General features: G+C 36.1%; 96 protein-coding genes and 1 tRNA gene (1 of these 97 running past the window's edge). 50 read left to right on the top strand and 47 right to left on the bottom strand.

What is annotated here, in order from left to right; genetic code table 11:
* A protein-coding gene (gene ligD / locus JML65_RS14440) for a DNA ligase D (protein ID WP_202271238.1) crosses the window boundary here: on the top strand, positions 1-162 show its 3' portion. It extends 1,719 nt beyond the left edge of the window; 162 of the gene's 1,881 nt are visible here — the last part of the coding sequence; its start codon lies beyond the left edge, outside the window; the stop codon is at positions 160-162.
* A gap of 29 nt (positions 163-191) precedes the next feature.
* Positions 192-725 (top strand): hypothetical protein, encoded by a 534-nt coding sequence (locus tag JML65_RS14435; protein WP_202271237.1) that lies wholly within the window; start codon positions 192-194, stop codon positions 723-725.
* A 50-nt stretch (positions 726-775) separates the two neighbouring features.
* On the opposite strand, the gene JML65_RS14430 is transcribed toward JML65_RS14435, so the two are convergent.
* The 5 genes from JML65_RS14430 to JML65_RS14410 form a co-directional block, all read right to left on the bottom strand.
* On the bottom strand, positions 776-1,621 hold the full coding sequence (locus JML65_RS14430; RefSeq protein ID WP_047488865.1) for a mechanosensitive ion channel family protein: 846 nt from the start codon (positions 1,619-1,621) through the stop codon (positions 776-778).
* Positions 1,622-1,985: 364 nt separating this feature from the next.
* The gene (locus JML65_RS14425; RefSeq protein ID WP_202271236.1) at positions 1,986-2,720 is read right to left on the bottom strand and encodes an SDR family NAD(P)-dependent oxidoreductase; all 735 of its coding nucleotides are present in this window, start codon (positions 2,718-2,720) and stop codon (positions 1,986-1,988) included.
* Between the two features lie 147 nt (positions 2,721-2,867).
* Entirely contained in the window at positions 2,868-3,233 is a 366-nt protein-coding gene (gene yajC, locus JML65_RS14420) for a preprotein translocase subunit YajC (protein WP_047488858.1), read from the bottom strand.
* A 10-nt stretch (positions 3,234-3,243) separates the two neighbouring features.
* Complete coding sequence (locus JML65_RS14415) at positions 3,244-3,750, bottom strand: DUF1573 domain-containing protein (RefSeq protein ID WP_047488854.1); 507 nt, start codon at positions 3,748-3,750, stop codon at positions 3,244-3,246.
* Position 3,751: 1 nt separating this feature from the next.
* Positions 3,752-4,657: a transcription antitermination protein NusB gene (locus JML65_RS14410; protein ID WP_202271235.1), complete on the bottom strand. Its 906-nt coding sequence runs from the start codon at positions 4,655-4,657 to the stop codon at positions 3,752-3,754.
* A 91-nt stretch (positions 4,658-4,748) separates the two neighbouring features.
* Here JML65_RS14410 and JML65_RS14405 point away from each other — a divergent pair, with 91 nt between their 5' ends.
* Together JML65_RS14405 and JML65_RS14400 are read left to right on the top strand one after the other, a co-directional pair.
* The gene (locus JML65_RS14405; RefSeq protein WP_047488847.1) at positions 4,749-6,410 is read left to right on the top strand and encodes an ABC transporter ATP-binding protein; all 1,662 of its coding nucleotides are present in this window, start codon (positions 4,749-4,751) and stop codon (positions 6,408-6,410) included.
* A 99-nt stretch (positions 6,411-6,509) separates the two neighbouring features.
* The gene (locus JML65_RS14400) at positions 6,510-6,845 is read left to right on the top strand and encodes a DUF3276 family protein (protein WP_034701927.1); all 336 of its coding nucleotides are present in this window, start codon (positions 6,510-6,512) and stop codon (positions 6,843-6,845) included.
* 160 nt (positions 6,846-7,005) lie between these two features.
* On the opposite strand, the gene JML65_RS14395 is transcribed toward JML65_RS14400, so the two are convergent.
* From JML65_RS14395 to JML65_RS14335, 13 genes are all read right to left on the bottom strand, one after another.
* Positions 7,006-12,048 (bottom strand): DUF4132 domain-containing protein, encoded by a 5,043-nt coding sequence (locus tag JML65_RS14395; protein WP_202271234.1) that lies wholly within the window; start codon positions 12,046-12,048, stop codon positions 7,006-7,008.
* A gap of 26 nt (positions 12,049-12,074) precedes the next feature.
* Positions 12,075-12,509 carry a hypothetical protein gene (locus JML65_RS14390; RefSeq protein ID WP_052188606.1) on the bottom strand — a complete coding sequence of 145 codons (435 nt, stop codon included), beginning with the start codon at positions 12,507-12,509 and terminating at the stop codon, positions 12,075-12,077.
* A 371-nt stretch (positions 12,510-12,880) separates the two neighbouring features.
* Positions 12,881-12,956: transfer RNA gene (locus tag JML65_RS14385), tRNA-His, on the bottom strand.
* A gap of 35 nt (positions 12,957-12,991) precedes the next feature.
* A complete protein-coding gene (gene bshB1 / locus JML65_RS14380) occupies positions 12,992-13,711 on the bottom strand; it encodes a bacillithiol biosynthesis deacetylase BshB1 (protein ID WP_202271233.1) in 720 nt (239 codons plus the stop codon).
* Between the two features lie 82 nt (positions 13,712-13,793).
* The gene (locus tag JML65_RS14375) at positions 13,794-15,446 is read right to left on the bottom strand and encodes a tetratricopeptide repeat protein (RefSeq protein ID WP_202271232.1); all 1,653 of its coding nucleotides are present in this window, start codon (positions 15,444-15,446) and stop codon (positions 13,794-13,796) included.
* Positions 15,447-15,536: 90 nt separating this feature from the next.
* On the bottom strand, positions 15,537-16,409 hold the full coding sequence (locus tag JML65_RS14370; RefSeq protein WP_047488833.1) for a PstS family phosphate ABC transporter substrate-binding protein: 873 nt from the start codon (positions 16,407-16,409) through the stop codon (positions 15,537-15,539).
* A complete protein-coding gene (locus JML65_RS14365) occupies positions 16,399-16,596 on the bottom strand; it encodes a DUF308 domain-containing protein (RefSeq protein WP_174772373.1) in 198 nt (65 codons plus the stop codon). The genes JML65_RS14370 and JML65_RS14365 overlap by 11 nt, the downstream gene beginning before the upstream one ends.
* 77 nt (positions 16,597-16,673) lie before the next feature.
* Positions 16,674-17,516, bottom strand: a complete 843-nt coding sequence (locus JML65_RS14360) for an energy transducer TonB (protein WP_047488826.1) — start codon at positions 17,514-17,516, stop codon at positions 16,674-16,676.
* A gap of 25 nt (positions 17,517-17,541) precedes the next feature.
* Positions 17,542-18,114: an ExbD/TolR family protein gene (locus JML65_RS14355; RefSeq protein WP_047488822.1), complete on the bottom strand. Its 573-nt coding sequence runs from the start codon at positions 18,112-18,114 to the stop codon at positions 17,542-17,544.
* A 13-nt stretch (positions 18,115-18,127) separates the two neighbouring features.
* On the bottom strand, positions 18,128-18,730 hold the full coding sequence (locus JML65_RS14350; RefSeq protein WP_047488820.1) for an ExbD/TolR family protein: 603 nt from the start codon (positions 18,728-18,730) through the stop codon (positions 18,128-18,130).
* A gap of 61 nt (positions 18,731-18,791) precedes the next feature.
* The gene (locus JML65_RS14345) at positions 18,792-19,655 is read right to left on the bottom strand and encodes a MotA/TolQ/ExbB proton channel family protein (RefSeq protein WP_047488818.1); all 864 of its coding nucleotides are present in this window, start codon (positions 19,653-19,655) and stop codon (positions 18,792-18,794) included.
* A 240-nt stretch (positions 19,656-19,895) separates the two neighbouring features.
* Positions 19,896-22,709 (bottom strand): leucine--tRNA ligase, encoded by a 2,814-nt coding sequence (gene leuS, locus JML65_RS14340; RefSeq protein ID WP_202271231.1) that lies wholly within the window; start codon positions 22,707-22,709, stop codon positions 19,896-19,898.
* Between the two features lie 180 nt (positions 22,710-22,889).
* Positions 22,890-23,366, bottom strand: a complete 477-nt coding sequence (locus JML65_RS14335; protein WP_047488812.1) for a lipocalin family protein — start codon at positions 23,364-23,366, stop codon at positions 22,890-22,892.
* Positions 23,367-23,567: 201 nt separating this feature from the next.
* Here JML65_RS14335 and JML65_RS14330 point away from each other — a divergent pair, with 201 nt between their 5' ends.
* From JML65_RS14330 to JML65_RS14320, 3 genes are read left to right on the top strand one after another with little or no spacing between them, the layout of a single operon-like run.
* The gene (locus tag JML65_RS14330) at positions 23,568-24,545 is read left to right on the top strand and encodes an acyltransferase family protein (protein WP_202271230.1); all 978 of its coding nucleotides are present in this window, start codon (positions 23,568-23,570) and stop codon (positions 24,543-24,545) included.
* Positions 24,546-24,569: 24 nt separating this feature from the next.
* Positions 24,570-25,325, top strand: a complete 756-nt coding sequence (locus JML65_RS14325) for a glycosyltransferase family 2 protein (protein ID WP_047488809.1) — start codon at positions 24,570-24,572, stop codon at positions 25,323-25,325.
* Positions 25,325-25,951, top strand: coding sequence for a deoxyuridine 5'-triphosphate nucleotidohydrolase (locus JML65_RS14320; protein ID WP_202271229.1), 627 nt, complete (start codon positions 25,325-25,327; stop codon positions 25,949-25,951). Before JML65_RS14325 ends, JML65_RS14320 begins: the two co-directional genes overlap by 1 nt.
* On the opposite strand, the gene JML65_RS14315 is transcribed toward JML65_RS14320, so the two are convergent.
* The 5 genes from JML65_RS14315 to JML65_RS24125 form a co-directional block, all read right to left on the bottom strand.
* Positions 25,943-27,136, bottom strand: coding sequence for a 3-deoxy-D-manno-octulosonic acid transferase (locus JML65_RS14315; protein WP_410669507.1), 1,194 nt, complete (start codon positions 27,134-27,136; stop codon positions 25,943-25,945). The genes JML65_RS14320 and JML65_RS14315 overlap by 9 nt on opposite strands.
* Positions 27,137-27,193: 57 nt before the next feature.
* Positions 27,194-27,664: a DUF1648 domain-containing protein gene (locus tag JML65_RS14310; protein ID WP_202271227.1), complete on the bottom strand. Its 471-nt coding sequence runs from the start codon at positions 27,662-27,664 to the stop codon at positions 27,194-27,196.
* 3 nt (positions 27,665-27,667) lie between these two features.
* Positions 27,668-28,384, bottom strand: a complete 717-nt coding sequence (locus tag JML65_RS14305) for a C40 family peptidase (protein ID WP_047488801.1) — start codon at positions 28,382-28,384, stop codon at positions 27,668-27,670.
* Positions 28,385-28,482: 98 nt separating this feature from the next.
* Positions 28,483-29,130, bottom strand: coding sequence for an O-methyltransferase (locus JML65_RS14300; protein WP_202271226.1), 648 nt, complete (start codon positions 29,128-29,130; stop codon positions 28,483-28,485).
* Between the two features lie 135 nt (positions 29,131-29,265).
* Complete coding sequence (locus tag JML65_RS24125; RefSeq protein WP_410493782.1) at positions 29,266-29,418, bottom strand: CCPGW family putative bacteriocin; 153 nt, start codon at positions 29,416-29,418, stop codon at positions 29,266-29,268.
* Between the two features lie 349 nt (positions 29,419-29,767).
* On the opposite strand from JML65_RS24125, the gene JML65_RS14295 reads away from it, so the two are divergent.
* Positions 29,768-29,923: a hypothetical protein gene (locus tag JML65_RS14295; protein ID WP_156126049.1), complete on the top strand. Its 156-nt coding sequence runs from the start codon at positions 29,768-29,770 to the stop codon at positions 29,921-29,923.
* A gap of 127 nt (positions 29,924-30,050) precedes the next feature.
* On the opposite strand, the gene JML65_RS14290 is transcribed toward JML65_RS14295, so the two are convergent.
* Both JML65_RS14290 and JML65_RS14285 read right to left on the bottom strand, forming a co-directional pair.
* Positions 30,051-32,546 carry a M1 family metallopeptidase gene (locus tag JML65_RS14290; protein ID WP_202271225.1) on the bottom strand — a complete coding sequence of 832 codons (2,496 nt, stop codon included), beginning with the start codon at positions 32,544-32,546 and terminating at the stop codon, positions 30,051-30,053.
* A gap of 341 nt (positions 32,547-32,887) precedes the next feature.
* Positions 32,888-33,721, bottom strand: coding sequence for an OmpA family protein (locus JML65_RS14285; RefSeq protein WP_047488785.1), 834 nt, complete (start codon positions 33,719-33,721; stop codon positions 32,888-32,890).
* 87 nt (positions 33,722-33,808) lie between these two features.
* Between JML65_RS14285 and tilS the strand changes: the two genes are divergently transcribed.
* The 7 genes from tilS to JML65_RS14250 all read left to right on the top strand — a co-directional run bounded on the left by tilS (position 33,809) and on the right by JML65_RS14250 (position 42,195).
* A complete protein-coding gene (gene tilS / locus JML65_RS14280; protein WP_202271224.1) occupies positions 33,809-35,158 on the top strand; it encodes a tRNA lysidine(34) synthetase TilS in 1,350 nt (449 codons plus the stop codon).
* Positions 35,148-37,214: a protein-disulfide reductase DsbD family protein gene (locus JML65_RS14275; RefSeq protein ID WP_202271223.1), complete on the top strand. Its 2,067-nt coding sequence runs from the start codon at positions 35,148-35,150 to the stop codon at positions 37,212-37,214. The genes tilS and JML65_RS14275 overlap by 11 nt, the downstream gene beginning before the upstream one ends.
* 149 nt (positions 37,215-37,363) lie before the next feature.
* Complete coding sequence (locus tag JML65_RS14270) at positions 37,364-38,902, top strand: T9SS type A sorting domain-containing protein (RefSeq protein ID WP_202271222.1); 1,539 nt, start codon at positions 37,364-37,366, stop codon at positions 38,900-38,902.
* Between the two features lie 197 nt (positions 38,903-39,099).
* On the top strand, positions 39,100-39,618 hold the full coding sequence (locus JML65_RS14265) for a biopolymer transporter ExbD (RefSeq protein WP_047488777.1): 519 nt from the start codon (positions 39,100-39,102) through the stop codon (positions 39,616-39,618).
* A 105-nt stretch (positions 39,619-39,723) separates the two neighbouring features.
* Positions 39,724-40,506: an alpha/beta fold hydrolase gene (locus JML65_RS14260; protein WP_202271221.1), complete on the top strand. Its 783-nt coding sequence runs from the start codon at positions 39,724-39,726 to the stop codon at positions 40,504-40,506.
* A 6-nt stretch (positions 40,507-40,512) separates the two neighbouring features.
* Entirely contained in the window at positions 40,513-41,334 is an 822-nt protein-coding gene (locus JML65_RS14255; protein ID WP_202271220.1) for a hypothetical protein, read from the top strand.
* Positions 41,335-41,382: 48 nt separating this feature from the next.
* Positions 41,383-42,195, top strand: a complete 813-nt coding sequence (locus JML65_RS14250; protein WP_047488770.1) for a patatin-like phospholipase family protein — start codon at positions 41,383-41,385, stop codon at positions 42,193-42,195.
* A gap of 17 nt (positions 42,196-42,212) precedes the next feature.
* On the opposite strand, the gene JML65_RS14245 is transcribed toward JML65_RS14250, so the two are convergent.
* Both JML65_RS14245 and JML65_RS14240 read right to left on the bottom strand, forming a co-directional pair.
* Complete coding sequence (locus JML65_RS14245) at positions 42,213-43,805, bottom strand: T9SS-dependent choice-of-anchor J family protein (protein WP_202271219.1); 1,593 nt, start codon at positions 43,803-43,805, stop codon at positions 42,213-42,215.
* Between the two features lie 72 nt (positions 43,806-43,877).
* Positions 43,878-44,894, bottom strand: a complete 1,017-nt coding sequence (locus tag JML65_RS14240) for a DHH family phosphoesterase (protein WP_047488763.1) — start codon at positions 44,892-44,894, stop codon at positions 43,878-43,880.
* Between the two features lie 236 nt (positions 44,895-45,130).
* Between JML65_RS14240 and rpmH the strand changes: the two genes are divergently transcribed.
* Positions 45,131-45,289: a 50S ribosomal protein L34 gene (gene rpmH, locus JML65_RS14235; protein WP_039365072.1), complete on the top strand. Its 159-nt coding sequence runs from the start codon at positions 45,131-45,133 to the stop codon at positions 45,287-45,289.
* Positions 45,290-45,442: 153 nt separating this feature from the next.
* Positions 45,443-46,153: a cell division ATP-binding protein FtsE gene (locus tag JML65_RS14230; RefSeq protein ID WP_047488760.1), complete on the top strand. Its 711-nt coding sequence runs from the start codon at positions 45,443-45,445 to the stop codon at positions 46,151-46,153.
* Between the two features lie 59 nt (positions 46,154-46,212).
* Here JML65_RS14230 and JML65_RS14225 read toward each other — a convergent pair whose 3' ends face one another.
* The 3 genes from JML65_RS14225 to JML65_RS14215 are packed head-to-tail and all read right to left on the bottom strand — an operon-like array spanning position 46,213 to position 48,951.
* Positions 46,213-46,911, bottom strand: a complete 699-nt coding sequence (locus JML65_RS14225; protein ID WP_202271218.1) for a tRNA1(Val) (adenine(37)-N6)-methyltransferase — start codon at positions 46,909-46,911, stop codon at positions 46,213-46,215.
* A complete protein-coding gene (locus JML65_RS14220) occupies positions 46,911-48,365 on the bottom strand; it encodes a sensor histidine kinase (RefSeq protein WP_084085761.1) in 1,455 nt (484 codons plus the stop codon). The genes JML65_RS14225 and JML65_RS14220 overlap by 1 nt, the downstream gene beginning before the upstream one ends.
* A 1-nt stretch (position 48,366) precedes the next feature.
* Positions 48,367-48,951, bottom strand: a complete 585-nt coding sequence (locus JML65_RS14215; protein ID WP_047488750.1) for a riboflavin synthase — start codon at positions 48,949-48,951, stop codon at positions 48,367-48,369.
* 48 nt (positions 48,952-48,999) lie between these two features.
* On the opposite strand from JML65_RS14215, the gene pdxA reads away from it, so the two are divergent.
* From pdxA to JML65_RS14165, 10 genes are all read left to right on the top strand, one after another.
* Positions 49,000-50,091 (top strand): 4-hydroxythreonine-4-phosphate dehydrogenase PdxA, encoded by a 1,092-nt coding sequence (gene pdxA / locus JML65_RS14210; RefSeq protein WP_047488747.1) that lies wholly within the window; start codon positions 49,000-49,002, stop codon positions 50,089-50,091.
* Positions 50,092-50,175: 84 nt separating this feature from the next.
* Positions 50,176-50,706, top strand: coding sequence for a YceD family protein (locus JML65_RS14205; protein WP_202271217.1), 531 nt, complete (start codon positions 50,176-50,178; stop codon positions 50,704-50,706).
* A 67-nt stretch (positions 50,707-50,773) separates the two neighbouring features.
* Positions 50,774-50,977, top strand: a complete 204-nt coding sequence (gene rpmF, locus JML65_RS14200) for a 50S ribosomal protein L32 (RefSeq protein WP_007843326.1) — start codon at positions 50,774-50,776, stop codon at positions 50,975-50,977.
* A gap of 125 nt (positions 50,978-51,102) precedes the next feature.
* Positions 51,103-51,585, top strand: a complete 483-nt coding sequence (gene accB, locus JML65_RS14195) for an acetyl-CoA carboxylase biotin carboxyl carrier protein (RefSeq protein WP_084085763.1) — start codon at positions 51,103-51,105, stop codon at positions 51,583-51,585.
* 98 nt (positions 51,586-51,683) lie between these two features.
* On the top strand, positions 51,684-53,039 hold the full coding sequence (gene accC / locus JML65_RS14190; protein ID WP_047385963.1) for an acetyl-CoA carboxylase biotin carboxylase subunit: 1,356 nt from the start codon (positions 51,684-51,686) through the stop codon (positions 53,037-53,039).
* Between the two features lie 352 nt (positions 53,040-53,391).
* Entirely contained in the window at positions 53,392-54,642 is a 1,251-nt protein-coding gene (gene rocD, locus JML65_RS14185; RefSeq protein WP_202271216.1) for an ornithine--oxo-acid transaminase, read from the top strand.
* Positions 54,643-54,644: 2 nt separating this feature from the next.
* Positions 54,645-55,442, top strand: a complete 798-nt coding sequence (locus JML65_RS14180) for a DUF5672 family protein (protein ID WP_202271215.1) — start codon at positions 54,645-54,647, stop codon at positions 55,440-55,442.
* A gap of 2 nt (positions 55,443-55,444) precedes the next feature.
* Positions 55,445-56,434: a hypothetical protein gene (locus tag JML65_RS14175; protein WP_202271214.1), complete on the top strand. Its 990-nt coding sequence runs from the start codon at positions 55,445-55,447 to the stop codon at positions 56,432-56,434.
* Positions 56,431-57,399, top strand: a complete 969-nt coding sequence (locus tag JML65_RS14170) for a lipopolysaccharide core biosynthesis protein rfaS (RefSeq protein ID WP_202271213.1) — start codon at positions 56,431-56,433, stop codon at positions 57,397-57,399. The genes JML65_RS14175 and JML65_RS14170 overlap by 4 nt, the downstream gene beginning before the upstream one ends.
* A complete protein-coding gene (locus JML65_RS14165) occupies positions 57,396-58,448 on the top strand; it encodes a glycosyltransferase (RefSeq protein WP_202271212.1) in 1,053 nt (350 codons plus the stop codon). The genes JML65_RS14170 and JML65_RS14165 overlap by 4 nt, the downstream gene beginning before the upstream one ends.
* A 74-nt stretch (positions 58,449-58,522) precedes the next feature.
* Here JML65_RS14165 and JML65_RS14160 read toward each other — a convergent pair whose 3' ends face one another.
* On the bottom strand, positions 58,523-59,929 hold the full coding sequence (locus JML65_RS14160; RefSeq protein ID WP_202271211.1) for an MAC/perforin domain-containing protein: 1,407 nt from the start codon (positions 59,927-59,929) through the stop codon (positions 58,523-58,525).
* 407 nt (positions 59,930-60,336) lie between these two features.
* On the opposite strand from JML65_RS14160, the gene gltX reads away from it, so the two are divergent.
* Both gltX and JML65_RS14150 read left to right on the top strand, forming a co-directional pair.
* Positions 60,337-61,845 (top strand): glutamate--tRNA ligase, encoded by a 1,509-nt coding sequence (gltX, locus tag JML65_RS14155; RefSeq protein ID WP_202271210.1) that lies wholly within the window; start codon positions 60,337-60,339, stop codon positions 61,843-61,845.
* 49 nt (positions 61,846-61,894) lie between these two features.
* The gene (locus JML65_RS14150; RefSeq protein WP_047488710.1) at positions 61,895-62,851 is read left to right on the top strand and encodes an acetyl-CoA carboxylase carboxyltransferase subunit alpha; all 957 of its coding nucleotides are present in this window, start codon (positions 61,895-61,897) and stop codon (positions 62,849-62,851) included.
* A 56-nt stretch (positions 62,852-62,907) separates the two neighbouring features.
* Here the strand turns inward: JML65_RS14150 and JML65_RS14145 are convergent, their stop codons facing one another.
* Positions 62,908-63,675, bottom strand: coding sequence for a DUF6759 domain-containing protein (locus tag JML65_RS14145; RefSeq protein ID WP_202271209.1), 768 nt, complete (start codon positions 63,673-63,675; stop codon positions 62,908-62,910).
* 143 nt (positions 63,676-63,818) lie between these two features.
* Between JML65_RS14145 and tsf the strand changes: the two genes are divergently transcribed.
* From tsf to JML65_RS14095, 10 genes are all read left to right on the top strand, one after another.
* Positions 63,819-64,646 (top strand): translation elongation factor Ts, encoded by an 828-nt coding sequence (gene tsf / locus JML65_RS14140; protein WP_047488703.1) that lies wholly within the window; start codon positions 63,819-63,821, stop codon positions 64,644-64,646.
* Between the two features lie 193 nt (positions 64,647-64,839).
* The gene (locus JML65_RS14135; RefSeq protein ID WP_202271208.1) at positions 64,840-68,187 is read left to right on the top strand and encodes a T9SS type B sorting domain-containing protein; all 3,348 of its coding nucleotides are present in this window, start codon (positions 64,840-64,842) and stop codon (positions 68,185-68,187) included.
* Between the two features lie 78 nt (positions 68,188-68,265).
* Entirely contained in the window at positions 68,266-71,103 is a 2,838-nt protein-coding gene (locus JML65_RS14130) for a gliding motility-associated C-terminal domain-containing protein (RefSeq protein WP_202271207.1), read from the top strand.
* A 282-nt stretch (positions 71,104-71,385) separates the two neighbouring features.
* The gene (locus tag JML65_RS14125; RefSeq protein WP_047488694.1) at positions 71,386-74,238 is read left to right on the top strand and encodes a T9SS type B sorting domain-containing protein; all 2,853 of its coding nucleotides are present in this window, start codon (positions 71,386-71,388) and stop codon (positions 74,236-74,238) included.
* 113 nt (positions 74,239-74,351) lie between these two features.
* The gene (locus JML65_RS14120) at positions 74,352-77,750 is read left to right on the top strand and encodes a T9SS type B sorting domain-containing protein (RefSeq protein WP_202271206.1); all 3,399 of its coding nucleotides are present in this window, start codon (positions 74,352-74,354) and stop codon (positions 77,748-77,750) included.
* A 170-nt stretch (positions 77,751-77,920) separates the two neighbouring features.
* Positions 77,921-78,712, top strand: a complete 792-nt coding sequence (locus tag JML65_RS14115; RefSeq protein ID WP_047488689.1) for a hypothetical protein — start codon at positions 77,921-77,923, stop codon at positions 78,710-78,712.
* A 297-nt stretch (positions 78,713-79,009) separates the two neighbouring features.
* Positions 79,010-79,771: a DUF6759 domain-containing protein gene (locus tag JML65_RS14110; protein WP_047488686.1), complete on the top strand. Its 762-nt coding sequence runs from the start codon at positions 79,010-79,012 to the stop codon at positions 79,769-79,771.
* A 252-nt stretch (positions 79,772-80,023) separates the two neighbouring features.
* Entirely contained in the window at positions 80,024-80,701 is a 678-nt protein-coding gene (gene trmB, locus JML65_RS14105) for a tRNA (guanosine(46)-N7)-methyltransferase TrmB (RefSeq protein ID WP_047488683.1), read from the top strand.
* Positions 80,702-80,718: 17 nt separating this feature from the next.
* On the top strand, positions 80,719-81,420 hold the full coding sequence (locus JML65_RS14100; protein ID WP_202271205.1) for a DUF6759 domain-containing protein: 702 nt from the start codon (positions 80,719-80,721) through the stop codon (positions 81,418-81,420).
* 6 nt (positions 81,421-81,426) lie between these two features.
* Complete coding sequence (locus tag JML65_RS14095; protein ID WP_202271204.1) at positions 81,427-81,861, top strand: DUF6759 domain-containing protein; 435 nt, start codon at positions 81,427-81,429, stop codon at positions 81,859-81,861.
* A gap of 405 nt (positions 81,862-82,266) precedes the next feature.
* Here JML65_RS14095 and rpsB read toward each other — a convergent pair whose 3' ends face one another.
* The 3 genes from rpsB to rplM all read right to left on the bottom strand — a co-directional run bounded on the left by rpsB (position 82,267) and on the right by rplM (position 84,085).
* Positions 82,267-83,028 (bottom strand): 30S ribosomal protein S2, encoded by a 762-nt coding sequence (rpsB, locus tag JML65_RS14090; protein ID WP_047488674.1) that lies wholly within the window; start codon positions 83,026-83,028, stop codon positions 82,267-82,269.
* A gap of 208 nt (positions 83,029-83,236) precedes the next feature.
* The gene (gene rpsI / locus JML65_RS14085) at positions 83,237-83,623 is read right to left on the bottom strand and encodes a 30S ribosomal protein S9 (RefSeq protein ID WP_034746528.1); all 387 of its coding nucleotides are present in this window, start codon (positions 83,621-83,623) and stop codon (positions 83,237-83,239) included.
* A gap of 6 nt (positions 83,624-83,629) precedes the next feature.
* On the bottom strand, positions 83,630-84,085 hold the full coding sequence (gene rplM, locus JML65_RS14080) for a 50S ribosomal protein L13 (protein WP_047488670.1): 456 nt from the start codon (positions 84,083-84,085) through the stop codon (positions 83,630-83,632).
* A gap of 344 nt (positions 84,086-84,429) precedes the next feature.
* On the opposite strand from rplM, the gene JML65_RS14075 reads away from it, so the two are divergent.
* The gene (locus JML65_RS14075) at positions 84,430-85,536 is read left to right on the top strand and encodes a DUF3667 domain-containing protein (protein WP_047488666.1); all 1,107 of its coding nucleotides are present in this window, start codon (positions 84,430-84,432) and stop codon (positions 85,534-85,536) included.
* A gap of 22 nt (positions 85,537-85,558) precedes the next feature.
* Here JML65_RS14075 and JML65_RS14070 read toward each other — a convergent pair whose 3' ends face one another.
* A complete protein-coding gene (locus JML65_RS14070) occupies positions 85,559-85,891 on the bottom strand; it encodes a hypothetical protein (RefSeq protein ID WP_084085794.1) in 333 nt (110 codons plus the stop codon).
* Between the two features lie 249 nt (positions 85,892-86,140).
* Here JML65_RS14070 and JML65_RS14065 point away from each other — a divergent pair, with 249 nt between their 5' ends.
* The 3 genes from JML65_RS14065 (at position 86,141) to JML65_RS14055 (ending at position 91,383) form a co-directional block, all read left to right on the top strand.
* Positions 86,141-89,488, top strand: coding sequence for a methylmalonyl-CoA mutase family protein (locus JML65_RS14065; protein ID WP_047488660.1), 3,348 nt, complete (start codon positions 86,141-86,143; stop codon positions 89,486-89,488).
* Between the two features lie 84 nt (positions 89,489-89,572).
* A complete protein-coding gene (locus JML65_RS14060; protein WP_143330491.1) occupies positions 89,573-90,631 on the top strand; it encodes a hypothetical protein in 1,059 nt (352 codons plus the stop codon).
* A 41-nt stretch (positions 90,632-90,672) separates the two neighbouring features.
* Positions 90,673-91,383 carry a diphthine--ammonia ligase gene (locus tag JML65_RS14055; protein ID WP_202271203.1) on the top strand — a complete coding sequence of 237 codons (711 nt, stop codon included), beginning with the start codon at positions 90,673-90,675 and terminating at the stop codon, positions 91,381-91,383.
* A 35-nt stretch (positions 91,384-91,418) separates the two neighbouring features.
* Here JML65_RS14055 and JML65_RS14050 read toward each other — a convergent pair whose 3' ends face one another.
* Complete coding sequence (locus JML65_RS14050) at positions 91,419-92,828, bottom strand: pyridoxal phosphate-dependent decarboxylase family protein (protein WP_202271202.1); 1,410 nt, start codon at positions 92,826-92,828, stop codon at positions 91,419-91,421.
* Positions 92,829-93,092: 264 nt separating this feature from the next.
* Between JML65_RS14050 and JML65_RS14045 the strand changes: the two genes are divergently transcribed.
* Both JML65_RS14045 and JML65_RS14040 read left to right on the top strand, forming a co-directional pair.
* The gene (locus JML65_RS14045; protein ID WP_202271201.1) at positions 93,093-94,208 is read left to right on the top strand and encodes a serine hydrolase domain-containing protein; all 1,116 of its coding nucleotides are present in this window, start codon (positions 93,093-93,095) and stop codon (positions 94,206-94,208) included.
* Between the two features lie 20 nt (positions 94,209-94,228).
* The gene (locus JML65_RS14040; RefSeq protein WP_202271200.1) at positions 94,229-94,756 is read left to right on the top strand and encodes a 2'-5' RNA ligase family protein; all 528 of its coding nucleotides are present in this window, start codon (positions 94,229-94,231) and stop codon (positions 94,754-94,756) included.
* A gap of 39 nt (positions 94,757-94,795) precedes the next feature.
* Here the strand turns inward: JML65_RS14040 and JML65_RS14035 are convergent, their stop codons facing one another.
* Both JML65_RS14035 and JML65_RS14030 read right to left on the bottom strand, forming a co-directional pair.
* A complete protein-coding gene (locus tag JML65_RS14035) occupies positions 94,796-96,157 on the bottom strand; it encodes a M64 family metallopeptidase (protein ID WP_202271199.1) in 1,362 nt (453 codons plus the stop codon).
* 2 nt (positions 96,158-96,159) lie between these two features.
* The gene (locus tag JML65_RS14030) at positions 96,160-96,651 is read right to left on the bottom strand and encodes a hypothetical protein (protein ID WP_202271198.1); all 492 of its coding nucleotides are present in this window, start codon (positions 96,649-96,651) and stop codon (positions 96,160-96,162) included.
* Between the two features lie 102 nt (positions 96,652-96,753).
* Between JML65_RS14030 and ruvC the strand changes: the two genes are divergently transcribed.
* Positions 96,754-97,308, top strand: a complete 555-nt coding sequence (gene ruvC, locus JML65_RS14025; RefSeq protein ID WP_115916273.1) for a crossover junction endodeoxyribonuclease RuvC — start codon at positions 96,754-96,756, stop codon at positions 97,306-97,308.
* 670 nt (positions 97,309-97,978) lie between these two features.
* Positions 97,979-98,407, top strand: coding sequence for a hypothetical protein (locus JML65_RS14020; protein WP_202271197.1), 429 nt, complete (start codon positions 97,979-97,981; stop codon positions 98,405-98,407).
* Positions 98,408-98,469: 62 nt separating this feature from the next.
* On the opposite strand, the gene JML65_RS14015 is transcribed toward JML65_RS14020, so the two are convergent.
* Genes JML65_RS14015 through JML65_RS14000 form a run of 4 tightly spaced genes read right to left on the bottom strand, consistent with a single transcriptional unit; the run spans position 98,470 to position 107,462 of the window.
* Positions 98,470-98,925, bottom strand: coding sequence for a hypothetical protein (locus JML65_RS14015; RefSeq protein WP_202271196.1), 456 nt, complete (start codon positions 98,923-98,925; stop codon positions 98,470-98,472).
* A 2-nt stretch (positions 98,926-98,927) separates the two neighbouring features.
* On the bottom strand, positions 98,928-102,458 hold the full coding sequence (locus JML65_RS14010; RefSeq protein WP_202271195.1) for a DUF6443 domain-containing protein: 3,531 nt from the start codon (positions 102,456-102,458) through the stop codon (positions 98,928-98,930).
* 6 nt (positions 102,459-102,464) lie between these two features.
* Positions 102,465-105,815, bottom strand: a complete 3,351-nt coding sequence (locus JML65_RS14005) for an RHS repeat domain-containing protein (RefSeq protein ID WP_202271194.1) — start codon at positions 105,813-105,815, stop codon at positions 102,465-102,467.
* Between the two features lie 6 nt (positions 105,816-105,821).
* Complete coding sequence (locus JML65_RS14000; RefSeq protein ID WP_202271193.1) at positions 105,822-107,462, bottom strand: T9SS type A sorting domain-containing protein; 1,641 nt, start codon at positions 107,460-107,462, stop codon at positions 105,822-105,824.
* A 369-nt stretch (positions 107,463-107,831) separates the two neighbouring features.
* On the opposite strand from JML65_RS14000, the gene JML65_RS13995 reads away from it, so the two are divergent.
* From JML65_RS13995 to JML65_RS13985, 3 genes are all read left to right on the top strand, one after another.
* Positions 107,832-108,902, top strand: coding sequence for a DUF4407 domain-containing protein (locus JML65_RS13995; RefSeq protein WP_202271192.1), 1,071 nt, complete (start codon positions 107,832-107,834; stop codon positions 108,900-108,902).
* Entirely contained in the window at positions 108,902-110,779 is a 1,878-nt protein-coding gene (locus JML65_RS13990) for an AAA family ATPase (protein WP_237390889.1), read from the top strand. Before JML65_RS13995 ends, JML65_RS13990 begins: the two co-directional genes overlap by 1 nt.
* An 87-nt stretch (positions 110,780-110,866) precedes the next feature.
* Positions 110,867-111,064: a KTSC domain-containing protein gene (locus JML65_RS13985; RefSeq protein ID WP_047488617.1), complete on the top strand. Its 198-nt coding sequence runs from the start codon at positions 110,867-110,869 to the stop codon at positions 111,062-111,064.
* A 66-nt stretch (positions 111,065-111,130) separates the two neighbouring features.
* Here JML65_RS13985 and guaB read toward each other — a convergent pair whose 3' ends face one another.
* The 4 genes from guaB to JML65_RS13965 form a co-directional block, all read right to left on the bottom strand.
* Positions 111,131-112,591 (bottom strand): IMP dehydrogenase, encoded by a 1,461-nt coding sequence (guaB, locus tag JML65_RS13980; protein ID WP_047488614.1) that lies wholly within the window; start codon positions 112,589-112,591, stop codon positions 111,131-111,133.
* A 193-nt stretch (positions 112,592-112,784) separates the two neighbouring features.
* Positions 112,785-113,510 carry a hypothetical protein gene (locus tag JML65_RS13975; protein ID WP_228450435.1) on the bottom strand — a complete coding sequence of 242 codons (726 nt, stop codon included), beginning with the start codon at positions 113,508-113,510 and terminating at the stop codon, positions 112,785-112,787.
* An 11-nt stretch (positions 113,511-113,521) separates the two neighbouring features.
* Positions 113,522-114,022: a DUF4252 domain-containing protein gene (locus JML65_RS13970; protein WP_047488610.1), complete on the bottom strand. Its 501-nt coding sequence runs from the start codon at positions 114,020-114,022 to the stop codon at positions 113,522-113,524.
* Between the two features lie 12 nt (positions 114,023-114,034).
* Positions 114,035-115,315 (bottom strand): DUF4252 domain-containing protein, encoded by a 1,281-nt coding sequence (locus JML65_RS13965; RefSeq protein ID WP_047488607.1) that lies wholly within the window; start codon positions 115,313-115,315, stop codon positions 114,035-114,037.
* Between the last annotated feature and the right edge of the window lie 28 nt (positions 115,316-115,343).

Raw genomic sequence — 115,343 nt, 5'->3', positions numbered from 1 at the left:
CCATTGGAATGGAATGAGCTCAAACCGGGATTGCAACCTACTGATTTTAATATTGATAATGCCCTGAATAGGATAAAGGAAAAAGGAGATTTGTTTAAACCGGTTATGGCTAAGGGTATTGATATGATAAAGGCTTTGAATACTATGCAGAATATTGAATAATTTTGATATTTTTGCCGAAAACTATAATCATGGAAAACACTCTTAGAATTCAAGTAAATTTTAATGAGAAGATTATTCGTAAACAACTTTGGACGTATTTCTACTATTCATGGAAAAAGAAAATGCCTACTATTTTACGAAACTTCTTTTATGTATTATTTATCATTTTTATTTTTGATAGCCTTCTGGGCAATAAAACCAGATACAACTTCTTACAATTTGTTATTGTATTTTTAGGCCTTACCTGCATTTTTTATCTTATTAACTTTTATTATCAAAAGATAACCTACTCCACTAAGATAAATAAGCATATTGATGAATTAAAAGGATATCATCCTGTCACAGAATTATATTTTGATGAAGAAAACTTTTATATCAAAGGTGAACAGTATGATGTAAGAAGTATTTGGAAAAAAATCACTTATGAAGTTTCCGGTAACATTATTTTGATTCAAGTTGAAATAGGAACTCCCTTTATCTACGTTATCAGCGAAGAAGAAACTGATCAATATTCCGAGATTCTTAGCTTTTTGAAACATAAAGCAAAGTCAAAGAAAAAATAAAAAAACCTGCATTGTTAGCAATGCAGGTTTTTTTTAAGGTTTTATGCCTTTTATTTATTGTAAACATGAATATCTCTCTGTGGAAAAGGGATTCCTATTCCTGCCTTATCAAGAGCTTCTTTACAGTTGATAATCAGTTCCTCATTCATTTTCCAGAAATTCTCATTAGAGGTGGTCACTCTTACAGATAAGTTTACAGCACTGTCACCAAGTTCTGTTACCATTACCTGTGGGGCAGGTTCTGTAAAGGCATATTGGTTGTTATTGATCACCCTCATTAATATTTCTTTGGTCTGTTTAAGATCTGCATCATACGCTACTCCTATATCCAAAGAAGTTCTTCGGGATCCTAATTGGGTAAAATTAGTAATGCTGTTATTGGAAACTACCCCATTCGGGATGACAATTAATTGGTTTTGTGGGGTAATCAGCTTGGTATGAAAAATATCGATAGCCTCAACGGTTCCTGAAACACCGGAATTGGTAGAAATAAAGTCTCCTATTTTAAATGGTTTTAACAGTAAAATAAGAATTCCACCTGCAAAATTGGTTAGTGATCCCTGTAATGCCAGACCTACTGCCAAACCGGCTGCACCAATCATCGCCACAAAAGCTGAGGTCTGTACTCCCAATTGGGTAACAACCACTATAAAAAGAAGAATATTAAGCCCCCAATTAATAATATTTAAAAGGAAAAGCTGTAAAGAAGCTTCCATATTACGTTTTTTAAACGCTTTTGCAACCAGCTTTTTAATCATTCTTATCATCCATGAACCAATCAGGTAGATCAGTATTGCAGAAATTACTGCTGTGATAATTCTTGGTGTCCATGAAATGGCTGAAGATAGTAAAGAATCCCAGTGTTGTTGAATGTTGTTTAATTCTAAATCGTTCATTTGTCTGCTTCTTATTTTAGTATTTGTATATCTGTTATGGGCTTCTTGTACAAGATTTAAAATGAAAATGAGTATAACATCATCCGGTTTCCAAAAAGAAACAGGCCCTAGCCCTTTCGAGCTAAAGAAGAAGTATTATCCATGAATATAAATTGATTGCGAAACAGAATGGTTTGGCTTACTCAATGATCATTTCAAAAATTGAATCTTGGTACGAAGAAATAATTTTGGGTTTTATAATAGCAAAGAGGATACCGAACTCCCCTTTTAAAGAAATAAGGTTCTTATTATTATACATAACAGACAGGAAAAATAATAAAAACATTCATTACACGGACCGTTTTGAATGCTAATATTCAAAACATTACGGCAATTTAGCGACTAAACCTTCCGGCAGAAGTCTGAGAATATGATAAATCATTTTCCATTTAAAATTTGGAACAATAGTAAAGGAATTGCCGGCATTGACAATATATCCTGCCACATAATCAGGCTCCATAATCAAGGACTCATTAAGTTGTAATCCGTCATTAATTTTTGTTCTGATATATCCAATGACCAATGCATTGATAATGATTTTTCTGGAAGCCAATTCCTGTCTTAAACCCGCCAGATACTGAGTAAAGGCAGCTTTTGTACTTCCATATACAAAATTGCTTTTTCTTCCTCTTACACCGGATAATGAGGAGAGTCCTACCATTCTTTCCAGGTGTTTATTGCTTTGATCCATTGCAATAATGCTGAGAATGGAAACGGCTCCCATATAATTGACCTCCATCATTTGTTTAGCCCCGCTAAAGTCAGCTAATGCTCTTTCATTATCTACCAGGAAACCGGCAGCATAAACTACTATATGAGGTTTTACAGGAAGTTGATCGTAAAATTTCTGATGGGAATTAAAATCTGCGGCATCAAAAGGTAAAACGGCAATTTTAGTTTGATCCAAATTATTCTCAGAGATAAAATCTTCCAGAGATCGGGTATTTCTGGAAGCCGCAATTACAGAAAGTCCTTTTTCAATATATTGCTTGATGCATTGTTTCGCGACATCTGAATTGGCTCCTAAAATAAGAACAGTTTTATTTGCGTTTTGATCCATTTGGCAAAGATAATTTCTTTTTTCAAAATGAAAATGAATGGTTGCCAAATAACTATTACGTGTTATAAACGGCTTAGTATATTCTATAAAAGAGAAGGGGGGGGTGAACTTCGTTCACCCGCCGATTCTGCATATTTTCAAACCGAATTATTTCTTTTCTTCAGTTTCTATTTCTTTTTTGTCTGCTGTTTTATCAGCAGCTTTTGCTTTATCTCCGAAACGGGTTTCTGTCATTTCTCTTGAGATAGCCGCTTTTTCGAATTTCAGTTTTCCTGATAATGTTTCGATAACAAAACCGTCATCCTGAACCTGAGCAATTCTTCCGTGAAGTCCTGAAGTAAGCACAACTCTTGTTCCTACTTTTAGATTTTCCTGGAAATTCTTCTCCTGTTTTTGTTTTCTCATCTGAGGTCTTATCATTAAGAAATAAAACCCTACAAACATCACCCCCATCATGATCAGCATCATAGATGAAGATCCTTGTGGTTGTGCCTGTAAAAATAATGTCAACATATTTTTTTAATTATGGTTGGATGTTCGCAGTGAACGTTAATTTGATTGGAGCTTTCTCTACATTTGCAAAAACATCTGCATACTTCTGAACGTTTCCATCGAAGTTTGAAGAGTCGAAATGTAATGTAATCTTCCCTTTTTTACCTGGCATGATAGGTTCTTTTGTAAAGTCAGGAGCTGTACATCCGCATCCAGGCTTAACTTCAGAAATAACCAATGGATTTTTCCCAGTGTTAGTTACTTCGTAAACGTGTTCTACTTTATCTCCTTTTTTGATTTTTCCAAAATCGAAGTTGCTTTCAGACAAAGCGATAGAAGTAGAAGGTTCATTAGAAGCAGGAGCAGCAGCTTCACCTGTTGCAGGAGTTGCTGTAGAATCTGCCGTTGCCGGAGTTGTTATAGCTGTAGAATCAACAGCTACTGTTTCAGCACTTTGAACTTCCTTGTTTTCTTTTTTACAAGAAACTAATCCCAGGCCTATGATAGATAAGGCGATAATTGATAACGTCTTTTTCATTTTATATTCTATTTTGATCTTTACAATATTTATCTAAAATACCATTAACAAAAATATTGGAACGGTCTGTCGCAAATACTTTTGCAATTTCAATATATTCGTTAATAATCACTCTTGAAGGCGTAAACGCAAAATTATCCAGCTCCGAAATTGCGGTTGACAAAATAACTTTATCCATTAAAGAAACTCTCTCCAAATCCCAGTTTTCAAGTCTCTCTTCCAGCTTTTTCTCGTTATTTTCCCAGTTATTCAGAGTATCTCTCAATAATTTAGAAGCGAAACTTTTATCTTCTTCATCTTTAATCATCTTAATTAAAGTTCTGCTTTCTTCATCTTCTCTCAGGAAACCGATGGTTTTCTGAACCATTGAATTGGCAATATGAATATCATCATACCAAGAAAGTTCTTTATCTCCTAAATAATCATGAAAATCATCGTTTTCTGCGATATATCTAAGGAATAATTTACCGATAAACTTCTGATCATCCTCAAAAGAATATCCATCTTCTTTCATAAAATCCTGATAACGTTTTCCGGCTGTAATTCTTTGGAAAGTCTTTACCAACAAATCATCGTGCATATCCCATTTCAACTGCTTGTGCTGGCCTGTGAAAAATAATCTCTCAGGATTTTCTTCCAGCTTCTTTAATACTTGATTGTTGATGAATTTTTGGTTAGGGTTAATATCAGCATCTGTCTTCAGATACTTATTTTTCCCGATTTCGATCTGATGCTCTGCCAAATCTTTTAGTGCCACCAAAAAATTCAGCTGATAGATGTAAAGATGATAGATTTTCTCTATTCCAGCGAACATGTTTTTCTCTAAAACATCAAACTTTACAGGATTTTGATAGTACGAATACACTGTTTGTACTAATTTTTCACGGATTTGTCGTCTTCCTAACATTCAAAGAGCTTTTTTATGCCTGCAAAGATACAAAATTTAAAATTGATGAAATTCGTAGTGTGATGACATTTTCGTAATTTTGTAAAACTATATGAAAGCTCTAAAAACCTTAAACCCTTATTTTTGGAAACACAAAATACTATTGTTTTGGGGAGTACTATTTATCATTGCCAGTAACTTTTTTAATATTTATAAAGTTCAGTTTGTAGGTAAATCCGTGGATGAACTCACTAAAAACGGGAATCTTGGCTTCAATAACCAGGTTCTTATTTATGTTGCTATCATTGTGGGGTGTTCCCTATTGACTGGATTTTTCACCTTCATGATGAGGCAGACAATTATTGTTGCTTCCAGAAGAATTGAATATGAACTTAAAAATAAAATCTACCGACATTATCAGGATTTATCTTTGACGGATTATAAACAAACCACCATCGGAGATTTAATGAACCGGTTAAGTGAAGATGTTGTAGCCGTAAGGATGTATCTAGGACCTGGTGTCATGTATGTAGCGAACCTCATTGTCCTGGTTGTCATCACTTCTATTTATATGGTGAAAACAGATGCTTCCATGACTTTATGGACATTGTTGCCGCTTCCGATACTATCTTATGCTATCTATAAGGTAAGTTCCATTATCAATAAAAAGTCTAAAGTGATGCAGAAAAGCCAGTCTGCCATTTCAACTTTTGTTCAGGATAGCTTTTCAGGAATCCGTGTGGTAAAGTTTTTTGCAAGAGAAAAATACATCAAAAACAATTACGGAATCAAGGTAACAGATTACCAGAACAAAGCTTTGGATCTTGCCAAAACTGAAGCCTATTTCTTTACTATTATTTTATTTGTAATCGGATTACTGAATGTTGCCGTTATCTGGATTGGTGGTGAAAAATACATTGCAGGAGAATTAAGTATAGGGAAAATTGCCGATTTCTTCATGTACATCAATACCTTAATTTTTCCATTCTCCATGGTTGGCTGGGTTACTTCGGTGAACCAGAGAGCTGAAGCTTCTATGCAGAGGATTAATGAATTTATGGATAAGAAATCTGAAATTGTAAATTCAAATTTTGAAAATTATCCCATCCAGGGAAGTATTGAGTTTAGAAATGTTTCTTATGTATATCCAAATACGGGAATCAAAGCACTAGACAACCTGAGTTTCACCATTAATGCTGGAGAATCCTTAGCTATTATGGGGAAAACAGGAAGTGGAAAATCTACCATAGCCCTTCTTCTATGCAGGCTGATAGATCCTACAGAAGGTGAGATTCTTATTGACGGTAAAAACCTTAAAGAACACAATCTCAGCAACTACAGAGATTTTATAGGATACATTCCTCAGGAAAGCTATTTATTCTCTGATTCTATCGAAAATAACATTGGTTTTGCTATAGATCATCCCTCTCACGAAAAAGTGGTAGAATATGCTCAGATTGCCGATGTTCACAAAAATATTGTCGAGTTTAAAGACCAATATAAAACACTGGTGGGTGAACGTGGAGTCATGCTTTCGGGAGGTCAAAAGCAAAGAATTTGTATTGCCAGAGCTTTAATTAAGGACCCAAATATCATTATTTTTGACGATTCTTTATCGGCTTTGGATACAGAGACCGAGCAGAATATTCTTGAAAATATTGATAAAAAAATAGGCAATGCTACTTCCATAATTATCACACACAGAGAGTCTAGCGCTCAAAAAGCAGACAAAATCATCAACCTCACGGAAATTGCCAATTCTGTAACCGCTTAGCCGTTTCGTTCTCAATTGTTAAATAAATCATAAAAAAAATTTTGTGATTAAAAGAATTCTTTTATATTTGTTCTTAACAAGATTAAAAAATATCTAACAATGAGTGAATACAAGGAACGCCATGAAAATGAAATTTTCACTAAGGTGTTAAAAGCAGGGAGAAGAACTTATTTCTTTGATGTGCGCGAGACGAAAGCAGGAGATTATTATCTTACAATCACTGAGAGTAAGAAAAATTTCGGAGAGAATGGGGAAGCTACATTCGAGAAGCATAAAATTTACCTTTATAAGGAAGATTTTAAAAGTTTTCAGGAGATGTTTAATGAGTCCACAGATTTCATCATTAATGAAAAGGGGGAGGATGTAATTTCTGAAAAACATGACAAAGACTTCAAAAGCAAATCTTTTACGATTGATTCTGACGACGAAGTTTAAAAAAGAATATCTAAAAACACAAGCATCTGAAAAAGGATGCTTTTTTTGTGTAAAAAATTGGGCTTATGGCTTATGGCTTATGGCTTATGGCTTATGGCTTAGCAAATGTAAAGTTTGAAAAACAAAAAAGTACACCTTTGAAAAGTGTACTTTCTGTATTTTATACGTACTCCCGTTTTATCTGTGAAAGTATCGTTGGATCCAGTATTTCATTGTCTTTAGATAGTAACAGTACTTTAGATAATACTTCAGCAGATTTCGGATCGTCATCTGCAAAAGGTAAAAACAGTCTGCCTCTATGCTGAGAATGAACAGGAAGTATGGAGAGATAATGTCCGGGAACCTGATGCACTACAGCACTTCCCAAATGCACACTATATTCGGCCAAGCTCCCTTTTATCAATACATGTGAACCTTCAATCTTTATATTCTCAAGTTTAAATAAACGAGCCGTTTCTTTCATCAGTACAGTCCGCATTTCAATAGAAGACTGACTGGCTTCCGGATCTACACCTCCCACATGAGCTACCGAGACTACCAGATCCACATCACGCATTACTTCTGAGAAGAGTCTTGGACTGATCTCTTCAAAAGGAATATTCTTAGCATCTTTTAAAGAATGAAATTCTATCGTTTCCAATGTCGGGCTTTCTATATCGGCAGGTGAAAACCAATCGGCCATTGCATAAAGCTTGACCTGGAACCCTTCCTTATGATATACTTTCTGTAAGCCTTCTTCATAATCTACTTTCCACCCACGTGTTTTAAGCAAAGCTAAAGTCTGCTTGGGCTGGATCTGATGCCCTGCGTAACGACGGGATACAGATTTTTCTTTCAATTCGTCAGGGGTAGGAACATACAGCTCTCTGAAAATCTGTTTGAATGGCTGAATAAGCTTTTCTTTAAAACAGTAATGCTGGTAATCATTCCAGACTGAATGCTGATGAAAATCTACACAATGAGCGATACGCAAAGTATGATGCTCATTTAATTCCTGTATTTCACCATCCGTATTGATCAGGTTTCCATCATGGAAAAATCCGATTTTATGATCATTGGAAATAAATACCAGTTTCTCTAAATGCTTTACAATAACAGGATGTTCAAAAAGTTTCTTGATTTCAGCAAAAAAGAACTCATCTCCCCTGATCATTGCTTCCTCTAATCCTTTTCGGGAACGCATCCATTGTTCACGCATGATTTTACGGTAGTTCCCAAGTTCTATGATAGCTTTATCTTTTTTAATCTTTGGCGGAATAGACTTCAGCTGCTTATCATCTCTGAATACCACAAGCTCTGCTTTACCATTGTCTTCTATAATTAAGCCTACTGTAACTCCGTCAATGGTAACCTGTGTTTCTTTTGATAAAAGATTCTGAATTTGTTTGGTTTCCATAGCCCAGGTCAGCCTTATCGGATCAGGATACCCTGCATTTCGGGCTAAGTTTTCTAATGCTACCCGAATAGCCAGTGCCTCACTCGACTGTTTCATAGAGCCAAATTCCTTACTTTCTTTTTTGAACTGCTGGATGTATTCATAACGGCTCAGGACATCTTTCTCAGGATTGGTTTTACTCAACGGTACCAGTCCATATACACGGAGATAATCCTGATCACGCTTGTCTTTTACTTTTGTCGTCACTTCTTTTATTTTTAAGCTGCCAGCCAGTGTGTCGGAATAAAGCCTCGCCCGTCGGTGTCCGTTTCCATCAGATATATATTTAGCAGATTCATAAAGCATCTCCCATCTTGCTTTACCTAGCTCTTTGTAAGCTTTTGTAAACCAATCTTTATCTACAGCTCCATCCTTAAACTCCTGAATATCTACTGAGGAATATTTTGCAACTTCGCTTTCCAGTTTTGCATTCTGCGCTTCATAAGCTCCTGTTTTTGTATGGGCATGCATCCACCAGATCGCCGAATCCAAACCTTTCCAACCCAAATAATTACTTATCAGCTTTTGCCATTGCGGTGCATATACTGCAGCCTGTATCAGACGAAGTTCTGTAATCTTTTCTTTTTTCACCATCTCGTTAAATGCTTCCTGTGTATCATTCTCCAGAGGATAGCAATTCGAAATAAGCCAGGAAAAGAGTTTCTGCTTCGTCATACTTTCCCCAGTATAACTGTATATATAATTGGCATATAACCCGGACTTTCCTAATCCTTTCAGAAGCTGAATAAAACGATGTGTTCCATATATCGTCTGAAACTGCTGTACAAAATGAGAAACAGCTGTGTTGACATCCCCACGAATAAGCTCTATATCCAGGAATTTATCCTGTATTTCTTCAATCATCGGTTTTAAGAACGGAAATACCTCAAGATATTTCTCATTATGATGATAGAATTTGGTGATGGTAAGGTCCCTGATTGCAGAATCAGCAGTGAGGATTCCCTCATAAAGCTCTTCTCGGGTAATGGCTTTCAACTCATAGGCTTTACAAAAGATATGGAAGGGAGGAACACTATTTGTTATATTTTCCTGCAATCCATTATACTGCATCCATCGGTATAAATTCCATTGTTTGAGATGTTGTTCTTCAGTAAGATTTTTCAACGGAACCGCCCTTAAAAATACATCAAAGAAAGATAGTTGCTGCCAGCCATTTCCTTGATATGAGTAATAATAGTCTTTGTTATCTTTTCCTTTATAGTTAATAATATTTTCAGGAAGATGAGCAAACAGGGTACTGCAGGCGTCAAGTAAGAAATCTACTTTTTCCTCAAATACAAATAGATGCTGCAGTGAGTAAAGAATTTTATTAATCGCATTATCCCAGTGATAGTTTCCTTTCGTAGGATTAGGAATAACACCCTGATTGTAAAATACATAATCTTCCAAAAAGTCCCTGAATACTTTCCGATCACAAGTATCTGCAAATGTCAGCAAAAACAGGTCTCTGGGCTCTAATCCAGAATCTTTATACCATTGTTCCCAGACTTCAGACAAAGGATAATTGTCAGCGAGCTGTTGTGGAGTAAATCCATCGGTATTAGTTTTTATCTGACGGAAAGTATTTCCCATCAATTCAACTGTTACTGAACCACTCCAGTCTTCAGATTCATACTCATAGTCTTTATGCTGCAGAAATATATCATTAAGTTTTTTTAACTCTTCTTTTACTTGGGTCAGAGGCTTTGAAAATCCATATTTATCTGTTTTAACGGCCTGTGCATATACCGAATTCGCTTCCACTGCTGGTAACGCATATTTTGAGATCACAGAAGGGTCATAAAACCCGAATCCGTTTTCAGCAGAAAGTATTTTTTTATCATCGGAAGGATGAAGCTGATCCAGCAAACTCTGTTCTCTTTCGGATACCTTTGTCCTTTCGGTATATTGCTGTGTCCATCGAGAAATCTGAGCAGACAATCTCTTCTCTTTCTGAAGTTGAAGCATCATATCCAAAGAAGCCGCCCGCTGCTCGATATCCCCTTTAGCTGTGAGTTCATCAATCAAAGGAGTGATTTCGGCATCCTCCTGTGTAATCACCAGTTCTATAAGTTTTTTACGGAGAGTTCCGCCCTTTCTTTTAAACATATCGAAAAAGATCATTACTTCCTCTTTATGTAAAGGATTCTGATGCAGAACATTGATTCCCGAAGCGATCAGAGATTCACCCCTATCTTTTATAATCTTAAAGGCAAATTCTTTTTGAAAAGGGGTTATCGTATTTTTCTTCTGTTTACCGATATTATAAGATAAAGAATAACAGTAAAAATCCCCTAGAATATTTCGGGTAAGCAGCTCCCGTAAGGAAAGATCAAACTGATCAAAATAAGAAAGTATCACCTCCAGTTTATGGCTGTCTTCTCCTACCAGATAAAACATGGAAGCATATAAATCGCTCTTTTTAAACGTAGTCTTCAGCCAGGAGAATACTTTTCCTTCAAATTTCTTTTCTTTTATCTCGATTTTTTGAGTCAGCTCATGCAGTTTTTCAAAAAAGTCCGGATAATCTTTGTTATTGATAAAAAATTTAGATTTTGTATTGGCACTTAATAATTCTGAAAGCGGCTGTCCGGTGAACGCCAGTACCTGCATATCCCCTTCCAGCACAGCTTTATAATACAGAGGCATCTGAATGTAAGGATTCTGCGTTTCTATCGCAAATTTAATTGCCAAACATTTTTTTTCCTCATTACCTTTCTCAAACAACTGATGCAGATAAGGTACGGTTTTTTCCACATCCCATACCGCCTGTACCCAAAGTGCCATATAAACCTCATTATTATTCTTGCTTTTTATAGCATCAGGAATCAGTTCAGGATTTTTGAAATAGGTATGAGCCAATGATACAATATTTTTTACCACAGATTCTTTCTCTGCTTCCCATCCTAAGCCCGTCCAGGTATCTACCGCCCGAACAACCGATGAAAAACGAGTGAGTTTATGCTCTACAATGACATGGGTCATATATTCCAAAGCACCTATACTTGTTTCATCCAGGGCTTCTAATATCGTCTGGCGTAATCCTTCCTGACGCTGGGCAGCAAGCAAAAGTTTCTCCACCAGTTCCCAACACTGCTTCTGTTCACTGTTGAGCAAAGCTTTGATAATATTCAAAGATACTTTTCCCTGAGTATGTTTATTGAATATAATATCTTCAATCAACCGATAAATGGCCGTATTCCCCGTATCAATAGCTGCCGACCATATATAGAACTGGCTGCTATTATTAGATACTTCACTGTCATATATAATCTGCTCCTCTAATGAAAGGTTATAAAATTCCTGATTATAAGCATTCCGCTGCGGAAGACGTAAGAGACTTCTTATTAAATTAATCTGATTCAGTAGTATATATTCTTCCTGATGAGGAGCCCGAAACGAACGTCGATAATACCCTGTCTGATACATTTTATATGGCATTTTATTCCATACATATTTTACCAGATCTGCGTCACCCCCAAAGAAATAAACCAATAAATTATAGTAGTCCTGATCTTCCCAGAGATCAGATTTTATATAGTCTTTAAGTTTTTCAGAAGTTTTGGAACCCAAAGTTACAATCTCATAAGAATTAGGTTTTCCACTCAGCAATAAGCCTAATTCTGCAACTTCTTTCTTAAGCAAAGGTCTATCAGGAAATATCTGAGTAGACATTCCATTTTCTGATTGCTCTATCAGGTCTTTTCTTACTTTTTCATAATAATTTGTTATAACCTTTTTTGATTCTAACTTTTCGTTGATTTCCATGTTTTTTGATGTTTAGTATAAATAGATTACCAGTAACTTCCTGCCAGAAATGTAAGCCTGATGAAAGCAAAGGTAAATTGTAAACTTAAGTCTATGGTTTGAGAAAGGTCTTCCAGCTGTTCGTCATTATAAAACACAGCAAACATTCCGTCTTCAAAAGCCTGAATAACATTTTCCTGCGCTTTGTCTACATCCGCCTTTTTTAAGTTATAAATACTTCCAAAACCTGCTTTTCCGGTATCTGTAAGAATATTGAGATAATGATCCTGAGGAGTTTTAGTATAGTCTTCATCTTCCAGCTCAAATGACTGTGCATTGAATGCCTCCACTTGCTGCTGAACAACCAGTTGTAATAAATGCTGTAATGTAATGTGTGAATCCTCGTAATTGATCTCAATTTTTTGCTCCGAAAGAACAGGGTGTTTTTTCCCCAACTGCTTTACAGTGACCTTTATTTCCATATTTGAACTTAGTGTGATTAAATATAGGAAAATTTTGCAGTGCTATTGGATCAATTTGAGATTTTATGATGAATATCAAGAAAAGCAGAGCGAAAATTTTTAAATACAGATTGTTTTAATCCTATGTTTTGGCTAAAGCCCGTTCCTATTGATTTGATTATCTATATCGATTATTTGATCACTTAATTATATTATTAGCCCGCTAAAAACAACAACTCCGTTACAGGTAATACCCTTTTTGAGCGTTGACATGAAGAATATGAATAGATTATGGGTAAAATATTCTCAGAAAAAAGAAAAAACCACTTTTATTGAACCTTAGAAACAGGTATAAAATAAAAAAGTACACTTTTAAAAAGTGTACTTTTCTTGGGTGAATGAGGGGTCTCGAACCCCCGACCTTCGGAACCACAATCCGACGCTCTAACCAACTGAGCTACAATCACCGTTTTGTGAGTGCAAATATAGGAAAGATTTTTTAATTACCAAATAATTCCTTCAAAATTTTTCATTGCAATTAACTTCTCAGACGTAAATCCCTCAGCATAAGCAACTCCCGATAAACGTCCTAAATCCTGTGCACGGTAAGTTAAGCTCTCATAAAAGTCTTTTGTTGTAATTGGAGTTTCAGGTTCTTTAGAAGTGGGGTCATAAAACTGAGTTTTATAAGCCATACAGGCCGCAAGTTTTTTGTCAAGATGTTCTGAGATATCAATTACAAATTCCGGTTTGATATCTTTCCATTGAATGTAATGAAAAACATGCTTGGGTCTCCAGACTTCCTGGCTCTTGCCCTCCTCTACTGTTTCAATTTTTCTCAGTCCGGACAAGAAGCACGCATCCGACACTAATTTCGCTCCTTTTGCATGATCCGGATGTCTATCATCAATCGCATTAGCTAAGACGATTTCCGGGCGGTATTTGCGGATCATTTTTACGATCCTCATCTGATACTCTTCAGAATTGACAAGAAATCCATCTTTCATTCCTAGATTCTCTCTTGCAGAAAGACCTAAAATTCTGGCAGCGTCTGCTGCTTCCGCTTTTCTTGTTTCATCTGTACCTCTTGTTCCGAGTTCTCCTCTTGTAAGATCTACAACAACACATTTTTTTCCTTCAGAAACCATTTTAGCAATAGTTCCGCCACAGCCTAATTCTACGTCATCAGGATGTGCTCCAAAAGCAAGTATATCAGTTTTCATGTATCCAAAGATAAGGTTTAAAATAAAAACCTCCCAAACATTACGAATGGGAAGTTTTAATATCTATAATTTAAATTTTAAATTACTTATTGATTTCTGCATTTAATTTTACAGCATCCTGATATGTAGGATCAAGCTGTAATGATTTTGCTACATAATCTTTAGCTTTTGCAGCATCAGAATCTTTATTCATGTACGCTACAGCAAAGTAAGCATAAGCTAGAGTCTGCTTGTTAGCTTCCTGATCAGCAGGTTTCACAGTAGAAATAAACTTCTCGTAAGCAATTTTTGCTGCCTCGTTATTTCCAGCCTGTTGGTAAGAATATCCCTGGCTGTAATAAGCAGGTGCCCAATCTGGAAGAAGTGCACTCATTTTCTGCCAAGTAAGAATTGCTCCATTCCAGTTTTTAACATCCTGGTAAGCGGTTGCTAATTTAAATAAAGCATCAGAATCCTGAGCATTAGCTGCAACTTGCTTTTTCAAACCTTCAATAGTCGGGTTAGTTGGTCCTTTATCCGCTTCTGTCTGAGAAGCACCACCACCTCCTGCAATATTAGCTAATTCAAGATCCCACTTCATGGTCTCATCTTTAGCAGCTTTTGCAATAGCAATTTTTTGTTGAGATTCAGTAGTTAAAGCAGATTTTTTAGCAGCATCAGTTTCTGTTTTTGCTAATCCAGCAGCAATAAGTCCCTGTAAACCTTGATCTGCAGGTAATACTCTTGTTTTTTCTGCCTGAGAAACAAAAGTATCCATATTTTGTTTTGCTTCAGCATAGTTTCCATCAGCATAAGACTGGTAAGCTCTTAATTTGAATTTGATAGGATCTTCAATTTTATCAAAGATTTTATCCAATACTGTTTTAGAGTTTGTATAATCTTCGTTAGTGAAATATAATTTAGCAATTTCTAACTGAGTATATGGATCTTCATCAGCATATTTTGTATAGTTGATAAGGTCTTGTGTAGCCTTAGCATTTTGCTGATATCTGATATCGTAAGATGCAAGCGCTTTATATGCAGGCGCATAAGTAGCATCTACACCGATAGCTTTATCAATGTTCTGCTTAGCTTGTTGCCATTGTTGAGCAGCCATCCATAAGGTAGCCATTCTCGTATAAACAGACGCTTTGTTCTTAGCCAATGGTAATGCTTTATCATACGCTGACATAGCATCTCCAGGCATTCTTTTCAATCTGTAAGCATCTCCTAATGTATAATAGTAATGTGCAGGAACTCCTTTTTTCTCTGCTTTTTCAATCGCTTTAGTCAGGAACTGAATAGCAAGATCAGGAGAACTGTTTTTTTCAAATAATGTTAATGCTTCAGCAGCTCTGAACAGTACTTCAGCATCTTTTTCTCTTGAATCGGTTACTACTTTCTGAATTTCAGCAATAGCACTTTTATCACCTTTACCTAGTTTTACAGCAGCTAAACCAATCTTGTTAAGATAACTCTTTCCGTCAGCAGCTACCCCTTTGTTAAAGCTTTCAATAGCTTTAGCATAGTCTGGTTCACCCTGTCTTAAGAAAGTATTTCCTAAATAGAAGTAGTTCTCAGCAGTAGGCTCTTTAGTGATCATGTCAGTGAAGTTAGTTTTTGCCTGAGCAAATTTATCACTGTCTATACTGTTGATACCATCCTGCAGTGTTTGTGCAGAGGTAAAACCGGCAAAAAATACCACAGCTGCTCCAAAAGCAATTTTCTTTACATTCATATTCATTATATCTTTCATTTTATATTTCTAATATTTGAGTTATATTCTACACAATTTTCAGACCAAAATAATACTTTTTGATAGGGTATATTGTGAATTTAATAATTTTTAACGCATTTGTACCTCTCTACGGTATACGTTATAAGGCTGTAAACCTTCTTTCTGAACAATTTTCTGCCCCAAATGAGTACATGAAAATCTCATAAATCCGTTAGCGATGTTAAAATTACCTTCATTTGCCAGAAAATAAAGAACTCTTGTAAATGGATATTCCATTGAACGAAGCCCCTCAAAATCAGGAGTGTACTGCTTCCCTTTCTGTACTACAGGAAGCACCTTAACCATTTCTCTTAATTTTTCAGAAGCTTTATCGTAAGGGCGGCTAAAGGTATTTAATCCCACCACTCCAATTTTATCAGGATACTGGCCTAATTCTTCTATGATTTTCTTATTCCCGGGAATAATTGAAAACTTAAGATCTTTCGGCTGTTTTTTCAGCTTTTCAGCAACAAAATTCAAATTACTGGAATTCGTACCATCGAAAATAAAATTTTTGTTCTCTGATAACATTCCCTCATTAATCTCTTCCATTGAAATGCTTTCCTTGGGAGAATTTTTAGGAACTACAAAAACCACTGCATCCGCTGCAAACTTTGAGGGTAAGAACTTTAAATCAGTTCTCTCTTCGTAAGTTTTCACTTCCTCTGTAGTCAGGTTTCTCGACATTACAATAACCTTTGCCTTCCCATTCAGGAGGTCAAGAAGGCCTAAATCCTCTTTTTTTGTAGCAACTTTAATACGTGTTTCCGGATAATTGATCATGTAGCCGTCGGCCAATGCTTCTGTAACACTTTGAAAAGATTCGTCGGTAAAAATTGTAAGGTCACCTTTATTGTAAGACGGAGATTTCTCTTCCTTTTTGCAGTTGATGAGCATTATACTCAGAATAAAAACAACTACAATCTTAAAACTATTCTTCATTCTTCGATTTTTTAATTTTTGAAATCGCCCTGTAAATCCTGAAAATTCCATAAATAATCAGAACAGTTCCCATTGCATAGGCAATAGCAGGTTCCAAAATTGTAAAAAAGAATTTATAGATAATGACTACAATTCCTAAAACGATATAAAACAATCCCGTAACCAGGGATAACCAATTGAACATCATGTAACAAAAATACAAAAAAAATAAAAAGAGAAGCATATGCCTCTCTTTTTATTTATATTATGAATAAATAAGTCTAATTATTCAAAGTTCATAGTAAATGGAACGCTATAGTAAGATCTAACGCTTTCTCCATTTCTTTTCGCTGGAGTCCACTTTTTAAGTTTCTTAACTACACGAATCGCTTCACTGTTAAAGTCGCCATTTGGAGATTTCTCTTCAATAGTAACACCAGAAACAGTTCCGTCTCTTTCTACAACGAACTTAAGCTTAGCTTTAAGCGTACCTTCACCTCCTTCCATTAGAGAAGTATCGAAGTTATCCCCTAAGAACTTTCTTAGTGCACCCATACCTCCAGGATATTCTGCAGACTGGTCTACATCTTTGTAGATCTCGTTAGGATTATTCGCTTTTACTTCCACAGTACTAGCTTTAGTACCTGTAGATGGTGGTGGCGGTGGTGGCGTATAAGCCGGAGCTTTAACCCCCTCCTGATTGTTCAAACCAGTTGTTGTTTCCAACTGCTTAGAAATCGGTGGTGGTGGAGTTTCAATTTTCGGAGCTTTTACAGGCTCAGGAACCACGTTCTGAATTACCTCAATTTTCTCCTCTTCTTTTGGAGGTGGAGGTGGTGGAGGTGGTTCTTCTTCTTTTGGCTGCTCAATAATTTTATCTTCCTGAAGAATTTCTACCAAGTCTGCCTTCACTTCTTGCTTAGGTGGCTCAGTAAGTCTCTTAATGGTAAGATAAATAAAAGGAGACAATGCCGCAACCAGGAATAATGCCGTTCCAACAATAAATGATTTTGTCAGAAGTCTCGGATACTGATGTCTAAGATCGTAGGCACCATATTCCTTGTTTCTATTTTCAAATACAATCTCGTCTAAAGTAAGATTCTGATTGTATACATTTTCATCTGCCATAGATTTTTACAATTTTATGGTTAAATTACTTTGTTGCTGGTGCTGCAGGAGCTCCAGAGTTACCAACCTTCTTATTATAAACGGCTAGCTCCCAAGGCTTCACATCGGTTACCCCGTATTGCTCACTTTTGGTAATTGCCATTTCGTCAAGAATATCTACAAAGTTCTTATATACAGCATCGTCAGTCGGTTTGATAATAACAGTAAATTTCGTTTTATCTGCCGCGTTTGCTCTTGCCTGCTCAATTACTTTTCTAATCCCTTCTCTATCGAAAGAAGTTTCATTAAGATTCTGATCAGTTAAAGAAGTATTATCCTGCTGATGCCAAAAAATCCTATTGTCTTTACCCAATAATAAGGAAATTGAGTTAGAAAGTTTAATTTCTGTTGGAGGTGGTTTCGGTTGATCCTTTTTAGGTTTAGCCGGAAGACCCAAATCCATTACATTCGGTTTACTAAATGTGGTTGTGAACATAAAGAAGGTAATCAATAGAAAACCCAAGTCCACCATAGGAGTCATATCGACTCTGGTATTCTGCTTCTTGGAACGTACTTTGCCGCCTTTGCCGCCTTTTTCCTGTACTTGTACTTCTGCCATTTCTAATGATATATTATGGTTTACCTTCTTGTGATGTAATCAACCAGAATTTAAGAAAATCAATATCTCTTAAACCTTCAAATAGGCTTTTAACTTTAGGATACTGAGTCGTAACATCACCCTTGATTGCTAATTTGTAATCAGGATTTACGCTCAAACTCTGCTGTACCCAGTCAACTAACTGCTTATTTGTACTATCCATAGGAATCCCTTTAGGACTCTTGAAATTTTTCTGCTCCTCATCTGACAAATCGAGATAGCTTTTCAGTTGGTTCATAGGAACCCCAATAGCTTGTACTTTCTGAAATGATGCTTTTTGTTTGTTGTCAAAAGTAATATTATACTTTTGGCCCATTTTGTCTAAAAGCTGTAATCTCTCTGATGCATTTTCTACTGGCTGGAAATAAAATTTTCCGTCTGGAGTAGCGTTGATAGTCATCAAACTTGCGTCAGGAAGTAACTTCTCTGATATTGAAGATGGCGGTTTAATCTGCTCCACGTCAGGTTTTTTAAACTGAGTGGTCAAGATAAAGAATGTAAGTAGTAGGAACGCAACGTCACACATCGCGGTCATATCCGTCACTACTCCATGTCTTTTTGGTTTGACTCTCGCCATTATTATAAAATATTTTTAATTAAACTTCTTTTAATTGCCAATGCAAATACCTTGCTAATTCTTAGTTGAATTCAGCAAAAGACTGTTGGATACTCATAGAGATCTCGTCGATCTTGTAAGTTAATCCATCAATTTTAGAAGTAAAGAAGTTATAAAGGATAATAGCGATTGCTGAAGTACCAATACCTAAAGCCGTGTTAATCAATGCTTCAGAGATACCTGTAGAAAGTGCAGCAGCATCTGGAGTACCTCCTCCTGAACCTAATGCGAAGAATGCCTTGATCATCCCGATTACCGTTCCTAAAAGTGCGATTAGCGTAGCAACCGTACCTAAAGTAGAAAGGATCATCATGTTTTTCTCAAGCATTGGCATCTCAAGAGTAGTAGCTTCTTCGATAGCTTTGTTAAGAGCTACCATTTTCTGCTCTTTATTTAAAGTTGTATCGTGAGAAAGAGCTTTGTAAGTAGTAAGACCTTCTTTTACTACGTTACCTACTGAACCTTGTTGTCTGTCGCACTCTTCAAGAGCTTCATCAATTTTGTTTTGGTTTAGTAAGCTTCTTACTTGTACAACGAAGTTGTCTAAGTTTCCTTTTCCGGCAGCTTTACCAAGTACGAAATATCTTTCAAAAGAGAAAACAATTACCGTAATCATGAAAGTAATCAAGATTGGTACAATAACCCCTCCTTTGTAGATAATACCTAAAAACGACTCTGGGTGAATGTCTTTTCCTTCAACACTTGAGAAAGCTACAGAACCACTACCTAGTTTGTCTGCATCTTTAAAGTTTCCTGGGTTACCAAGAACGAATAAATAAATACAAATTCCTATAGCAAATAGAATAGGAATAATAACAGCTGGATTTAAACCTCCCGCTTTTCTAGCAACTACTTGCTCATCATTTTTTGAAACATTCATTTCCATATTTAACTAAATTATATTGTTTTAAATTTTTACAGGGTGTAAATTAAAGGCAAAATTAATTAAAATGCAAGAGTCTTAATTAAACATTTTGCTTTTTTTTGATAAAGAAAAATTAATACGATTTTAAAATAATAATTATTCTTAGATATTTTATATATTTTTTCCAAATTTAACATTTGAGTTAAAAAATCAAAAAAATTAGCACCCCATTTTTTTTAATTTCCCAATGTTAATTTTTTTTTAAATTACGATATTCACAATACGGTGAGGGACAACAATGATTTTTTTAGGGGTTTTACCTTCCAAAATCTGTTGCATTTTTTCATTTGAAATCACCAAATCTTCCACCTCCTTAGCAGATAATTGAGCAGAAAGGGAAATTTTGAACTTCATTTTACCATTTACACTTACCGGATATTCAATTTCATCTTCAACAAGATATTCTTCATTTAATGCCGGAAATCTTTCAAATTCGATAGATGTAGCGTGTCCCAGTAAGCTCCAAAGCTCTTCACAGATGTGAGGTGCATACGGAGAAATGATAACGGCTAATGGTTCCAATATATTGCGTTTGTTGCATTTTATTTTCTGTAGCTCGTTTACAGCGATCATAAATGATGACACCGAAGTATTGAAAGAGAAATTCTCAATATCAAAAACTACCTTCTTTATTAAGGTATGCAAAACTTTATATTCTGCCTTGGTAGGTTCTTCCTCAGAAACTTCAAATACATCTCCGTTAAAATACAGATTCCAGAATTTCTTAAGGAAACCATAGACTCCACTTAGCCCCTGTGTATTCCAAGGCTTAGATTGTTCTAAAGGTCCCAGGAACATTTCATACAGTCTTAAACCGTCTGCTCCATATTCTTCACAGATATCGTCCGGGTTAACTACATTGTATTTTGATTTGGACATTTTTTCTACTTCACGGTCTGTGATGTATTTTCCATCTTCTAAAATAAACTCTGCATTGGCATAGTCTGGTCTCCATGCTTTGAACGCTTCTGTATCCAATTCATCAGAAGTTCCTTTTAATAAGGATACATCAACATGGATTTGCTGAGTCTTATAATCGGCTGCCAGATTTTTAGAAACATATTGATTGGTTCCGTCTATTCTGTATACAAAAGCACTCATTCCTAAAATCATCCCCTGGTTGATCAGTTTTTGGAAAGGTTCATTATGGTTGATCCAACCTCTGTCTTTTAAGAACATATTCCAGAAACGGGAATATAACAAGTGTCCTGTTGCATGCTCACTACCTCCTATATATAAGTCTACCTGTCCCCAATAATCTGAAAGGTCCTTTGCACAGAACTCTCCGTCATTCTGAGAATCCATATATCTAAGGAAATACCATGAGCTTCCAGCCCAACCCGGCATGGTAGACAATTCTATTGGGAAAATAGTTTGATCATCAATTAAATCTGTAGAGACCACTTTTTGGTTTGCCTCATCCCACGCAAATACTTTTGCATTTCCTAATGGAGGATCTCCATCTTCAGTAGGTAAATATTTTTCAACTTCTGGCAGTTCCAATGGTAAAGCAGAAACCGGTAACGTATATGGCATCCCTTCCTTATAATATATAGGAACAGGTTCTCCCCAATAACGCTGTCTTGAGAAAATGGCATCACGCTGTCTGTAGTTTGTTGTTCCATGACCAATTCCTCTGTTTTCGATTTCTGAAATCATTTTCGACTTGGCATCATTATAATGCAGTCCGTTTAGGAAATCAGAATTGACACAGACAGAATCTTTAGAATCAAAAGATTTCTCCTGAACGTCTTCTTCAGTCTCCACCACTTTTTTAATTTCCAGGTTAAATTTCTTAGCAAATCTGTGGTCACGTTCATCATGGGCAGGTACAGCCATTACAGCTCCTGTTCCATATCCCATCAATACATAATCTGAAATATAGATCGGCATCTTCTCATTACTGAAAGGATTTACTGCATAACTTCCGGTAAAAGCTCCGCTCACGTTTTTCACGTCAGCCATTCTGTCTCTTTCTGTTTTTTTGGAAGTTTCTTCTATATAAGTATCTACTTCCACTTTTTGGGCAGCTGTAGTAATGGTTTCCACTAATGGATTCTCCGGAGCCAACACCATAAAAGTGGCACCAAAAATAGTATCAGGTCTTGTGGTGAAAACTTCAACGATCTCATCATGACCTTCTACCTGAAATTTCACCTGAGCACCCTGAGATTTTCCAATCCAGTATTCCTGGGCATCTTTCAGAGGCTGTGGCCAATCCAATTGGGTAAGTCCTTGTAACAATCTTTCAGAGTAGGCAGAGATTCTCATACTCCACTGCATCATTTTTTTCTGGAATACAGGGAAACCACCTCTTTCAGACTTTCCGTCTTTTACCTCATCATTTGCCAACACGGTTCCCAAAGCAGGACACCAGTTCACCGTTGTTTCTGCTCTGTAAGAAAGACGGTAATTTAATAAGATATCTTCTTTATCCACATCAGAAGCATTCACCCATTCTTCTGCGGTAAAGCTAAGTTCATCATTTTGATTGGCATTCAGCCCTTCTGTACCTTTTTCTTCAAAATGTTTGATTAAGGTATCTATAGCTTCTGCCTTATCTGTATTTTTATTATACCAAGAGTGGTACAGTTGGATAAAAATCCACTGTGTCCATTTATAATAAGAAGCATCAGACGTTCTTACTTCTCTGCTCCAATCGAATGAAAATCCAATTTTTCTTAATTGCTCTTCGTATCTGTTGATATTTTGTTCTGTAGTGATTGCCGGATGCTGTCCTGTCTGGATTGCATACTGCTCAGCAGGAAGCCCAAAGCTATCATATCCTACCGGGTGGAGAACGTTAAACCCCTGGTGTCTCTTATATCTCGCATAGATATCCGAAGCAATATATCCAAGCGGGTGACCTACGTGAAGCCCTGCCCCGGATGGATACGGAAACATATCGAGTACATAAAATTTAGGTTTATCTGTGTTATTGGAAGTTTTATAGGTTTGATTTTCCTCCCAGTATTTCTGCCACTTTTTTTCTATCTGCTGATGATCGTAAAACACTTTATATATATGTTATATGTTAGACTTTAACTATTGAATGTCATTTTCTTTTAACAAGATTCACAAAATTAATGATTTTAAAAGAAATAAAAATTTAATTTATTATTAATTACCAATCGGTACCCAACAAAAAAATCTCATCCTGGGATGAGATCTGTTTTATATCTTGAAGTATACTTATTAAGGCTGAGGAATTCTCTTGAAAGTATAGGTTCTTGTTTTAAATACAGTCGGATCCTGTGTTTCTTCTCTTACTGCTAGATTGAGCGTTGTAGCATCGAGGGTAACCACTTTTGCAGTAACCGGCTCTACAATCCCCTGATACTTTATCTGTACAGATTTACTGCTTTTATCATAAGTATAGGTGAAATTTTTATCAGAAATAATAGCACACTGCCCTGGTGTAGCTGTATCTCCCCAGTCAGTTCTTTTGCCCAGAACGTCAGTATTGAATCTCCATCTGGATTCTTTCTGACATGTGGAATAAGTAATAACATCCGAAACCGGCTGCTCATTTACTTCCACGGTGGTAACCACTTCCTTTAAAGGCTGCCAGACCCCCACAATAGGTGCCTCCATGACAGGATCTTTATCATCATTACATCCGGTAGCTACAAATAATGATAACCCGGCAAATAGTAGTGCTAATTTCTTCATAGATCAATTTTTTCAAGGGCTAAAATTATAATTTTTTTGATTTATATTACTATTTTTTGTGAAAAATTATTGAGTCAACCTTTATTTATACATTTTTTTAAACACTTAAGGACGATATTGCCTTTATTTAACAAATATTGAACCTTCGAAAAGCTCTCTATTTTATTAAAAAAGTTATTTTTGTAGGTAAGAAAGAAAAAAATGCAAGATATAACGAAAAATAATTTTGACTTTATCCGTGTTCTCCTGGCGTTCATTGTATTTGTGGGACATTTAGGCGCCTTAAGCGTCTCTCCTCAACTTAAATTTTTAGAACACAGCCCAGTAGAAGTCGCGGTTTTTTCGTTTTTTATCGTCAGTGGTTTTTTAATTGCAAGAAGTTATGAAAGATCTTCCAGCTTAAAAAGCTATGCAAAAAAAAGGTTCAACAGAATCGTGCCTGCCTATTTATTGGTGGTATTTCTCTGCACAGTTTTACTAAGCCTTGTAAGTAAGCTGCCATTTTCTGAATATTTCGGCAATGCACAGGTCTACAAATATTGGTTCTGGAATTCGATTTTCATGAATTTTAAATCACCATGGCTTCCCGGGGTATTTGGCAACCAGGCTGTAAATGGTGCATTGTGGACCCTTAAAATAGAAATGTGCTTCTATATTGCCGTTCCCTTCATGTTTTTATTCTTCGGAAAAAACAATAAATACAGAAATGTAAGTCTGATTGTCCTGTATTTTCTGTCACTGGTATTTCTTAATTATTTTGAAATGACAGGAAAACCAGCCATATCAAGACAATTACCCGGATCATTATGTTATTTCATTGGCGGGATGCTTTTGTATTTTAATTTCAACAAATTCATTCAGCACAAGCATACACTTTTTATAATCGCTATAATCACTGTATGGATAGATCTTATTTTTAAAATAAAACTGTTCTCTCCTATCATGATCAGCATTATTGTACTGTATATTGCCTACTCTTTTAAATTCCTGAATAACTTCGGAAAATACGGAGACTTTACGTACGGCATTTATATATTCCACTTCCCTGTTATCCGGGTATTCCAGACCTTAGGACTCTTTGAAGATTATAATCCTTATGTAATGGGTATTATCTGTATGCTGACCGTAATTGGAATAGGAGTTTCTTCCTGGCACTTTTATGAAAAAAGATTTTTATAATTTTGAACATATTTAAAACCACAAATGAAAGACCTTGTCTCCATCATCACTCCCTGTTATAATTCTGCAGAATTCATTGAAGAAACTATACAATCTGTTCTTAATCAAACCTATGACAACTGGGAATGGCTGATCACGGATGACCTTTCTAAAGATAATACGGTAGAAATCCTCAGAAAGTACAATGATCCCAGAATAAAATTACTGGTATTGGAAAAAAACGGTGGCGCAGGAAATGCCAGAAATAAAAGTCTTGAAAGAGCTCAGGGAAGATATATTGCTTTTCTTGATTCTGATGATTACTGGTATCCGGAATATATAGAAACCATGACTGATTATATGCAGGAACATAATGCAGAGCTTGTGTACTGCAATTACTCCCGATGTGATGAGCATCTAAAGCCTATATTAAAAGATTTTATGGCAGACACAGTAGTCACTTTTTCAAATCTTCTGAAAACATGCAGACTGGCCCCGGTTTCAACCATGTATGATACCAAAAGAGTAGGGAAATTTTTATTCCCGGTAAAAAGTAAACGTGAGGATCATGTGATGTGGCTGAACCTTTTGAAAGTAATTCCTGAAGGAATGCCCATCAACAAAACAATGGCGAAATACAGAATGCGTGAAAACAGTGTTTCCAGAAAGAAAAAGGACATTATCAAAGACCAATATTTAGTCTATAAGGATTTCATGGGCTTTTCTACTGTAAAATCATTGTATTATACTGTCAACTGGGCAGTAAACGGATTTTTAAAGTATTCAAAGATTTTTAATTAATGGAGTATTCAAAAGAATTTAAAATAGCGCTGAGTGCTTTTTCCAGCACGGATAAGGATAAACTTATTTTCAGACTTTTAAAAAAGGACAAACTGTTGTCTAAAAAATTATATTTCGAACTTATTGATCCTGAAACCACGGATGATAAAAGAAATGCAATGGAAAAAGAAGTGGCGGAAAAGGTTCTTTTAGCCTCAAAATATATTGGCAATGCCAAGTATTTCCTGACCATTATCCGTAAAATAAGTGCAGAAGTTACAGAACATGTAAAGATCACCACGGATAAATTTGGAGATATTTCTCTTAATCTACTGATGATCAATGCCATTTTAGAATATAATGAAGACCTCAGCAGGCAGAGATTTGATAATGTCTACAAGCTGTATCTTTACATTATTAATAAAATATTTAAGTATCTGATTTTAGCTAAAAAGCTGGATGAAGACTATTGGATGGAAATTGATGAACTCCTGAGAGACACTCAACATAAAATTTCTGAAAATCACTACCTGCAAAAGCTCTGCATCAATAATGGTCTTGATATCAACTGGCTTGAATGTGAAAAAATTCCCGAGGATCTTGAAACAATTATGAAAGAGATCAAAAGCCAGGGATTTTTAAGATAGGATTTTCTGAAGGATTATTTCTGTAGAATTAGGCTTTCCGTCGACGAATTTCTGGGCATTCTGAGACATGGTTTCCAATTCTTCTTTGTTATCCTCATTGGCAAGAAATAAGACAAATTCTGCAGCAGTAGCTTCATCAGCAAAAGATCTTCCTCCTTCTACAGAAATAAGATCATCTGCTTCAGGATTCTTCTTATACCGATTCCCAAAAATAACAGGAATACCAAATGTTGCTGCCTCCAGAATATTATGCAGTCCTGCATCATGAAAACCGCCTCCCACTACGGCAACATCTGCATAGGAATACAACTTGGACAATAAACCTATGCTGTCTATAATTAAGAGTTGAGTATTCAGATTTGTGGCTGGAGAAGTCTGTATTTCACTATACAACAATGCTTCAGGGAAAATATTTTTTAAATGCTCCACTCTTTTCAAGTCATGAGGCGCTAAAATCAGTTTTAATCCGTAATTTTTTCGGAATACCGTTGCTGCAATTTTTTCCTCGGCCTGCCATGAGCTTCCAAAAACAATTGCTTTATTATTCCCTATGAAATCGGCAATATAATCTACATGATTGTCGCGTAGCCTAAGCTGTCTGACCCGATCGAATCTGGTATCTCCCGTTACTGAAGATTTTACTAAACCTACACTTTTAGCAAGAGCAAGGGAAAACTTAGTCTGGTGAAAAAACCAATCTACATTTCTCTGAAGTTGTTTTACAAACCATTTTCCATAAGAAGTAAAGAAAGATTGCCTTTCGTAGAATAATGCAGAAATCACATAAACTTTTGCATTTTTATTCTTAAGCTCTGCCAGCAGATTATACCAATAATCATACTTCACCGTAAAAAACAGTTGAGTATTAAACTGTGATACAAAGTCTTTTACAGTATTTTTTTTATCAAAAGGGAGATAGCAGATTACATCTGCGATATGTTTCTTTTTAACAACATTTTCATAACCCGACGGAGAAAAGAACGTCACCAGAATTTTATGATCCGGCAGTCTTTCTTTTAGTTGTTCCAAAACCGGTAATCCCTGCTCATATTCTCCCAAACTAGCGGCATGCATCCAGATTACTCTGTCTTCTTTTGAAAACGCAGCTTTTACTTTATTCAAAGACTGCTTTCTACCCTCAACGCCTTTTTTAGCTTTATCATTAATCAAAGAAAAAACCTTCATTCCGAAAATGAGAAGGCTAATAAATATGTTGTAAATCAGTTTCAATTTTGATTTGATTTAATCGTTAGATTTCTTTGTGAATCTCTCCTGAATTGATTTCACTAATCCTACTCCAATCACTGTAAACAGCAATCCTAGAATAAAAAAAATGACATTACTGAGCTCAGTCTGCTTACCCTCCGCTACCCGAACACTCTCAATAATAATATCTAAAAGTAAAAGCATTACAGGAAACTGCAGGGAAAACATGTACAGCTCTAAAGTCTCTTTATTACGAAAACTTTTAGGAACGTTCAGTAAAGTAGAATTGGGATCTCTGGATAATCCAACAAAAAGAACAGCAATAAAAGTAGCAATACACGGAAGGGCCCAGATCGCGATTTTTCCGGATTCTCCATCTACATTTCCCTGAAAGTCAAAATGAGTAGGAACCATCTCTGGTAATGCAGCATATTTAATTCCGGTAAAGACCCAAATTGCAATAAGCAATAGTGTATTTACAATTAATAATATGCTGGAAATTTTCATATTTTAAATAACACTTTTAAGTACTCTTAACTTATGGGTATGTTTATTCATTTCTTTATTAAAGATCCCTGTGGAGTCCAATGTATCAATTCTCACCTTTCCTGAGGCATGGATAATTTTTTGATTTTCCAGCATAATCCCTACGTGGATAATCTTTCCTTCAGCATTTTCAAAAAAGGCAAGATCTCCAGGCTGTGTTTCTTCCACAAAAGTAAGAGCTTCTCCTACTTCAGCCTGCTGAGAAGCATCTCTTGGTAATTTTATATCATGAATTTTATAAATCAACTGCGTAAAACCAGAGCAATCTACGGCAAAGAAACTTTTACCACCCCATAAATAAGGTACATTAAGGAATTCACGTGCTGCTAAGGCAATACTTTCCCTTAGGTCATGGCTTCTTTTTGAAGCTACGGCAGGAAATTCCACTTCAGAACCCATAGACAGCAAAGTTTTACCGTCGTTCATGAGTACCGAAGAAAAGTCTTCAGTAACGATAGTAACTTTTCTGTTGGCAAGCTCTTCATCTGTTACAGGCTTTAACTGTTTTGTGTCCATCCATCCCTCATAACCATCATAGTGCATTTTTATTTTTGTCCAGTTTTTATTAACCTCCAAAATATCAGCACTTTCCCCAAACAATATTTCCGTAACAATTTCCGCTTTGTCAGAATTTTCAGCACGGACCGGTGCTACTGTAACAATACAAATTCCTTTATTCATTCATTAAGATTAAAAGATTAAAAGATTGAATGATTTAAAGATTAAAGAATCAGATTCCGTAAAATCTTTTATTTTTTTTAATTTTTAAATCTTTTAATTTATTTTCTTCTCAGAAAATTTACTCCATCACGCAAAGGTAAAATAAGATTTTCGAAATCTTCATCTTTTGCCGCTAAATCATTTAATTCTTTAATAGACTGCGTAGATTTCTGCTTTGGGTTTTCTTCCAGTACTTTTCCATACCACAAGACATTATCAAACATGATTACCGATCCGGATTTCGTTCTGGGTTTAATGAGTCTAAAATAGTCTGCATAATTTTCTTTATCAGCATCCACAAAAATAAGATCAAAAACCTCATCTGTTTCTTTCAAAAACTCTTTAGCATCCTGAAGCCTGAATTCAATCTGACTGGCATATTCACTTGTCTCAAAATATTTCTTTGGCAGATAGGCAAGATCTTCATTCACATCCAATGTTGTAATTTTTCCATCTTTAGCAAGTCCTGTTGCCAGACACAATGTAGCATATCCTGTAAATGTTCCTATTTCCAAAACATTTTGTGGTTTGAGCATTTGGGAAATAATGGTTAAAAGTCTTCCTTGCTGATATCCTGAAATCATATGGGGCTGTGTCGTTTTCTGATAGGTTTCGCGTCTCAGCTTTTTCAGTATTTCTGATTCTGAAGAAGCATGTGCCTCCAAATACCTGTCCATTTCAGGATTCTTTTCTTCAAAAAAACTCATAAAAATTTAATTTAAACAAATTTAAGGATTTTAAAATTTCTTTTTGAGCAACCCTTGTTTCTATTCCATGTACAAAACAAAAAAAGAGAGAAATCAATCTCTCTTTATATACTTGCTTCCAGGTAGAAGAAATCATTAGTAAGCTATACAGTACTGACCAGGTGTACCACATACCCATCCTTCGCAGCAGTCTTCTGTAACGCGACAAATAATCTGAGGGTTGCACCAACGGATAGCACCTTGTACTTCTTTCATCTGTTCTCTTGAAAGTTTTTTTGAATTTTTCATATTTATTTTGTTTAGTATTATTTTCCTACTCTTTAAGATTTTCGGATACCTCTGTATTATATTTCCTTTTATGGAGATTTAAATATACACAATATTCATTAACTAATAACATGATTCAATGTAATTTAAAACATAATTACTTGTGTTTTTGTTAATTTTTTACACAAAGTATCTTGAGCAAATACGTTTCATGGGAATTTTGTTTTCTAGATTCTATTCAGAAATCGCTATAGACATGATCGAGTTATCAGGAAAATCCCCATATAAAATACCGTGAAAATACGGATGTTTTTGCTGCTACAATATGTATAATTTTGCGAGTAGAACAAAGGGTAAAAACACTACGAAAATGATTGCAGAAGAAAAACAAACTAACCGTGAGAATCAAAAAAATGTTTTACTGAAAAGTAAGACACCCTCTTCTGCAAAAAAAACGAAGACTGAAATATCCAATTCATTTTTGCAAAAAATTATTTCTCTCCTAAAAAAGGAAGAATTAATTTGATTAAAAAACATATCCCGAATTACTTCGGGATTTTTTTATATAGATCTTGAAGGTAAATAGTAATTACCTTTGATTTTTATTTCTCTGGTTGATTTCTCCCTTATCTTAAAATATCTTTTCACAACTATCATTTATACTCTTCTATTATTTTATTCAGAGCCGTGATCTGTTTATTGACACTTTCAGCTTTTTGCGGATTCAGTTTCAGAAATTCCATTTTTTTTGCCAGCCCTTCTTTCAACATCTGAGAAACCATCGCTTTGGCTTGTGCATTTTTTAACATCTCAGTTTTTGCCTGACTTAAAATTCTAACAATACCCTCCGTAGCTTCTGCATTATCAGAAGTCATAATCCAATTAAAGCCTTCCTCAGAAGATTTTCCCAGTTCCGGATTCTGAGGCTTAATAAACGGATAAAATGCCACAATAGAAGTAATATTCTTCATTTGGGAGGTCACTTTATTTTTAACAACAATGGGAATCATTTTAATAAGCATATCTTTGGACGCATCGGAAAGATCAATTTTATCCGCCAAATCATCTGCTTTTGAAGGCTCTACTGTTATCATGGCTAGCCACGCACTTCCTTTTACGGCATTGGACGTAGCATTCAATCCCTTTTCAAATAAAGGAAAATACTTTTTATTCTTTGTTTTTGCTAACGCTGAAATAGCGGCTGCCTGCACCAATGTTTTAGGATCATTGGCTGCTAATTTTTCAATATCAGGAATTAATATTTTCCCCTGCTCAGGCTTGGAAACATCTAGTATTTCCAATGCTTTGATACGGATTCTGAAGAAAGGATCTTTAAGGGCGGCAGATAATAATTTGATAGATGCAGGATCATCCAGATTCTCTTTTATGCCTGTCAATGCTTTATAACGACTTGAAAATTCTTTAGAGTTAACGAATTGCATTAGATATTGCGCAGCAGTTTTCTTATCCGTAATCTCGGAAACCAATATTCCGTCTGCATTTATATTGACTACATCCGGATTTTTAGAAACATTAAAGCTAAAAGTATTTTTCGCTTTGGCAGCAACCCATACATTTTGCCGTACCGGCTTCCCATTGTCATAAATATCAATGGCTAAAGGAAACTCAAACTCTTTTTCCTGAGACTGATTGACTGTAACTTCCACTTGCTTTTTTACGGGCTCAAAAGTATAGGAGTAGTTTAATTGAGGATTTCCACTGCCATAATACCATTGATTGAAAAACCAATTCAGGTCTTTTCCTGATATTCTCTCAAATGACAGCCTCAATTGCTCGGCCTCTGCATTTTGATATTCATAGGTTTTTAAATAATCGGTCATTCCGGCGAAAAAAGCTTCATCACCCAGATAATTTCTAAGCATGTGAAGAATCCCCCCTCCCTTTTGATACGATACTAAATCAAAAACATCCTCGGAGGAATCATAATCAAACCTTACAAGATCTTTCTGAAAATCTGAAGGGCTATGGATATACTTATTGATTTCTGACATTAAATGATAATCTGCCTGATCCTTTCCATGCTTATATTCATACCATAAATATTCAGAATAATTCGCAAATGATTCATTTACGGTAAGATTACTCCAGCTTTCCGCTGTTACCAGATCACCAAACCAATGATGAAATAATTCATGTGCTATAATATTTTCCCACCGGTTTTCATCTGCCAGCTGTCCAGGTTTCTGCAATACCTGTGTATTGTGTAAAGTGGCGGTAGTATTTTCCATGGCTGCACTTGGATAATCTCTTCCCGAGATTTGTGCATATTTCATCCAGGGATAATCATAGCCTAGTTTTTTAGAGAAAAACGCCATCATTTCAGGAGTATGACCATAGATTTGCTTTGCATAAGGCTCATATTCCTTTTCTATATAATAATCTATAGGAATATTTTTCCACTGATCCTTCACAATTGCATAATCACCTACCCCCATAAAAGCAAGATATACAGAATGCCTTTTATCCATTACCCAATGATCCGTTCTCATAGCATTAGGTTCTTTTCGGGAATCTTTTAAAACTCCGTTAGAAAGACTAACATATTTATCCGGAACTGTCATATAGATTTCCTGGGTGGTTTTTTGGTTGGGCTTATCTATAGTGGGAAACCAGGCTGAAGAATATTCTGTTTCCCCATCCGTCCAGATTTGAGGCAGATTATTCTGATCCGTACTCTGAGCATTGATAAAATATAAGCCTTTTGCCGGACTTCCCTGTTTCTCTACTTCCTTCGGGCGGGAAGTATATTTTATATAAACCGTATACTCCTGATTTTTGAGATAGGTCTTATCTAATCGAATGCTCAGGATATTATTTTTGTACTCATATTGTAATGGAGATTTACGTCCTTCTTTATCCATAGCCACCTCGTGGATCAGCATTCCTTTAGCATCCAGTGTCAGTGAATCAGACGGATAAAAATAAGGTGAAGCGGTAAGCCATTCTTCTCCGTTCATCTCTTCTTTCTGATAATCAAAATTTACTTTCAGCTTTGTATGCTTAAGCTCCGTTCTTTTTGTATGTGTAGCTCTATAGATTTTTTTCCTTCCGGAGGTTTCTGTTTGGGCAAAAACTTTTCCGGAAAAAAAAATGGTTACCATGCTTAGCGATAAAATAATTTTTTTCATGTGTTATTGTTTTCTATGGTCTGGCATATTAAGTAATTTCTGATCAGTAAATGCACTCTCCATTTCTCAGTTTTCCTGTTTATTTCAACTATTTTCAGAACTCTTTCTATTTTTAAAAGAAAGCCAACAGGCTCAATGTATCCAATTGATTTTCGACATCAATTTCTTTATATCAAATAGGTAGTGTGATCACTTTAAAAGTTACACAAAAAGCAAAACTCCCTATTTCCATCTTTGAAAGCATTCTTACACCATCTACTTTTGATAGAAGATAATCTTGGTGTATAAAAAATAAATCCCGAATTTCTTCGGGATTTACTGTTATATTATAATTGATTTAATTATTTCTTTGGAGCGATATCCATCAGCTTCATAAATTCATCAAGCTTAGGCATAATGATGATTTCTGTTCTTCTGTTTTCACCTCTACCGGAAACACTCATGTTTGTAGCTTTAGGATTATATTCAGAACGTCCTCCCGCGGTCATTCTCGCAGGGTCTACTCCAAACTGAGTCTGAAGGACTTTAGCTACAGAAGTTCCTCTCAATGCAGAAAGATCCCAGTTATCTCTAGGTAAATTTGGAGAGTTTAATGGAGCATTATCTGTATTACCTTCTATCAGTACAGAATATTTATCATAATCATTGATTACTTTTGCTACTTTACCAAGTACTTCCTGAGCTGCAGGTAAGATATTGTAATCTCCTGTTTTGTATAACATTTTATCTGAAAGTGAGATCATCACTACACCTTTCAGTACTTTCACCTGTACATCTTCATCAGATACATTATCTAAAGATCTCTTCAGCTTGTTAGACAACGCCAGATTCAAGCTGTCATTTTTAGCATTGTTTGAAATCAATTGTTTGATGTATGAATTTGAAGAGTTGATTTCACTTACCAATTTATCGATGTTCGCAGAGCTTTTTCCTGTATTTGAAAGACATGCATCCAGCGATGATTTCAACGCATCATGCTGGCTTTTCAGTAGGCTATTCTCACCTGTCAATGCAGAATTCTGAGATTTCAAATCCTGAATTTCTCTTTGTCTTTCTCCGATATTTTCAATACACTGCTTATAGTTTGTGCTCAGGGCATCGTATTGTTTCTTGCTTACACAAGATGTCATACCCAGCGCCATTGCAGAAACTGCTAAAATTTTTAAAATCTTCATAAATAATCATTTTTAGACCAATCAAAGTTAGGAAAATTCAATTGAATTATATCGGTTATCTTTGCATAAAAGAAATTCTCAACGTATATGTTGAAAAAACCAAGCTTTAAAAATCAATTAGAAAACCTTGTTGATCAACCTGAAAAACACTCCTACCTTCTGGCGGTAAGCGGAGGTGCAGATTCTATGGTTCTGGCCTCATTATTTCAGGATTTGCGGGATAATGGACAAGATAAAAAGTGTGACATACAGGTCGCTCACATCAATTATAAACTTCGTGGTAAAGATTCTGATCTGGATCAGAAAGTAGTTCAGGATTTTTGTGAGAAAAATCATATAAAGTTTCATCTGTATGAAGTTTCTGAAAAAGATAAAAAACCGGACCACTCTATTCAGCTTTGGGCAAGAGAACTCCGCTATCATTTTTTTAAAGAAATTCAGAATCAGGAAAAGCTTGAATTTCTGGTTACCGCGCATCACCTCAACGATCAGCTGGAAACTTTTATTATTAATCTTTCCAAAGCAGCTGGTATTAATGGACTGAGCGGTATTCCTTCTCATGACAATCATATTCTCCGTCCACTCTTAACTTTTTCCAAAAAAGAAATTTATCAGTTTGCCGAGGAAAACCATATTGAATTCCGTGAGGATCTATCCAATAAAAAAAGTGATTATTTAAGAAATAAGATCAGAAATGAAATTGTTCCCCAACTCATGGAGACCAATGATCACTTTTTGGAAAACTTTAAAAAAAGTTCTTTCTACCTGAATCAAACTAAAGATTTTGTTCGAAAACAGGTTGAAGAAATAGAAAATAAGCTTTCCCTATTTAACCAAGACTATAAAATCTTATCAAAGGAAAAGCTGGATCAGGAAAGCGATTTCATAAAGTTTGAAATTTTAAAGAAATATGGATTTACTCAGGAAGAAGAAATCCCTAAAATTTTCACAGCTGAAAACAACAGTTCTTTTTTTTCAAAAGAATACCAACTGGTCATCAACCGTGACGAATTGATATTTATTGACCGAAATAAAGAGCAAAAGTCTACCGATGAAATTATCCTGATTGATCATTTTAATTTTTCTGAAGATCAAATCAATCTTGACCTCAAAAACACTATTGAAGAGATTGATGGAATCAATAAGGATTTTGAATGGGATTTTGATGCTGAAAAACTTCAGTTTCCACTACGCCTGAGAAAGCAGCAGGATGGTGATGAGTTTTATCCTATCGGGTTTTCAGGAAAAAAGAAAGTTTCTAAATTTTTTAGGGACGAAAAATTATCTATTTTAGCGAGGCAAAAAATTTGGATACTGGCCGACAGCAATAATTCCGTACTTGGAATACTTCCTCTCAGACAGGACAGAAAATATACAAAGGATGAGAAAACAAAATGGAGTCTCAAAATTTTTAATGAAACGAAAAATGAAATTTAGAAATTGGTTTTTATTAATTCTACTATTTTTAGCGACAGGAATTAATGCACAGATAAAAAATCCTGTAAAGTTTAAATTCACCATCAACGATCTGGGAAATAACCAGTATGAAGCGGTTTTGAATGCCACCATGGAAAAAGGCTGGCATATTTACTCAAAAGATTTACCGGAAGACACCGGAATTCCAACTGAGTATAAAGTTTCAGGAAAAAATATCGAACTGATCGGTAAATTTACCGAGGTCGGTAAAAAGCACGAAGAATTTTCTGAGGCTTTTGGAGGAACTATTGTTTTCTATTCCAATTCGGCCGGCTTCAAACAGAAGTTCAAATTAAAAGATCCTACAAAACCTGCAGATGTTACTTCGGAGATTACGTATCAGACTTGTGACGACAGGGTTTGTTTAGCTCCCAATACTTTAGAATTTAACCAAAAAGTAACTCCAAATGGGGCTACTGAAGAGGCTGTTGAAGAAACACCTCTGGCAGTAAAAGACTCAGTAAAAACCGTTGAAACAGTTACTGAGAATACTCCAAAACAGGAAGTTACCGTTTCAGAAGTTTCAAAATTAGACCCTAAACAGCTGAAAATTGAAACATTAGATTTCAAAAACCCATTAACTGACTGTGGTACAGCGTCTACAAAAATAGAAGAAAATTACTGGACCTACCTGTTCTTAGGATTCATCGGAGGTTTAATTGCCTTGTTAACACCTTGTGTTTTCCCTATGATTCCACTAACGGTTTCCTTCTTTACCAAGGGAAGTAAAGATAAAGCAAAAGGAAAAAGAGATGCCATTATCTACGGATTTTTCATTCTTCTTATTTTTGTCTTATTAAGTATTCCTTTCCATATTATTGACGGGATTGCCGGAAATATCTTCAATGAGATTTCTACAAGTGTATGGCTGAATATTGCCTTCTTTATCATCTTTATTTTCTTTGCCGGAAGTTTCTTCGGGTATTATGATATAACATTACCAAGTTCTATTGCCAATAAATCTTCTAAAGCAGAAGAAGCCGGAGGGATCATCGGAATCTTCTTTATGGCACTTACACTGGTGATCGTTTCTTTCTCTTGTACAGGACCTATTTTAGGAAGTTTACTGGGAAGTGCGGTAACAGGATCTTCCAATGTTCCTATGCTGCTGACTTTTGCATTAGCAGGATTTGGGTTGGCTTGGGCCATTGTATTTGGGTTATTGGCTTTATTCCCACAGGCCTTACAAAGTCTTCCAAAATCAGGAGGATGGATGAATACCGTGAAAGTTGTTTTAGGATTCGTAGAATTGGCATTAGCTTTAAAATTCTTATCCAAGGCGGATTTGGTTTCCAAAACTTTCTTCTTAAAAAGAGAGCTTTTCATTGCTATCTGGATCATTATTGCTCTAGGGCTTGCTTTATATTTATTCGGGCTGATCAAATTCCCGCATGATGATAAAAAACCAAAGATCTCTATCACCAGAAAGATCCTTGGGGTATTAGGTTTTGGATTTGTCATTTATCTGATCCAGGGATTAATTCCTTCTGAGCGTCCTAAACTTCAGCTGCTAAGTGGTATTTTACCTCCATTGAATGTTAGCTATTTCCACGATGAAAAAGATGGGATTTTAGGAATGCATCCGGAGCATGATTTTTTCAAAGCTATTGAAATTGCTAAAAAGGAAAACAAACCAATCTTAATTGACTTCACAGGATACGGTTGTGAAAACTGTAGAAAAATGGAAGAATTTGTCTGGAGTGAACCGGATATTCTACCAATATTACAAAATGACGTAGTATTAGCTTCTTTATATGTAGATGATAAAGAAGAGCTTCCTGAAGATCAAAAAACTAAAATAGACCTTGGAGAAGGACAGATTAAAAAAGTAAAAACAATTGGTGACAGATGGAGCTTATTCCAACAAGTTAACTTTAATAATAACTCTCAGCCTCACTATGTTTTAATAACTCCTGACGGAAAAGTGATCAATACCCCTGTTTCCGGATATATGCCAAAAGAGGATTTCAAAAAATTCTTAGAATGCGGAGTAGATTTTTTCAAGAAGACTAAATAGATACTACTTTATAATAGACTAAGCCTTATCAATTTTATTGGTAAGGCTTTTTTTTACACTTATTAGAAATAGATCAACACTTACTAACTTGTTTCATCAAGTAAAGTCTTTTTCAATATATTTAGAAAACAATTCTAAATTAAACGCAAATGAAAAAGTTATTTTACATTCTGGCAACCTTAGGCTGCTCTATTTCAATGTATGCCCAAGCACCCAATATCCAGTGGCAAAAATCACTGGGAGGAAGCAATCTAGAATGGGCAAAATCAATCAAGCACACTACCGATGGAGGCTATATTGTTGCAGGACATTCAAGTTCCACCGATGGAGATGTCACAGGAAATCACTCCGGTGGTCAGCCCTATATGACTGATTATTGGATTGTAAAACTGAACAGCTCGGGAGGGATACAATGGCAAAAATCATTGGGAGGCAACAGTATTGAGGAAGCAAACTCCATCCAACAGACAAATGATGGCGGCTATATTATCGCAGGCACAGCTGCTTCATCAGATGGAGATGTTACAGGAAGTCACGGGAGTTTTGATTATTGGATTGTAAAGCTTGATTCATCAGGGAATATTCAGTGGGAAAAAACTTTTGGAGGAGATATTGTTGAACAGGCTTATTCCATTCAACAGACTACTGATAACGGCTATATAATCGCAGGCTATACCAATTCTTCAAACGGAGATGTTACCGTTGCATATGGAGAGGAAGATTTCTGGATCATCAAACTGGATCAAACCGGAAATCTGCAGTGGCAAAAATCTTATGGTAGCAATAGTGAAGACTACGCCTACTCCATCCAGCAAACTACAGAAGGAGGTTATATCGTAGCCGGCAGTACAAACAGCATAATCGGAGGCATTTCTTATAGCGACTGTCTGATCATAAAATTAAATTCGTCCGGAGATCTACAATGGCAAAAAAAGATAGGGGGCAGTCATGATGATTACGCTACCGCAATAAAGCAAACCATAGACGGTGGATATATTGTAGCAGGGAACAGTAATTCTACAGACGGGGATGCTACAGGAAATAGTAATTCACCCAACATTTGGATTTTTAAACTTAACAATACCGGAGATATTCAATGGAAACAGTTTCTTGGCGGAACCGGTTATGATGGAGCTTCATCTGTTGAATTAACATCAGATAACGGCTATCTTATTGGGGGAACTACAACGAGCTCAACAGACCTCACAGACAACTTCTATGTTGCCAAACTTAATGCAACAGGCATTATTATATGGGAGAAAAGCTTAGGTGGAAGTGCTACAGATCAACTGAATTCAGCAATAGAAACAGCAGATGGAGGATTTATTCTTGCAGGTAATACAGACTCTAATGACGGAGACGTTTCAGGAAATCATTCAGATGGTTTTTCAGACTTCTGGATTGTAAAACTTATGCCTACCACAACATTGGCTACCGCGGAAGTTAAAGCCAACCAATCTATATCTTTCTTTCCTAATCCTGCCAAAGAGTTCATTAATATCAGGAATCTCCCAGACGGATCAGTTGTAACCATTACAGATACATCCGGAAGAAAGCTATTGTCTAAAAATTATCATGAAGACAAAGTAATAATAAATACCTCTCAGCTAATTCCGGGAATTTATATGATTCAAATTGAAAATAAGGGAAAAATCATTTTAAATGAAAAACTAATTCTAAAGAAATAAATATCATATAGTTAAAAAATCTTAAAGCCTTATGAAATTGAAACATCATAAGGCTTTTTCGTGTCAAATAATAATTAATTTTTACAAATTCATAACATTTAAGAAATTTAGGTATAAACTTTGTATGAATTCAACCAAACTACGATCGGGTTTTAAAAGTTTTCATCAAATACCGTTTAACATTTAAAGTATTAATTATGGCTGAAGTAATCGCACAAGAAAAACAAGGCGGCAAGCAAAAAAAGAAATTAATAAGAGTTGATATGACTCCCATGGTAGATTTGGGATTTCTATTGATTACTTTCTTTATGTTCACTACCAATTTTACAAAACCCAATGTCATGGATCTGGGACTTCCGGCAAAAGGAGATCCCCCTTCAGGGCCTATCGTAATGGACCAGGAAAATCAGGTGACATTTATTCTTGGAAAAGACAACCGGGTATTTTATCATCAGAGCAATGCAACAGATTTAAATACAAATAACCTGAAAGAGACCGATTTCAGTGGGATAAAAATTTCAAAAATCATTGCTGAGGCATACAAAAATGCTCCTAAACCTGAAAACTTCACCGTCATTATCAAACCGACTGATGAAGCCAACTATAAAAATTTTGTAGATATGCTTGACAACCTTGCTATTGCAAAAAAAGAGCGTTATGGCGTTGCAGATATCAAACCTTGGGAAACAAAGGTTTATAAAGACTTAGTTCAATAAAAGAGAAAGAGCATTTTAAAAATGCTCTTTTTTGTTTACATTTGAATCAGCAGGAGTTTCCTGGAGATCCTCTGCCTTATTTTAACCTTTTATAATTTTGATATCATGCTGAACTTTGAAAAAAAAGGAAACGGAAAAGAAACTTTAGTACTCCTTCATGGTTTTATGGAAAACCTCTCTATATGGAGTGATATGGAACCTCATCTTTCCAAAGATTTTTCACTTTTAAAAATTGATCTTCCCGGTCACGGACAATCTGAAATTCTGGATGAAGTTCACACCATGGAACTGATGGCAGAGGAGGTAAAAAAAGTTTTGGATCATCAGAATTTAGAAAAAGTACACCTATTAGGACATTCTATGGGAGGTTATACTTCATTGGCTTTTGCCGAGAAATATCCCGATTCTTTAAAAAGTTTGACGTTGTTCTTCTCTACCTATTTCCCGGATGATGAAGAGAAAAAACAACAGCGTATAAAAAGCTACAGAATCATTAAGGACGCATTTGCCCATTATGCAAGAGCGGGAATTCCCAATTTATTCAACCCAAATGAAAAAGATATCCTTGAAGGCAAAATCGAAGTTGCCCTTGCAACAGCTCTTTCCACGAACAATTTAGGAGCATTGGCCTGCGTAAAAGGTATGGTAGAAAGAACAGACAAAAAACACATCATGGAAAACCTGGAGGCCAAAATACTGGTACTGGCAGGTAAACATGACAATGCTGTAAAAACAGATATCACCATTAAAAACCTTCCGGACAGAACCAATATAAAATCTTATGTATTAGACTGTGGTCACAATGGCCACTGGGAAAAACCAGGTATCTGTGCAGAAATTATCAACACTGAGCTTTTACATAACCTCCCTAAAAAGCTTGTATTTTAAAAATCTATGAAATCCGCTATATACACGATTTTCTTTCTTACGTTATTAAGCTGTAAAAAAGAAAAACAAATTTCTACCGACAAGGTTCCTACCGACTCTCTTACTGTTCAAACAAAGAAAAAAAGCGATACGGTACCCACAAAACCCAATCAGCAGGTTTTCAATTTCGTAACCGATCTATGCACCAGCAAAGGATATTTTGATGCTAACAAATATACTGAAGAAGAAATTAAAGGAGCCTATACACTGTGGTTTGACCTGAGAGGAATCATGCTTGATACTCCATCTGTATTTAGTCTTCAGGACCTTACGGAAATAAGACGTGATAATGCCAAAATCCTGGCAAAATTAGATAAGGATTTTGCTGAGAAAAAAGCTTTTCTCAAGCATCTTAAAGTCGTCAATGTACCCTATTGGCAAAATATAAAAAAGCTGCAATATGAATCACTTCTACAAAAGTACGAAATGGAAAAATTGCGGATAGCAGCTTATTCTGATCCATCAATACTTCTAAAAAGCAATACCGGTAACAAATGCCGGAATTTTACCACTGCCTTAAACTCAACGGATGAACAGATGTTTTCGGAATGGAAAAAACTGAGAGAACAGATGAGTAAAATGAATGCAGATCCGGAAAGAATTATCAACCTGTTTAACGAACACCTCAATTCACCGGACAAAAAGGATTATGCTGCCATAGACCTGATTACCTTTGGATGGGGAAACTGTATGAACGGTGAAATCCAGAGCCCCTCACATGATGGCAGGATGAATCAAGAATTCGAATCCCTTTTCATCAAGATAGATGCTGACTGTGATGAGCCATAATCAGCATTTATAAAAAATCCTGTATATTAGTAAAGCATAATTGACGCAATGGGTTTATTCTCGTTCAAAAAAAAGAAACCACCAGTTATCGGCCTTACTCTTTCAGGCGGAGGAATGCGTGGGATTGCACATATTGCCGTTCTGAAGGCCCTGGAAGAATATAATCTGAAACCACAAATTATTTCCGGAACCAGTGCCGGCTCTATTATAGGCGCTTTCTATTCTTTTGGAAAAACACCCGATGAGATGATGGAAATCGTCAAACATACTTCTTTTTTTTCAAGGTCATCTCTGAAGCTGTCAAAAAATGGAATTTTCAGTTCCAATTTTATTTTAAAACTTTTTAAGGATTATTTTCCCGAAGATAATTTCAATATTTTAAAAATACCGGTTTATGTCACTGCCACGGAAATGACCCATGGTATTGTTGATTTTTTCTCTGAAGGAGAACTTTTTGGGCCCTTGCTGGCTTCATCTAGCGTACCTTTCATCCTTCCTCCTGTAAGAATAGGAGACAAAATCTATGTAGACGGAGGTGTTTTAGACAATCTACCTATTGAACCTATTGTGAATAAATGTGATTTCCTGATCGCCTCCCATGTGAATTCAATAAGCTATGATGAATTAAAAAAGATGAGTCTGATGAAAGAATTTGACCGCATACTTCACTTAGCCATTGCAAAATCCGTTTATTCTAAAGTGAAATACTGCAATATATTTTTAGACCCTCCCAAGATGACAAAGTTCAGCCTTTTTAATAAGAAATACATGGACGAAATGTTTCAGCAGGTCTATGAATATACATGTATTGAATTAGAAGAAAAAGGGTATAAAAAAAGCTCTCAGATTGAGAGCTTATAATATTAATCAGTTATTTATTATTCTTTAATCACTTTGAACGTCTGTTCAGAATCTGATGTTTTTACTTTTACCACATACACTCCTGATTTCAAATCATCCGTATTAACAGCGGAAATATTTTCTTTGACAGATTTCACTAATCTACCTTCAGCAGAATAGAACGTTACCTCTGTTATTTTCCTATCAGCTGTAGCAATATTCAAAATATCTTTCATAGGATTCGGATAGACGGCAAGGACTGATTTAGCCTTAGTTTCATTAACGCCAAGCGTTCCTGTAGGAACTACCATCACACTGTAATCTTCAGCCTGGCCATAGCCACTGGTTCCTGAAACAGCGGCAAGAGTTCCCCCTGAAGAATAACACGGACTTAAATAAAATGTTGTTCCGGTTGCATAATTCTTTTTCACTCTCATTCTTGTTTTTCCTAATGTAGCAGTGGCAGGAACAGCGATGTTTCCAGTTGCTGTTATAGCATCTATACCTGTAGAATTCGTTATCGTTACCGCAGTACCGGCAGTACCGAAATACACTTCTCCTGCATCTAAGAAATCTCCATCCTGATTCCAGTCAATATATACTACAATCTTAGTAGCATTATTACCATCTGTATTTCCTTTAAATGTAATCGGATAAGTTCCTCCCTGTTCTACAGAGGCTACTTTATTGGCGAAATTTTCATGAGAAGGGCTTGTTAATGCCTCCGAGGAAGTATTGGTCATATTACTGAACTGAACTGAAGTAATAGGCTCCACTCCGCTGGTGAATAGTAGGTTTCCAAAGCAATAAGGAGCAAATGAATCTCCTGTTACAAAACTATTCGTCTGGCATGCAACCGCTACACCTGCAGCATTTTTCGCTACCACTTTCCAATAATAAGTGGTATTCCCTAGCAGATTATTAAAGTCAGCAAATAAATAGCTGCTTGGAACTAAAGTTGTAGGGTTTGGATTGGTATCAAGATATACCTCATAGCTATCTACTGTAGCCCCGGAAGTTGGTGCTGACCATGTCAATGTTGCAGCATTTGGATTTACGCCTGTCTGTCCATTGCTTGGAGATACCAATGCAGCACAGTTAGGAACTGCAGTAGGAGCAGTATCACTGTTTATATTATCAAACAACAGCCTGAACATATCTGCAGAAGTAGCCTGGAAACCCACATATACTGTTTGTCCTACATAGGCTGATAAATCTACAGAGAAGAAAGTCCATTTATTAGGTGCCAGAGCAACCGGAGTAAGGACAGTGGTAAACGCTGCTGCCGTAGCCGTTGTAGTGGATAATTTAACAGCATAGCTTTCCACATAGTTAGGATCCTGATTTTTTACAAAATAAGTTAATCTGTCATTAACACCTGCTGTTACAGTAATTGCAGGTGTTACTAAATAGTCGTCATGTGCGGAAGCCGAATAATTAATTTGTGCAGCATTGGGTAATGAATACACACTTCTCGGAGCTCCGGGACCAAAGATAAATCCATTGAGATCTCCGCCGTTAATGACAGACCAACCTGCAGGTGTTGTAGTCCCTGCATCAAAGTTTTGAGAAAATTGTGCATTGGCAAAAAGCGGCAATGCAAGCAAGAATGCTAGTAATTTTGTTTTCATAATGGTTTGTTTTTTAGTGATTTACTTTCCTAAAGTACAATAAATCCAAATTAAAAACAAACTATTATTTAATTATTTCATATTTAAAAATTCTTCCTTTCCAATGTATTGCTTGAAATTTTCAATAGTTCCTGCCAATGAATCGTAAGATTTTCCACCTGCGGCATTAATATGCCCGCCACCGCTAAAGTATTTTCTTGAAAACTGATTTACATCTACATCATCCTTACTTCTGAAAGAAATTTTAATGAAATTCTCATAAAGGTCTTCCATAAAAAATGCGGCCATTTTCACTCCGGCAATACTGAGTCCGTAATTTACAAATCCTTCTGTATCCCCTTTTTGGAAACCATATTCTTTAAGTTCGTTTCTCGTAAGGCTTAAAACAGCTACTGTACCCTCATTCACTACTTCTATTCTCCCCAGGATTAAAGCCAGTAGATGAAGACGGGAAACCGTATTGGTATCCCAAGTATTGGAAGTTATCATAGCAGGGTCTGCTCCTTTTTCTATAAGATTAGCTATTATTCTATGCGTAGCAGCGCTTGTAGAACGAAAACGGAAACCACCTGTATCAGTCATAATACCTGTATAAAGACATTCTGCAACATCTTGGTCCACCAGTTTTTCATCATCCATCACTTCGATAAAATGATAGATCATCTGTGAGGTAGCCGGAATGACCGTATCAGAATATACATAATCAAATTGTTCAGGCTGCTGGTGATGGTCAATAAGAATTTTTTTACCCTGTGCTCTAACCAACCAGTCTCCCAATAGGCCAATTCTTGACGGAGCATTAAAATCAAGACAGAAAATCACGTCAGCTCCAGCAATCATATCGGAAGCCAGCTTTTTCTTGTATTCAGCGATGATTACTTTTTTAGATTCCGGCATCCACTTTAAAAATTTCGGAAAATCGTTAGGAACAATCACTTCAGCAAGAATTCCTTTGGCTTTCAGATAATGTTTCAATCCCAGACTGGAACCAATAGCATCTCCATCCGGGTTATAGTGGGTAAGAATAACTATTTTGTTTTCAGGTTTAAGTAATGTATTGATTTCTAAAAGTTCTGCTGGTGTAAACATCGTTGTGTTTATTTTCGTTAAAATTAAAGTTTTCAAAGATAAAGCTTTTATATAAATCATTTAAATATTATTTTTGCACACAGAATTTCGTTTCTGATTAGGGATTTGTAAGTTTCTGATTAAAAAACATTTCAAATAATTTTAAAAAAAGATAGTGAAAATTTGTAGCTTATAAAAATTTCTATATCTTTGCAACCTGAAAATAAATAGATTAATTACGATTTAAATATATAGTAATGAGTAAAAGAACATTCCAGCCATCAGAAAGAAAAAGAAGAAACAAACACGGTTTCAGAGAAAGAATGTCTACGCCAAATGGAAGAAGAGTTTTGGCTGCGAGAAGAGCTAAAGGCAGAAAGAGTTTAACTGTAAGTGCTGCACGCGCTAAGAGATAATTTCTACCTTATCATATACAAATCATGCTTGAAAAGATCTTTTTCAGGCATTTTTTGTTGTTAAAATTTACTAAAATTTAGGTTGTATAAACTTCTTTTTCTATTTTTAAAAGTTGAAAAATTTTGTTAGAAAACAGCCTTTAAAATTAAATTATGCCACATACAAATATCTCCGGAGACAATATCATAAGTTTACAGCATGCAAAGATTGCACAAAAAAACTTCACTGTTCTTACTGATGTAAATCTTAACATTAAGAAAGGTAGATTCTGCTATCTTATCGGAAAAACAGGTTCCGGAAAAAGCTCACTTTTAAAAACCCTTTACGGTCATATTCCATTAGCATCAGGGCATGGATCTGTTGTTGGATTTGAGCTGGCAAAGCTAAAACCTTCTGACATTCCAAACCTTAGAAGAAAATTAGGAATTGTATTCCAGGATTTCCAGTTACTTTCAGACAGAACTGTTGAAAAGAACTTAAAATTCGTCCTTGAAGCTACAGGATGGAATGATAAAGTAAAAATGGAAGACCGTATCAATGAGGTATTGGGAAGTGTGAACATGAAAAGTAAAAAGCATAAAATGCCACACGAGCTTTCCGGAGGAGAACAGCAGCGTATTGCCATTGCAAGAGCTTTACTGAATCACCCGGACCTTATCCTGGCGGATGAGCCAACAGGAAACCTGGATCCGGAAACCTCTAATGAAATTATGACTTTACTAAAGCAGGTAGCCCTTGAAAATGGAGCCGCAGTAGTAATGGCAACACATGATTATCATATGATCCAGAACTTCCCGGGCGAAGCAATCCGATGTGAAGACGGGAAAGTTTCCGTACTGGACACTGCTGAGCTATTTGAATAAGGTTTGAAAGAGTAAAGGATTAAATATAAGCTGAATAGTCAGCATCTAATGTCTAACCTTTACCTTCTATTAAAAATATGAAACTCTTTGGTGAGTTCAAGATATTGGTCCGAGTATTGTCTCGGACTTTTTTCTATAATAAAATCAGATTCTTCAAGATTTTTTTCCAGTAATGAGAATTCAAGAACCAATCTTTTAACTTTTGAATTTTCAATTCCTGTAATATTGACCCTACGGTTTAAAAACAAAGAATTTTCTTTCGCAATCGAAGTGAATACCTCTCCGGCTTCACTGGGAATAATCACAGATAAAAGTCCGTTTTCAGACAAAAGTCCGGCAGCATGGCCTATAAGCTGCTTAAAGTTCAACTCTACTGTCTGGCGTGCAATTTTATCTTTATCTGATACAGATTCTTCAAAATAAGGAGGGTTGGAAACAATCAAATCAAATGATTCCTTTGTATTGAAAGATTTAAAATCCTGATGTATATTCCTGAGTCTTGCCTGAAAAGGGGCATTTTCAAAATTAGCTTTTGTAAGCGCCACAGCCTCTTCATTAATATCCAATCCTAAAAAAACAGCCTCAGGATTTCTCTGTGCCAGCATTAAACTAATCAGCCCGGTTCCCGTTCCGATTTCCAGCACGTTCGATGCATTCTCAACATCTGCCAGCACACCAAGCAAAACCCCGTCTGTTCCTACACGAAAGACGTTTTCAGACTGCTGAATTTCAAATTGTTTAAACTTAAAAGATTTCACTATAAATTGGTAGGCAGTGTAATAATAAATGTCGACCCTTTCCCTACTTCAGATTTCACGGAAATTTCCCCTTTATAGTCTTCTATCATCTTTCTTACCATAGATAAACCAAGTCCCATTCCACTGTTTTTAGAAGTAAAATTAGGCTCAAAAATCCGTTCATACATATTATCAGGAATTCCTATCCCATTATCCTGAACAGAGATCATAACCCTTCTCTGATGTTGTTCTACATCAACATTAATAATTAATTTTCTATCTTCACTTTCTGCCTGCTTAGCATTGGTTACAAGATTGGTGATAATTCTGGAAAGGTAAATCCTATCCATACTGATCATGATATTATTTTTATTAGCATGCATAAAAACACTGTCATCATTGAAAACGCGTAAAATATCTTCAACTTCAGTATTCAGGTTGATCACCTCATTATTTTTTTCAGGAAGTTTTGCAAATTCCGAGAAAGCAGAAGCAACCGTAGCAATCAGGTCAATTTGATCCACTACTGTTTTACTCATCTGTTTTACCCTTTCCTTGATGTTTGGATCTTCCGGATCAAATTTCCTTTCAAAATTCTGAATGGTAAGCTTCATAGGAGTAAGAGGGTTCTTCACCTCATGAGCAACCTGCTTTGCCATTTCTCTCCAGGCTTCTTCCGATGCTTTGAAACGAAGTCTTTCCTTTTGATCCTGAATCTGCAGAATCATTCTGTTATAAGCTCTGGCCAAAGCATTAAGCTCATCATTTTTATAATATCTTATGGGCCGCATTTCATTTTCAAACAATGTAATACGGGTAATCATATCTGAAAACTTGGTAATTGTTTTTGCAAGACTGTTAGACGTCACCCAGCTAATCCAGATACTAAAAAGGATAAGGAATATATCTACTAAAAGAATGTATTTAACATATTGATGAAGAACATCAAGGTAAGCAGATACATTATGATATAAAGGAATATAAACCACCCCTACAGGTTCAAGCTCATTATTTTTCAAAAGAAGATAGGAAGAAGTAAGCTTGGCATCTTTAGAAGCATCATATCTGGTCAGGTCTACCCTGGCATCTGTAGATAAGATTTTATTGATGATTTCTATAGGAATCGTCTTCTGCTCAACCAGACTCTCATCTTTATTGGAAAGCACATAATTCCCTTTCAGATCATAAATAATAATATCATGTTGGTTGATATCTGCTATTTCAAAAATTTTATTGCCTAAAACTTTTGGCAGATCTTCTGTCGTGACAAGTGTCCGGCTAACAGCATAGTCCAGATACCTCATAACAGCATTGGTTTTCTCCTGCATGTCGATATTACTCTGCTGTAAAGAATTATTCCTTAAAACAAAGTACGGAACAAGCGAAGTTGCCACAACACTTAAAAAGCATACCAACAGGAAACCGAAAAACACCCGGTTCCTTAAGCTATATCCTTTATACTTATTTATTGACATCCTATCTTTTAATTAACCTAGCAATATACTTACCAATGATGTCAAATTCTAAATTTACCTGATCCCCTATTTTTAAATGGTTCATATTCGTAAATTCCCAGGTATAAGGAATAATTGCTATAGAAAACTGCGAGTCTTCACTTTTTGCAACAGTAAGACTGATTCCGTTTACAGTGATTGATCCCTGAGGAACTGTAACAAAATTACCATCTGCTTCATACTTAATGGTAATAAAATAGCTTCCGTCTTTATTTTCAATATTGACTACTTCTCCTGTTTTATCTACGTGTCCCTGAACAATATGACCATCTAGCCTTCCGTCCATTTTCATGCAGCGTTCAAGATTAACCACAGTCCCCAGTTCCCATTTCCCAAGATTGGTTTTCTCTAAAGTTTCATTGATGGCCGTAACAACATATTGATTATCTTTAATCTCAACAACAGTAAGACAACAGCCATTATGAGCCAGACTCTGATCAATTTTAAGTTCGTTTGTAAAAGGGCAAGTTAAAGTAAAATCTATATTGCTTCCTTTTTCTTCAATCTTCTCAATAACGCCAACTGCTTCAATAATTCCTGTGAACATATTATTTTTTGCTAAATTTGTAAATTATAATCTTCAAAGATAATCAAAATGAGCCCAAAAAACCATAAAGTACGAGTAGGAATTTCAATCGGTGATTTCAACGGCATAGGACCAGAGATCATTATGAAGTCTCTGAAAGACAAAACCATTACGGATTTTTTCACCCCTGTAATTTTTGGTTCGGGAAAGCTATTCACTTATCAGAAAAATATTTTCAAGCTTAATCTTAACTTCAACTATGTTAACGAAGCTTCCCAAGCCCAGGAAGGAAAACTTAATATGGTGAATCTAACAAAGGAGAATGTGAATGTAGAATTAGGAGTTCCTACAGAAGAATCCACAAAAATGGCCATTGATTCTTTGGAAGCAGCTACAGAGGCATTAATGAAAGGAGATATTGATGTTTTGGTAACCGCTCCTATCAATAAGGATGAAATGGTGAAAATGGGATTCAAACATACAGGACACACTGGATACTTTGAAGAAAAATTCAGTAAAAAGGGACTCATGTTCCTGGTCACTGAAGATTTAAAAGTAGCAGTGTCTACCCACCACATCCCTATTGCTAAAATTGCAGAAAACATTTCTAAAGAGAAAATAAAAAAACAAATCAGAGTATTAAACCAAACGCTGATTGAAGATTTTCGGGTTCAAAAACCTAAAATTGCTGTTTTGGGACTTAATCCCCATGCAGGAGATGGTGGTGTAATAGGAAATGAGGAAATTGAAATCATTGCTCCAGCGATTAAGGAACTTTCTGATAACGGAGTATTAGCATTCGGACCTTTTCCTGCCGACAGCTTCTTTCAGCCAAGTAAATACAAGAACTTCGATGCCGTTTTAGCGATGTATCACGATCAGGGATTAGCTCCGTTCAAAACATTAGCATATGAAGAGGGTGTCAACTATACAGCGGGACTTCCTTTTATAAGAACGTCTCCGGATCATGGAGTTGCTTACGATATTGCGGGGAAAAATATTGCGGATGAACAGAGTTTTACCGAAGCTATTTTCACTGCCATTAGTGTTTTCAAAAACAGAAATGAATACAGCGAATTGATGAGTAATCGTCTGCAGCCTAGAAAAATGGTTTCAGACAACGGAGTAGATGAAGATCTTCCTGATGAAACTGAAGCTTAAATCTCTAAAATAAGTTTTAAATTAATTTGTTTTAGATTTTATTTGTTATTATAAAAAAAATGCATATTTTTGCACACTCATTTTATGGACAAGTTAAGAAACTATGACGTAAGCTTTTCCGGACTTAAAAACGGAAAACACGAGTTCAAGTTTGAGATCGATAAAACGTTCTTTCAATTATTTGAAACTGAGCAGGAATTTACAAATCCTAGAATAGCAGTGAATGTCTTACTGGATAAGCACACTACTTTTTTAGAATTTGAGATTAAAATCCATGGATTAGTTGAGTTGGTTTGTGATGTCACAAATGAAGACTTTGACTATTCTATTGAGAATGAGATCAAGATCCTGGTAAATTTCGGAGAAGAATATGATGATAGCAATGAAGATGTTATTACCATTCCTTCCGGAGAGCATGCTTTCAATGTAGCACATTTGATATACGAAAATGTAATGCTATCCATTCCGATGAAAAAGATTTCACCTAATGTAAGTGATGAAGATCTTAAAGTACTGGACCAATTCAGCCCCAAAGAAATTGAAGAAGCTGAAGAGGAAGAACATGAAAGTGACCCTAGATGGGAAGCATTAAAAAAATTAAAAGATAAAAATTAAATAAAATAATTTAAATATGATGAGATGATGAATCTCATCGCTCATCAATTAAAAAAGTTATTACAAAATGGCACATCCAAAGAGAAGACAGTCGTCCACAAGAAGAGATAAGAGAAGAACTCACTACAAAGCTGTAGTTCCTCAATTGGCTAAAGATGCAACAACAGGAGAGCTTCACCTTTACCACAGAGCTCACTGGCATGAAGGAAAACTTTACTACAGAGGTAAAGTAGTATTGGAAAAAGAAGTAGCAACTACTGAAGAAAACTAATCGAGGGATTTTCAAAAAAACCTCATTTTAATACAAAAACCGCCCAATTTTAATAAAATTAGGCGGTTTTTTATTGTTTTTTACGTTTTTTTGGTATCTTTGACCCAAAATCAAATATCAAATTTATGGACATTAAAGACATACAAAATCTTATTAAGTTTGTATCTAAGGCTGAGGTTTCAGAAGTAAAATACAAAACTAAAGATTTCGAAATCACTATTAAAACTCCATTAGCTGGAAGCGATGCTGTATATGCACAGCCTGCAGTTTACCATACTGCACCACAAGCAGCAGCGGCTCCGGCACCTGTTGCAACTCCAGCTGCTGCACCTTCTGAAAAAGCTGAGGCTGCTTCTGATGACAGTAAATATGTAACGATCAAGTCTCCAATGATCGGAACTTTCTATAGAAAACCATCTCCTGATAAAGATGTATTTGTAAATGTAGGTGATGAAGTTTCTGCTGGTAAAGTAGTTTGTGTCATTGAAGCTATGAAATTATTCAACCAGATTGACTCTGAAATCAGTGGAAAAATCGTTAAAATTTTAGTAGACGATGCTACTCCTGTAGAGTATGACCAACCATTATTCCTAGTAGATCCATCTTAATTTAGAAGTTAGATGTTAGACATTAGATGTTAGATTAAATTCTACATTAAAATAACATTATCTAATTTTCAAATTATCTAATTTTCAAATTGAAGAAGATGTTCAAAAAAATATTAATAGCCAATCGTGGCGAAATTGCAATGCGTATTTTACGTACGTGCAAAGAAATGGGAATCAAAACTGTAGCAGTATACTCTACTGCTGATAAAGACAGTCTTCATGTAAGATTTGCTGATGAAGCCGTTTGTATTGGTCCTGCAATGAGTAAAGACTCATATCTTAAAATCCCTAATATTATTGCTGCTGCGGAAATTACCAATGCAGATGCCATTCACCCTGGTTACGGATTCTTATCTGAAAATGCTAACTTTTCAAGAATTTGTCAGAAAAACGGCATCAAGTTTATTGGTGCTTCTCCTGAGCAAATCGAAAAAATGGGAGATAAGGCTAATGCTAAGGCTACCATGAAAGCAGCAGGTGTACCTTGTGTACCTGGTTCTGACGGATTGATCGAATCTTATGAGCACGCTGTAAAAGTTGCTGAAGAAACGGGATACCCGGTAATGATCAAAGCAACCGCAGGTGGTGGTGGAAAAGGGATGAGAGCCGTTTGGAAAGCTGAAGACCTTAAAGATCACTGGGAGTCTGCAATTCAGGAAGCTGTGGCTGCCTTCGGAAATGGAGGTATGTACATGGAAAAACTGATTGAAGAACCTAGACATATTGAAATTCAGGTAGCAGGTGACCAGTTTGGTAAAGCTTGCCACCTTTCTGAAAGAGACTGTTCTGTACAGAGAAGAAATCAGAAATTAACTGAAGAAACTCCTTCTCCGTTCATGACAGATGAACTTCGTGAAAAAATGGGTGATGCTGCTGTAAAAGCTGCAGAATTTATTGGATACGAAGGTGTGGGAACTATTGAATTCCTTGTAGACAAGCACAGAAATTTCTATTTCATGGAAATGAATACAAGAATCCAGGTAGAACACCCTATCACTGAGCAGGTAATTGATTACGATCTGATCAGAGAACAAATTCTTCTTGCTGCAGGAACTCCTATTTCAGGAATCAACTATTATCCTAAATTACATTCAATCGAATGTAGAATCAATGCAGAAGATCCTTATGCTGACTTCAGACCATCTCCGGGAAAAATCACAGGATTAAACATCCCTGGCGGACACGGAATCAGAGTAGACACTCACGTTTATTCCGGATATAGTATTCCATCTAATTATGACTCTATGATTGCTAAGCTTATCACTACGGCTCAAACCCGTGAGGAAGCGATTGCTAAAATGAGACGTGCACTGGAAGAATTCTATATTGAAGGAGTAAAAACCACTATTCCTTTCCACAGACAATTGATGGATAATGAAGATTATCTAGCAGGAAACTATACTACAAAATTCATGGAAGATTTTGTAATGGATAGAAAATACGATAATCACTAAGATTATTTTAGAAATATATTATAAACTGCCTCTTATTTGAGGCAGTTTTTTTTTTTTTAAATAAATAATTTGTGTACACTCATTAATGGAGGATAATATTTCTCATTTGGTTTTTGCAAAAATTTATACGTTTTTTTTCTAAGGATCCTGGCTTATTACTTATAAGAAAGATTCAAAGTCTCCGACCTATTTCAGGCTATTGATAGAAACCGTGAATATGTGAAGGTAAATTTTCCCTTTAAAACCCCTCAATGAGCGTCAAAATATGCTTTTAATTATTACCACGCAGCATATTATCCTAATATTTATTCATCTCATTAATATTGCTTAAATTTGCCAAAAAGCAAAATATATGTCAACAGCAGAAAAAACAAAAAACTCACAGTATTTCATTGACCTTGAAGACAAACATGGAGCCCATAATTATCATCCTCTTCCAGTAGTTCTGGAGCGCGGAGAAGGTGTTTTCGTTTGGGATGTAGAAGGCAAGAGGTACTATGATTTTCTTTCAGCATATTCTGCTGTGAACCAGGGACATTCTCATCCTAAAATTGTGGAAGCTTTAGTAGAACAGGCTCAAAAACTAGCGCTCACTTCAAGAGCTTTCTATAACTCAAAATTAGGAGAATACGAGGAAAAAATCACAAGTCTTTTTGGATTTGATAAAGTACTTCCTATGAACTCGGGAGCTGAAGCTGTGGAAACAGCCGTAAAGCTTGCCAGAAAATGGAGTTATGAGGTAAAAGGCATTTCAGAAAATGCAGCCAAAATCATTGTTTGTGAAAATAATTTCCACGGAAGAACCACTACAATTGTTTCTTTCTCTAATGATCCGGATGCCAATCAGAATTATGGTCCTTTTACACCTGGGTTTATCAAAATTCCTTACAACGACGTTGCCGCACTGGAAGAAGTTCTGAACAGAGAGGCTGGAAATATTGCAGCATTTTTAGTAGAGCCTATTCAGGGAGAGGCGGGAGTATATGTACCGGATGAAAATTTCCTTAAAAATGCTTCTGAAGTATGTAAAAAGCACAATGTTCTTTTTATTGCAGATGAAGTACAAACCGGAATTGCAAGAACAGGAAAGCTCATCGCATGTCATCATGAAAATGTGCAGCCGGATATTCTGATCCTAGGAAAGGCTCTTTCCGGAGGAATGTACCCGGTATCTGCTGTTTTAGCAAATGACAGCATTATGAATGTCATTAAGCCCGGCCAGCATGGCTCCACATTTGGAGGAAACCCAATTGCCTGTGCAGTAGCAGTAGCCGCTTTAGATGTAGTAGCTGATGAAAAATTATCTGAGAGAGCTGAACATCTGGGACAGGTTTTCAGAGCCGAGATCGAAAAGCTGATTGAAAAGACAGACCTTATTACAAAAGTAAGAGGAAAAGGTCTTTTGAATGCTATTCTGATCAATGATGGTCCTGAAAGCTCTACCGCATGGAACCTTTGCTTACAATTAAAAGAAAACGGACTATTAGCCAAACCAACACATGGCAATATCATAAGACTTGCACCACCATTGGTAATTACAGAAGAACAATTACTGGATTGTGTGAAGATCATTGAAAAAACAGTATTAGAATATTCAAAATAACTTTGGTAGATATTATTATTCCAATATATAAAGAAATACCTGATCGTGATGATTTGATTTCATTCAGTCAGGTATTTCATATTTTAGGAAGTTACAAAATCACTTTTATACATCCTAAAAGTCTTTCTCTTGATGCCTATAAAGATTTTAATGCTTCATTCATTAGTTTTGATGACCATTATTTCAAAAATATTTTTGGATATAATCAACTCATGATGAATGTAAATTTTTATAAAAGTTTTTCAGAAAAATATATACTAATTTATCAATCTGACTGTTTTGTATTTAAAGATGATCTTATAAATTGGTGTAAAAAAAACTACGATTATATTGGTGCTCCCTGGATACGGAGTTCAGAACATATTCCTTTTTTTAAATTATTTTTTGATAAAACTATTGCCAAGTTTAAAGAAATGACCAACTTTAAAGGGAATGGAAAGTGGCAAAAAAACAAATCTCTTCTTTACAATGCTGTAGGGAATGGAGGCCTGTCTTTAAGAAAGAGAGAAAAGTTTATAGAAGTTCTTGAAAGCATTCCGGAGGTAGTAAAAATTTATTTAAAACCTGAAAATACAGGGCAATTTTACGCCGAAGATGTGTTTTTTAGTATCGAGCCTGAAAGAAATGGTATAATTTTTTCTAAACCTAATTATAAAGAAGCCTGTCTCTTCTCCATTGAGAACAAACAGGAGAAAGCAATGAACATCAATAAAGGAGAACTTCCTTTTGGCTGCCATAGATGGAATAAGGAAAAAGATTTCTGGAGACCTTATTTTTCTAAAGCAGGATATTCAATATAACAATGAACGACTTTAAAGATAAAAGTATCATATTAGCTGTTCCCAATCATTTTGGGCTACCAAAGGTTTTTAAAAAAAATCTTGAGTATCTTGGTTTTAAAGTTTTTACTGTAGAGCACGATTGTTCGCAGGTAAAACTGAGTGCAGAAGAGTCTTTAATTCATATTTATAAAAAGGCATTCAGCAACAACAGAACTTTTAAAGCCAAAATGTTAGCCGAAAAAAAGGAACACCCCCAGCTGTTTTTTCTTGATAAAATCAGCCATGCAGATTATGCCCTTGTGGTACGCCCTGACCTCTTCAGTAAAAATGTTCTGGCCAAAATTCAGGAAAAAAGTACTTACACTGTGGCTTACCAATGGGACGGAATGCAGAGATTCCCCTTAGCAGAAAATACCATACAATATTTTGACAGCTTTTTTGTATTTGACGAAAGAGATACCATAAGATATCCACAGACAAAGCATATTCACAATTTTTATTTTGACTATCTGCCCGAAAAACCTGAAGCAAAACAGGATCTTTTCTTCGTAGGGACTTTTATGAAAGATCGTATTGAGGAGCTTTGCAACCTTTCTATATTATTTCAGGAAAAAAATCTGAAAACCAATATCAATGTAATCTACACTAAAGAAAAACATATCAAGAAGTACCGGGAATATCCTATAAATTTCACAAGAACCGGAATGAGTTTTGAAGAAAACATGAAAAATGCAAAAGCTTCAAAAATTATTCTTGACTTTCAAAACACGATTCATAAAGGGCTTTCTTTCAGGGTTTTTGAGGCCGTAGGATACAGAAAAAAATTAATCACTAATAATGAATTGGTAAAAGAATATAGCTTTTATAATTCCAGCAATATATTTCTTCTGAATGAGTATAACATGTCTGACATCACCCATTTCCTGGCAGATGATTATAGGGAATCTTCCGAAGAAATTTATCAAAAATATAGTTTTACAAATTGGATCACCTGTATTTTAACAAAATGAAAAAGAGACTTTTATTTATTGCTCCGGATTACTATGGATTTAATGAAGTTATTTTTAGTGGTATAAAAAAGTATACAGATTTTGATTCTGTAATGGCTATAAGTGCTACAAACGAAAGATATCAATATAAAAACTTCTACGAAAGAGCAGAAAATTTTTTCTCTAAAACTTTTCTAAGAAAAAATTTAAAGAACCAGAAAAAAAGGGAACATCTGATAAGACAGATGAACCAGCTGGACTATTATGATTATATTTTGGTGAATCGCCCTGATCTTTTAGACCAGGAAATGTATGATATCGTACAGAAAAAAGGAAAAAAAAAGATCGTCGTCTTCTGGGACAGCTTTAGCAAAATAGGGGGTCAAAAAGAGACTATTCCCTATTATGATCTGGCATTTAGTTTTGACACGGATGATTGTAAAAATTATGATTTAAAGAAGATCAGCAATTTTTATTTCAACGAAGATCTATATTCTAAGAATCCTATTTATGATATTGTTTTTTTAGGAACATTTGATAAACGTTTCGATGATTTGACCAAAATCATCAACAGTATGAATCAGAAAAGTATCGATATCAAGTGTTTCATTTATCATCCCAGTGATTTCAGTATAGATGAGCAAATCGAAAAAAACATCATTAAATTGCCCAATATCCTTCCATTTAATGAATCTTATAGAGTCAATGAAAAAGGAAGTGTTCTATTAGATCTTGCCCATGAGAATCAATCAGGATTATCATTCAGACCTTTTGATGCCTTAGGATCAGGAAAAAAACTGATTACCACAAATAAAGCAATTAAAAACTATGATTTTTATAATTCAAATAATATTTTTGTCATTGAAGATATCAACAATATAGAAATACCCTCCGATTTTTTCACAACACCTTATGAAAAGGCTGACGAACAAATTCTGGAAAAGTATTCTTTCAAAAACTGGATAAATACCATTTTAGACTTATGATCTCAAGAAAAATATATTTTGTATGCCCTACTAATCCTCACCCATCCGGTGGAGTAAAACAAATCTATAGAATGGTTGACATTCTTAATAAAAATGGATTTGACGCAGCAGTCATACATAAAAAAGCAGATCAGAGAGAAACTTGGTTTCCCAATAATACAAAGGTTGTCCATAATCCTTATTTATTTAAGCTAATTAAATATCTGGATAAAAAAAAGCTAAGCATTAGCAAAAAATTAAAATTAATGTATTTAAAGAAAATCAGTTTTAGTATTGAGACTGATTCTATTCTGGTTTTCCCTGAAATCTATAGCAGCATCAATAAAATAGAACCTTTTACAAAAAAAGTGATTTTTAATCAAAACTGCTATTATACATTCAATGGTTTCCCACTAGGAAGTTCCGCTGAAGATTTTCCATACAATAAAAAAAATACCCTGGAAACCATCGTGGTGTCCGAAGACTCTAAGAATTATATCCAGACCGCTTTCCCCAATACATCTGTTCATAGAATACGATTAGGAATTAACGCCAGTATTTTCAATTTTTCTGAAAACAAGGAAAAAATTATTGCCTTCATGCCACGAAAACTATCTGAAGACAGTACTCAGATTATCAACATTTTCCAATCTAGAAATAATAATTCTGACTGGAAAATTATGCCCATTGACAATAAAAGTGAAAATGAAGTTGCAGAGATTCTTAAAAAGGCTGCTATATTTTTGAGCTTTAATCATAAAGAAGGGTTTGGACTTCCTCCGGTTGAAGCTATGTCTTGTGGATGTTACGTAATTGGATATAGAGGGCAGGCAGGAAAAGAATACTTTAATTCTGAGTTTTCAGCCCCTGTAGAAGATGGTAATATTCTTGAATTTGTATTGAAAATAGAAGAAGCTACAAAGGTATATGATCGAAATCCTCATGAAATTATAAACAAGGGACGCATTGCTTCTGAGTTTGTTTTAGCAAATTATACAATTAGCAATGAGGAAAAAGATATTATCAATATCTGGAATGACATTATGACCCGGGCAGAGGAACAGGAATAACTGCAATAAACAATAAAAAAATAAAAGAAGCCGTCTTTCAGACGGCTTCTTCATGTATAATATCACCTATTTTATTAGTAAGCATAAAAAGGAATACCTTCTGCTATATATTCACGTGGTGTAACCGGAGCTCCTCCCGGAGAAGCCATATAGTAATGATCTTTCTGAGATGGGCTATAAAATTGATAAATTGGTTTTTTTGTGCTGTCCATAGTCGCATAAAAAGCAATTCCCTCATATGTATAAGTAGCAGGCGTACCCAGATAAGTTGAATAATAATGGTCTTTCTCTTGTGGACTATAATATTTATAAACCGGAATTGTACCAGGTGCTTTATAAGTATACGCTTTGAAAAACTCTCCCTCAGCAACATAAGTATTTGGCGTTATTGGCAAATGAGAAAGATAGTGATCTCTTTCTTGTCCGCTATAGAAGCCATATATAGGAACCGGGATATAATCAAGCATTACTTTATTATCAATCAGATACTGAATTACATATGATTTAAGCTCCGCTTTTTTAACAGGATCTTTTATCAGGTCAAAAATAAATACTAACCCATTGTTTCCAAAATCTACCAGGACTGAGTTATTTACTGTCGAGCTGTTTTGCCAGTTTGCTATATTAATTTTGGAAGTATTCTGATCAATACTAATTTCTCCAATTAAACCTTTTGACGGATCCCCACCTCTTGTTCTGTAGGATAATTTTCTGGAAAAGTTTTGGCTAGATTCAGATGTATTAACGTCATTTTGAGCGTCGATATCAAAAACTTTTAGTATTCCCACTTTCACTCCAATTCTTGCAGCACGGTCACGGCTTTCGTTAGTGGTTTCAGACTGGAACATAATATCCATTTTAGCTCCTGTATAAATATCTACGGCTACGTGAGTCCCATAATCCTGAACAATTTGCTGAGGAGTCTTATTCTGCAGATCTTGTGCAAACTCAGGAGTCAAATAGTCTCCTAACATGTCTGCGGTAGCATTTAGTCTTAATCTTCTCTGCTTAATTAGAAGGTTATAACTTCCATAAATATATTTTGCATCAAATTTATGATTGGTTGTAACAGCTGAGCTAAACCCTACGGAAAGCATTTTCTTAAATAATGGAATTCCTGCTGTAGCATTTACTTTAGTAGCAACCATCTTAGAATAAGATTCTGCATTTTCACCATAATCTTCCACATATTCTTGTGAATAAGTATTCTCAGCTAATATTCTACCACCCTGCTCCATCTTAAATCGATCAATATCGATTACTCTGAAACCCGCAGCATTGGCATTAGCATACTCACCGGTAGCATTATATCCATGTCCAAGGATATCATAAACTCCATCTCCTGCAGATCTGCCAACTATAGAACGGCTGGCTTTAGCTTGGTTCTCAGCTGTTACCTCACTGCTTAGATCTTCTGAAGAGCATGAAGCCATAAAGAGCATTAACACGCTGCTAAGGCAAAATACAATTTGTTTTTTCATGATATTGTTTTAAAATTCCCTGCAAAGGTAATATTCAACAATATTTTAAGGAAGAATAAAAAAATGATATATATCATTGATTAGTGAATTTAACACGCATTTAAACATCGATTAACAAAAGACAAAACATTCACTATACATAGAATTAATTATGAAATAAAATCAGCTTTATTCATTTTATTAACATGTATAATCATTTTTCTCAGATTCCATTATGCATATTCAAATTATAAATAATTCTTGTTTGGTATTTCATAAACCAGGTTTTGTAATTAAATCTTTTAGCCAATGACAGCCATCATCCTCAGAGAATGAAGAGGTTTAAATTTAAAAATCGGAAAATACACGATTATAAATCATCTCCTAAACCCATAATTTTAAGTAAATTTGCAAAAATTAAAATTGAAATGGAGAAAGTAAGAGTACGTTTTGCTCCAAGTCCTACAGGACCTTTGCATTTGGGAGGCGTAAGAACCGCATTATATGATTATCTTTTTGCTAAAAATCAGGGTGGAGAATTTGTATTGAGAATTGAAGATACAGATACTGCAAGATATGTAGAAGGAGCTGAAGAATATATTGAAGAAGCTTTAGAGTGGTGCGGAATCATTCCCGATGAAAGTCCTAAGAAAGGAGGGAAATTTGCCCCTTACAGACAATCTGAAAGAAGAGATATCTATGACCGATATACTGAGCAGATCTTAAAAACAGATTATGCTTACCTGGCTTTTGACACTCCAGAGGAACTGGATGCTATGCGTGCAGAATTTGAAGCAAGAGGTGAAGTGTTCTCTTATGATAACAAAACAAGGAACCGTTTAAGAAATACTCTGGCTCTTTCTCAGGAAGAAGTTCAAAGATTACTGGACGAAAAAACACCTTATGTAGTACGATTTAAAATGCCTGTTGACAGAGTATTGAATCTTGAAGACATTATCCGTGGAAAATCGTCTGTAAATACCAATACATTAGACGATAAGGTTCTTGTAAAAAATGACGGGATGCCTACTTATCACTTTGCCAACATTATTGATGACCATGAGATGGAAATTTCTCATGTAATCCGTGGTGAAGAGTGGCTGCCTTCTTTAGGACTTCACACTTTATTATACGAAGCAATGGGTTGGAAAGCTCCAGAATTTGCTCACCTTTCTTTAATTTTAAAACCTGAAGGTAAAGGAAAATTAAGCAAAAGGGATGGTGATAAATTCGGATTCCCTGTATTCCCGCTTGATTTTAAAGATCCTGCAACCGGAGTTGTTTCCAAGGGATATAGAGAGAATGGTTACCTTCCTGATGCATTCATCAATATGGTTGCTTTATTAGGATGGTCTCCTGCCGATGATAAGGAAATTCTTCCATTGGAGGATATGATCAAAGAATTTGATCTTCATAAAGTACATAAGGCTGGGGCAAGATTCAGTAAAGAAAAATCTGAATGGTTCAACCACCAGTATATTCAGATGAAGTCTGATGAAGAACTTCTTCAGCTTCTTAAAAATACAGATCTTGATCTTTCCGGTTCTTCCGATGAAAAGCTGTTAAAAGTGATTCAGCTGATGAAAGAAAGAGCTACTTTCCCAAAAGACATTTATGAAAACGGGAAATTTTTCTTCGAAGCTCCAACTTCCTATGATGAAAAAGCATCAAAAAAAGCATGGAACGAAGAAACTTCTGCTATTTTAGGGGAATTAGCATCTACCCTTGAGTCTTCAGACTTTACTGCTGAAGCACTTAAACAGACAGTTCACGATTTTGCCGAAACTAAAGGTTTGGGAATGGGTAAAGTAATGATGCCTTTGCGTTTGTCTTTAGTAGGAGAATTGAAAGGACCAGACGTTCCTGATATTTTGGAAATCCTTGGAAAAGAGGAAAGTATCTCCAGAATAGGCAATGCCATAAATAATTTTAAATAGAATAACCATAATTTTTCATACATTTGAAAGATTTAATTTACTTCAAGAAATGGAATATTTAAGTTTCGAACTTCCTATCAAAGAATTAATGGATCAATACCAGACCTGTTCTTTAGTAGGAGAAGAAAGTGGTGTTGATGTAAAATTAGCATGCAGCCAGATTGAGGATAAGATTTTAGAAAAGAAAAAAGAAATCTACGAAAATCTTACACCTTGGCAAAGAGTACAACTGTCCCGTCATCCGGATCGTCCATATACCATAGACTATATCAACGGAATGGCAGACAAAGGCAGTTTCCTGGAACTTCACGGAGACAGAAACTTCGCTGATGATCCGGCAATGATTGGAGGATTGATTACCCTGGATGGTCAAAGAGTGATGATCATAGGAACTCAAAAAGGAAGAACAACTAAAGAAAGACAATACAGAAGATTTGGAATGCCGAATCCTGAAGGATACAGAAAAGCTTTAAGACTAATGAAGCTAGCTGAAAAATTCAACATTCCTGTTGTCACTTTAGTAGATACCCCGGGAGCCTATCCAGGATTAGAAGCTGAAGAAAGAGGACAAGGTGAAGCTATTGCAAGAAATATTTTTGAAATGGTTCAGCTTAAAACTCCTATTTTCACTTATATTATTGGAGAAGGAGCCAGTGGTGGAGCATTAGGAATAGGTGTAGGAAATAAGGTATATATGTTAGAAAACACGTGGTATACCGTAATTGCACCGGAGAGCTGTTCATCCATCTTATGGAGAAACTGGGACCACAAAGAAGATGCTGCCAATGCATTAAACCTTACTCCACAGGATGCTTTAAGAGAAAAGTTCATTGACGGAATCATTGAGGAACCTCTTGGAGGCGCTCAGTATGATCCGGAAACCACTTATTTAAATTTAAAGAGTTCTATTTTACAGAATATAAAAGCTTTTTCCAAGTTTACAGGACAAGAGCTTGAAACCCAGAGACAAGATAAATTCATTGCGATGGGTCAGTTTAAAGGATAAAAAACAAAAGGGTTAAGAAAATATTTCTTAACCCTTTTTTTAGCTCTAGTCTTCTTCTAATCCGCAACATTGAGAGCAATTTCAATGTCCTGGTTAATTTTCTTTAAGGAAGAATATTTTGCATCACACACCATGGTGGTCAGTATATATTCTCCTTTATCTATGAGAATAAAGTTTTCTCCTTTGGCTGGAACACTCAGATTGTAATATTTTTTGCCATTTATTTTCACGATCAGATTACAGCTGGACCTGTTTTTAATATTGACGTAGGCTTCATTTTTATTGATGTCATTACTAAAAAGATGGGTAAGCATCGCTGCTCTTCTTTTATTTTCTTCACTGGCCTCTGATTTGGAGGAACCCGCACTTTTTGCTGAACCTACCGAAGCATAGCTTACACTTCTTTCTTCTTTTAATGCATCAATAGCTGCAGAGGTATTATTAGCCGCAGAGGTTGTCTTATTATTAGAAGCCGAAGCTTTATTGGCAACCAGTACTTTGCCACTATTCAGCTCATTGTTTTTTACTATTTTTTCAATCTTCTCTTTACTAATCGGTTTGATTGTAGGTTTTGCTTCAGGAGAGTTATCTGCCATGATAATTTCCATCAGCTTTCTTTTAAAATAGTCTGTTTTTGCGTGCCCGGGATTTTGTTTCAGGAAACCTGCCACTATTCTTGCTTCTTTAGAAACCTCTGCTTCCTGCTCCGTATAGATGATCACTGTTTCTTTTTCTACAACAGCTTTAGATTTCGATCTTTTCTTTTTTTGGGAAAAACCAAGAGAAAAAACGCATATAAATAGAAGGAAGAAGAATTTTTTCATTAATCAAAACTTTAAAATAGTATTAAATATATTAATAACGTGAAAAGTCATTTTTTAGTTTATCATTAAAATCATTATCTTTGCACTGCTTTAAAATTAAGCTAAAAATTAATACTAATCTTAAATAAAAAATAATACATATTATGTCTTATACACCAGTTGCTGCTGACGTAGCGAAATTAAGAAACCAAACAGGTGCAGGTATGATGGACTGCAAGAAAGCTCTAGTTGAAGCTGAAGGAGACTTCGAAAAAGCGGTAGATATCCTTAGAAAAAAAGGACAAAAAGTTGCTGCTAACAGAGCTGACAGAGAATCTGCTGAAGGAGCTGTAATCGCAAGAGTAAACGAAGACAATACTTTAGGTGTTGTTATTTCTTTAAATTGTGAGACTGACTTTGTGGCTAAAAATGAAGCTTTCATTGAATTAGCTTACGAATTAGCTGAAATGGCAATCTTCGCTGCTACTAAAGAAGAGCTTTTAGCTACTGACTTCCACGGAATGACTGTTGCTGAAAAATTAATTGAGCAAACAGGAGTTATCGGTGAAAAAATCGAGATTGGATCTTTCGAAAGAATTCAGGGAGATTTCTTAGGAGCTTATATCCACGCTGGAAACAAAATTGCTGCAATCACTTCTCTTTCTGCTAAAGTAGACGGAGCTGACGAAGCTGCTAAAGCTGTTTCTATGCAGGTTGCTGCTATGAACCCAATTGCTTTGGACGAAACTAGAGTTTCTCAGGAAACTATCGATAAAGAATTAGAGATCGAAAGACACAAACTTACTGAAGAAGGTAAGCCTGCAAACATTATCGATAATATCCTTAAAGGTAAAATGCAGAGATTCTACAAAGACAACACTTTGGTACACCAGGACTTCATTAAGGATGGAAGTATCTCAGTTGCTGACTATGTAAAATCTGTAAACGGAGACCTAAAAGTAACAGGATTTGTAAGAGTAAGCTTAGTGTAATCAAGCTTTCAAAAAAATATTTGATCCCGATGAAATTCATCGGGATTTTTTATGCAGTATTCCAGCTAATATGAACACAATATAACACCAATTTTAAATATTCAATAATTACGCTATAAACCAGCATTGATAGAATTTTTTCACACTAAAAATCAATTATTAATAATTAGATTTGCGGCCCTTACAATAACATATGAAAAAATTTCTACTGGCTATCTTCACCTTTATTTGTTTGTTTGTTAATGCCCAGTTAGACACAGAGCATTGGTTTGCTCCCATGTCTGCAAGTGATCTTTTGGGAACTCCTGAAGGGTATCTCTATCTTTCCACTAATGAAACAATCCCATTTTCAGTACAGGTTTACAATAACAACACTGTATTTTCAACGGTACAGGTAAGTAAAAATAACCCGATTCGGGTAATGGTACCCAACAGTTTTATGATTGCTTCTTCGGTGAGCAGTCTGTTCAGATCGACTTCAATGGGATTATATGCAAAAGGAAGCAAAAAATTCTTTGCCAGTTTCAGATTTTCAGTCCCCAACCAGGCTGAGATTATTACTTCAAAAGGATTAGCCGGCATCGGGAAAAACTTTTTTGTAGGGGTGGCTCCTATTACATCGGCAAAAACTTACGTCAACTCCACCATTGGTGTTACTGCTACGGAAGACAATACCACGGTAACTTTATCCGGATATAATCCAAACGTTGTTTTTTCTGATGGTATTTCAGCTGTATCAAGAACATTTACTCTTAATAAAGGCAAATCATATATTATTGAGGCTCAAAGCACACTGGCTTCAGCAAATCTGGTGGGATTAGTAGGGGCAAAAATTACAGCTACGAAACCTGTATCTGTCACCAATGGAAATTTCAACAGTATTTATACTACCCAAAACAGCAGCAATGTGGATGTGCTGATGGACCAGGCTGTTCCTGTAGAAAGATTGGGTAAAGATTTTGTACTGGTCAAAGGAAATGGTCCTGCCAACTCAGGAATGGAAGCAGCCTTGGTGATAGCAACAGCAGACAATACTAAACTTACCGTCAATGGAAACCTGGTAAATAATATCACCCTTACTACCGGAAAATATTATATTGTACAGGGTACCAATTATCTAAACCAGGGTAATGGAAATTTCAACATGAGTATTTCCGCTAACAACAATGTTTATGTCTATCAGCTTCTCGCCGGGACTTCCGGAAATACGGTTTATGCAACCGGAGGAATGAATTTTATCCCACCGTTAAGCTGCTTTTTACCCAAAGAAATTAATGAAATTGGATTCATTAATAAAATTGGGAATGACAGTTTTAATACTAAACTTAATATTATTACCCAAACGGGGGCAGCAGTAACATACAATGGAAATCCTATCATTGCAGCCAATGGACCTTACCCTGTCACCGGAAACCCTAATTGGGTCACCTACTCTATCCCTAATGTTTCAGGAAATGCCACTGTAAACTCTACAAAACCTGTAACAGCAGGAATAGCGGCCGGAAACGGAGCCGTTGGATATGGTGGTTATTTTGCAGGATTCTCTTCCGTACCCGCAATTACAAAAACAGGAGATTGCTATGCCGGCACCCGTCTTGAAGTAGACAGTAGTTACGATGCATACCAATGGTATTTTAATGGAAATGTAATTCCCGGAGAAACTTCCTATTTCATTAATCCGGAATTATATGGCACCGGAACTTATACCTGCTACATCACAAAGAATAACTGTGAGTCCAGACTTACATATGAATATGAATATACAGTCTGCCCACCCATATCCACCACAACCTATACGATCGGATCATGTAACACCAAAATAATAACGCCAGTATTTACCAATTCTAATCAGAGCGTTGATCCTTCCCATACAAGCATTATCGTACAACCTGCCAATGGAACGGCTTCTATCAACCCAGTGACGGGTCAGGTTACGTATACTCCTAATGCAGGGCTTACCACCGACACTACGGACACCTTCACCTATTATATTCAGGGAAGTGGAAATCCTGCTTCATTTGAATATTTCAAAATTATAATTAACATCGATGTCCTTCAAACAAGCAATACGTCTTTAACCTCATGTACTGCAGGTAATGGAAACGGAACATTCGACCTGACCGCAGCCAATGTCACTCCGGATTCGGGGACCTCTGTTACTTATTTCACAAATGCTAATTTAACCGGCGCGATCACTACCCCAACTTCTTATACAGGACCTGTAGGAGCTATTTATGCTAATGTAACCTCTGCATATGGCTGTTCTAAACAAGCTATTATTACATTAGCAGCCTATCCTTCACCTAATATTAACACCAGTACCTTCAATGCTGCTATTTGTGATGATAATTTTGATGGAATGGTCAGTGTCAACTTCGTCAATATAACCCCACAAATCGTAACTAATTCTCAGAATTTTACAGTAAGGTACTATCTCAATCAGTCTGATGCGACTGCAGGAAATGGAAACACCCTTCCTGTTAACTGGACATACACAGCCACTACAACAGTATACGTAAGGGTTTCTTCTATTTCCGGTGAATGTCCTCCTGCTTTAGGGCAAATAAACTTCAGTATTGGAAATAAAATTCCTCTACTAACAGAGACTGCAAAAGTGGATATCTGCGATAATGACCTTAACGGCTCAGAGGCTGTAAACCTTACTGATTATAAAGTATTATTCACGGCAGATCCTTCTGTAGTGCTATCATTCTACACATCATTAGCGAATGCTCAGGCAGGGGTTAATCCTATTTCAGCTTCACAAAACCTTACTTCTGCAAGTGTTTTCTATATAAGATTCCAACATAATACAGCATGTCCTAACACCGCTACGCTAACCCTTACTTTAAAAGCTCCGAAAAAATCTGAAAGACTCCGAAATCAGGTTGTCTGTTCAAGCGAGAAAGTTATTTTAGATGCCGGACCGGGATTTTCCTCCTATGTATGGAATACGGGAGCGACCAGTCAAACCATTACTGTAGGCGCAGGAAGTTATTATGTAGATCTTGGATTTAATGGATGTGTGTACCGTCAGACGGTGAATGTAGGAGTAGCCCAGGCACCTATCATTACAAGGATAGAGGTTGTAAATTCCACCGCTACCATTTATGTTACCGGCGCAACTGCCCCTTACCAATATTCATTAAACGGATTAAATTATCAGACTTCCAATGTTTTCACCGGATTATCCCGGGGAATTCACAAAGTATATGTTTTAGGTTCAGATGGATGCAGTCCTGTAGTGAAAGAGTTTTTGGTCCTTAATCTTGTTAATGCCATTACTCCGAATGGTGACGGGATCAATGATGTATTGAATTATACCGATTTAAGAATAAAAAAAGACGTCAGCATTGAAATAGCAGACCGATATGGAGCTACTGTTTATAAGTCTTCTGATAAAAATTATGTTTGGGATGGCAAAGTAAACGGAAGGAATCTTCCTACGGGAACCTATTGGTATATTTTACAGTGGACAGAACCGGACACACAATTACCAGTTTCACATTCGGGCTGGCTTTTAATCAAAAATCGAGAATAATTCAACGTATTTATTAGTATTTTTTTAACAATATTTGAAATTTTATTTTAATTTTGTAGAAATCCTAACTCCATACACATGAAAAAATTTTTACTTAGCATAGTATTGTTTTTTTTTACAATTAATACAGTCTTTGCCCAAAGGGATACAGAACACTGGATAGCCCCATACTTCAGTAATGCAGGCAACTATTCCAACAGGATATATTTATCTACGGATTCTGTAACTCCTTTTGATGTAAAAATATACAACAATAATAATCCTGTTCCTGTTGCTACTGTTACAATCAGTAAAGGTAATCCTCAGTCTGAATTTATTGATCCCAGCTTGATATCGACTTCCACCACTACCGATGCTTTCAAATCTATTGGAAAAGGATTGTACCTGAAAGGCGACAAACCTTTCTACTGTAGTTTACGACTTGCCCAATCTGCCCATGGAGAAATTATCACCAGCAAAGGAAAGGCAGGTATTGGAAAACAGTTTTATGTTGCTACACCTCCAAATACAAACACTTCTAACAGCATTAATAATTTCACAGCAGGAATTATGGCTACTGAAGATAATACAACAGTAACGGTAACCTGGAATGGAGCTGGAGTTCAGTTTTATAATGGTACGCCTACGGGAAACACCCAGACCTTTACACTGAACAAAGGAAAGTCTTTTATTTTTGCCGGTACTGGAACGAATACAGCAAACCTTAGTGGCTTTATCGGTGCTAAAGTTGTATCTGATAAGCCTGTAACCCTTACCAACGGAAGCTGTAACGGAAACTTCTCTTCTGCACCAAGTGGGTCAGATCCTATCCTGGACCAGTCTGTTCCTACCGACAGACTTGGAAATACCTTTGCTATGGTAAAAACAAGATCCACTTCTCCCAATCTTAATATGGAAGGTGGGCTTATTGTAGCTACAGAAGACAACACAGAAATATATTTAAATGGATCTACTACGCCTGTTCAGACGATCAATGCTGGAGGATGGTATAGAATCAATGAGACTAACTATGTTACTCAAACCGGAGCAGGGGCTCATTCCAATATGTTTATTTCAACTTCAAGGAATGTTTATCTCTACCAGTTTATTGGAATAGATAATAGCGATGCAACCAATGGATTCAACTATATCCCACCATTAAACTGTTTTCTTCCAAGAAAGATTGACGAAATTGGAAAGATCAACGAAATGCCGCTGGGACCATTAGGTGCCAGTACTACGCCCAGTGATCTGCATGTAAAATTAAATATTTTGACTGAAACCGGAGCTGTAGTAACCGTAAACAATGTTACTCCTACAGCTGCTGAAGGCCCTTATCCCCTTACAGGAAACTCACAATGGGTAACCTACGCTATCAATGATATACTAGGAAATGTAACCATTACTTCTACCAAAGCGGTAACCGCAGGTATTAATGGTGGATACAGTACTGCAGGATATGGAGGATATTTTGCAGGGTTTTCATCAATCCCCGTTATTGCAAAAGTAACAGGAGAATGTGTTCCGGGATTAATACTGGAAGTAGATGATGGGTATGAAACCTATCAGTGGTTCCGCAACGGAACTGCAATAGCAGGTGCTACTTCATTTACTTACACCCCTACCCAATCAGGAAACTATACCGTAAAAGTAACCATGGGAACCTGCCCACCCGTTACTACACCTATCTATAAAGTAGAAACATGCTTAAAGCACACTACGCAGACCCTCAATGCATGTTCTACTAAAGTTATTACACCGGCATTTACCTCCTCAACCCAAACGCCGGCACCAGGTACAGTAATGATTATTACTCCTCCCAATAAAGGTACAGCCGTTATCAACCCTGCAACGGGCCAAATCACTTATACTCCCAATGCCAATTATCTGGGGCCGGATGTGATTGTATATAAATTCTGTGGAGCAGCTACCGAATTTATCGACTGTGAAGAAATTACGTTAAAACTTACGGTAGTTCCTTTCATCGTACAGGATGCCAGTATTTCAGCATGTTGGTATGATGTAGCTCCTTATGCCTATTTTGACCTTACTAAAGCTAAAGTAACCGACTACAACGCGGTTGTAAAAAAATATTACCGTACACTCGCCGATCTTAATGCGGGTATCAATGAAATTACAACTCCTGAAAACTTTCCTGCTACCGGAGGTATTGTGTATGTAAAAATAACAACCGCTGAAGGTTGTACTGCCAATGCAAAAATTGAGCTTATTGCGCTGCCTATCAAAAAATCACCTCTTCTTGTAGACCAGTATATCTGTATGGATGCCAAAACCAACATTGATGCAGGACCTGGATATGATTCTTATGAATGGAACACAGGAGCTACTACTTCTGGGATCAGAGATGTAGGAGTGGGTGAATACTCTGTAAAGCTTGGTAAAAACGGATGTTTCCTTATTCAGATCGTAAGAATAAGAAAAGCTGAAGACCCGGTTATCCAGCAAATTGAGATTAACAACAACAATGCAACAGTTATTGTAGCCGGAGGTAAAGCTCCTTACAAATTTGCAGTTGACGGAACGGTAAACTGGCAGGATTCTAATTCTTTCGCTGGATTATCAAGAGGACAGCATACATTCTATGTGAAAGATGCTTACGACTGTACTCCGGTTTCTGTTGAGATCACTGTCCCTAATTTATTAAACGCAATTACTCCTAACGGAGATAATGTAAATGATTATATAGACTACAGTGAGCTGGCTTATAAAGAAAATCTTTCTTTTGTGGTATACGACAGATATGGAAACATGGTCTTTACCGGAAATAAATTTAATAACTACAAATGGGACGGAAGACATTTTGATAAAAAACTGGGAACCGGAACCTATTGGTATCATATCAACTGGAATGAGCCTAATAAAGAGAAAACTCCAATAAAATATTCAGGCTGGATCTTAGTAAAGAATATAGAATAGACCCTTAAATACCATTTAAAAACCACGATGATTATCGTGGTTTTTTCATTTATATACTATTGTCTTGCCCAACCACATCAAGTGAAATAAGTTCCACAAAATCAAAACTTCAATAAAACATAATCATTTAATAAAGAAAATTGAATCTTGGTTTTGAACTATAGTTTATCAATCACAATCAGGTAGCGCATATTTTTTTGCCAATTCAGCAACTAATATTAAAAATATTTTCAATACTAACCAATTATTCTATTATTTTTGTAAAAATCTAATTTTATATCTATGAAGAAAATTTTATCCATTTTTCTGTTATTCTTTGCGGCAGTCCAAATGCTCTTTGCCCAAAGAGATACAGAACATTGGTTTGCCCCGATGGCAGCCAGATCAACAGTACTCAGCAATCCCAAGCAGGCTTTGTATTTTTCTACAGATTCTGTCACACCCTTTCCTGTAGAAATTTACAGCAATGGTGCTTTATTGGCTACTGTTACCATCAGTAAAGGTTCTCCTCAAACATATGACGTACCCTTAAACAGAATGGTTGCCAGTACCAATGGTGAACTTTTTACTCCAGGGAATAAAGGCTTATATACAAAAGGAACAAAACCCTATTTCGTTACCTATAGATTTTCAGTATCCAGTCATGGTGAGATCTTAACATCAAAAGGTAAAGCAGGAATCGGCACAAAATTCTATGCCGCTACAGCTCCTCTTGAAGAATTAGGGAGCTTATATAATTTCACCACCGGTATTTTAGCAACAGAAGACAATACAAAAGTGACTGTTTCCAATTATAGTGCTAACATTATATTTACTAATGGCTGGACAGGAGCTACCAACCCCACTATTACTTTCACCCTTAATAAAGGGCAATCTTACATTATTGAAGGAACAGGGGACAAAGCTTTGAATAAAGAAGCATTCATTGGAGCCAAAATAGAATCCGACAAACCTATTTCTGTTACCAATGGAAATTTTAATGGACAGTTTGCTATACCTTCAACAGGATACTGGGATGGTTCCGATATTATTATGGACCAGTCTGTACCAGTGGACAGATTAGGAAATGAATTTGTGGTTGTAAAGGGAAATGGGAACATCAGTAAAAGGATGGAAGATGCTTTAATCATTGCTACTGAAGGAGGAACCCAGGTATACATCAACAATGGAACTACTCCTGTTGCTACTCTTGCCGAAGGAGAAAGCTACAGAGTAAATAAAGTAAGCAATACCAATTATATCAACCAAGGAAACAATCATTACAACATGTACATAAGAACGACAAAAAATGTATATGTGTATCAATTAATGGCAGGTATCGCAGATAGTAATGCTACTCTTGGATTCAATTATATCCCGCCATTGAACTGTTATCTTCCCAGAAAGATTGACGAAATAGGAAAAATCAAAGACCTTCCTTATTATACTACTCTAACCAGTCATATTGTAAAATTAAACATCCTGACTGAAAATGGAGCTGCTGTTACCGTTAATGGAGCTGCCCTACCAGCAACTCAGGGACCATTTCCCGTAAGTGGAACGACCAACTGGGTATCCTATTCAGTGCCGGACATAACGGGCAACGTTACCATAACCTCTACAAAAGCTGTTACAGCAGGTATTTCAGGAGGAAGTGGTGTAGTGGGTTATGGTGGATATTTTGCCGGATTCTCATCCATTCCTGTGATTGCAAAACAAACAGGAGACTGTATCCCAGGATTAGTGTTGGAAGTAGGTGACAGTTTTGATACCTATCAATGGTTCAGAAACGGAACACCTATTCCTGGTGCAACAACAAATTCTTATACTCCCACACAGTCGGGACGCTATACGGTAAAAATTACCGTTGGAACATGTCCTGCAGTAATTACCCCGGAATATAAAGTTTTCACTTGTCTTAAGAAAACTACTTTAACCGATACCGTATGTGATGTTGTAAAACAGATTGTTCCAACATTCACCAACTCTACCCAAACTGTAGTTCCGGGAACAGTAACGATTCTTACTCCTCCGACACATGGTAATGCCATCATTGATCCTGTTACGGGAGTGATAAGCTATGCGCCTTCTTTCGGTTATATAGGACCGGATACCATCGTGTATCAGTTCTGTGGAAACGATCCTGAGTTTACAGATTGTGAAGAAATAACATTAAACTTAACAATATCTGAAAGCCCTGTAGTAAAGAACGCTTCATTAAGAACTTGCTTCATTGAATCAAACCCGGCAACAGGCCTGTTCAATCTTACCAATGCCTTGGTTCACGATCCGGGTACTTACACCAAGAAATACTACCCGTCTCTTGCTGATGCCCATGCAGGAACCAATGAAATTCTAAACCCAACAGCTTATGTAGCCCCAACGGGTGTTGTCTATGTAAAAGTGTCTAATGCAAATGGATGTTACAGAGTAGCAGAGGTAACTTTAACGGTATTACCCCCAGTTAAATCTGATTTGTTAACTGATAAGATCATTTGTATGGAAAATAAAACAACACTTGATGCAGGACCTGGATTTAAAAGCTACGAATGGAGCACAGGAGCAACAACTCAGTCTATACAAAATGTAGGGGTAGGAACTTATTGGGTAAAACTTAAAACAGGAGACTGTGTTACCTTACAAACAGTAAAAGTATACGCTTCCGAACAACCTGTAATTTCTAATATTGATATTTCAAACAATTCAATCACAGTATATGTGATAGGTGGAACTCCTCCTTATAAATATTCTATTGATAACCTTAACTGGCAGGATTCTAATGTATTTACCAACATGCCTAGAGGTAACGCAAGTGTATATGTAAAGGATGACTATAATTGTACGCCATTGCAGGTAGACATTACAATTCCTAACCTGATTAACGTAATTACACCTAATAATGACGGTGTAAATGATGCTATTGATTATTCTGCATTAGCCAATAAAAACAATCTCGTTATTAATATTTTTGACAGATATGGAACTAAAGTCTATCAGGCAGATAAATCCAACGGCTACAAATGGAATGGGACACTGGATGGAAATAAGAAAATCTCTACAGGAAATTACTGGTATGAAATAGGCTGGACTGAACCAACCGGCAAGCAAACTGCCATTAAATTCTCTGGCTGGATTTTAGTAAAAAACAGAGAGTAAAAAATTATACATAAAATTTTCAAAACCACGATTTTAAAGTCGTGGTTTTTTTATTAGTTTTTCAAGGTTTTAATATCATTTATTATTAAATTTGTGATAAATACTAATACTGAATGAAGAAAATTCTATCTTTTCTATTTATATTTTCTATTTTCACCTTTACCTTTGCCCAATTAGACAGAGAACATTGGTTTGCCCCGATGATCGACAGAACAGGCAGCCCCAATCCTTATCAGAAAATCTATTTATCGACCAATAGAACCACTCCTTTTCCAGTTAATATTTATAATAACAATATGCTGATCGGAACGGTGAATATCAGTAAAAACAATCCTCAAAAGTTTGATGTACTGAGAGAATATATTATTACAACTCAGCAGGCAGACTTATTTACTCCTACCACAAAAGGGTTATATTTAAAAGCAGAGTTTCCTTTCTATGCTAACTTAAGATTCTCGGTATATAACCATGCAGAAATTATTACCTCCAAAGGAATTCCTTCTACAGGAAAGAATTTCTATGCAGCGTCTGCCCCACTCTCTGTAAGTAATACGATTCTGAATTTCATGACCAGTGTTTTAGCGACAGAAGATAACACGTCGGTTACCATTACAGGATACAACCCACTCGTACAGTTTTCAAATGGAACTACAGGAGCAACCAATCCCACGATGACTTTTACCCTAAACAAGGGACAGTCTTACATTATTGATGGTATTGGGAACAGTATTGGAAATTTTGACGGGTTTATAGGGTCAAAAATCACGGCAAACAAACCGGTAAATATCACCAATGGAAATTTTAACGGTCAATATGCCGGCGACTACCCTTCAAGTTCCGATATTTTAATGGATCAGGCGGTACCGGTAGAAAGACTTGGTAATGAATTTGCCCTTGTAAAAGGCAACGGAAGCGTAGGAACCCATATGGAGGGCGCCGTAGTGATTGCCACCGAAGATAATACTCAGATCTATGTAAATAATGAAATTGCACCTATAGCGACCATCAATACCGGAAAATATTTTGTAATTCCCGACACAAAATATAGCTTACAGGGTGGAGGACATTACAATCTATACGTTAAAACATCTAAAAATGCATATGTATATCAGATATTAGCCGGAAGTGATAATGCGTTAAATCAGGTAGCAACCGGTGGATTCAACTTTATACCGGCCCTGAACTGCTATTTGCCAAAGCAGATTAATGAACTCGGTTTTATTAACGAAAATTTTGTTTACTCCAATGGAAATCCTTCAGGGATCCTCAATATTCCCACAAAATTGAACCTCATTACAGAAAGAGGAGCCAATGTAACAGTGAATGGAGCAACCCCGCTAGCGAGTACAGGGCCATATGATATGACCGGTACCACCAATTGGGTTACCTATGGAATTCCAAATGTAACAGGAACAATAACGATAGTTTCAGATAAAGCAATCACTGCTGGAATTAATGCAGGAAGTGATGCAGTAGGTTATGGAGGTTTTTTTGCGGGATTCCCCACTCAGCCTGTCATTATAAAATCCGGAGGAGACTGTGCTCCCGGAATTATTCTTACTGTAGATCCTATTATTTATGACACTTACCAGTGGTATAGGAACGGAATTTTAATCACCGGAGCTACGGGGTCTTCCATTACCCCCACTCAATCAGGCTACTATACCTGTACTGTAACCATGGGACGCTGCGCGCCTTTAGTTACTGGACAATATAAAGTCCTGAACTGTACAAAGCTCAATACAGCAACCTATGACGTATGTACTACCCAAACGATAACCCCTGCCTTTAGCAGTTCAACACAGACTCCTGTACCTGCTACGGTAGCCATTACAACGCCTCCCACTCTGAGCACAGCAGTTATAAACCCTGTTACCGGAATCATTACCTATACCGTTAATACTCCCGGAACTGCAGGAACTGATACTTTTACCTATACTTTCTGTGGGAATGATCCTGATTTTCCAGATTGCGAAACGATAACTGTCACCCTCAATATTCTTGCCCTTACTGTAACAGACAGAACCTTAAGTGCATGTGATATTAATGGACTTGGTGTATTTAATTTAACCACGGCAAATGTCACAAACAACACCCCAGTTACCATTACATATTACCCTACCCTAGCAGATGCCCAGACAGAAAATCCTGCGGCCCTGATAGTAACTCCGGATTCATATTCTGCACCGAACGGAACAATTGTATATGCTGTAGTAAAAAACAACTTGGGCTGTAAAAGCATAGCCAAAATAACCCTAAATCTGTATAATAAAGCCATCGTACTGGACAACTATAATGGGGTCTTTTGTGATGATAACCTGGATGGAACCGTCAATATTATCTTACCTAATATCACGACCATCGTCCTTAACAATCCGACGTATTTTACAAATGTAAGATATTATGCCAGCCTTACAGATGCTACCGCCGGAAATGCCAACACCCTTTCCAATACCTGGAGCTATACCGGTCCTGTTACGATCTATATCAGGGTAGATTCTCCGGATGGATGTGCTACGGTGATTAAACCTTTACAATTCAGTATTGGGGCCAGGATACAATTATTAAAAACCTCTGCTAACCAGGATATATGTGATGATGATTTAGACGGAATAAAATCAGTTAATCTCACGCACTACATGGCTCAGTTCACAGCAGACCCTGCAGTTACCTTTACTTTTCACGGAAGTTTGGCTGAGGCCCAGAATAACATCAATCCTATTTCTCCGGCTGTAAATATTAATATGTCTCAGACTTATTATATCCGTTTTGAAAAAAATGGAGTATGTCCGGAAGTGGCTTCTATTAAAATCACCATTAAAATTCCTAAAAAATCAGACTTGCTGAAGGATCAGGCGATCTGCCCTAAAATGACCACCACCTTAAATGCCGGTCCGGGATTCGACAAATATTTGTGGAGTACCGGAGCTTCAACGCCCTCCATCACCAATGTCCCTGTGGGAAGCTATTGGGTAGATCTTACCTCGAACGGTTGTGTGTACAGACAGCACGTCAACGTCACAGAGTTACCACTTCCCATTATCACTTCCATTGAGATTGACGGAACCACCGTAAAGATAGGAGCAAGTGGTGGTACTCCACCTTATGAGTATTCTCTGGATGGAGTGGTATGGCAGAGTTCAAATATTTTTCAAAATGTACCGAGAGGGGCTCACACTGCGTTTGTAAGAGATTCTAAATTGTGTGAAGAGGTCAAAAAATCATTTGCGATCATTAATCTTATCAATACCATTACTCCAAATGGTGACGGATATAATGAAGGAATAAGCTATTCAGCTTTAATGGCTAATGACAACCTGGTATTCAGAATTTTTGACAGATATGGAGCAGAAGTCTTCAGAGGAACTCCTGAAAACAAATATACCTGGGACGGAAGACTGGGTGGAAGATATGTACCTACCGCTACCTATTGGTATTTTATCAGCTGGACAGAGCATGGATCCGGACTCGAGATAAAGTATTCGAGCTGGCTTTTGGTAAAACACAGATAAAGTCGATTATCAATGTATAAAAGGTTCTTTTTGTCATCTTAAACACCTTTAAAACCAAGTTTATAACACTCATTAACAATTTAATACTAAAGTTTAATATAACTTTAACCACTATTCGCGATCTTAATAGGAACAAATTGCTGTATTTCTATGTAATTTTGCCTCATTATATGAAGAAACTGTTTACTCTATTATTATTGGTTTTCCTTGCAAAAATCAATGCTCAAATATATTCTGGAGAGGTATTTCTAAGAGATAATTCTATTTTATACCTTAACCAGGTTTATGTTACCAACCTTAATACACAGAAGACTGTACTCACAGACTACAATGGTAATTTTAACATTCCTGCCAATCCGGGGGATGTTATCCGTTTTACCTCTATTGTTACAGAGAGAAAGGATGTCAAACTCACCCCGCAGTTAATAGAACAGAAAAACTTAATTGAGCTCAAGATAGCGTATTATGAAATACAGGAAATTGTACTCACCAGGTTCAAGCCTACCGGAAACCTTCGGTATGACGTAAACTCCATTAGAAAAGAAGATAAGAGCCTTGCCCTTAAAAAGGTAATCGGCCTGCCACAGCCTAAGGGTGACGGTACGCCTCCTGAACTTCCTGTTGCAGGATTGAGAGATGGTGGACTTACATTAAGCCTGGAAAGTATTTATGATATGCTCTCCGGAGAAAGGAAGAAAAAACAGCGTTATCTTGCCTACGAAAGAATGAATGGTTCGGTAAGCCAAATCAAAAATTATTTAGGAAAGGATTATTTCCTGAGGTTTAAAATCCCGGAAAACCTGATAGATAACTTCCTGCAGTTTGTGTATACATCTGAAAATATTCAGCCTTACGTACTGGCCGGAAATTTTGAAGCCATTAAAATCCCGATTGAAAAATATATCCCGATTTATCAGAAAAGATTGAGAAACTCCCATCTTCAGGAAGTTGTTGGTAAGTAACACCTGACATCTTAGCTGAAAGCTATTCGGAAATTATACAGACTGATCCATGAGAATATTTTCATGGATTTGTTTTTTTTCTACAGGACTGTGTGTGTTGGTCTGTTATAACCTCCAATTTAGAATATAGAAAATTCAAATTTCAACAAAGAAAATTCTTTACTATTCAAAAATATATGTACTTTTAGGTCACAATTTTGTGTTTAAAATAAAAACAATACTATTTCGTTATAGTAAACACTAATTACCACCAAACCAAATTAAGAGAAAGTATCCATTTTTAACTTAATATTATTAATGAAAAAATTACTTTTACTTCTTGTTTCCGTGCTGTTCTTTAATATGTCTGCCCAAAAAAAGGGAAAAGACTATACGAATGTTATAAAAAGCAACAACATCTACGAGATCAATGCTTTCTTAAGAGACGCTCATCCTGATGATCCGCGAAGATCTGTTTTAAAACCCCGGGTCATGGAATTGATGAGGGAATATATCAAAAATGCCCATCCTGAGGATCAAAAGGTCAAAGATATGCAGGAAATGCTCGCCTTACTGAGAAGAAGACCTTCTACCAAGATCAGTTTTGATGAAATGAATGCCATTATCAAGCAGAAACAGATTGCAAAATATAAGGCAGAACTTGCTGCAAAACAGCCTACCACCGTATATACTCCGAGTACCAGTGCGAATACATTTGTCGCCAATACAACTACTAATGCAGCCATTCCGGATGCAGAGGCTGAAGAGTTCAATATGCTGATGGCAGTATCCCCTACTGAACATCAAAACAGAACAGTCAAAATACTTAATTCGTTGTTTGATAATGATCCCAATGCCAAAGAATGTATCGTCCTGATCCAAAATAAATCAGACTGTAATATTATTGTAAGAATGGAGGGAGTGGGAACTACTAAATACAGGCTTGCCGTTCCTTCAAAAGGTGAAAGCTCTGTGGTGATAGAAAAAGGACAATACCTTTTCACCAGCCTGGTATGCGGTGCGCAGTATGCCTCTCAAAAAACTGTCCAGCGTCCAATCATGGTAGCGTTAGGAAACTAGCTTCTTTCTTAGAAAAAGCACGGGCTTAAAAAAATGACTAAAAAAGATTGATCACTATTATAATTTAAATTAGAATCATAAATTTTCTATATTAAATACACTCATTCACTATACATCATGGTGATGATGTTTTCGCTATCCCCAATCGCTTCTCGCTTCTATTTTGTAATATAACTCATTGTAGTTAAAAGTAAACAGATCTGATCAATATCGTTAATTTTTTCATATTTTTGCAGTCATTTTATAAATTCAATGGGCAAGAATAAATTAGCAAGATTTGCAGAAAACAAAACATTACCAAATGTAATCCAACCTACAAGAGAAGATGCGCTGAAAGGCTTTGAACTGAAAGGGAACTGGAGAAAAGATTTCTTTAAAAACGATCATCCGATTGTATTGGAATTAGGATGTGGAAAAGGTGAATATTCTGTGGGACTTGCAAAAACGTTTCCTGAAAAAAACTTTATAGGAATTGATATTAAAGGAGCAAGATTTTGGTTTGGTGCAAAGGAAGCAGTAGAAAGCAATATGAATAATGTAGCTTTTTTAAGAAGCCAGATTGAGCTTGTGGATCATTTTTTTGCTGAAAACGAAGTAGATGAGATCTGGATTACGTTTCCTGATCCTCAAATCAAATATAAAAGAACCAAACACAGACTGACACATCCTGACTTTTTAGACCGATATAAAAAGTTCCTGAAACCAGGTGGTATTATTCATTTAAAAACAGATTCAGAATTTTTACACGGATATACACTGGGTTATTTACAGGGGGCAGGCTATGAAATCATTAGTGCTCACCATGATATTTATGGCGCACCGGAATATGATCCGAATACGGAACATTTGAGAGATATTAAAACACATTATGAAGAACTGTTTTCAGCTAAAGGAAAAACGATAACCTATATTAAATTCCGGATAAGCTGATGAAATAACTTAAATTGATGAAAAAAAAATTTTTGACGATTTTATTTTTCACTTTCCTTACCCCCATCTTTACTGATGCTCAAAAAGGCAGTAAAGACATTCTTAAAAGCACAAAAATCAAGGAAATTGAAGAATATTTAAAGAACGCCCATCCCGATGATCCCAAAAGGAGTGTTCTTAAACCCAAACTCATTGCTTTAAAAAATGCTGAGTGGACAAAAGGAGCCCATATTGCCAAACCTATGGAGGCAAGGCCTATTATCTCCGATATTCCCAAAAGCGTCTTAAGAAGCCCAAATTCCAGTGAAGCTGAAGAGTTTAAGAAACTAATTGCGGAAACATCCGAAGAGCACAAAGAAAAGACGGTAAGGCTTCTGAACGCAATGCTAAGCGAGGATATTACCCGAAAAGAAGCTATCCTGCTCTTTAAAAATAATTCGGATTGTAATATCGTTCTAAGGATTGAAGGGAAAGACTATTATAACTTAGCTGTTCCTGCCCATGGAGAAAATGTTGTTGTCATTAATAAGGGTTCTTATACCCTAAGCAGCAATGTTTGCGACCTAAAATACTTCTCTCAAAAAGAGATTAAGAAAAGCATATTTATAACGATTGGCAATCCGGGTCAATCCCCGGCAGAGACAGATAATAATACGGAAACGGATCTAAAAAAAATGACGCCGAAAAGGTCTTCAAAAACAAAAAAAAGCAAAAAATAAAACTGAATGAAAAAGCTATTGTTCTTTATGGGCACATCCATTATTCTTACCAGCTGTAATGTTAATTATGGAAATTACCCCATAAGAAAGCCTTACCCTTCCGGTAATTCCGGTAGTGCTGCCAGTACAGAAAGAGAATATAGCGAACTGATCAAGACCTATAAACCTGAAACTGCTGATGTTCTTAGTGATCTTCTTAATAGTGATGATCCGGGCAATCCAAGAACCTCTCTTTCCATAGAAAATCAATCCTCTTGTAATATGGTCCTTACAGTAAGCGGAAATAATTTCTTTAAAAAAATACCCATAGCTTCTGGAAAAATAGGCTATACTATGGTCCCTAAAAATCAGAATTACAGATTATCCGGTATGGTATGTAATTCTTCCTATCAATCGACCAAGTATATCACAACCTCCTATTCTGTAAAGCTTTCAAGATAAATAAAAACCCACAGCATGCTGTGGGTTTAGTTTTTTCGTTCTTTTCAGTAAACAAAACAAATTCAGTATCATTACCAAAAATTTAGAGCTTGTTTAAATTTCTAAATTTGACTTTTTGTATAACATTCAAATCTTTATCCCAATCACATTCTTTAAGGATTTTTTGATTAAAAAGATGATGTACTGATGCTGTGTTTTTCTAACGCAAAGCTTTAGCTTCATTATCCATAGTTTCAGGGAGCAAAGGATAGAATCAATTTCGTTGATTCGTCAAAGCGTATGGATAAGCATACATCTGATAACCAAACATATAAAAATTCCTGAATAAAATGTAAACAGGTTCTTAAAATAAAAAAACGCCGGATAAAATCCAGCGTTTTTTTTATAGTAAAGAAATTTCTTTAATTATTCAGCATCGAAATCAGCATCTGTATCAGCAGATACTTTTTCTCCTTCTTCTTTAGATTTTTCTTTATCAGCTTTTCTTTGAGACTGACCTTCTTTGATAGATTCAGAAACTACGCTAAGGATCATATCAATAGATTTAGAAGCATCATCGTTTCCTGGGATAACGAAATCTACTTTTCTAGGGTCAGAGTTTGTATCAACGATACCGAAAACAGGAATACCTAATTTCTTAGCTTCAGTTACCGCGATGTGTTCTCTTAAGATATCAACTACAAATACAGCAGAAGGAAGTCTAACCATGTCAGAGATAGAACCTAAGTTTTTCTCTAAGTTAGCTCTTTGTCTGTCAACTTGTAATCTTTCTTTTTTAGATAAAGTTTCGAACGTACCGTCTTTTTTCATTTTGTCGATAGAGTTCATCTTCTTTACAGCCTTTCTGATAGTAACGAAGTTCGTTAACATACCACCTGGCCATCTTTCTGTGATATAAGGCATATTAAGTTCTGAAGCGTGTTTTGCAACAACTTCTTTCGCTTGCTTTTTAGTTGCAACGAATAGAACTTTTTTACCTGCAGAAGTTAATTTTTCTAAAGCGCTGCAAGCTTCATCTAATTTAACTGCTGTTTTATGTAAGTCTACAATGTGAATACCGTTCTTCTCCATAAAAATGTATGGAGCCATATTTGGATTCCACTTTCTAGTCATGTGACCGAAGTGTACACCAGCCTCTAAAAGGTCTTTTACATTTGCTTTTGCCATGTTTTCTGTTTTTGTTAGTTTACTTTCCGTCTTTTAAACAATCAACAACTTCTTTAGATGGGAGAAGCGTTTGGATGCTAAACGTAACGGGCAATGTGGCGTAAGGCTTTTTGCTTTTAGCAATGGGCATTTCGCCGAGATTAAGTTTAAAAAAAATTTAATACATTTCTGTAGCCAATAGCCAGTAGCCATTCGCCAACATGAAATCTTAACGTTTTGAGAATTGGAATCTCTTTCTTGCTTTTTTCTGACCTGGCTTCTTTCTTTCCACCATTCTTGCGTCTCTTGTAAGTAAACCAGCAGGCTTTAATGCTAATCTGAATTCAGCATTAATTTCGCATAAAGCTCTTGAAATACCTAATCTGATAGCTTCTGCCTGACCTGTATTTCCACCACCGAATACGTTTACGGTAACGTCATACTGACCAACAGTCTCAGAAAGGATAAACGGTTGGTTTAATTTGTAAACCATCACGTCTGTAGAGAAATAAGTTGCAGCGTCTTTACCGTTTACTGTAATGATACCAGAACCTGGTCTTACATAAACTCTTGCTACAGAAGTTTTTCTTCTTCCGATTTTGTGAACTATAGACATAATTAATTATTTAAATTCGTTAACATTAATTGTTTTAGGCTGTTGAGCTTCATGCTTGTGCTCAGTACCTTCATATAAATAAAGATTTTTAAGGATAGCAGATCCTAGTTTGTTTTTAGGCAACATACCTTTTACAGACTTCTCTAATACCTTTAAAGAATCTTTCTTTTGAAGTTCAGCCGCAGTCATAGACTTCTGTCCACCAGGATATCCTGTATGCCAGATATAAGTCTTATCAGCCCACTTGTTTCCGGAAAGTGTAATTTTCCCAGCATTCAAAACGATTACGTTATCACCACAATCTACGTGAGGTGTAAAATTCGTTTTGTGCTTACCTCTCAAAATCTTTGCAACCGTAGAAGCTAGTCTACCTAACGGCTGTCCTTCAGCGTCTACCACAACCCATTCTTTATTAGCAGTAGCTTTGTTCGCTGAAACAGTTTTGTAACTTAATGTATTCACACGTTTTAGTTAAAGATTAAACATAATTTTCCCCTAAAAGGGTGTGCAAAGGTACAAATTATTTTTGTAACTGAAAAACATATTTTATTTAATCTATAGAATATTGCTTTCATGAGGGAACGTTAATAGATTTTAACACGATGTTAAACTTTGGCATAAATCTTGTAAAAAATTGTTGCGATGAAAAAAAATTTTAGAAGATTCTAAAAACACAAATGATAAAGAAAAGAGTTTATTCCCAAAACTCTTTCTTTTTTTTATTTTTCTTAATGATTTCCGTAAAAACTTATTAATATCATTATTTTATTTCACGAAATAATTATATTTGCGCCAAACCCAGAACTATGAGCCACGGAAAAATCAGAGAAGATAAAACCTGCTTAAACTGCGGGCATCAGGTCGAAGAAAGATTCTGTCCCCATTGCGGACAGGAGAATATTGAAAGACGCCAGCCTTTTTATTTTCTTTTCACCCACTTTATTGAAGATTTCACCCATTATGACGGTCAGTTTTGGGGAACACTGAAAAACCTGATCTTCAAACCAGGAATGCTTACCAATACTTATCTGGAAGGTAAGAGACAAAAATTTGTACCTCCTGTAAAACTGTATATTTTTGTCAGTTTTATTACGTTCTTCGTATTTGCCCTTTTCCCGATGGTTAAGCTCAATTTTGACGGCAACAACAATTCCAAAAATACACCCAAAATAAGTTTTTTTGAAAAAATAAAATCACCCGAGGTTCAGAAAATGTTCGACAGTATAAAAGCTGAACGAACGCTGACCAGAAAAGATTCCTTATCCATACAAAACCTAAATGTATTACCGGATACCGTCACAGTGAATGAAATAAAGGAAGTCTTGAAGATGAACAAAAAAATAGATAGAGATGTTGAGTACGGAGGTTACAAAACAAAGAAATCTTATGACTCGGCTGCCGCTAAAAATCCTTCTTTTCTTGATTTTATTCAAATACCGTTAGCTCATAAATTCTTTGAACTTAAAGAAAAAGGAGTAACCAAACAGGAGATCGTTGTCAATATGATAGAAAAATCATTCCATAATCTCCCAAAGGCTCTTTTCATTTACCTTCCTCTTTTTGCTTTCTTTTTATGGATTTTTCACAGTAAGAAAAAATGGTGGTATTTCGATCACGGAATTTTCACCCTGCATTACTTCTCATTCCTTTTATTGAATATCTTATTTATATTCTTACTCTCCAAATTGGTGGGGGTAATAAGTTTCAGGCCCATTAACCTATTGTTGTATTTAACAATGAGCGTCCTGCTATTATACAATATTGGATATTTCTTCATCGCTCACCGCCGGGCTTATCATGCCCATGGAATGGTAAGTTTTATAATCGGACTTACATTATTAACCGTTAATTTCTTTGCGTTTATGTTTTTGGTGACCGGTCTTGCCTTAGTGAGCTTCCTGATGATTCACTAGTATAATATAATAGGGAAGCCTTTTATTTTCTTAATGACTTGCTTCCTCTGAAGCTCGCAAATAAATAATAAGCAACAAAAACTGTAGAAAACTTAAGAATAGACGGAATAGCCAGTTCAAGTTTAAAAATCAAAGTTCCCACAAGAACGAGGATCCCCATGGCTACAAAAGATAATCCCATTTTTTGGGGCAATGTAAAGTTCGGGGTATCGAGATAATAGGCAATCCCCCAGGCTAAACCAAAGGCAATGGCATAATAGATATCCAGACCCAGATTTTCTGAACTCAGAAAGAAATAATTTATAAGGAAGCTTACTACCGTTCCCAACGCGAAATACATCAAAGCTTTTTGCATACCTGTAAAAATATTTTGCAAAAGTAGAGAATTTAATTTGAGAATTTGGAAATGAAAACACCCAATTCTCCCTTCCTGTACTACTCCTGAAGCCTTAAACTCTCAAACCCTCAAACTCCCCGACCTAAAATCGGGGAGTTTTAATTAAATAACGACTTGCAATATAATGGAAATCAATGCTATAAAATCAAACACAAGGTTCTTTTTTTATTGTTATATTTGAAAACTTAGAAACTTTCTAGAATTTTTATGGAAACCCAAAAATATACTCCAACCAACAAAGTAAGAATCGTAACAGCTGCCTCTTTATTTGACGGGCATGATGCTGCGATCAATATTATGCGTCGTGTCATTCAGGGAACCGGATGTGAAGTGATTCACCTGGGACATGATAAATCAGCTGAGGAAGTTGTCAACACAGCTATCCAGGAAGATGCCAATGCTATTGCCCTGACATCCTATCAGGGAGGTCATAATGAATATTTCAAATATATCTATGACCTGCTAAGAGAGAAAAACTCACCACAGATTAAAATCTTTGGTGGCGGTGGCGGTGTTATCCTTCCTGAAGAAATCAAAGATCTGATGGACTATGGAATCGACAGAATTTATTCTCCGGACGACGGCCGGGAACTGGGATTACAGGGAATGATCGATGATCTGGTAAACAGAGCAGACTTTGCTACAGGTAAAGAAATTACTGAAGATGATTTAGATGCCATCAGTTTTGAAAACTCAACAAGTATTGCCAAGATCATTTCTGCTGTAGAAAACTTTTCTGAAGAAAAACCTGAACTTGTAAAAGCTATTGACGAAAAATCAAAAGATTTACATATTCCAATCATTGGGATCACGGGTACAGGTGGAGCAGGAAAATCTTCATTGACAGATGAATTGGTAAGACGTTTCATCCGTTCAAATCCGGATAAAAAAATTGCCATTATTTCTATAGACCCTTCGAAAAAGAAAACAGGAGGAGCGCTTTTAGGAGACAGAATCCGTATGAATGCGATCAATGATCCCAGAGTCTATATGCGTTCAATGGCCACAAGAGAAAATAACGTTTCTGTATCACCGTTCATTCATTCTGCCTTAAATGTATTGAAACTGGCACATCCGGATGTGATCATTTTGGAAACTTCAGGTATTGGTCAGTCCGGTTCGGAAGTTTCTGATTTTGCAGATGTTTCCATGTATGTGATGACTCCCGAATATGGAGCCTCCACTCAGCTTGAGAAAATTGACATGTTAGATTATGCCGATTTAGTGGCTTTAAATAAATCTGATAAACGAGGTGCTCTTGATGCACTTCAGGCGGTAAGAAAACAGTTCCAGAGAAACCATTTACTTTGGGAAAGTCCATTGGATGAAATGCCTGTATACGCTACAAAAGCATCTCAGTTCAATGACCATGGAACAACAGAATTATACAACAGGCTTGTTTCCAAAGTAAACGATAAGTTTTCCGATTTACATTTAAATACTTTCGCTGAACAGGAAATTACAGAAGAAGTAACGATTATTCCTCCAAAAAGAGTTCGTTACCTGTCTGAAATTGTTGAAAACAACAGAATATATGATGAAAACATTGAAAAGCAGGCTGAATTAGCCAGAACAATGTATCATATTGAAGGGGTTAAAAAAATTATTTCCAATGAGGCATTAGATGCGGAATATCAAAAAGCTGAAAAGGAACTTCAACAGGAAAACATCGACTTCCTGAAGTCTTGGGAAGATACGAAAAAAGCTTTCCATGAGGAGTTTTATTCCTATTTCGTACGTGGAAAAGAAATTAAAGTTGAGACTTCTACAGAGTCTCTCTCTCATTTGAGAATTCCAAAAATTGCATTACCAAAATACAACGATTGGGGGGATCTGATCAAGTGGAAAGGCCAGGAAAATCTTCCGGGAGGATTCCCTTACACGGCAGGAATTTATCCTTTTAAAAGAACAGGAGAAGACCCAACCAGAATGTTTGCAGGGGAAGGAGGTCCGGAAAGAACCAACAGAAGATTCCATTACGTTTCTGCAGAAATGCCTGCTAAACGTTTATCAACAGCTTTTGACTCTGTAACTTTATACGGTCAGGATCCTGCTTTACCACCGGATATTTACGGTAAAATCGGAAATGCAGGAGTTTCTATCGCCACTCTGGATGATGCCAAGAAACTGTATTCAGGATTTGACCTGGTGAATGCAATGACTTCCGTTTCAATGACGATTAACGGCCCGGCTCCAATGCTGCTGGCTTTCTTTATGAATGCTGCCATCGACCAGAACGTTGAAAAATATATCGCTGAACATAAACTGGAAGCTAAGGTTGAAGCTGTATTAAAAGCAAAATTTGACGACAAAGGGTTAGAAAGACCAAAATATAACGGAGAACTTCCTCCATCCAACAATGGTTTAGGATTAAAACTTTTAGGGATTACAGGAGATGAAGTAATTCCGGCAGAAGCTTATGCTGAAATTAAAGCCAAAACAATCGCTACCGTTCGTGGAACGGTTCAGGCTGATATTTTAAAAGAAGATCAGGCTCAGAACACCTGTATTTTCTCTACTGAATTTGCTTTAAGACTGATGGGGGATGTTCAGGAATATTTTATCACAGAAAAAGTAAGAAACTTCTACTCGGTCTCTATTTCAGGATATCACATTGCTGAAGCTGGCGCCAACCCGGTTTCGCAGCTGGCATTTACATTGGCTAACGGATTTACGTATGTAGAATATTACCTAAGCCGCGGAATGGATATCAACGATTTTGCTCCGAATCTATCTTTCTTCTTCTCCAACGGTATCGACCCTGAATATTCAGTAATCGGACGTGTAGCAAGAAGAATCTGGGCAAAAGCTATGAAACTGAAATATGGAGCTGACGAAAGAAGCCAGATGCTGAAATACCACATCCAGACTTCAGGACGTTCACTTCACGCTCAGGAAATTGATTTCAATGATATCAGAACTACGCTGCAGGCACTTTATGCCATCTATGACAACTGTAATTCATTACACACCAACGCTTATGACGAGGCTATTACAACGCCTACAGAGCAGTCTGTAAGAAGAGCAATGGCTATTCAGCTGATCATTAATAAAGAATTAGGGTTAGCTAAAAATGAAAATCCACTGCAGGGATCATTTATTATTGAAGAACTGACAGATCTTGTGGAAGAAGCAGTATATGCAGAATTTGACAGAATTACGGAAAGAGGCGGTGTTCTTGGTGCTATGGAAACGATGTACCAACGTTCAAAAATTCAGGAAGAATCTATGCATTATGAGTGGCTGAAACATACCGGAGAATATCCAATTATTGGAGTAAATACTTTCCTTGGAAAAGACGGTTCACCTACGGTTCGTCCGGGAGAGGTAATCCGTTCTACGGAAGAAGAAAAGCAGGTTCAGATCGAAACACTTCATAATTTCCAAAAATCAAATGAAGATAAATCTGAGGAAGCTCTTAAAAAATTACAATATGCAGCCATCAATCAGCAAAACCTTTTTGGGATTATGATGGATGCTGTGAAATACTGTTCTCTTGGACAAATCACCAATGCTTTATTTGAAGTGGGTGGCAAGTACAGAAGAAATATGTAATACCCTGAACAGGAGATTATAAAATTAAAACCTCAAGGAATTTCTTTGAGGTTTTTTTGTATTTTTAATCCAAAACTTTTACCAATGAAGAGATTAATCATGAAAAATTATTTTAGCAGAGCCTTAATGGTAGTCACGCTCTTCCTGACCTCAATTCTATCTGCCCAAAAGCGAACTGAAGATTTTACCATCAGTCTTCCCACTAAAAAAGTAGATAAAAGCTACTATAAAACAATCAAACTGATTGACCGCAGAACGGACACCACTTCATTAGGCATTGTTCAGCAGGGGCTTTTAAATGCTAAAGCAAGAGTTGTTTCTGCTTCAAGTCTTTCCAGCCAGTTTCAGAATGTACTGAACGGCATCAATGGAGAAAATACAGAGGATGGGACTTTAGTTTTATATCTTAAACAGCTCTATTTTGCAGAGCTTACGGCTAAGCTAAGTGAGCATGGCTATTGTTATTTTCAGGCATTTTTATTTTCAAAAAATGACGATGGAACTTATTCTTTGATTGATCAGTCGGATAAGGTGATTGATCACAGGGCAACTGATGTCACAAAAGAAACCCTCCAGAAAGGAAGCGAAATGCTTATTGACTTTATTAGTACTAATGCTGCTAAAAAACCTGAAACCACTCATCACTACACCTACGAACAGGTTAAAAACTTTGATGATACAGCAAAAGAATCGATCCCTTTTTATAGTTCATCTCCATTGAAGGACGGAGTTTATAAAGACTATAATTCTTTAAAAAATCAACAACCTGATCAGGAGATTTCTAACGTAAAATTTTATGGTAATGCTCCCAAAATCGTAAGAATCTATGAAACTGCAGATGGAAAAGAAAAAGAGATTAAAAAAGAGGATATCTATGCAGTAGTATATAAAGGTGAACCTTACCTCTATCTTTCTATAGAAAATCTGTTTACCAGAGCAGAGAAAAGAGACAATGATTATTATTTCATTGGAAAAATAAGATCAGATCCCAATAGAGGAAGCATGATGGTCACCGGTGCAGCATTTTTTGGAGCTATCGGAGTCTTGATTATGACCAATCCCGCATACCCTTTTGAAATGAAAATCAATTACTTTAATGGAGGATTCATTCCTGTGAAAGAAATTCAGAACAAAAGATACTAATAGCTAAAATCTCCCTATTTTTGGGAGATTTTTATTTTACAATGAAACCGAAAGCATTATTCAACTGGAGCAGCGGGAAAGATTCTGCCCTCGCTCTTTACAAAACACTACAGGAAAACCGGTATGAGGTCACTACCCTTCTTACCAGTATCAATAAGGAGTTTCAGCGAATTTCCATGCACGGAGTTCATGTATCTCTTTTGGAGCAGCAGGCTGCCAATATAGGAATACCCCTGATAAAAATGGAACTTCCGAAAGAACCTTCTATGGAAGAATACCGGGAAATCATGAATAAAACAATGTCTGAAATACAGGCTCAGGGGGTTACCCATTCTGTTTTTGGAGATATTTTCCTCGAAGATCTTCGTCAATACAGAGAAGAACAGTTAAACAGTATCGGCATGAAAGCGGTTTTTCCTCTTTGGAAGCAAAATACATCAGACCTCATCCATAAATTTTTAGATCTGGGTTTCAAAACCATTGTAACCTGTGTGAACGGGAATTATCTGGATAAAAGCTTTGCGGGTCGGATTATTGATCAAAATTTCATCAATGACCTTCCTAAAAACGTAGACCCTTGCGGAGAAAATGGGGAATTTCACACCTTTACGTTTGATGGTCCCATTTTTAAAAACCCGATTCAGTTTACAATAGGTGAAACAGTAAAGAAAACATACCCCAAGCCTAAAGCAAATCCTGAAGAAGAGGACGGAGAATATATTTTCTGGTTCTGTGACCTGCTATTAAAATAAGCCTGTGAATATTTATCAGCAGGCTTTTCAACATATTATTTTATTTCAGTAATAATTTCATTCATGAGATCAAATGCTAGCTGAATATCCTTTTCACTGGTCATCCAGTTGACAAATGCAGCTCTTATTCCGTTATGCTGGTTATAAAAAGTAGGTGTCATAAAGACTTTCCCTGTATCATTAAGCTTTTCAAGAAATCGCCCTACCTCATCCTCTTTTACCTCATCATTTAATGTAAAACAAACCGTATTCAATCGTACCGGGGCCAGCAATTTAAAATCATTACTGTTTTCAATTAACTCTCCAAACTGTTTTGCCCATGATATATTCTTATCTACAATCTCCTGATACCCTTTTCTACCGTAAGCCATGATAGAGAACCAGGCCGGAAGCGCCTTTAATCTTCTTGAGTTTTCAGGAAGAAAATTTAAATAACTGAAATTCTCCAACGGATCTCCCAGATAAGGTGCATTTGAATTCTGAAAGGTTTCTACCTGCAAAATTTTATGTTGTTCCCTGATTAAAAACACAGCACTTTCATAAGGAACATTCAACCATTTATGACAGTCTACCGTAATACTGTCAGCATATTCCCAACCTTCCACAAGGTGTTTATATGACTCTGAACACGCTGCAAATCCTCCAAAAGCCGCATCAATATGCCACCAGAAATTATATTTCTCTTTTAATTCACTAATAGCCTTAAAATCATCAAAATCCACTGTATTTACAGTTCCCCCACTTGAAATCAGGATAAACGGCTCACCCGTAAGTCTCAGAATATGTTCTTCAAGATCTTTGATATTGATAGCCTCACGGTTTCCTTCTTCTGTTTTAATTTTAACAATATTATCACTTCCCAGCCCTAGTAATGACAATGATTTTATGGAAGATGAGTGTGGAGTTGCGGTCAGTATTTTTACTGTTCCGGAAACCCCTTCTTTCGCAATATCTCTTCCCTGCTCTTTTCCTAACCATTGACGGCCCACAGCCAGGCAGGTAAAATTCGACATGGTGGCTCCTGATACAAAACCTCCGAGAAAGTTTTCCGGAAGCTGAAGAAGTGTAAGCAAAAGCTGTATTGTTTCGATCTCTATATTTGCTGAAATATCTCCTTGTCCTGATACAGTTTGAGTATTCTGATCATAAATAGTAGCCAGCCAATCACCCACAATGGATGCCGGAGTAGCTCCTCCTGTTACAAAGCCCCAATACCTGGGGCCTCCAGATCCAACCATTATCGGCTCGAATTTTTCATTGAAAATCTGTAGCGCTTTTTCCGCTCCATAGCCCGTCTCCGGCAAGCTCTGTAGCTCTGGTATAAAAGTATGATCTATAGAAGTCGGTCGGTCTGTAATATTATTCAGATATTCTGTTCCCTGTCTTTTTATGATATCCAACAGGTAATCAATTTGTTCTGAATCACTTTTCAAATGTCCTTTCATGATGGTAGATTGCTTATAATCCTTTCAAATGTATTAAATACTCTTTAAGTTTAGATTAAGTTCCTATAAAAATACCGTTAAATTCATTCCTAGCACGCATTTTGCATCCTTTTGAAACTTTTAAAGATTTCACTATCTTTAGAATACCCTATTGAATTTTAAAAATAAAAACACCTGATCTTTGCTCACAAGAATATATTCCCATCAATGATCTGTGGTCTCAAAACATATTGAAATAATTTATAACATATAACACAAACACCCGTGATAAAAAATTTAGCACTCCTGGTATTATTCTGTTCTTTACTCTCATGTAAAACTGAAATTTCTAAAGCTCCCATTGATAAAAATGCCGTCATTGACTCTACCATTACCGCTTTTCAAACCACTCTTTTGGAACAACAGATTGATTCTGTCTTTAAAAAGTACCATTTCAATGGAAGTGTGGCTGTCTTTAAGGATTCTCTGCAGCTTTACAGAAAAGAAAACGGGTATTCAAATTTTAAGAAAAAAGCAAAAATTGACAGCAATACCATTTTTGCCATTGGTTCCGTAAGTAAGCAATTTACTGCAGCCCTGGTTCTGCTTCAAATGGAACAGGGAAAACTGAATGTAACCGATAAGGCCTCTAAATATGTAAAGGAATTTCAGAATAAAGACTATGAACATATTACCATCCACCAGCTTCTCAACCATACTTCCGGGCTGAATCTTCTTGGTGGAAAACTGATGTTTAAAAGCGGTTCAGGCTTTCATTACTCCAATGACGGGTTTAATACGTTGGGGAAAATTGTAGAAAAAGTTTCCGGTAAATCCTATGATGAAAATGTACAGGAGCTTTTTAAAAAAGCAGGAATGACAAATTCTTCCACAGGAAATACCTTTAAAGGAAATAATTTTGCCAGTGCGTATGTTGGAAACGGAACACTGTGTGAAGAAGTTCCGAATATGCCGAAAAGATTAGACGGAAAAGAGATAGGAACTCCTGCCGGAGGAATACTTTCTACCATTCAGGATCTTCACCGTTGGAACAATGCTCTTTATGGAGGTAAAATATTGAAGCCGGAAACCTTAAAACAATTTATGGCAAAAAGTGCAGAAAGACATCATGCCATCTTTGGAAAAATGGGCTATGCCTACGGAATCATGCTGAATATCGGAAAGCCCAACTCCTATTTTCACAGCGGATATATAAAAGGTTCCCCTTCTCTGAATATCTATTACCCGGAAACAAAGACCTCTGTGATCATCCTCTCCAATATTGCAGATGAAGCAAAAGGAAAAGGCCTGGTGTTCAAACCACATATTGAAATAAAAAAGATTACAGACAATCTTGAGAATACATTAGTGCAGCTAAAGCAAAAAAAAGAAGTACTTTAGCTTTCATTCATTTCAATGGTATGAAGAAGATGTATTTTATAGCCGTCTATCCTCCAAAGGAAATCATAGAAGAGGTTAAGGTTTTCAAGAGTGATTTTGCTCTGGTTTATGACAATTCTAAGGCATTGAAAAATGATGCCCATATTACTCTTTTTCCTCCGTTCTCCAGAGAAACGGAGCTGGAAAGTGATATTTTCACGGCATTTCAGAAAATTGACACTCAAATATCTCCTTTTGAAATTGAGCTCAATGGTTTTGGGAGTTTTCCCAATCCTAACAATCCGGTGATCTTTATTCATCCGGAAAACAATCCTCATTTAGAAGAGCTTCACAACAGGGTAAAGCAACAGTTTAATTTTGCGAAATATTCTTTCCATCCCCATATGACCGTTGGATACAGAAATCTGACCTGGGAAAACTATCTTAAAGCCTGGGAGAAATATCAATCAAAAGAATATAAAACTAAATTTCTAGTTGATAAAATTTTACTTCTCCGCCATGATTATAAATGGATCCCCATTGCAGAGAAGAATCTGAGAGAAGCATAAAAAAGAAAACCGGCAATTATAGCCGGTTTTAAATTTTAATTATTCTTTTATTATTTTCTGAGAAATAACGGGCTGCCCATCTTCTGTCACATTGAGCAGGTAAGAACCTGAAGGAACATTTCTGATATCAACATAGATCGTTGATGAATCTTTTAATTCAAATCTTGTGGAAATCAGTTTTCCAGAGGCGTCATAGATTTCAACTGTAGTATTTTTGGAAAAATCCTGTTTTCCACGGATAGAAAATTCACCATCACCAGGATTCGGATATATACTGAACTTTCTTTCTATTGCCCTTACATCTGCAACTCTAAGCGTCGACTTACTTAAGGTCCATGTAATATTGGTAAGATGAAGTGTACTATGGTTATCTACTTTTAACAGCGGACTATTATCTGTTACCGAAAATAGCAGAGTATTGTTTCCATTGTTCAGCTGAGCCGGACTAAGTGTTAAAGTATTTCCTGTTGCACTTAGAGCAGTACCGTTCAATTTCCAGGTGTTCACTAAAGTATTGGGAATCGGAAGGACTTCATTCACCGTAAACGTCATATTGGAAGTAACACTCACTGTTGTATTATTAGCCGGAGTATAAGAATCTACAGGGGAAACTAAAGAGTGGATTTTTTCAATAATTGCTTCTTTACAAACGGAGCAAAACTGCTGGTTAAGGTACCTCATCTCACAGCTCTGGTGCGGTCTGAACCAGCTTGGGCTCTCCGTATACGGATAGACTCCCACACTGTTTAATCCCACCCAGTTTTTCCATTTTATAGTAGCCGGATTAGAGTTTTGGGTTTTGTTGGGTGACTCCAGAGAACCGGCAAACCAATATTCATCTGCCAATTTTCCAAAAGAATGTCCCAGCTCATGGACTACAATTTCACTGGCAGAACCATTCAAAGAAGCGAAGGCATAGGTTCCTCCACAACCTCCATATTCTGTAGAATTACCCAACACATAGGTGATATCATAATCCGGGATATTAGCAGCCAGAACCTGCCCAACTTTATTGGTGGTATTGCTGTAAATACATCTGTGAACCCCAACATCAAAGGTAGACCCCAGATAATTATTGGGATTTGAAACCGGTATAACGGGTTCTGTAACGTCTGTAGCTGTTCCCGGATGCTTTACTCCCGTTTCAGCAGAGATTACTTTCACCGCATACGCATTGAAGTAATTTTTGTATTCTGTATAAGGACTTTTGGTGAAAAGATAATTAATGGTTGACTGGGCAGATGACACAAAAGAGGTCTGCTGTGCAGAAGTAAAACCGTCCCCTAAAACTGCAATAACAATACGTTTATCATTGCTGCCATTCTGTAAAAGGGGAACTTTTTCAAATACCTGTCCAAAACAGCTGCTTCCCACAAGAAGAGATAATAATAGTTTCTTCATGATTATAGTTTTTGAGTGAATAATAGCTGTACACCATTGTCTGTGGCTTTTTCAATTTTTACAAGACCCATATTTTCAGAATAGGGAAACCTCACACTGAACTCTGCATTTTGAAGTGAAGCTTTATGCCGGGACATCCCTTCTTTTTCATAGACTTCAAGTTCCGGATTCAGAGGATCTTTTATATGCTGTTTGGCAATTTCTTTGCCTCCCGTTTCTACAAGCGTAATAATAAAATCTCCATTTTGAACTTCTTTTCGGTCAAAAGAAGGCATTGACTTCATCTTACCTTCTGAGATTTTGCTTTCCTGAAGGATAATTTTTTCACTTCCGGATCTGTCTTTATCTGCTTTAAAAAACAAATAAATAATCCGGTCACCTTTTTCTACCGTATTTTCTACGGCCACGCTCCCGTACGAAGCTAACCTACTCTCTTTCTGAAAACTACAAAACAGAAAAGAGGGAACGATTAATAAATTGATCAAATTTTTCATGTCTATTTTTTTTAAAGTTAATAAACTTTTAAATACAAATCACTCCTATTTGATTTTTTTTGATGACTGAAAAAATGGCAGAAAGTCCTTATCTTTGAACCAATGATTTCAGAGAAAATAATTTTAGGTATTGATCCCGGGACAGCCATCATGGGGTTTGGTCTTATTTCCGTTAAAAAAGGTAAAATGGAAATGATCTCCATTCATGAACTGATCTTAAAAAAATATCCTAATCACGAAACGAAGCTTAAATATATTTTTGATAAGACGTTAGCGCTCATTGATGAATTCCATCCTGACGAAGTAGCTCTTGAAGCCCCTTTCTTTGGAAAAAATGTACAGAGTATGTTAAAATTGGGACGTGCTCAGGGGGTAGCCATGGCTGCCAGCCTCCATAGAAATATTCCCATCACAGAATATTCTCCCAAAAAAATTAAAATGGCCATTACCGGAAACGGAAATGCCAGTAAAGAACAGGTAGCAGGAATGCTTCAGAACCTTCTTAACCTAAAAGAATTCCCCACAAAATACCTGGATGCCTCCGATGGTCTTGCCGTTGCGGTATGCCATCACTTCAATTCCGGAACTATAGCAGACACAAAATCATACTCCGGCTGGGATAGTTTCTTAAAACAGAACCCGGATAGGTTGAAATAGAAAAAGCAAAAATACTTCGGTTTTTTTCTAGATGTAGAGAAATAAAAGCATCTATTGAGGTGTCTTTTGATTACCTGTTAGGATTTACAGATTATTATATTCGAGAAAAATTTTGCGACAAAATTTTGGATAGCTAAAAGCTAAAGACAGACAACATGTCTCCGCCCTCCTAGGTACATTCTTGAAACAAACTAAATTGCAAAGCATTTTATAAATAATAAAGCCACTCGATGAGTGGCTTATTTGATATTCAGAATTTTAATTAGAGTAGTTGATCCTTATTGGTAAATATAACTAATTGTTAATAAAAAATGCCACACGAAAGGATTCGTGCGGCAGCGTAGGATTAGTCATACTCCCATTAGTATCATATTCAATTGGATTTCCTCCAATTGGATAACCTTCATTATTTTGCGGTATTATCAGTAACAGACTGTAATCTATTCCCTATAATAGATATAGGTAAGATCGTCTAGTACTAAAGAGGGAGATTGTAAAAAGCAGAAGATTTTCCTATTCGGGTCAAAGTAGTAATATTATTGTTTAAATCATATCTATAATTGTCACTGAAAGTTGCAGATCCTTACTAGGATATATATTCATGTGGCTTTTGTATTTCGTATATATTGTATCAGAATATTTTACTACATTAGAACTTTAAAAATATCCTATGAAAAATATTTTGATCTTTTTTTCACTATTCACTATCTCTTTTTCTTCTGCACAAATTGGTCCACCACCACCTTCAATGCCTACCAAAGAAAACGAAGTTCTCATTAATGAACTTATTAAAGTAACAGAATTTGAAAATTATTTTAATAGTTATTGTAAAAGCAGAATAGAATTAGAAGCCAAAAACAAGAATTGGGATGAAAACAAAAGGAATAGGATTATTAACTCTATTAACTATGAAAAATTTACGAATACAATTTATAATGTATTTTCAAGAGATAGTAAAGGGGAGTTAGAAGAAATAATTACTTTATTTAAAAAATTAAATAAGAAAAGAAACCTTTTATCAACCAAACTAATTATTTCCAATCTTCTTATGCAAGAAAATTTAGAAGGATATGTAGAGACTCTTCTAAGCGAAAAATAAAAAATGCCTCTAAATGAGTAGATACTTTTTAGAGGCATTTTATAATTAATAGTTATTACATTTTAAAAATAATTTTGTAAAAAATATCCTGGAGATGGAACAATTGAATCTATCTTAAATTTAAGCTTAGAGTTTTTGTCAACCTCAGTTTTCAATTCTTGATTATTTCTAATGATAGTATCAATAGAAATATTTGAATAAATTCTATTATTATGAACATCATTATTTAAATATATTACTAGAAAGTTTTTATCAATTTTCTTTCGAGCATTTGAATAAGATAAACCTCCTATGTCACAAACAGATTCATATTCTTTTTTTCCAATATTGAAATTGTAAATGAAATTGTACCCAGTTCCTCTACCATAACTTTCAACAGATTTTATTTTCCCAATTGTATAAACTCCTTTTTGGTGATATGAATTTTTAAAATCATTAATAAAATAGTATTGATAAATACATACTACTAAAATTAGGACAATAAATAATAGTGCATATCGTTTAAAAAAATCATTCATTTTTATTTCTTTCTTTTTTGGTCATTCTGAATAGCCGATGCGTTTGCTCCAGCTGCCCCATACACTCCCGTTCCAATTAAAAAACTATTTACACCAACAACAGACTTATCTAATCCTGTTGCTCCTTTTACAGTAATTCCATTTACCTTTCCTAAGCCCTTACTTCCAAAGGCAAATCCTACATTTGAGACTGCTTCAGCTATTGACATACTCCCATCAAAAACTGTTCTAAACGGTGACTCTCCTTTAATAAGTTTATTTAATGATAGTTCATTAACTCCTCCTACAATTTCACCCGTGCCATATACACCAAAAGTATCTCCTAATACACTCATAATATTAACATCTTTAGTAGAAAGCGCCTGCATTAATGAACTTGAAGCAGCTTTGCCAAATAGAGAACTTGGAGACATTATAGCAGCAGGAACGTATAGTTGTGCAGATAAGGCTTTTCCTAATTTATCTACTTCAACTGAACTAACATATGGAGCCTGATCTTCTGAAATAAAAGCTTTTCCATCTACAGTGTAGTTGCCATTCTCTCCTAGAACAACCAATTTATCTACACCCGTATCAACACCATTACTTGACATGGGTGTTGTATATTTGCTATTTTCATCTCCACGCCCATTAGCATAAGCTACAAATCCCGCATCTTTAGCTTGCTGTTCAGACGTAATATCGCTCCTGTATTCCCAACTACTTTGCCCCGTTCTTTTTACCCAATCTTGTTCTGATCTACCATCTGGATCAATAAATCTAATTGGATTGTTTAAAGTGTAATTGTACGGACTGAACCTTCTTGAAGTTTCTGCTAGCGGATCCACCACACCCCATCTTCCCAGATCCGGCATATACATTCTCGCCCCATAATCATACATACCTGTTTCCTGCAGCTCCTTCCCGTTGTACTTATATTGATATACCTGTGTAGATGTGTCAGTATAATTATGAAGCAACCCAAAAGGATAATAATTATTAACATCTATAATTTCACCTGACTTCCATTTATTGACACAACCCATTTTGGGAATACATTCATTAACTTCATAGTCTATGGGTTGAATAATTCCATCTTTGTTAGTGTCGGAATAACTTAATCTTACATTCCCAAGATGATCTGTAAAATTGTATATATATTGCTGCTTCAATGCATCATAATATCCCTCAGATGTAGGAATAATTCTCAACTTTACCACAGGTATTTCATTAGGATCCTGAATATAGCTTCCTTCTCCATTCCATGATTCTATATCAAACGTAGACTTGTACTGGAATCCATCCAGATAATCCACTTCAATCTTATTTCCAAAAAACTTCTTCACTTTTGTCCCATTCGCTTGATAAATATATTTGGTAATATTTGAGCTTTGAACAATCTGTTTAGGTAAATTTAAATAATTATATTCAATCGAAGAAATTCCTTTATCAGTATTTGATGTCATATTTCCATTAGCATCATATTCAATTGTGTTTCCTCCAATTGGATAACCATCATTGTTTTGAGTTGCATCTTTTACTTTCAAAAGCCTGTTTCCTGTATAAGTGTAGCTCAGAGCATCGATATTCATCGCAGCGCCCGAACTTGGATTTTTAGAATTCCGGGATAGTACAGTAATATTACCATTCAGGTCATATTCAAGATATTCATCATAAAGGCTATTCTCAGGAACGGTAGCTAGAGGTTCTGAATAATGACCAAACATCAACCTATTCTGAGTATAATAACTGTATGAGTATCTTTTCAATGTATTATCATTAGGTGTTCGCCAGTCAACCTCTGCAATATTTCCGTTATATCTTCCAGGTGCATAGGGAGTATTAATAGGATTGTTGTATCGGATGGTATATCCAAACAGTTTTCCATTCAAATCAGCAGGATCATTGATCTTCGTCATCCAGCCTCTTATGTTATATTTATAATCAATCTGCTGAAGAGGTGCTGTGGCAACCACTCCTCCTACTTTTTTACTTTCTAACTGAGACAGTTCATTGTATGTATTCTGTGCAAGGATCTCAATAGGATTACCATTGACCTGATGCGTTAGTTTTAGCACTCTGTTTTGAGGATCATATGTAAATACCTCCCGTGTAATTTTCTCTGTATCAGCTGGTATTCTTCTATGATACGTATTGGTTTGAAGTACTGTTCCTGCAAAATCAAGCTTATGGTTTAACACGGTATATCCTCCAAGATGATTATTGCTTCTTGTTCCTATTACCCTTCCTTTAGTATCATACCATGTAAAGATTTTAGTCCATTTGTCATCCTCTATATTCTTGACATAAGTAGCTAAAGGAAGTCCCTGGGTGGAGCGTTCCTGAGTAGCATTATCCGTTAGAAGAGACTGGGAAAAAGCATTGGTAACAGGCGGAGATCCTGCAGGGTAAGTGTCATAATAATTAACCGACAACAGAACATTCACAATAACCGTTGGAGACATATTATAATAGACATTCATACCACTGACTGTGAAAAAAGAAGTACTTCTTTTGATATTAGTAATAGGGTTACCATTCACATAGCCCTGAAGGTCATTTCTGGATGCTGAATTATAAATTAACCCAGTGTAAACAACTCTGTTTAAGGCATCATACTCGGTAATAAGCCACTGACTTTTGTTTTTTAGATTGGTATCCTGAGTCATTACTAATCTGTCAGCTTTGTCATAGATCATAAATTCCCAGCCTTTTCCAGGAAGTTTCTTTTCTACCAAGCGACTTTTTTCATCATAACGATATTCATAAGCCAAAGCATCCTGCTCGGCAATGCCCCATGTTTGCATTTTGGAAAGCTTAGGGGGAACTACCCATGCTAGCTGGTCATATTCGTTATAAACATAGTAAGTATCCGCATTTTCTGTAGTACTCATTACTTTTCTTACCATCAACGTCTGACCTTTCCCATTTTTGAATTCAATGGTTTGGTTGCCGTCTTCATCGGTCACTGTATTTTTGTAGAGCTGTGCTACGTCATAAGATCCCCCGTATTCGATGGTTGATTTGGTCGCATTGTTCTCCCACACAGTTGTAGTGGTATATTTTATAACTTCTCCTGTTATATTCACCCCATAATCAAATTTTACAGGTTTACCGGTCCAGTCATTTCCCACCTGGATCTGTTGCTGGATTCTGTTCAAAGGAGAATTTTCTAGTATCTTTTCTGCATAAATCTTTTCTGAACCATAAGGTGTATTGGTCGCATTCGATAAAGGATTAGGAATAATAGCACCATTAAGGGTCTGGGATTGAGGAACGGGTAAATAATCTTTTACCTGTCTTCCAAAGCCGTCATATTCAATATGAGTAACAACATCTCGTCCTAATGGTGATGCTTTTACGTTAACGACCTGTTTGGGTCTTCCCAATCCGTCAAAATACTGTACAGTTTCAGCAGATTTTGTAACAGCGGCTCCATTGTAATCGAGATAGGTTTTAGCCTGGATATAGTTTTCTGTATTAGGTAACGGAGTGAGCTGTGCCTGTAAACTCCCTGTTAGCAGTACTCCTATGGGGATTATTATCTTTTTCATCGTTTATTAGTTTTTATAGTTGTACTTCATTTCCTTTATTACCTTTCCATTCGCATCAACTACTTTTTCAAGTCTGCCTGCTGCATCATAGGTATAAAATTCTGTGATCCCTGTTGGCGGAGTGATACTTCTGACTCCTACCAGTGGATCATACGTGTAAGTAGTCACCGGGGAATTAGGAAACTGAGCTCTGAATGCTTTGAAAGCATCTAATAAAGCCGTTTTATCATTATTCAATGCTGTACCCGGAGCTGTATCCTGATCGGAAGCGCTCACAATAGCGTTGATATATGGCAAAATCTGGGCATAGGTTACTCCTTCTATTTTAGCAATAGGTTTTGTACTGTTATACCCCCAGATAATGACTGTTGGAACGCCATCTTTTGTGGTGTACTGCAGTAAATTACCTTTTGAATCATATTTGTCATAAGTGATTTCTGTTGATTGTGCTCCGGTATTAATTCCATAAGAGATTACTGAAGTAGGAAGTAAAGTTGTAGGATCATCATATTTGGTCTCTATTTTTGAAAGTATTTTACCATTAGAATCATTTGCATTCTGTTTTTTGGTTACAGAGGTTAACAAAGGAATTCCAATTATATTAGCATTAATCAATTTCTGATTTCCTTTTTCATGGGCATAATTATAAACAGTCTCCTGAACAGTATTATCTGGAAACAGGTTTTTTGACAAAGTCAACTGATAATGTGAAGGATTATTATATGAATTTTCTGTTTCTGTTTTTATTATTTGTCCATTAATAAACTCTTCTTTCTTTATCCTGTCAATTTTAGATTCTCCATAATGATTATAATATTCTGCAATCGAAATATTATCTATATAAGTATTGGGTGTAGAAGTGTAGGGTGGAATCGGAAAGTTTTGCTTGAAAATAAATGCTTTTTTTATATTATTATCATATTGACCATATTGATAAGTTTGATTGATGATTTTTTGGAATTCATTATTTTTAAATTCATATACTTTTTCTTCCTTGATATTACCTTGTAAAAGTTCGCTGGTATTAGAATAAGGAGCATTATATATTTCTGATCCTGAAAAAGTTAATGCAGGTGTATCTTCATTTTCAAAGAAAATTTTCTCAGTTAATGATTTTCCTTCAACAACTTCTGAGATAACAGTATAATAAGGTTTGTTATTTTTATTATTAAACTGATTGATAAGACTGTTTGTTCCATATCCAAAAACTGCATTCTCAAATGGTAATGGGTTTTGAATATTTTCTAAACAAATGCTTTTTTCAGGCCCAATTGGCAAAGCTTCACATCCACAGTCGTATGAGCAGTTTTTTAATCCTGTTGTCTTATAATAATACCTTGGAGGAATTGGATGATTTAAAGTTGTTTTTCCTTGATCTTTTTGTGCATAAAAATTGTAATAAAACTTTCTTGTATACACACTACCTTCATTATTATTTTCTATAATTTCCTTAACTCTGCTTCCGGCGTAAAAAACATCCTTCTGTACAGGTGCTAATGTTTTATTATATTTGAAATTAACATTTCCAAATATTTCAGACAGTACTGACTGTACCCTAAACCGAAGTTCATAAGAACGTCCTTCAACGGTTGATATAGGGCAATCTCCATTAATACCAGATATACAAAATTCTCCCGGCTCAGTAGTTGTAAACATTCCATCACTTGCTTTTCTGCTGATTGATTTCACCATTTGTCCAGTCGTTAAATCTTTGACACTTACTCCATAAATTTCATGGTAACTATCCGGTTCACCACAGCGGTAATAATCAGGTGATGCACTCGCAAAAAAAGTAATAGGGCTTCCATTGGCAATGATAGTTTTTGCTGATTCAATAGTTCTGGGCTGATTACATTCTCTTGCAAGATCGAAACTTTCATACTGATATTTTTCTTCCTGTAAAGTTTCGGCAGTCTTATTGGGTTCATATACGATTGATGAACTTCCTCCTGTAGGATAAGTAATTTTTTTTAAGTTTCCTATAAAACTGTAATTAGGATTAACCTCTTTATTTGCTGTTAAATAATTTGAAGGGATTTTGTTTTTAATTAATGAAGAAAATAAAATGATATCTTTAGTATTAAATTCATTGATTACTGGAAACGGACGCGTATTAGATTGCCCATTGTAATAACCATAATAGTCAGCTTTCAAACTAAATCTAGGAGGTAAAAGTTCTGGAGAATAATAATCAAATGAATATTTTTCTTTTGAAACTGTATTTGAAACTTTATTTAAAAAATGTCTGCTTTTAGTATTTGCATTTGCATTTGTAAAATAATAACTTTCAACATTTGATGTAGTATAGTCTGTGTACTCAAGAACAAAGTTTTTTGTTATAGCATTCCCTTTATTCTTAACAATAACTGATGTCAGCAGCTTTGAATCCGTAACATCATTTCTATTCTTTGTATATTCAAAATTAATCTTTTCTCCATCAGTCTCAATTAACTTTAGCCGAGGAGTAGATGTTACAGACAGGGATTTACTATTAACTACAGAGGTAGAGTAATTTCCACCACTTGGAATACATTTACAATCTTCTGTAAGTGTCAGTGATGAGTCAACACTTGAAAAATAGCTATAGCTATCTGCATCATAATCAAAAAGAACCTCATTGTTCTTATTGGTGATTATTTTATAAATATACCATCCTGTTGCAGATTTTGTCCTTGGTACTCCTCCTCCTCCTGAGACATCATTAGATGTAGTGATAGTAACTTCTTCAATATATTTTTTTTGCCCTCCAAAATAGTAAGTATTTCCAGCTTTATCTTTGATAATAAATTCCAAAAATAAACCCTCAGCAGTAAAATATTTATTCATAGAAATTGTAGTTCCATCAGCTTTACTATATACAGGATTTAAATTGCTGTCCAAATAAAAGCTACCATGGAATCCATTAGCAACATTAAAATTAAACCAGTCATATTCAGTATCAACATAGGGTCCCGGTAAAGAACTTTCTTGAATTTTAGCTGCATCATTGATAAGATCTACATTTTCTGGCAACCATCTTTTAGCAGCTTTTTCATCTGCTTCATCTCTCACAATCCTTGATACTGTACCACCAGCATTTAACTGCCATGACATCCCAAGGTTGGTTCCTAAATCATCAACTCTTACCCCACTTCTATAAGAAAATGCTATGGGTAAACTTACCTCATCTCTTGTAGCTGTATGAATTGGGACCGAATGAGTAAATTCACCAGAAGGAGTATTAGTAAAATTACTATTATAAACACTGAAGTTAAATGTTTGTGGAGTTGGAGGTATTATATTGGGTAATAGATCGGTATTTTGTGCAAAATAAATCTGCGTAGCTATTATTGCAATAGCTCCAATGACTTTTTTCATCTGTTTTTATTTTTTAATCAATTTGGCATTCGCCATTTTATTCGTATCCGTTTTGATGGTCACCAGGTAAGCACCTTGTACAAGAGCCTGTGTATTGATCTTGGTAACATTGTTTTTAGTTTTTATATTCTGAAGCTGTCTTCCGCTCATATCATACAGCATAATATCAGCTTCTTTGAAATTAAAGCCGATTTCTACATAAGCATAATCTGAAACAGGGTTCGGATAGATCTTGATATCATATTTTTCTATTAACTGATCCACCTGTTTGTCTCCCAGCTTTACAATCTTCCAGTTTTCTTTTCCTAATTCCTCAGCACTGGTTCCTGCCAGAATAATAGAGCCATCCCTGTTAAGTCTCAAATCCGAAAGTCTCTCCTCTCTTTTTCTCGAGTCTCCACTCACATGTTTTCTCCACTGTTCATTACCGTTGCCATCCAGATACAGCATCCAGAAAGTCTCATCATCCTTCTCTATTCTTCCTTCCGCCTGGGTATACCCTCCCAACAATATTCCTTTGGTAGCATCTTGATTCTTGGATCCTGACTCTTGGCTCTGTATCACATTCATCCCCATCAAAATATCCCTGTTCTTGAAATTGTAAGATTTCTGCCATTGTTCATCCCCTCTTTCATTCAGTGAGATCAGCCAAAGGTCTGTTCCTTCTTCAATACCTACTGATTTGTTTCCGGATCTCTCGGATCTGGACTCTCCTCCGATGATAAAACCGTTTGAAGTTAGAGCCAGGGTTCTGATATGATCATCGCCTTTTCCGCCAAAGTTCTTTTCCCATTCTACTTTTCCGTTTTTATCCAGCTTTACGATCCAGTAGTCGCCTTCACCGAAATTGCTGCTGGCTTTTGGCATTTGGCTAATGGCTATTGAGGAAGCGGGTCTTTCAGTCGAAGGTTTAGTCTCAGAATTTCCAACCCCGGAACCCAGAACCTCAGAACTCCTTGAATAGATTCCTAACAATGCTCCGCCATCTTTCGTGGGTATCATTTTTTCCACTTCGTCCAACCCTCTACCCCCCAGAATAAGCTGAGAAAGCTCTTTTCCGTCTTTATCCAGTCTGGTGATCCAGACATCTTTTGATCCGTAACCTTTGGATGAGTTTTGTATATTTCCGGCCACAAAAAAGCCTAAGTCGGTGGTTTGAATCACTGCTTTGGCTTCTTCATCTGAGGAAGTTCCCAAGGTTTTTTGCCATAGTTCATCACCAAATTCATTCAGCCTGATCAACCAGATATCCGATCCCCCTTTGGAATCATCTTTTTTATCCAGTCCTTTTCCGGAATAAGAAGTACCGGAAACCAGAAATCCACCGTCCTGGGTGGTCACAGTTCCTGATAAATAGTCGTGGTTTTGTCCGGCAAAATATTTCTCCCAAACCTGTTCTCCCTGCTGGTTGAGTTTGATCAAATGAAAATCGTAACCGTTGTTTTGTTTCTGGTTATTGGCAGCTAGTGACTGGCTTTTAGCCTGAATGCTACTTCCTGTGATAAGATATTGCTGGTCAATGGTTGTGATCACCTGATTGAGAAAATCCTGGGTGGAAGATTTGATGTCTTTCTGCCAGATGACTTCCTGGGCAGAAAGACTCAGAGCTGCGCATAGAGACCATGCACCGAGATAAAGTTTTTTCATTCTCTGTTTTTTTAAGTTATTGTCAGTTAATTCGGTTGCAAAAATACCCTTTTTACCTCACTATCGAAAGATTTATTAGCATGAACGATTACAAATTCATCATCCATTAACTTCTTTATAGGTTTACGTTATGTTCGTTCAAAAATATTGCTCAACAGCGACAAAACTTGTCGTATAATCATTCAAAAAAAGTAATTAATTCAAAAAAGGACTTTTCATATTTTTTTAAATTACATTCAATTTAACATATTCATATAATAGTTTGTTTTACAAAAAATTACGAATAAAAATACGGTTACTTGGTAAAACATAATACTATCTTTTACATTGGTATGATTTTTAGTATTACATTTGTATAAATTTTCAGTTATGAAAACAAACCAACAAACTATAAATCAAGGGAATCATAAAATAAATTGGTTCCAGCAGTTTCTGATGGTATGTTCCGGCGGAAACATCCATATTTTGAGAAAAACCCCAAGTGAATGGAATAAATTTTCAGGAATTGGAGGGATCGTTCTTTTCACTGCAGTATTTGCTACTTTATCTGCAGGATATGCCATGTATACGGTATTTGATAATATCTGGGCTTCTGTAGGATTTGGAATTCTATGGGGATTAATGATCTTCAACCTGGACCGTTATATTGTTTCATCCATTAAGAAAACCGGAACATGGTGGAACCAGATCCTGATGTCTATTCCGCGTCTGATTTTGGCCACCTTTTTAGGAATTATCATTTCGAAGCCTTTAGAGCTTAAAATCTTCGAAAAAGAAGTCAACAAACAGCTGAATACTATTATACAAAGGAATAAAAAGCAGCTTCAGGGGGAAATGAACGGAAGAATCCTTCAGCAAAGCGGACCCTTTGAAACCGAGAAGCAGCAGATTTCAGAAAAGATAGCCCAATATCAAAAATCCTATGATTCAGCTTCTGTAGAACTGGAAAAAGAAATTTTGGGAAAACAGTCCGGACTGACCAGTGGAAAAGAAGGTTTCGGGCCTAATGCCAAACGTAAACAGCAGTTAAAAGAACAGCGCAGGCTGGATCTTGAAAATTTTCAGAAACAATCTGCTCCCAGACTGGAATATCTGGATAAAGAAATATCCAAAGTATATACTAACCTGGAAACGGAAAGAAAATCTTCAGAAACCTTTGAAGATAAATTCAACGGTTTTGCAGCAAGACTGCAGGCTTTGGATGAACTTGGCAAAAATTCAGCCATCATTGGGCTGGCAGCAACTTTCATAATGGGACTTTTTATCTGTCTTGAGATCTCTCCTGTTTTGGTGAAATTAATATCCCATGTAGGACCTTATGATTATCTTTTAGAAAAAACAGAAAATGACTTCAGACTGTATTCCAAGGAAAAAATTGAAAAAGGAAATGCGCTGACCGATTTTCGGATTGATGATTTTAAGGATAATTTAAAAAAATAATGTATTTTTCAAATATGATTATTGATAAAGAAGAGATCCGGAAAAAAAAGAAAAAGCTGGATGACTGTAAAGCTTTTCTCAAAAAAGAATTCATTGGAATAGATAAAATTATTGATAACCTGATGGAATACATTCAGGTATGGTATCTGATGCCTGAGATTCTCACCCGCCCTGTGGTGATAAGCCTTTGGGGCATGACAGGGGTCGGAAAAACAGATCTGGTAAGAAAGATGGTCCGGTTTCTGGATTTTCAAAACCGTTTTGTGGAAATAGAGCTCAGCAATAGCGATGAAACCTCATGGAGCAAAAGCGTTGCAGATATATTTCAAACGAACGGTCTCGGTGATGAGAAACCGAGTATTGCTCTTTTTGACGAGATCCAGCGCTTTAACACCCTTGAACCAGACGGAACCCCAGTATCCCAAACTAAATACACAGATTTCTGGGAACTTTTAAGCGACGGGCGCCTTAGTAAAAGGGAACGGGAAGATCTGGAACATTATCTGTTCTCCTATCTTTTGAGGAAAAAGGAAAATGAAAGACGAAAAAAAGGTGGTGAAACAGATCTGGAAGAAAACCCCTATCTCAATCTCTGGGATGCAAAAGAGCTTAAGAAATACCTCAGCATGGAAGATGATGTCATGAGCATCATTGATATGAAAGAGGAAGATATGATCAAGCTGATCCGTAAGAAACAAAAGGAAAAGAAAATCTATGAACCTGTAGACTACAGCAAAATGCTGATCATTATCAGTGGAAACCTGGATGAAGCTTTTCAAATGTCCCGCGAAACCAGTGAAGCTGATATAGATGCCAATATCTACCATGCATTTACCAAGAAAATTACAATGGTGGATATAAAGAATGCATTAGCCAGAAAATTCCGCCCTGAGCAGGTTGCCCGATTTGGTAATATCCATCTTATTTATTTTTCGCTAAAAACAGAAGATTTTTATAAGCTTATTCAGCGGGAGATCAATAACCTGAGACATAAGACCAAAACAAAATTTGGTGTTACCCTGAAGATTAATAAAAATATCAACGAGCTTATTTATAGAAACGGAGTATTTCCTGTACAGGGTGTTCGTCCCGTATTCAGCAGTGTAGTGGATATTTTGGATACCAACCTCAGCAAGTTTCTTTTTGAAGCGATCATGAATGAGGACAAAACCATAGAAATTGATTATCTGATGGACCGGAAGATCATTACCGGAAAAATAGGCAGCAGAATGGTTGAAATTCCTTATACGGGAAGAATAGACAGCATACGCCAGGCTAACGAACAGGATGCAGTAGCTAATATCAGCGTCCATGAATGCGGTCATGCCGTTTGTTATATGCTTTATACCGGATTTGCCCCGTTACAGCTGAAAAGCAAGGTAGCAAGCAGCTACGCTGCAGGTTTTACCTTCCCTCATCAGATACATGATACAAGGGAAAGTATTCTGGATAGAATTAAAATTTATCTTGCAGGAGGTATTGCTGAAGAAATTGTTTTTGGTGAGAAGAATGCCAGTATTGGAAGGAGCCACGACAGAGAGCAGGCCACTACTCTTGCTATAGATTATATCCGAAAATATGGTTTTGAGGAGGATTTCCAGGCCACATATAATCTGGAAGACTATCCTCACCGTATGCAGCAGCATATTACTGATGAGAGGGTAGAAAAACTGATACAGGATCTTGCCAAAATAACCAGAGAAGATCTTATTCTCCACCTGGACCTGTTGAAAGATATAAGCAAAATACTGAGTAAAAAAGGAAGCATGCTTCCAAAAGAAATTTATGATATTGCTATTAAACATCATGTAAAGGTAAATATCAAAGAGGAAGGCTACCTGCATATTGCAGACTATCATAACCTTCTCCATCTTTAAAAAGACTTACATCATTATACCTAAAGCTTTCGGACTCCCCGGAAGCTTTTCTGTTTTATCCGGGAACATTTTTTGCTCTGGTATAGTATGCCATCAAGTGTTGTCAACAGCTTTATTTACTTTCCTGAAACTGAAATATTACGTATTATATATCAGTCAGGAGCTGTTTATGACTATCTTAATGTACCACCAGATATTGTTGAAAAGTTTGGAAAAGCCAGGTCGAAAGGTATTTTCTTAAATAAGGTGATTAAACCCAGATTTACCTATTCAAGAATAGACTGAATAAAAAAGCCTTCAAAAGTATTTCACTTTTAAAGGCTTTCTATTTAAACAATATTAACTTCTTTTTTATAAAGAGTAGTTCGGAGCTTCCTGAGTAATGATGACATCATGTGGGTGGGATTCTTTTAATCCGCTTCCTGTGATCATCACTAATTTGGAATCTTTTTGTAAAACTTCAATATCTTTAGCTCCACAATATCCCATACCTGCTCTTAAACCTCCGGTTAACTGGAAGATCACATCTTCTAGTTTCCCTTTGTGAGGTACTCTTCCTTCAATTCCTTCCGGAACGAATTTTTTAGCTTCACTTTGGAAATATCTTTCTTTTCCTCCTCTCTTCATTGCAGAAAGACTTCCCATCCCCTGGTAAGATTTGAATTTTCTTCCCTGGAAGATAATTTCTTCACCCGGTGCTTCATCTGTTCCTGCTAAAAGAGATCCTAGCATCACTGCTCCTGCTCCGCTTGCAATTGCTTTTACAATATCTCCGGAAAGTTTAATCCCTCCATCTGCAATGACAGTAACATTTTTAGATTTAGCGTATTCATATACATTATAAATAGCTGATAACTGAGGTACACCTACTCCGGCAACCACTCTCGTTGTACAGATAGATCCAGGACCTACTCCTACTTTAAGAACGTTAGCTCCTGCTTCAATTAAATCTTTAGCAGCGTCAGCCGTTACAATATTTCCTCCTACGATATCTAAATCCGGATATGCTTTTCTGATTTCTGAGATCTTGTCCAGTACCCCTTTCGAGTGTCCGTGTGCAGAGTCAATCGCTATGATATCAACACCGGCCTTTACCAAAGCCTCGATTCTATCTAATGTATCTTCTCCAACACCAACTCCTGCACCTACAATAAGACGCCCTCCCTGATCTTTATTAGCATTAGGGTATTCTAATTGATTATCGATATCCTTGATGGTAATTAATCCTACAAGCTTATTATCTTTATCTACAATCGGAAGTTTCTCTACTCTGCTTTTAAGAAGAATTTCTTTAGCTTTTTCAAGGTTGGTATCTTTATCGGAAGTGATCAGATTTTCTTTTGTCATGATCTCTTCCACTTTCATATCAAGATTTTCCTGATATTTCACATCTCTGTTGGTAATGATTCCTATCAGAACATTATCAGCATCTACTACAGGAAGCCCGGAAATTTTGTATTTCGACATCATTTCTTTGGCCTGTCCTAAAGTATAATCTTTAGACAGGGTTACCGGATCTGAAATCATTCCGTTTTCGGAACGTTTCACACGATTCACCTGTGCAGCCTGCTCAGCAATGGTCATATTTTTGTGAATAAAACCTAAGCCTCCAACTCTTGCCAAAGCAATCGCCAGATCACCTTCAGTAACAGTGTCCATCGCAGCAGATACTATCGGAACATTCAGCGTGATTTTGTCGGTAAGTCTTGATTTTAATGATACCTGGTTAGGTAAAACTTCTGAATAAGAAGGGACTAGAAGAACGTCATCGAAAGTGATGGCTGTCTCTACAATTTTGTTATGAATAGACATCTTTACTTTCTTTGCAAAATTAGGTTATTTTAGTGAGATATGAAAATCATTTTTAATAGTTTACATAAAAATTAATAATCTATAACTTAAATCAAAAAAACCACCCTTTAATAAGAATGGTTTGATCACAAAATAAATCTAGTATGTTTGAAACTACTTGTTACAAATTATTTTTACGTTACCATAACTTCTGTTATTTAACCGGATTGCCATTTTCATCCAGATTTTCAATATGAGTCTGGTTATTTTTATCGACATAAAGCCTAAGCCGAACCTTTCCTTTTGTATCACGGATAAAAACACCTACATCTCCGTTGGATGTTTTTCCTGCAAAAAAGCGTTCGCTACCAAATTTCCCTTCTTCACGGAGCTTTGCATACGCTTTTTTACTTGCGACAGGATCATTTAATTTTTTCAGGGAATCATCGAATTTCATAACCGCCTCCAACGGAAAGTCGTCCGGTCTGTCCCAAAGTTTTAAACCGTATACTCTTTTTTTATCGCTTCCTGTACCTTCAGAGTATTGCAGCTGCATCACCTGATCTGTACTTCTCTGATCCACAGAATACACCATTCCCGACCCTTTTTCATTACCGTCATATACAAGCCCTCCACATTCATCACCTAAAGAATTAAAGAAGATCATACCCGCTTCTCTTTCTCTCGGTTTCATTTCTTTATGATTGGCCATTCCGGGATGCTGTCTTTCTTTATTGCTGATGACCATCTTTAAGGTGCCGTCTTTCTCTACAATATTGATACGTTCTACATCTATTTCCTTAAACTTCTCATGGGAAGACTGCATTTTGAATGCAAGAATAAAAAACAGAATACAAACCACAGTAAGCGAAACAGCATAAACCTTAAGGATACGTACCTCCTTTACTAATTTATCGATATTAAAATTGTTTTGGCTCATAGGCAATTAAATTACTTATCTGAAACAGAATTGATGATCTTCGATATATCATCTGCCGTAAAGCTTCCTTTTACATCTACAAATACCAATTCTTTACTTGAGTTTACAGTAATCAGCATATTTTTAATAGCATCTCCATTCTGTTTTACGCGTACATTCACATTTTCACCATCATGTTTTACTGTGGCCCAGTCTTCGTAGTTGTTATTATTTAAATATTTAGCATAATCATTCAGCATTTCCTTGCTTCCGTTTTCTACGGTAAGGACTTTGATTTTAGAAACCTTTTTGATCAGATCAATGACCTCTTCACTTTCGCCATCTTCTCTTAAGGCTTTCTTGATAAAAGGCTTCGCCATCATCAGGGGCACATTTATGCTTGTAAACTTTGCTCCCTTGAAATCATACCCGGAATCTGAAAAGAAATCCATATTGGGTTTTCCTGAGACGATACAAGACTGAAGTGTAAATACCGTGAGGAAGGCAAGAAAAATGTTTTTAAGAATTTTCATGATGGTTGTTTTTTAGTCTATAGCTTTTAATGATCCTCCTGAAGTTTTGCTGATATTGGATTCTATTTCTGGATTTCCTTTATATCTTACCAGTCCTCCTGAAGATGCTCTCACTTTTAATTTTCCAGATACGCTGACACTAAGGTTTCCACCTGATGTCGCTTCAGTTTCCACATAGTCAAACTTTAAATCTTCTGCTTTACAAACAGCTCCACTGCTGATATCAATGATTCCGGAATCGGCTTTTCCACTTAAGCTGGTACTGGATCCGCTTGAGCTTTTAATAGATACATTCCCTGCAGTTACTCCCGCTCTTACGCTCGCTCCCGATGAAACAGACAGATCCACAGCCCCCATGATTTTAAAATCACCTGTCAAATGAGCTCCCGATGATGCATCAATTCTCATATCCTTTTCCTGGATTGCATTAACGACTGTAAAGTTGGATCCTGATGAGATATCAATATTATCCATTTTTGGAGAAGACACATTAACGCTTAAGTTTTTGAACCTTAAGTTTCTCACTCCTTTATTATCGATATGGATCTTCAATACTCCATTTTCTACTTTTGTAACAATATATTGCAGTTTATCAGCATCAGCAATCACCTTAACGTTGGTTGGTTTTTCCTGTTTGAAAACTACATTTACGCCTGTGCTTACCTGAATTCCCGAAAACTCACCCACATTTCTTGCCTCTCCATTCAGATAAGACACATTATTTTCTGAAGTCAGTGTATTTCTTGTCTTGGTTACAGGATTCTTTTTTGTTTCACTGGAATTAATAATCTTGCTGACATCATCCATAGAAAGCTTCCCGTCCAGCATCACAAAAATACTTTCTCCGCCACCACCGTCAATGCTCAACAGCAAATCATCCAGCATCCCATTTTTAGCTTCGGAAGAGAGGAACTTTACTTTTGCACCGGCATTATTTACCGTCATGATCTCGCTATAGTTGAGATTCTTCACATAAGAAGCTACATCTCTGCTCAATTGAGAAAGGTTGTTTTGAACTCTTTGGCCGTCGGCTGTATTTCCTTTTTCCGGATTTTCTGTGATCAGAATCTTCAATCCATTAATTTTTGACAATAATGGTTTTATCTGATCCAGCTGTGAATCATCAATATTCAGGCTGCTAAGCATTCCAAACATAGGCTTGGCAATTTTAATGGAAGTAACCCCTTCCACTTCCTGATATTTTTCAAAAAGCTGATCGAATTTGTCTTTTTGCCCATATACATTAAAAAAATGGGAGAAAGCAAGTGCGAATATTATGAATAGTTTTTTCATGAGTCAATTTTATTTTTAAGTTAATGAT

Origin of the sequence: Chryseobacterium sp. KMC2 (genome assembly GCF_016756935.1) — a bacterium.
GTDB classification, from domain to species: Bacteria; Bacteroidota; Bacteroidia; order Flavobacteriales; family Weeksellaceae; genus Chryseobacterium; species Chryseobacterium rhizosphaerae.
The sequence above is the reverse complement of the archived record's forward strand: the minus strand, read 5'-3'. Positions and strand labels throughout refer to the sequence as shown.

Bases quoted from the DNA above. Each gene is read 5' to 3' on its own strand.
- JML65_RS14435 (WP_202271237.1), top strand. From the start codon at position 192: ATGGAAAACACTCTTAGAATTCAAGTAAATTTTAATGAGAAGATTATT.
- JML65_RS14430 (WP_047488865.1), bottom strand. From the start codon at position 1,621: ATGAACGATTTAGAATTAAACAACATTCAACAACACTGGGATTCTTTA.
- JML65_RS14425 (WP_202271236.1), bottom strand. From the start codon at position 2,720: ATGGATCAAAACGCAAATAAAACTGTTCTTATTTTAGGAGCCAATTCA.
- yajC (WP_047488858.1), bottom strand. From the start codon at position 3,233: ATGTTGACATTATTTTTACAGGCACAACCACAAGGATCTTCATCTATG.
- JML65_RS14415 (WP_047488854.1), bottom strand. From the start codon at position 3,750: ATGAAAAAGACGTTATCAATTATCGCCTTATCTATCATAGGCCTGGGA.
- JML65_RS14410 (WP_202271235.1), bottom strand. From the start codon at position 4,657: ATGTTAGGAAGACGACAAATCCGTGAAAAATTAGTACAAACAGTGTAT.
- JML65_RS14405 (WP_047488847.1), top strand. From the start codon at position 4,749: ATGAAAGCTCTAAAAACCTTAAACCCTTATTTTTGGAAACACAAAATA.
- JML65_RS14400 (WP_034701927.1), top strand. From the start codon at position 6,510: ATGAGTGAATACAAGGAACGCCATGAAAATGAAATTTTCACTAAGGTG.
- JML65_RS14395 (WP_202271234.1), bottom strand. From the start codon at position 12,048: ATGGAAATCAACGAAAAGTTAGAATCAAAAAAGGTTATAACAAATTAT.
- JML65_RS14390 (WP_052188606.1), bottom strand. From the start codon at position 12,509: ATGGAAATAAAGGTCACTGTAAAGCAGTTGGGGAAAAAACACCCTGTT.
- bshB1 (WP_202271233.1), bottom strand. From the start codon at position 13,711: ATGAAAACTGATATACTTGCTTTTGGAGCACATCCTGATGACGTAGAA.
- JML65_RS14375 (WP_202271232.1), bottom strand. From the start codon at position 15,446: ATGAAAGATATAATGAATATGAATGTAAAGAAAATTGCTTTTGGAGCA.
- JML65_RS14370 (WP_047488833.1), bottom strand. From the start codon at position 16,409: ATGAAGAATAGTTTTAAGATTGTAGTTGTTTTTATTCTGAGTATAATG.
- JML65_RS14365 (WP_174772373.1), bottom strand. From the start codon at position 16,596: ATGATGTTCAATTGGTTATCCCTGGTTACGGGATTGTTTTATATCGTT.
- JML65_RS14360 (WP_047488826.1), bottom strand. From the start codon at position 17,516: ATGGCAGATGAAAATGTATACAATCAGAATCTTACTTTAGACGAGATT.
- JML65_RS14355 (WP_047488822.1), bottom strand. From the start codon at position 18,114: ATGGCAGAAGTACAAGTACAGGAAAAAGGCGGCAAAGGCGGCAAAGTA.
- JML65_RS14350 (WP_047488820.1), bottom strand. From the start codon at position 18,730: ATGGCGAGAGTCAAACCAAAAAGACATGGAGTAGTGACGGATATGACC.
- JML65_RS14345 (WP_047488818.1), bottom strand. From the start codon at position 19,655: ATGGAAATGAATGTTTCAAAAAATGATGAGCAAGTAGTTGCTAGAAAA.
- JML65_RS14335 (WP_047488812.1), bottom strand. From the start codon at position 23,366: ATGAAGAAATTAGCACTACTATTTGCCGGGTTATCATTATTTGTAGCT.
- JML65_RS14330 (WP_202271230.1), top strand. From the start codon at position 23,568: ATGCAAGATATAACGAAAAATAATTTTGACTTTATCCGTGTTCTCCTG.
- JML65_RS14325 (WP_047488809.1), top strand. From the start codon at position 24,570: ATGAAAGACCTTGTCTCCATCATCACTCCCTGTTATAATTCTGCAGAA.
- JML65_RS14320 (WP_202271229.1), top strand. From the start codon at position 25,325: ATGGAGTATTCAAAAGAATTTAAAATAGCGCTGAGTGCTTTTTCCAGC.
- JML65_RS14315 (WP_410669507.1), bottom strand. From the start codon at position 27,136: ATGAAGGTTTTTTCTTTGATTAATGATAAAGCTAAAAAAGGCGTTGAG.
- JML65_RS14310 (WP_202271227.1), bottom strand. From the start codon at position 27,664: ATGAAAATTTCCAGCATATTATTAATTGTAAATACACTATTGCTTATT.
- JML65_RS14305 (WP_047488801.1), bottom strand. From the start codon at position 28,384: ATGAATAAAGGAATTTGTATTGTTACAGTAGCACCGGTCCGTGCTGAA.
- JML65_RS14300 (WP_202271226.1), bottom strand. From the start codon at position 29,130: ATGAGTTTTTTTGAAGAAAAGAATCCTGAAATGGACAGGTATTTGGAG.
- JML65_RS24125 (WP_410493782.1), bottom strand. From the start codon at position 29,418: ATGAAAAATTCAAAAAAACTTTCAAGAGAACAGATGAAAGAAGTACAA.
- JML65_RS14295 (WP_156126049.1), top strand. From the start codon at position 29,768: ATGATTGCAGAAGAAAAACAAACTAACCGTGAGAATCAAAAAAATGTT.
- JML65_RS14290 (WP_202271225.1), bottom strand. From the start codon at position 32,546: ATGAAAAAAATTATTTTATCGCTAAGCATGGTAACCATTTTTTTTTCC.
- JML65_RS14285 (WP_047488785.1), bottom strand. From the start codon at position 33,721: ATGAAGATTTTAAAAATTTTAGCAGTTTCTGCAATGGCGCTGGGTATG.
- tilS (WP_202271224.1), top strand. From the start codon at position 33,809: ATGTTGAAAAAACCAAGCTTTAAAAATCAATTAGAAAACCTTGTTGAT.
- JML65_RS14275 (WP_202271223.1), top strand. From the start codon at position 35,148: ATGAAATTTAGAAATTGGTTTTTATTAATTCTACTATTTTTAGCGACA.
- JML65_RS14270 (WP_202271222.1), top strand. From the start codon at position 37,364: ATGAAAAAGTTATTTTACATTCTGGCAACCTTAGGCTGCTCTATTTCA.
- JML65_RS14265 (WP_047488777.1), top strand. From the start codon at position 39,100: ATGGCTGAAGTAATCGCACAAGAAAAACAAGGCGGCAAGCAAAAAAAG.
- JML65_RS14260 (WP_202271221.1), top strand. From the start codon at position 39,724: ATGCTGAACTTTGAAAAAAAAGGAAACGGAAAAGAAACTTTAGTACTC.
- JML65_RS14255 (WP_202271220.1), top strand. From the start codon at position 40,513: ATGAAATCCGCTATATACACGATTTTCTTTCTTACGTTATTAAGCTGT.
- JML65_RS14250 (WP_047488770.1), top strand. From the start codon at position 41,383: ATGGGTTTATTCTCGTTCAAAAAAAAGAAACCACCAGTTATCGGCCTT.
- JML65_RS14245 (WP_202271219.1), bottom strand. From the start codon at position 43,805: ATGAAAACAAAATTACTAGCATTCTTGCTTGCATTGCCGCTTTTTGCC.
- JML65_RS14240 (WP_047488763.1), bottom strand. From the start codon at position 44,894: ATGTTTACACCAGCAGAACTTTTAGAAATCAATACATTACTTAAACCT.
- rpmH (WP_039365072.1), top strand. From the start codon at position 45,131: ATGAGTAAAAGAACATTCCAGCCATCAGAAAGAAAAAGAAGAAACAAA.
- JML65_RS14230 (WP_047488760.1), top strand. From the start codon at position 45,443: ATGCCACATACAAATATCTCCGGAGACAATATCATAAGTTTACAGCAT.
- JML65_RS14220 (WP_084085761.1), bottom strand. From the start codon at position 48,365: ATGTCAATAAATAAGTATAAAGGATATAGCTTAAGGAACCGGGTGTTT.
- JML65_RS14215 (WP_047488750.1), bottom strand. From the start codon at position 48,951: ATGTTCACAGGAATTATTGAAGCAGTTGGCGTTATTGAGAAGATTGAA.
- pdxA (WP_047488747.1), top strand. From the start codon at position 49,000: ATGAGCCCAAAAAACCATAAAGTACGAGTAGGAATTTCAATCGGTGAT.
- JML65_RS14205 (WP_202271217.1), top strand. From the start codon at position 50,176: ATGGACAAGTTAAGAAACTATGACGTAAGCTTTTCCGGACTTAAAAAC.
- rpmF (WP_007843326.1), top strand. From the start codon at position 50,774: ATGGCACATCCAAAGAGAAGACAGTCGTCCACAAGAAGAGATAAGAGA.
- accB (WP_084085763.1), top strand. From the start codon at position 51,103: ATGGACATTAAAGACATACAAAATCTTATTAAGTTTGTATCTAAGGCT.
- accC (WP_047385963.1), top strand. From the start codon at position 51,684: ATGTTCAAAAAAATATTAATAGCCAATCGTGGCGAAATTGCAATGCGT.
- rocD (WP_202271216.1), top strand. From the start codon at position 53,392: ATGTCAACAGCAGAAAAAACAAAAAACTCACAGTATTTCATTGACCTT.
- JML65_RS14175 (WP_202271214.1), top strand. From the start codon at position 55,445: ATGAACGACTTTAAAGATAAAAGTATCATATTAGCTGTTCCCAATCAT.
- JML65_RS14170 (WP_202271213.1), top strand. From the start codon at position 56,431: ATGAAAAAGAGACTTTTATTTATTGCTCCGGATTACTATGGATTTAAT.
- JML65_RS14165 (WP_202271212.1), top strand. From the start codon at position 57,396: ATGATCTCAAGAAAAATATATTTTGTATGCCCTACTAATCCTCACCCA.
- JML65_RS14160 (WP_202271211.1), bottom strand. From the start codon at position 59,929: ATGAAAAAACAAATTGTATTTTGCCTTAGCAGCGTGTTAATGCTCTTT.
- gltX (WP_202271210.1), top strand. From the start codon at position 60,337: ATGGAGAAAGTAAGAGTACGTTTTGCTCCAAGTCCTACAGGACCTTTG.
- JML65_RS14150 (WP_047488710.1), top strand. From the start codon at position 61,895: ATGGAATATTTAAGTTTCGAACTTCCTATCAAAGAATTAATGGATCAA.
- JML65_RS14145 (WP_202271209.1), bottom strand. From the start codon at position 63,675: ATGAAAAAATTCTTCTTCCTTCTATTTATATGCGTTTTTTCTCTTGGT.
- tsf (WP_047488703.1), top strand. From the start codon at position 63,819: ATGTCTTATACACCAGTTGCTGCTGACGTAGCGAAATTAAGAAACCAA.
- JML65_RS14135 (WP_202271208.1), top strand. From the start codon at position 64,840: ATGAAAAAATTTCTACTGGCTATCTTCACCTTTATTTGTTTGTTTGTT.
- JML65_RS14130 (WP_202271207.1), top strand. From the start codon at position 68,266: ATGAAAAAATTTTTACTTAGCATAGTATTGTTTTTTTTTACAATTAAT.
- JML65_RS14125 (WP_047488694.1), top strand. From the start codon at position 71,386: ATGAAGAAAATTTTATCCATTTTTCTGTTATTCTTTGCGGCAGTCCAA.
- JML65_RS14120 (WP_202271206.1), top strand. From the start codon at position 74,352: ATGAAGAAAATTCTATCTTTTCTATTTATATTTTCTATTTTCACCTTT.
- JML65_RS14115 (WP_047488689.1), top strand. From the start codon at position 77,921: ATGAAGAAACTGTTTACTCTATTATTATTGGTTTTCCTTGCAAAAATC.
- JML65_RS14110 (WP_047488686.1), top strand. From the start codon at position 79,010: ATGAAAAAATTACTTTTACTTCTTGTTTCCGTGCTGTTCTTTAATATG.
- trmB (WP_047488683.1), top strand. From the start codon at position 80,024: ATGGGCAAGAATAAATTAGCAAGATTTGCAGAAAACAAAACATTACCA.
- JML65_RS14100 (WP_202271205.1), top strand. From the start codon at position 80,719: ATGAAAAAAAAATTTTTGACGATTTTATTTTTCACTTTCCTTACCCCC.
- JML65_RS14095 (WP_202271204.1), top strand. From the start codon at position 81,427: ATGAAAAAGCTATTGTTCTTTATGGGCACATCCATTATTCTTACCAGC.
- rpsB (WP_047488674.1), bottom strand. From the start codon at position 83,028: ATGGCAAAAGCAAATGTAAAAGACCTTTTAGAGGCTGGTGTACACTTC.
- rpsI (WP_034746528.1), bottom strand. From the start codon at position 83,623: ATGTCTATAGTTCACAAAATCGGAAGAAGAAAAACTTCTGTAGCAAGA.
- JML65_RS14075 (WP_047488666.1), top strand. From the start codon at position 84,430: ATGAGCCACGGAAAAATCAGAGAAGATAAAACCTGCTTAAACTGCGGG.
- JML65_RS14070 (WP_084085794.1), bottom strand. From the start codon at position 85,891: ATGCAAAAAGCTTTGATGTATTTCGCGTTGGGAACGGTAGTAAGCTTC.
- JML65_RS14065 (WP_047488660.1), top strand. From the start codon at position 86,141: ATGGAAACCCAAAAATATACTCCAACCAACAAAGTAAGAATCGTAACA.
- JML65_RS14060 (WP_143330491.1), top strand. From the start codon at position 89,573: ATGAAGAGATTAATCATGAAAAATTATTTTAGCAGAGCCTTAATGGTA.
- JML65_RS14055 (WP_202271203.1), top strand. From the start codon at position 90,673: ATGAAACCGAAAGCATTATTCAACTGGAGCAGCGGGAAAGATTCTGCC.
- JML65_RS14050 (WP_202271202.1), bottom strand. From the start codon at position 92,828: ATGAAAGGACATTTGAAAAGTGATTCAGAACAAATTGATTACCTGTTG.
- JML65_RS14040 (WP_202271200.1), top strand. From the start codon at position 94,229: ATGAAGAAGATGTATTTTATAGCCGTCTATCCTCCAAAGGAAATCATA.
- JML65_RS14035 (WP_202271199.1), bottom strand. From the start codon at position 96,157: ATGAAGAAACTATTATTATCTCTTCTTGTGGGAAGCAGCTGTTTTGGA.
- JML65_RS14030 (WP_202271198.1), bottom strand. From the start codon at position 96,651: ATGAAAAATTTGATCAATTTATTAATCGTTCCCTCTTTTCTGTTTTGT.
- ruvC (WP_115916273.1), top strand. From the start codon at position 96,754: ATGATTTCAGAGAAAATAATTTTAGGTATTGATCCCGGGACAGCCATC.
- JML65_RS14020 (WP_202271197.1), top strand. From the start codon at position 97,979: ATGAAAAATATTTTGATCTTTTTTTCACTATTCACTATCTCTTTTTCT.
- JML65_RS14015 (WP_202271196.1), bottom strand. From the start codon at position 98,925: ATGAATGATTTTTTTAAACGATATGCACTATTATTTATTGTCCTAATT.
- JML65_RS14010 (WP_202271195.1), bottom strand. From the start codon at position 102,458: ATGAAAAAGATAATAATCCCCATAGGAGTACTGCTAACAGGGAGTTTA.
- JML65_RS14005 (WP_202271194.1), bottom strand. From the start codon at position 105,815: ATGAAAAAAGTCATTGGAGCTATTGCAATAATAGCTACGCAGATTTAT.
- JML65_RS14000 (WP_202271193.1), bottom strand. From the start codon at position 107,462: ATGAAAAAACTTTATCTCGGTGCATGGTCTCTATGCGCAGCTCTGAGT.
- JML65_RS13995 (WP_202271192.1), top strand. From the start codon at position 107,832: ATGAAAACAAACCAACAAACTATAAATCAAGGGAATCATAAAATAAAT.
- JML65_RS13990 (WP_237390889.1), top strand. From the start codon at position 108,902: ATGTATTTTTCAAATATGATTATTGATAAAGAAGAGATCCGGAAAAAA.
- JML65_RS13985 (WP_047488617.1), top strand. From the start codon at position 110,867: ATGCCATCAAGTGTTGTCAACAGCTTTATTTACTTTCCTGAAACTGAA.
- guaB (WP_047488614.1), bottom strand. From the start codon at position 112,591: ATGTCTATTCATAACAAAATTGTAGAGACAGCCATCACTTTCGATGAC.
- JML65_RS13975 (WP_228450435.1), bottom strand. From the start codon at position 113,510: ATGAGCCAAAACAATTTTAATATCGATAAATTAGTAAAGGAGGTACGT.
- JML65_RS13970 (WP_047488610.1), bottom strand. From the start codon at position 114,022: ATGAAAATTCTTAAAAACATTTTTCTTGCCTTCCTCACGGTATTTACA.
- JML65_RS13965 (WP_047488607.1), bottom strand. From the start codon at position 115,315: ATGAAAAAACTATTCATAATATTCGCACTTGCTTTCTCCCATTTTTTT.